This window comes from Priestia sp. SRI_019 (genome assembly GCF_057586255.1).
Window position 1 is genome coordinate 516,700 of sequence record NZ_JBYCZN010000002.1, and the last position, 115,343, is coordinate 632,042.

At 37.9% G+C, this 115,343-nt stretch carries 110 protein-coding genes, 3 tRNA genes, 1 pseudogene and 1 riboswitch; of the genes and pseudogenes, 36 read left to right on the forward strand and 78 right to left on the reverse strand.

Features of this window, described 5'->3' with window-relative positions:
* Positions 1-294 precede the first annotated feature (294 nt).
* The 3 genes from AC2YJL_RS12945 to AC2YJL_RS12955 all read right to left on the reverse strand — a co-directional run bounded on the left by AC2YJL_RS12945 (position 295) and on the right by AC2YJL_RS12955 (position 4,312).
* On the reverse strand, positions 295-1,494 hold the full coding sequence (locus AC2YJL_RS12945) for an MFS transporter (RefSeq protein ID WP_195694035.1): 1,200 nt from the start codon (positions 1,492-1,494) through the stop codon (positions 295-297).
* A gap of 222 nt (positions 1,495-1,716) precedes the next feature.
* On the reverse strand, positions 1,717-2,094 hold the full coding sequence (locus tag AC2YJL_RS12950; RefSeq protein WP_251568067.1) for a PH domain-containing protein: 378 nt from the start codon (positions 2,092-2,094) through the stop codon (positions 1,717-1,719).
* A 64-nt stretch (positions 2,095-2,158) separates the two neighbouring features.
* Positions 2,159-4,312 (reverse strand): YhgE/Pip domain-containing protein, encoded by a 2,154-nt coding sequence (locus AC2YJL_RS12955; RefSeq protein ID WP_251568065.1) that lies wholly within the window; start codon positions 4,310-4,312, stop codon positions 2,159-2,161.
* A 110-nt stretch (positions 4,313-4,422) separates the two neighbouring features.
* On the opposite strand from AC2YJL_RS12955, the gene AC2YJL_RS12960 reads away from it, so the two are divergent.
* On the forward strand, positions 4,423-5,598 hold the full coding sequence (locus AC2YJL_RS12960) for a DHHA1 domain-containing protein (protein ID WP_251568064.1): 1,176 nt from the start codon (positions 4,423-4,425) through the stop codon (positions 5,596-5,598).
* A gap of 41 nt (positions 5,599-5,639) precedes the next feature.
* Here AC2YJL_RS12960 and AC2YJL_RS12965 read toward each other — a convergent pair whose 3' ends face one another.
* From AC2YJL_RS12965 to recQ, 8 genes are all read right to left on the reverse strand, one after another.
* Entirely contained in the window at positions 5,640-6,560 is a 921-nt protein-coding gene (locus AC2YJL_RS12965) for a 1,4-dihydroxy-2-naphthoate polyprenyltransferase (protein WP_195697054.1), read from the reverse strand.
* A gap of 299 nt (positions 6,561-6,859) precedes the next feature.
* A complete protein-coding gene (locus AC2YJL_RS12970) occupies positions 6,860-7,030 on the reverse strand; it encodes a hypothetical protein (RefSeq protein WP_195697135.1) in 171 nt (56 codons plus the stop codon).
* A 144-nt stretch (positions 7,031-7,174) separates the two neighbouring features.
* Complete coding sequence (locus AC2YJL_RS12975; protein ID WP_195694041.1) at positions 7,175-9,784, reverse strand: helicase-related protein; 2,610 nt, start codon at positions 9,782-9,784, stop codon at positions 7,175-7,177.
* Between the two features lie 207 nt (positions 9,785-9,991).
* A complete protein-coding gene (locus AC2YJL_RS12980) occupies positions 9,992-11,353 on the reverse strand; it encodes a purine-cytosine permease family protein (protein ID WP_251568063.1) in 1,362 nt (453 codons plus the stop codon).
* Between the two features lie 20 nt (positions 11,354-11,373).
* The gene (locus AC2YJL_RS12985) at positions 11,374-12,822 is read right to left on the reverse strand and encodes an aldehyde dehydrogenase family protein (protein ID WP_195694045.1); all 1,449 of its coding nucleotides are present in this window, start codon (positions 12,820-12,822) and stop codon (positions 11,374-11,376) included.
* Positions 12,823-12,904: 82 nt separating this feature from the next.
* Positions 12,905-13,888: an agmatinase gene (gene speB / locus AC2YJL_RS12990; protein ID WP_487374776.1), complete on the reverse strand. Its 984-nt coding sequence runs from the start codon at positions 13,886-13,888 to the stop codon at positions 12,905-12,907.
* Between the two features lie 217 nt (positions 13,889-14,105).
* Entirely contained in the window at positions 14,106-15,482 is a 1,377-nt protein-coding gene (locus tag AC2YJL_RS12995; RefSeq protein ID WP_369360527.1) for a sigma-54 interaction domain-containing protein, read from the reverse strand.
* Positions 15,483-15,596: 114 nt separating this feature from the next.
* A complete protein-coding gene (recQ, locus tag AC2YJL_RS13000) occupies positions 15,597-17,732 on the reverse strand; it encodes a DNA helicase RecQ (protein ID WP_251568061.1) in 2,136 nt (711 codons plus the stop codon).
* Between the two features lie 271 nt (positions 17,733-18,003).
* Here recQ and AC2YJL_RS13005 point away from each other — a divergent pair, with 271 nt between their 5' ends.
* From AC2YJL_RS13005 to AC2YJL_RS13025, 5 genes and pseudogenes are all read left to right on the forward strand, one after another.
* Positions 18,004-18,423 (forward strand): hypothetical protein, encoded by a 420-nt coding sequence (locus AC2YJL_RS13005; RefSeq protein ID WP_013056956.1) that lies wholly within the window; start codon positions 18,004-18,006, stop codon positions 18,421-18,423.
* A 336-nt stretch (positions 18,424-18,759) separates the two neighbouring features.
* Positions 18,760-19,086, forward strand: coding sequence for a YflT domain-containing protein (locus tag AC2YJL_RS13010; RefSeq protein WP_013056955.1), 327 nt, complete (start codon positions 18,760-18,762; stop codon positions 19,084-19,086).
* 109 nt (positions 19,087-19,195) lie between these two features.
* A complete protein-coding gene (locus tag AC2YJL_RS13015; RefSeq protein WP_230586558.1) occupies positions 19,196-19,462 on the forward strand; it encodes a hypothetical protein in 267 nt (88 codons plus the stop codon).
* Positions 19,463-19,731: 269 nt separating this feature from the next.
* A complete protein-coding gene (locus tag AC2YJL_RS13020; RefSeq protein WP_195694053.1) occupies positions 19,732-20,280 on the forward strand; it encodes a DUF3231 family protein in 549 nt (182 codons plus the stop codon).
* Between the two features lie 67 nt (positions 20,281-20,347).
* Positions 20,348-20,636 (forward strand): annotated as a pseudogene (locus AC2YJL_RS13025) (hypothetical protein).
* A 25-nt stretch (positions 20,637-20,661) separates the two neighbouring features.
* Here the strand turns inward: AC2YJL_RS13025 and AC2YJL_RS13030 are convergent.
* Positions 20,662-22,839, reverse strand: coding sequence for an FUSC family protein (locus tag AC2YJL_RS13030; RefSeq protein ID WP_251568060.1), 2,178 nt, complete (start codon positions 22,837-22,839; stop codon positions 20,662-20,664).
* 188 nt (positions 22,840-23,027) lie between these two features.
* Positions 23,028-23,843 carry a hypothetical protein gene (locus AC2YJL_RS13035; protein ID WP_060745703.1) on the reverse strand — a complete coding sequence of 272 codons (816 nt, stop codon included), beginning with the start codon at positions 23,841-23,843 and terminating at the stop codon, positions 23,028-23,030.
* 178 nt (positions 23,844-24,021) lie between these two features.
* Between AC2YJL_RS13035 and AC2YJL_RS13040 the strand changes: the two genes are divergently transcribed.
* A complete protein-coding gene (locus tag AC2YJL_RS13040) occupies positions 24,022-24,960 on the forward strand; it encodes a VanW family protein (protein ID WP_251568057.1) in 939 nt (312 codons plus the stop codon).
* A gap of 74 nt (positions 24,961-25,034) precedes the next feature.
* Here the strand turns inward: AC2YJL_RS13040 and AC2YJL_RS13045 are convergent, their stop codons facing one another.
* The 3 genes from AC2YJL_RS13045 to AC2YJL_RS13055 form a co-directional block, all read right to left on the reverse strand.
* Positions 25,035-25,157 carry a YjcZ family sporulation protein gene (locus tag AC2YJL_RS13045; protein ID WP_013056948.1) on the reverse strand — a complete coding sequence of 41 codons (123 nt, stop codon included), beginning with the start codon at positions 25,155-25,157 and terminating at the stop codon, positions 25,035-25,037.
* Between the two features lie 188 nt (positions 25,158-25,345).
* The gene (locus AC2YJL_RS13050) at positions 25,346-25,858 is read right to left on the reverse strand and encodes a GNAT family N-acetyltransferase (RefSeq protein WP_251568055.1); all 513 of its coding nucleotides are present in this window, start codon (positions 25,856-25,858) and stop codon (positions 25,346-25,348) included.
* A gap of 79 nt (positions 25,859-25,937) precedes the next feature.
* Positions 25,938-26,165, reverse strand: coding sequence for a YczF family membrane protein (locus AC2YJL_RS13055; RefSeq protein ID WP_045290361.1), 228 nt, complete (start codon positions 26,163-26,165; stop codon positions 25,938-25,940).
* A 145-nt stretch (positions 26,166-26,310) separates the two neighbouring features.
* On the opposite strand from AC2YJL_RS13055, the gene AC2YJL_RS13060 reads away from it, so the two are divergent.
* The 3 genes from AC2YJL_RS13060 to AC2YJL_RS13070 are packed head-to-tail and all read left to right on the forward strand — an operon-like array spanning position 26,311 to position 30,267.
* Positions 26,311-27,933: a spore germination protein gene (locus AC2YJL_RS13060; RefSeq protein WP_251568053.1), complete on the forward strand. Its 1,623-nt coding sequence runs from the start codon at positions 26,311-26,313 to the stop codon at positions 27,931-27,933.
* Positions 27,923-29,146, forward strand: coding sequence for a Ger(x)C family spore germination protein (locus AC2YJL_RS13065; RefSeq protein WP_487374777.1), 1,224 nt, complete (start codon positions 27,923-27,925; stop codon positions 29,144-29,146). Before AC2YJL_RS13060 ends, AC2YJL_RS13065 begins: the two co-directional genes overlap by 11 nt.
* A 20-nt stretch (positions 29,147-29,166) precedes the next feature.
* The gene (locus AC2YJL_RS13070) at positions 29,167-30,267 is read left to right on the forward strand and encodes a GerAB/ArcD/ProY family transporter (protein ID WP_251568051.1); all 1,101 of its coding nucleotides are present in this window, start codon (positions 29,167-29,169) and stop codon (positions 30,265-30,267) included.
* Positions 30,268-30,465: 198 nt separating this feature from the next.
* Here AC2YJL_RS13070 and AC2YJL_RS13075 read toward each other — a convergent pair whose 3' ends face one another.
* The 6 genes from AC2YJL_RS13075 to AC2YJL_RS13100 all read right to left on the reverse strand — a co-directional run bounded on the left by AC2YJL_RS13075 (position 30,466) and on the right by AC2YJL_RS13100 (position 34,548).
* A complete protein-coding gene (locus tag AC2YJL_RS13075; RefSeq protein WP_251568049.1) occupies positions 30,466-31,866 on the reverse strand; it encodes a Na+/H+ antiporter NhaC family protein in 1,401 nt (466 codons plus the stop codon).
* A 214-nt stretch (positions 31,867-32,080) separates the two neighbouring features.
* Positions 32,081-32,152 (reverse strand) — tRNA-Gly (locus AC2YJL_RS13080).
* Positions 32,153-32,171: 19 nt separating this feature from the next.
* A tRNA-Leu gene (locus AC2YJL_RS13085) sits at positions 32,172-32,253 on the reverse strand.
* Between the two features lie 26 nt (positions 32,254-32,279).
* Positions 32,280-32,353 (reverse strand) — tRNA-Trp (locus AC2YJL_RS13090).
* A 221-nt stretch (positions 32,354-32,574) separates the two neighbouring features.
* Complete coding sequence (locus AC2YJL_RS13095; protein ID WP_372586376.1) at positions 32,575-33,969, reverse strand: phospholipase D-like domain-containing protein; 1,395 nt, start codon at positions 33,967-33,969, stop codon at positions 32,575-32,577.
* A gap of 309 nt (positions 33,970-34,278) precedes the next feature.
* The gene (locus AC2YJL_RS13100; protein WP_013083053.1) at positions 34,279-34,548 is read right to left on the reverse strand and encodes a hypothetical protein; all 270 of its coding nucleotides are present in this window, start codon (positions 34,546-34,548) and stop codon (positions 34,279-34,281) included.
* 504 nt (positions 34,549-35,052) lie between these two features.
* Here AC2YJL_RS13100 and AC2YJL_RS13105 point away from each other — a divergent pair.
* The 3 genes from AC2YJL_RS13105 (at position 35,053) to AC2YJL_RS13115 (ending at position 37,649) form a co-directional block, all read left to right on the forward strand.
* Complete coding sequence (locus AC2YJL_RS13105; RefSeq protein WP_230932567.1) at positions 35,053-36,171, forward strand: GerAB/ArcD/ProY family transporter; 1,119 nt, start codon at positions 35,053-35,055, stop codon at positions 36,169-36,171.
* A 96-nt stretch (positions 36,172-36,267) separates the two neighbouring features.
* Complete coding sequence (locus AC2YJL_RS13110) at positions 36,268-36,501, forward strand: hypothetical protein (RefSeq protein ID WP_028408627.1); 234 nt, start codon at positions 36,268-36,270, stop codon at positions 36,499-36,501.
* Positions 36,502-36,527: 26 nt separating this feature from the next.
* Positions 36,528-37,649: a GerAB/ArcD/ProY family transporter gene (locus AC2YJL_RS13115; protein ID WP_251568045.1), complete on the forward strand. Its 1,122-nt coding sequence runs from the start codon at positions 36,528-36,530 to the stop codon at positions 37,647-37,649.
* A gap of 24 nt (positions 37,650-37,673) precedes the next feature.
* Here the strand turns inward: AC2YJL_RS13115 and AC2YJL_RS13120 are convergent, their stop codons facing one another.
* The 10 genes from AC2YJL_RS13120 to AC2YJL_RS13165 all read right to left on the reverse strand — a co-directional run bounded on the left by AC2YJL_RS13120 (position 37,674) and on the right by AC2YJL_RS13165 (position 47,183).
* Complete coding sequence (locus tag AC2YJL_RS13120; RefSeq protein ID WP_121945042.1) at positions 37,674-39,008, reverse strand: FAD-dependent oxidoreductase; 1,335 nt, start codon at positions 39,006-39,008, stop codon at positions 37,674-37,676.
* 241 nt (positions 39,009-39,249) lie between these two features.
* Entirely contained in the window at positions 39,250-39,384 is a 135-nt protein-coding gene (locus AC2YJL_RS13125) for a hypothetical protein (RefSeq protein ID WP_269067589.1), read from the reverse strand.
* 82 nt (positions 39,385-39,466) lie between these two features.
* Positions 39,467-41,548: a DNA topoisomerase III gene (locus AC2YJL_RS13130; protein WP_251568044.1), complete on the reverse strand. Its 2,082-nt coding sequence runs from the start codon at positions 41,546-41,548 to the stop codon at positions 39,467-39,469.
* Between the two features lie 127 nt (positions 41,549-41,675).
* On the reverse strand, positions 41,676-43,331 hold the full coding sequence (locus AC2YJL_RS13135; protein ID WP_230932564.1) for a DUF2339 domain-containing protein: 1,656 nt from the start codon (positions 43,329-43,331) through the stop codon (positions 41,676-41,678).
* Between the two features lie 173 nt (positions 43,332-43,504).
* Positions 43,505-43,741, reverse strand: a complete 237-nt coding sequence (locus tag AC2YJL_RS13140; RefSeq protein WP_013056931.1) for a hypothetical protein — start codon at positions 43,739-43,741, stop codon at positions 43,505-43,507.
* A 99-nt stretch (positions 43,742-43,840) separates the two neighbouring features.
* Positions 43,841-44,284, reverse strand: a complete 444-nt coding sequence (locus tag AC2YJL_RS13145) for a hypothetical protein (RefSeq protein WP_025752277.1) — start codon at positions 44,282-44,284, stop codon at positions 43,841-43,843.
* A 153-nt stretch (positions 44,285-44,437) separates the two neighbouring features.
* On the reverse strand, positions 44,438-45,466 hold the full coding sequence (gene splB / locus AC2YJL_RS13150) for a spore photoproduct lyase (protein ID WP_025752275.1): 1,029 nt from the start codon (positions 45,464-45,466) through the stop codon (positions 44,438-44,440).
* 77 nt (positions 45,467-45,543) lie between these two features.
* Positions 45,544-45,726, reverse strand: coding sequence for a hypothetical protein (locus AC2YJL_RS13155; protein ID WP_230932820.1), 183 nt, complete (start codon positions 45,724-45,726; stop codon positions 45,544-45,546).
* Positions 45,727-45,889: 163 nt separating this feature from the next.
* Positions 45,890-46,141 (reverse strand): transcriptional regulator SplA domain-containing protein, encoded by a 252-nt coding sequence (locus AC2YJL_RS13160; protein ID WP_195694080.1) that lies wholly within the window; start codon positions 46,139-46,141, stop codon positions 45,890-45,892.
* Between the two features lie 82 nt (positions 46,142-46,223).
* Positions 46,224-47,183 (reverse strand): LacI family DNA-binding transcriptional regulator, encoded by a 960-nt coding sequence (locus tag AC2YJL_RS13165; RefSeq protein ID WP_251568043.1) that lies wholly within the window; start codon positions 47,181-47,183, stop codon positions 46,224-46,226.
* A 124-nt stretch (positions 47,184-47,307) separates the two neighbouring features.
* On the opposite strand from AC2YJL_RS13165, the gene AC2YJL_RS13170 reads away from it, so the two are divergent.
* Positions 47,308-47,436, forward strand: a complete 129-nt coding sequence (locus AC2YJL_RS13170; RefSeq protein WP_013083044.1) for a hypothetical protein — start codon at positions 47,308-47,310, stop codon at positions 47,434-47,436.
* Positions 47,437-47,475: 39 nt separating this feature from the next.
* Here the strand turns inward: AC2YJL_RS13170 and AC2YJL_RS13175 are convergent, their stop codons facing one another.
* The 3 genes from AC2YJL_RS13175 to AC2YJL_RS13185 all read right to left on the reverse strand — a co-directional run bounded on the left by AC2YJL_RS13175 (position 47,476) and on the right by AC2YJL_RS13185 (position 50,751).
* The gene (locus AC2YJL_RS13175) at positions 47,476-48,786 is read right to left on the reverse strand and encodes a Na+/H+ antiporter NhaC family protein (protein ID WP_016764004.1); all 1,311 of its coding nucleotides are present in this window, start codon (positions 48,784-48,786) and stop codon (positions 47,476-47,478) included.
* 85 nt (positions 48,787-48,871) lie between these two features.
* Positions 48,872-48,978: riboswitch (SAM riboswitch) on the reverse strand.
* Positions 48,979-49,079: 101 nt separating this feature from the next.
* Positions 49,080-49,847 carry an ABC transporter permease gene (locus tag AC2YJL_RS13180; protein WP_369360544.1) on the reverse strand — a complete coding sequence of 256 codons (768 nt, stop codon included), beginning with the start codon at positions 49,845-49,847 and terminating at the stop codon, positions 49,080-49,082.
* Positions 49,840-50,751 (reverse strand): ABC transporter ATP-binding protein, encoded by a 912-nt coding sequence (locus tag AC2YJL_RS13185; protein WP_369360925.1) that lies wholly within the window; start codon positions 50,749-50,751, stop codon positions 49,840-49,842. The genes AC2YJL_RS13180 and AC2YJL_RS13185 overlap by 8 nt, the downstream gene beginning before the upstream one ends.
* Before the next feature lie 170 nt (positions 50,752-50,921).
* On the opposite strand from AC2YJL_RS13185, the gene AC2YJL_RS13190 reads away from it, so the two are divergent.
* Complete coding sequence (locus AC2YJL_RS13190; RefSeq protein ID WP_025752263.1) at positions 50,922-51,362, forward strand: YtoQ family protein; 441 nt, start codon at positions 50,922-50,924, stop codon at positions 51,360-51,362.
* Between the two features lie 162 nt (positions 51,363-51,524).
* Here the strand turns inward: AC2YJL_RS13190 and AC2YJL_RS13195 are convergent, their stop codons facing one another.
* Genes AC2YJL_RS13195 through AC2YJL_RS13205 form a run of 3 tightly spaced genes read right to left on the reverse strand, consistent with a single transcriptional unit; the run spans position 51,525 to position 55,431 of the window.
* Entirely contained in the window at positions 51,525-52,736 is a 1,212-nt protein-coding gene (locus AC2YJL_RS13195) for a Ger(x)C family spore germination protein (protein ID WP_195694086.1), read from the reverse strand.
* Positions 52,720-53,847: a spore germination protein gene (locus tag AC2YJL_RS13200; RefSeq protein WP_251568041.1), complete on the reverse strand. Its 1,128-nt coding sequence runs from the start codon at positions 53,845-53,847 to the stop codon at positions 52,720-52,722. Before AC2YJL_RS13200 ends, AC2YJL_RS13195 begins: the two co-directional genes overlap by 17 nt.
* A 6-nt stretch (positions 53,848-53,853) precedes the next feature.
* Entirely contained in the window at positions 53,854-55,431 is a 1,578-nt protein-coding gene (locus AC2YJL_RS13205; protein ID WP_251568040.1) for a spore germination protein, read from the reverse strand.
* Positions 55,432-55,936: 505 nt separating this feature from the next.
* Between AC2YJL_RS13205 and AC2YJL_RS13210 the strand changes: the two genes are divergently transcribed.
* Positions 55,937-57,556: an ABC-F family ATP-binding cassette domain-containing protein gene (locus AC2YJL_RS13210; RefSeq protein WP_050688769.1), complete on the forward strand. Its 1,620-nt coding sequence runs from the start codon at positions 55,937-55,939 to the stop codon at positions 57,554-57,556.
* Positions 57,557-57,592: 36 nt separating this feature from the next.
* Here the strand turns inward: AC2YJL_RS13210 and AC2YJL_RS13215 are convergent, their stop codons facing one another.
* The 3 genes from AC2YJL_RS13215 to AC2YJL_RS13225 all read right to left on the reverse strand — a co-directional run bounded on the left by AC2YJL_RS13215 (position 57,593) and on the right by AC2YJL_RS13225 (position 59,915).
* The gene (locus tag AC2YJL_RS13215) at positions 57,593-58,477 is read right to left on the reverse strand and encodes a DMT family transporter (RefSeq protein ID WP_230932558.1); all 885 of its coding nucleotides are present in this window, start codon (positions 58,475-58,477) and stop codon (positions 57,593-57,595) included.
* A gap of 64 nt (positions 58,478-58,541) precedes the next feature.
* Complete coding sequence (locus tag AC2YJL_RS13220) at positions 58,542-59,258, reverse strand: helix-turn-helix transcriptional regulator (protein ID WP_195694094.1); 717 nt, start codon at positions 59,256-59,258, stop codon at positions 58,542-58,544.
* A 27-nt stretch (positions 59,259-59,285) separates the two neighbouring features.
* Positions 59,286-59,915 carry an alpha/beta family hydrolase gene (locus AC2YJL_RS13225; RefSeq protein ID WP_487374778.1) on the reverse strand — a complete coding sequence of 210 codons (630 nt, stop codon included), beginning with the start codon at positions 59,913-59,915 and terminating at the stop codon, positions 59,286-59,288.
* A 352-nt stretch (positions 59,916-60,267) separates the two neighbouring features.
* Between AC2YJL_RS13225 and AC2YJL_RS13230 the strand changes: the two genes are divergently transcribed.
* Positions 60,268-60,906, forward strand: coding sequence for a hypothetical protein (locus AC2YJL_RS13230; RefSeq protein WP_251568039.1), 639 nt, complete (start codon positions 60,268-60,270; stop codon positions 60,904-60,906).
* A 553-nt stretch (positions 60,907-61,459) separates the two neighbouring features.
* Here AC2YJL_RS13230 and ftsW read toward each other — a convergent pair.
* The gene (ftsW, locus tag AC2YJL_RS13235) at positions 61,460-62,653 is read right to left on the reverse strand and encodes a putative lipid II flippase FtsW (RefSeq protein WP_251568038.1); all 1,194 of its coding nucleotides are present in this window, start codon (positions 62,651-62,653) and stop codon (positions 61,460-61,462) included.
* Between the two features lie 39 nt (positions 62,654-62,692).
* Positions 62,693-62,950, reverse strand: coding sequence for a hypothetical protein (locus tag AC2YJL_RS13240; protein WP_144634083.1), 258 nt, complete (start codon positions 62,948-62,950; stop codon positions 62,693-62,695).
* Between the two features lie 580 nt (positions 62,951-63,530).
* Here AC2YJL_RS13240 and corA point away from each other — a divergent pair.
* The gene (gene corA / locus AC2YJL_RS13245; protein WP_251568037.1) at positions 63,531-64,490 is read left to right on the forward strand and encodes a magnesium/cobalt transporter CorA; all 960 of its coding nucleotides are present in this window, start codon (positions 63,531-63,533) and stop codon (positions 64,488-64,490) included.
* Positions 64,491-64,700: 210 nt separating this feature from the next.
* On the opposite strand, the gene AC2YJL_RS13250 is transcribed toward corA, so the two are convergent.
* Complete coding sequence (locus AC2YJL_RS13250; protein ID WP_195694100.1) at positions 64,701-65,006, reverse strand: hypothetical protein; 306 nt, start codon at positions 65,004-65,006, stop codon at positions 64,701-64,703.
* A gap of 59 nt (positions 65,007-65,065) precedes the next feature.
* Here AC2YJL_RS13250 and AC2YJL_RS13255 point away from each other — a divergent pair, with 59 nt between their 5' ends.
* On the forward strand, positions 65,066-65,803 hold the full coding sequence (locus AC2YJL_RS13255) for a site-specific integrase (protein ID WP_251568036.1): 738 nt from the start codon (positions 65,066-65,068) through the stop codon (positions 65,801-65,803).
* Positions 65,804-65,887: 84 nt separating this feature from the next.
* Here the strand turns inward: AC2YJL_RS13255 and AC2YJL_RS13260 are convergent, their stop codons facing one another.
* Together AC2YJL_RS13260 and AC2YJL_RS13265 are read right to left on the reverse strand one after the other, a co-directional pair.
* On the reverse strand, positions 65,888-66,898 hold the full coding sequence (locus AC2YJL_RS13260) for an LLM class flavin-dependent oxidoreductase (RefSeq protein ID WP_251568035.1): 1,011 nt from the start codon (positions 66,896-66,898) through the stop codon (positions 65,888-65,890).
* Positions 66,899-67,028: 130 nt separating this feature from the next.
* Complete coding sequence (locus AC2YJL_RS13265) at positions 67,029-68,246, reverse strand: MFS transporter (RefSeq protein WP_013083032.1); 1,218 nt, start codon at positions 68,244-68,246, stop codon at positions 67,029-67,031.
* Between the two features lie 140 nt (positions 68,247-68,386).
* Between AC2YJL_RS13265 and AC2YJL_RS13270 the strand changes: the two genes are divergently transcribed.
* Together AC2YJL_RS13270 and AC2YJL_RS13275 are read left to right on the forward strand one after the other, a co-directional pair.
* Positions 68,387-68,668 carry an acylphosphatase gene (locus AC2YJL_RS13270; RefSeq protein ID WP_025752251.1) on the forward strand — a complete coding sequence of 94 codons (282 nt, stop codon included), beginning with the start codon at positions 68,387-68,389 and terminating at the stop codon, positions 68,666-68,668.
* An 83-nt stretch (positions 68,669-68,751) separates the two neighbouring features.
* Entirely contained in the window at positions 68,752-69,528 is a 777-nt protein-coding gene (locus tag AC2YJL_RS13275) for a 3-hydroxybutyrate dehydrogenase (protein ID WP_013056911.1), read from the forward strand.
* A gap of 37 nt (positions 69,529-69,565) precedes the next feature.
* On the opposite strand, the gene AC2YJL_RS13280 is transcribed toward AC2YJL_RS13275, so the two are convergent.
* The 8 genes from AC2YJL_RS13280 to AC2YJL_RS13315 all read right to left on the reverse strand — a co-directional run bounded on the left by AC2YJL_RS13280 (position 69,566) and on the right by AC2YJL_RS13315 (position 78,395).
* Complete coding sequence (locus tag AC2YJL_RS13280; RefSeq protein ID WP_285852713.1) at positions 69,566-71,977, reverse strand: S8 family serine peptidase; 2,412 nt, start codon at positions 71,975-71,977, stop codon at positions 69,566-69,568.
* A gap of 741 nt (positions 71,978-72,718) precedes the next feature.
* The gene (locus tag AC2YJL_RS13285; protein ID WP_013056909.1) at positions 72,719-73,156 is read right to left on the reverse strand and encodes a S1 domain-containing RNA-binding protein; all 438 of its coding nucleotides are present in this window, start codon (positions 73,154-73,156) and stop codon (positions 72,719-72,721) included.
* Between the two features lie 181 nt (positions 73,157-73,337).
* Entirely contained in the window at positions 73,338-74,159 is an 822-nt protein-coding gene (gene nadE / locus AC2YJL_RS13290; protein ID WP_195694110.1) for an NAD(+) synthase, read from the reverse strand.
* 34 nt (positions 74,160-74,193) lie between these two features.
* A complete protein-coding gene (nadD, locus tag AC2YJL_RS13295; RefSeq protein WP_098525103.1) occupies positions 74,194-74,874 on the reverse strand; it encodes a nicotinate (nicotinamide) nucleotide adenylyltransferase in 681 nt (226 codons plus the stop codon).
* Between the two features lie 15 nt (positions 74,875-74,889).
* Complete coding sequence (locus AC2YJL_RS13300; protein WP_016763992.1) at positions 74,890-76,359, reverse strand: nicotinate phosphoribosyltransferase; 1,470 nt, start codon at positions 76,357-76,359, stop codon at positions 74,890-74,892.
* 23 nt (positions 76,360-76,382) lie between these two features.
* Positions 76,383-76,931: a cysteine hydrolase family protein gene (locus AC2YJL_RS13305; protein WP_195694113.1), complete on the reverse strand. Its 549-nt coding sequence runs from the start codon at positions 76,929-76,931 to the stop codon at positions 76,383-76,385.
* 71 nt (positions 76,932-77,002) lie between these two features.
* Positions 77,003-77,779 (reverse strand): NUDIX domain-containing protein, encoded by a 777-nt coding sequence (locus AC2YJL_RS13310; RefSeq protein WP_251568033.1) that lies wholly within the window; start codon positions 77,777-77,779, stop codon positions 77,003-77,005.
* 220 nt (positions 77,780-77,999) lie between these two features.
* Complete coding sequence (locus AC2YJL_RS13315) at positions 78,000-78,395, reverse strand: CDI toxin immunity protein (RefSeq protein WP_028408652.1); 396 nt, start codon at positions 78,393-78,395, stop codon at positions 78,000-78,002.
* A 330-nt stretch (positions 78,396-78,725) separates the two neighbouring features.
* Between AC2YJL_RS13315 and AC2YJL_RS13320 the strand changes: the two genes are divergently transcribed.
* A complete protein-coding gene (locus tag AC2YJL_RS13320; RefSeq protein ID WP_251568032.1) occupies positions 78,726-79,814 on the forward strand; it encodes an FAD-dependent monooxygenase in 1,089 nt (362 codons plus the stop codon).
* Between the two features lie 88 nt (positions 79,815-79,902).
* Here AC2YJL_RS13320 and AC2YJL_RS13325 read toward each other — a convergent pair whose 3' ends face one another.
* A complete protein-coding gene (locus AC2YJL_RS13325) occupies positions 79,903-80,238 on the reverse strand; it encodes a helix-turn-helix domain-containing protein (RefSeq protein ID WP_050688748.1) in 336 nt (111 codons plus the stop codon).
* A gap of 182 nt (positions 80,239-80,420) precedes the next feature.
* On the reverse strand, positions 80,421-80,609 hold the full coding sequence (locus AC2YJL_RS13330) for an anti-repressor SinI family protein (protein ID WP_338091364.1): 189 nt from the start codon (positions 80,607-80,609) through the stop codon (positions 80,421-80,423).
* Positions 80,610-80,778: 169 nt separating this feature from the next.
* Here AC2YJL_RS13330 and AC2YJL_RS13335 point away from each other — a divergent pair, with 169 nt between their 5' ends.
* From AC2YJL_RS13335 to AC2YJL_RS13345, 3 genes are all read left to right on the forward strand, one after another.
* Complete coding sequence (locus AC2YJL_RS13335) at positions 80,779-82,332, forward strand: alpha/beta hydrolase (protein ID WP_251568030.1); 1,554 nt, start codon at positions 80,779-80,781, stop codon at positions 82,330-82,332.
* Between the two features lie 15 nt (positions 82,333-82,347).
* Positions 82,348-82,818 (forward strand): DinB family protein, encoded by a 471-nt coding sequence (locus AC2YJL_RS13340; protein ID WP_195694119.1) that lies wholly within the window; start codon positions 82,348-82,350, stop codon positions 82,816-82,818.
* A gap of 162 nt (positions 82,819-82,980) precedes the next feature.
* A complete protein-coding gene (locus AC2YJL_RS13345; RefSeq protein ID WP_251568028.1) occupies positions 82,981-83,766 on the forward strand; it encodes a nucleotidyltransferase domain-containing protein in 786 nt (261 codons plus the stop codon).
* A 241-nt stretch (positions 83,767-84,007) separates the two neighbouring features.
* On the opposite strand, the gene AC2YJL_RS13350 is transcribed toward AC2YJL_RS13345, so the two are convergent.
* The 4 genes from AC2YJL_RS13350 to AC2YJL_RS13365 all read right to left on the reverse strand — a co-directional run bounded on the left by AC2YJL_RS13350 (position 84,008) and on the right by AC2YJL_RS13365 (position 86,788).
* Positions 84,008-84,850 (reverse strand): hypothetical protein, encoded by an 843-nt coding sequence (locus AC2YJL_RS13350; RefSeq protein ID WP_230932547.1) that lies wholly within the window; start codon positions 84,848-84,850, stop codon positions 84,008-84,010.
* 518 nt (positions 84,851-85,368) lie between these two features.
* A complete protein-coding gene (locus AC2YJL_RS13355; RefSeq protein ID WP_016763981.1) occupies positions 85,369-85,566 on the reverse strand; it encodes a hypothetical protein in 198 nt (65 codons plus the stop codon).
* Positions 85,567-85,681: 115 nt separating this feature from the next.
* Positions 85,682-86,110 (reverse strand): metallothiol transferase FosB, encoded by a 429-nt coding sequence (gene fosB, locus AC2YJL_RS13360; protein ID WP_195694125.1) that lies wholly within the window; start codon positions 86,108-86,110, stop codon positions 85,682-85,684.
* A gap of 66 nt (positions 86,111-86,176) precedes the next feature.
* Positions 86,177-86,788, reverse strand: a complete 612-nt coding sequence (locus AC2YJL_RS13365; protein ID WP_251568026.1) for a LysE/ArgO family amino acid transporter — start codon at positions 86,786-86,788, stop codon at positions 86,177-86,179.
* Positions 86,789-86,891: 103 nt separating this feature from the next.
* Between AC2YJL_RS13365 and AC2YJL_RS13370 the strand changes: the two genes are divergently transcribed.
* Positions 86,892-88,334 (forward strand): aminotransferase-like domain-containing protein, encoded by a 1,443-nt coding sequence (locus AC2YJL_RS13370; RefSeq protein ID WP_251568025.1) that lies wholly within the window; start codon positions 86,892-86,894, stop codon positions 88,332-88,334.
* Here AC2YJL_RS13370 and AC2YJL_RS13375 read toward each other — a convergent pair.
* The 5 genes from AC2YJL_RS13375 to AC2YJL_RS13395 form a co-directional block, all read right to left on the reverse strand.
* The gene (locus AC2YJL_RS13375; protein ID WP_251568023.1) at positions 88,325-89,401 is read right to left on the reverse strand and encodes a HAMP domain-containing sensor histidine kinase; all 1,077 of its coding nucleotides are present in this window, start codon (positions 89,399-89,401) and stop codon (positions 88,325-88,327) included. The two genes, AC2YJL_RS13370 and AC2YJL_RS13375, sit on opposite strands and share 10 nt — an antisense overlap.
* Entirely contained in the window at positions 89,398-90,078 is a 681-nt protein-coding gene (locus tag AC2YJL_RS13380; protein ID WP_028408662.1) for a response regulator transcription factor, read from the reverse strand. Before AC2YJL_RS13380 ends, AC2YJL_RS13375 begins: the two co-directional genes overlap by 4 nt.
* 11 nt (positions 90,079-90,089) lie before the next feature.
* The gene (locus AC2YJL_RS13385) at positions 90,090-90,653 is read right to left on the reverse strand and encodes a class I SAM-dependent methyltransferase (RefSeq protein ID WP_230932543.1); all 564 of its coding nucleotides are present in this window, start codon (positions 90,651-90,653) and stop codon (positions 90,090-90,092) included.
* A gap of 127 nt (positions 90,654-90,780) precedes the next feature.
* Positions 90,781-90,960: a hypothetical protein gene (locus AC2YJL_RS13390; RefSeq protein WP_195694136.1), complete on the reverse strand. Its 180-nt coding sequence runs from the start codon at positions 90,958-90,960 to the stop codon at positions 90,781-90,783.
* Positions 90,961-91,091: 131 nt separating this feature from the next.
* Complete coding sequence (locus AC2YJL_RS13395) at positions 91,092-91,817, reverse strand: SDR family NAD(P)-dependent oxidoreductase (RefSeq protein WP_195694138.1); 726 nt, start codon at positions 91,815-91,817, stop codon at positions 91,092-91,094.
* Positions 91,818-92,015: 198 nt separating this feature from the next.
* Between AC2YJL_RS13395 and AC2YJL_RS13400 the strand changes: the two genes are divergently transcribed.
* Positions 92,016-92,642 (forward strand): FMN-dependent NADH-azoreductase, encoded by a 627-nt coding sequence (locus tag AC2YJL_RS13400; RefSeq protein WP_251568021.1) that lies wholly within the window; start codon positions 92,016-92,018, stop codon positions 92,640-92,642.
* A 358-nt stretch (positions 92,643-93,000) separates the two neighbouring features.
* On the opposite strand, the gene AC2YJL_RS13405 is transcribed toward AC2YJL_RS13400, so the two are convergent.
* Positions 93,001-93,768: a TrmB family transcriptional regulator gene (locus tag AC2YJL_RS13405; protein WP_195694140.1), complete on the reverse strand. Its 768-nt coding sequence runs from the start codon at positions 93,766-93,768 to the stop codon at positions 93,001-93,003.
* A gap of 122 nt (positions 93,769-93,890) precedes the next feature.
* On the opposite strand from AC2YJL_RS13405, the gene AC2YJL_RS13410 reads away from it, so the two are divergent.
* The 3 genes from AC2YJL_RS13410 (at position 93,891) to AC2YJL_RS13420 (ending at position 96,524) form a co-directional block, all read left to right on the forward strand.
* A complete protein-coding gene (locus tag AC2YJL_RS13410; RefSeq protein ID WP_195694142.1) occupies positions 93,891-94,664 on the forward strand; it encodes a sulfite exporter TauE/SafE family protein in 774 nt (257 codons plus the stop codon).
* A gap of 164 nt (positions 94,665-94,828) precedes the next feature.
* Positions 94,829-95,494, forward strand: a complete 666-nt coding sequence (locus tag AC2YJL_RS13415) for a hypothetical protein (RefSeq protein WP_251568019.1) — start codon at positions 94,829-94,831, stop codon at positions 95,492-95,494.
* Between the two features lie 139 nt (positions 95,495-95,633).
* On the forward strand, positions 95,634-96,524 hold the full coding sequence (locus AC2YJL_RS13420) for a PhzF family phenazine biosynthesis isomerase (RefSeq protein ID WP_230932539.1): 891 nt from the start codon (positions 95,634-95,636) through the stop codon (positions 96,522-96,524).
* A gap of 39 nt (positions 96,525-96,563) precedes the next feature.
* Here the strand turns inward: AC2YJL_RS13420 and AC2YJL_RS13425 are convergent, their stop codons facing one another.
* The 3 genes from AC2YJL_RS13425 to AC2YJL_RS13435 form a co-directional block, all read right to left on the reverse strand.
* Positions 96,564-96,842, reverse strand: a complete 279-nt coding sequence (locus AC2YJL_RS13425; protein ID WP_223268911.1) for a hypothetical protein — start codon at positions 96,840-96,842, stop codon at positions 96,564-96,566.
* Positions 96,843-96,955: 113 nt separating this feature from the next.
* Entirely contained in the window at positions 96,956-98,458 is a 1,503-nt protein-coding gene (locus AC2YJL_RS13430; protein ID WP_251568017.1) for an NAD(P)H-hydrate dehydratase, read from the reverse strand.
* 11 nt (positions 98,459-98,469) lie between these two features.
* Entirely contained in the window at positions 98,470-99,510 is a 1,041-nt protein-coding gene (locus AC2YJL_RS13435; RefSeq protein ID WP_230932537.1) for a C45 family autoproteolytic acyltransferase/hydrolase, read from the reverse strand.
* A 143-nt stretch (positions 99,511-99,653) separates the two neighbouring features.
* On the opposite strand from AC2YJL_RS13435, the gene AC2YJL_RS13440 reads away from it, so the two are divergent.
* Positions 99,654-101,531, forward strand: a complete 1,878-nt coding sequence (locus tag AC2YJL_RS13440; protein ID WP_195694153.1) for a terpene cyclase/mutase family protein — start codon at positions 99,654-99,656, stop codon at positions 101,529-101,531.
* Positions 101,532-101,662: 131 nt separating this feature from the next.
* On the opposite strand, the gene AC2YJL_RS13445 is transcribed toward AC2YJL_RS13440, so the two are convergent.
* Positions 101,663-101,824: a hypothetical protein gene (locus AC2YJL_RS13445; protein ID WP_195694155.1), complete on the reverse strand. Its 162-nt coding sequence runs from the start codon at positions 101,822-101,824 to the stop codon at positions 101,663-101,665.
* Between the two features lie 133 nt (positions 101,825-101,957).
* Between AC2YJL_RS13445 and AC2YJL_RS13450 the strand changes: the two genes are divergently transcribed.
* Both AC2YJL_RS13450 and AC2YJL_RS13455 read left to right on the forward strand, forming a co-directional pair.
* A complete protein-coding gene (locus AC2YJL_RS13450) occupies positions 101,958-102,500 on the forward strand; it encodes a GNAT family N-acetyltransferase (RefSeq protein WP_487374779.1) in 543 nt (180 codons plus the stop codon).
* A gap of 101 nt (positions 102,501-102,601) precedes the next feature.
* Positions 102,602-102,796, forward strand: a complete 195-nt coding sequence (locus tag AC2YJL_RS13455) for a hypothetical protein (protein ID WP_195694159.1) — start codon at positions 102,602-102,604, stop codon at positions 102,794-102,796.
* 1 nt (position 102,797) lies between these two features.
* On the opposite strand, the gene AC2YJL_RS13460 is transcribed toward AC2YJL_RS13455, so the two are convergent.
* The 4 genes from AC2YJL_RS13460 to AC2YJL_RS13475 all read right to left on the reverse strand — a co-directional run bounded on the left by AC2YJL_RS13460 (position 102,798) and on the right by AC2YJL_RS13475 (position 105,684).
* On the reverse strand, positions 102,798-103,583 hold the full coding sequence (locus tag AC2YJL_RS13460) for an ABC transporter ATP-binding protein (RefSeq protein WP_251568016.1): 786 nt from the start codon (positions 103,581-103,583) through the stop codon (positions 102,798-102,800).
* A gap of 18 nt (positions 103,584-103,601) precedes the next feature.
* Positions 103,602-104,084, reverse strand: a complete 483-nt coding sequence (locus AC2YJL_RS13465; RefSeq protein WP_195694163.1) for a GNAT family N-acetyltransferase — start codon at positions 104,082-104,084, stop codon at positions 103,602-103,604.
* Positions 104,085-104,242: 158 nt separating this feature from the next.
* Positions 104,243-104,719, reverse strand: a complete 477-nt coding sequence (locus AC2YJL_RS13470; RefSeq protein ID WP_028408675.1) for a site-2 protease family protein — start codon at positions 104,717-104,719, stop codon at positions 104,243-104,245.
* A gap of 146 nt (positions 104,720-104,865) precedes the next feature.
* Positions 104,866-105,684, reverse strand: a complete 819-nt coding sequence (locus tag AC2YJL_RS13475; protein WP_230932817.1) for an AraC family transcriptional regulator — start codon at positions 105,682-105,684, stop codon at positions 104,866-104,868.
* A gap of 138 nt (positions 105,685-105,822) precedes the next feature.
* Between AC2YJL_RS13475 and lacZ the strand changes: the two genes are divergently transcribed.
* The gene (gene lacZ / locus AC2YJL_RS13480; RefSeq protein WP_407819016.1) at positions 105,823-108,927 is read left to right on the forward strand and encodes a beta-galactosidase, LacZ type; all 3,105 of its coding nucleotides are present in this window, start codon (positions 105,823-105,825) and stop codon (positions 108,925-108,927) included.
* A 36-nt stretch (positions 108,928-108,963) separates the two neighbouring features.
* Here lacZ and AC2YJL_RS13485 read toward each other — a convergent pair whose 3' ends face one another.
* The 4 genes from AC2YJL_RS13485 to AC2YJL_RS13500 all read right to left on the reverse strand — a co-directional run bounded on the left by AC2YJL_RS13485 (position 108,964) and on the right by AC2YJL_RS13500 (position 113,178).
* Positions 108,964-109,875, reverse strand: a complete 912-nt coding sequence (locus AC2YJL_RS13485) for an EamA family transporter (protein ID WP_230932533.1) — start codon at positions 109,873-109,875, stop codon at positions 108,964-108,966.
* Between the two features lie 98 nt (positions 109,876-109,973).
* On the reverse strand, positions 109,974-111,890 hold the full coding sequence (locus AC2YJL_RS13490) for a vWA domain-containing protein (RefSeq protein WP_251568012.1): 1,917 nt from the start codon (positions 111,888-111,890) through the stop codon (positions 109,974-109,976).
* An 11-nt stretch (positions 111,891-111,901) separates the two neighbouring features.
* The gene (locus AC2YJL_RS13495; protein ID WP_043982189.1) at positions 111,902-112,816 is read right to left on the reverse strand and encodes an AAA family ATPase; all 915 of its coding nucleotides are present in this window, start codon (positions 112,814-112,816) and stop codon (positions 111,902-111,904) included.
* A 131-nt stretch (positions 112,817-112,947) separates the two neighbouring features.
* The gene (locus AC2YJL_RS13500) at positions 112,948-113,178 is read right to left on the reverse strand and encodes a YkvS family protein (RefSeq protein WP_013056869.1); all 231 of its coding nucleotides are present in this window, start codon (positions 113,176-113,178) and stop codon (positions 112,948-112,950) included.
* 421 nt (positions 113,179-113,599) lie between these two features.
* On the opposite strand from AC2YJL_RS13500, the gene AC2YJL_RS13505 reads away from it, so the two are divergent.
* Both AC2YJL_RS13505 and AC2YJL_RS13510 read left to right on the forward strand, forming a co-directional pair.
* Positions 113,600-114,094 carry an RNA polymerase sigma factor gene (locus tag AC2YJL_RS13505; RefSeq protein ID WP_016763958.1) on the forward strand — a complete coding sequence of 165 codons (495 nt, stop codon included), beginning with the start codon at positions 113,600-113,602 and terminating at the stop codon, positions 114,092-114,094.
* Entirely contained in the window at positions 114,091-115,281 is a 1,191-nt protein-coding gene (locus tag AC2YJL_RS13510; RefSeq protein ID WP_050688725.1) for an anti-sigma factor, read from the forward strand. Before AC2YJL_RS13505 ends, AC2YJL_RS13510 begins: the two co-directional genes overlap by 4 nt.
* Positions 115,282-115,343: the final 62 nt, after the last annotated feature.

A 115,343-nucleotide genomic window follows, 5' to 3' on the forward strand; every position in this document is an offset into this window, starting at 1 on the left:
CGACACCGCAGTTGATTTCCGTGCAAGACTTCGCTTTCCGCGGGCGTCCGCTGAGCCTCCTCGTCGCTTCCGCTCCTGCGGGGTCTCACCTGTTCTGCTTTCCCGCAGGAGTCTCCGTCTTGCCTTCCAATCAACTGCTAGAAGGAACGAAACAGATGAAACTATGTTCACCATAACAAAAAAAACGAACCACTAATCAAACATGTTGATCAATGGTTCGTTTTTCACTTGGGCTAAAATCCTTTTGGACGGGCCACTTTTTTTAAATCAATAGCTATATGTCTTTACATTTTCTTAGTGAACATGCGTCTGCTGAGCCGGCATTTTTGATAAGCGAACCGCTAAGAAAAAGGCTGTTGTAAGAAACACACCAATTAAAGCAATAACACCTTTCCAGCCGTACGCACTCCAGCATAAGCCAGCCACCGTCCCTCCAATGCTTGATCCTGCATAGTAAAAAAACAAATACAAAGACGAAGCCTGTGCTTTGTCATGAGTCGCTCTTCTTCCCACCCAGCTGCTTGCGATGGAATGACTTCCGAAAAAGCCAAAAGTCAGCAGCAAAAGCCCGGTAATTTTTATCCACAAAATTGGATGCAGCGTAACAATTGAACCTATAAGCGTAACAGCAATCGTACATAACAGCACTTTTTTCCGGCCGTATCGATCCGCCAGCGTCCCCATCCAGACCGAGCTGAATACTCCCACAAAAAAAATAACAAAAATAAAACTTACAAGCGTATGATTCCAAGAATACGGAGGAGCGGATAAAGCGTATCCAATATAATTGTATAAAGCTACGTTGCTTCCAAGCAGCGCAAAACCAATAGCAAAAAGGCAAAGCATCCCTTTATCTTGAAGATGACTGCGAAGAGAGCCGGTAAGCTGACGAAGTTCAAAGGACCTGGAAGTAAAGTTTTGTGAATCTGGCAAGTTCATAAAAAAGACAAAGGTGGCCAGCAAACTAATTGCGCTTACAACATCAAGAGCTACGGACCAGTTGAAATATTCCGTGAGCACCCCTGTCATCAGCCTTCCCGCTACGCCTCCAAAGGCGTTTCCGCTTATATAAATCCCCATCGCTTTTCCTAAACTCCCTGGTTCAATTTCTTCTCCTAAGTAAGCCATGGCTACAGAAGGCAGCCCTGCTAACACGATTCCTTGAATAACGCGAAAAACTAGCAGCGTTTCAAAGTTGGAGCTAAATGCTGTCATGATGCATAGCAATGACGCAAAAATTAACGATAGGCCCATCAGTTTCTTTCGTCCCCACACTTCCGATAAAGAACCTAAAAAAAGCATACTAACCGCAAGCGTGATGGTTGTTAACGAAAGAGATAAACTCGCAAACGCTGGGGATATCCCAAATTCTCTAGAAAATTCGGGTAAAATGGCCTGTGTACAATATAAAATCGAAAATGTGTTGAAGCCTGCTGCAAAAAGCGCAACATTTGTTTTGCGAAAAGCTGATGTTCCAATTACGGTATAACTCACAGTTGGTCACTTCCTTTTTTCTCTAAAAAAAGCATATCACGGTTTTTTTATTCTGTATAATTCATTATGTAAATCGTTTTCATACATTTCAGTAATGAGTGAAGTGAAAATAGGAATGGACAACAGCCAGAGTATTTTCAACCGACTGTATGCAAGACTGTTATACTTTCTCGTTTTACACACATTAAAAAAGTTGAGCCAGTTTTTCATGGCTCAACTTTTTTAATCTAACACATAAGATGCTAATACTTTTTGCACGTCGTAAATGTTTTTATCTTTACGAAATTCTTTTGAAATCGGTGCACTAGAACCCGATACCCAAATATTTAATTCCGCATCTAAATCAAATGTTCCAGCCGTTTCTACGCTAAAATGGGTAATCGTCTTATAAGGAATGGAATGATAATCTGTTTTCTTTCCCGTTACTCCTTGCTTATCAACGATAATTAAGCGTTTCGTCGTAAACACTATTAAATCGCGAATGACTTTATAAGCTTGTTCCACTCGCTCGTTGGCAATTAAGATATTTTGTAAGTCTTTTTCAGTTCCTCTTATATCTGCTTCTGATGCATTTCCTAATAGTCCATCTAATATACCCATGCTGATCACTCCTTTATATCTACACTACCGCATTTTGTTCTGTCTGGAAACCCAAAACGTTTTTTTAATGAATTAATTTACTTTCACTCGCTTTTTTTGTTAATTTTGCACTCGTTTTACTAAGAGGCTTATGAAGAAAAATGCCAACGAGCAGCACGCCTAGCCAAATGCAAAGAAGCACCGTAACGTCTTTTCTGACAATATCCGCTAACATGCCTCCTACCACTTCTCTCATCATGCTTATTGCATAGGTAAATGGTAAAAACGGATTGATTGCTTGAAAAAAAGCAGGCACGACTTGAATCGGAAATGTACCGCCTGCAGCGGAAAGCTGAAGCACAAGTAAAACAATCGCCATCGCTTTTCCTGCATTGCCAAATATCGCAACAAGCGTATAGACAATCGTCATAAATACGAAGCTGCACAGCAAGCCTAAAAAGATAAAAGGCACTTTATCTACGACATACGTTTTGATTAAAAATAAATCCCCTAGCGTCACAATAAAAGCTTGCACGAGCGCAATAGACAAAAACGTTAACAGTCTTCCAAGATAGACTTCATAGCTTTTAAACCGCTCTTCATCCGCTACTTCTACGCTTAAAATCGAAACTAACAGCAAAGCTCCGACCCACAAGCAAAGCGTTGTATAAAACGGCGACATAGCCGAGCCGTAGTTCGGAATCGGGTAAAGTCTTTCTTCTTTTAAAAGAACCGGCTTAGCAAAAAAGTCGCTTTCTTTTTGTACGTCGTTTTTTAGCAAATTAATAATATCTTCAATATTTTCTTTTTGCTGAAATTCTCGTATCTTATCCGCTATATTGTGCACGTTTTGTTCAATTCGCGGAAAGTCTTTTGTTATTTTCGCAAGCTCCTGCTGTCCAAGCAAGATGCCACTCGCTGTTTTAGACAGGACGTTAGAAACATCCGGTATGCTTTTGTTAGCTTCATCAAGCAGTGAGTTTGCGCTTGCCGTTTTATCTTTCGCTTCTTTAATTGCTTGTTCAACAGCGGGCACAATCGTAGAAGAATATGAGTTCGTTAACGCATTTAATCTAGAAACCGCTTGGTCGGTGCGAGAGCTGAACCTATCAAGTACGCTTTGATTGGGACCATCCCCATCCCCATTCTTTGTTTGCTGCTGCAGACTGTTTACATCTGAAAGCTGCTGCTGTAAAAGCGTATTTACATCTTTTACGTCATTAATAACAGGTGAAAGAACTTTTTGTTGAGATAACGCATTTAAATCTGTAAGAAGTGTAAGAATCTCTCCTGTGTCAGCAATTTGTTTTGTTAACTGCACTTTTAGGTGTTCCGCTGCTGCGCTGACTTCAGCCGGTGCTATATCTTTTTCCATCAGCTGATTCTTCAATTCTTGAACTCGGAGAGATCGTTGCTGAACCCGCTGCAGCGTTTCGTTGATCGTTGGTTCAGCATTTTTTAAAACTTCATCGCTTTTAGTTAAAAAAGTGTTTAGCTGCTGAGTCATCTGTGCGCCGTCAGCTGTTAATCTCTCTACTTCAGGAAGAGCGGCCTGGGCTTTTGATACAATAGCTCCAGCTTTTTGAGTGGTGTCATTCGCTTCATTAATTACTTTTTTGATTTCAGGAAGACGATTTTCAAGTTCAAAAATCCGTTGTTCAACTTGTTGAATAGTTGGCAAATCCCGCTGCAGTGTAATACCTAGTTCGTTAAACACTGAAAAAATAGCTCCATTCGCTGTTTTGACGAATTTTTCACTGATCTGTTGTGTTAAGCTGCTGGCTCCTTTACTTGTAATTTTAGGCGCCACTGCGTTTATTTTTTCGTTCACTTTATAAATAATGACTGGTTTTTCCAAACGATCTTGAAGAACGGTACCAAGCCTTTGTGAAAAATCTTTTGGAATAACAATACTTGCATAATAGTCACCGTGCTTTACTCCGTGATCAGCTTTTTCTTTGGAGACAAACGTCCATCCAAGCGTTTTATTTTTCTTTAAAGTTACAATAATATCTTTACCCACATTTACGTGCTGACCTCTTATCGTAGAACCTTCATCTTCGCTCGTTACTGCAATGGCAATACCTTCAGTCCGACCGTATGGATCCCAAGATGCTTTTATATTAAACCATGCGTAAAAAGACGGCAGAATCATAAGCGTCAGCACAATGATAATCATCGCCCAATTGGTGAAAATTCTTTTTAAATCCCGCGTATAAATATAAACAGTATTTTTCATATGTCCCACCCAGTTTTATTGTTACAAGTTAGCTTATCCATGTTCGAAGAAACATATTTCTGATACTATAGAAAAAGTTAGATATGGTTTTACTAGAAAGGATGAGGAACATGACAGAAAGACTTTATTATAGCAATCCCTACATAAAAACATGGGAAACTGAAGTGATAGAGACGCGCTCTCTTTCAAATGGCTACGCATTAACGTTAAAACAAACCGCTTTTTATCCAGAAGGAGGCGGACAGCCTTCTGACTACGGTAATATTGCAGGAATCGACGTGAAAGATGTGTATGAAGAAAATGGAGAAGTATATCATATCGTCGATACACTCCCTGAACAAACGAACGTCACGTGTGAAATTGACTGGCAACGCCGCTTTGATCATATGCAGCAGCACAGTGGACAGCACTTACTTTCGGCTCTATTAATCGATACATATGATATTCACACCGTTAGCTTTCACTTAGGAAGCGAAGCAGTCTCTATTGATCTAAATGTACCTCAGTTATCTCATGAGCAGTTATTACACATTGAAAAAGTTGTAAATGACGCTATTTACAGCAATCGTCACATTAAAACGTACGAAGTAAAAAAAGAAGATCTGTATACTCTTGCGCTTCGCAAAGTGCCCGACCTAGAAGACGAAGTGGTACGCATTGTGGAAATTAAAGGCATTGATGTTTCTGCCTGCTGCGGTACTCATGTGAATCAAATTGGAGAGCTTGGCCTTATTAAACTTACGAAAACAGAAAAGCAGCGCGGCAATACACGCCTCTTTTTTAAATGCGGTATACGTGCATTGGCTGATTATCAGCAGTCTCAAGAAATCGTAGCGGAAATTAGCAATAAATTCAGTACAAGCCGTGAAGTAGTTATAGAACGCATTAAAAAATTGGAGACTGAACAAAAAGAGCTGCAAAAACAACTAGAAGAATTAAAAAATGAAAATGCAGCTTATTTAGCGAGTGAATTAGAAGCCAAAAAAGCAGGTTCATTTCTGTACCATCACTTTGAAAACCGCACATTAAAAGATGTGCAAGCTTTAACAAAGCAGCTGCTTCAAACACCTGATACGACGCTTCTTTTTGCTTTTTCAAGTGATCAAAAAGTCTTACTGGCTCACAGCGGAAGTGAAGTAAAATGCGGAGAACTTTATAAAGAGCTGCTTCCGCTTTACGATGGAAAAGGCGGCGGCGGACCAAAACAAGCTCAAGCCAGCTTTTCATCTTCTGAAAATATGAACGCATTTATTAGCGCGGTAACAGAAAAAATAACTGGAGCATAACAAAAAGCCTGTCTTTTTAAAGACAGGCTTTTTCCACTCAATCAGCTTACTAAATAGCCAATTAATAATCCAATTGATAAAGTAAATCCAAAAAACGTATTGGTTTGTGCAGTTGCTTTCATCGCAATAAGCTCTCCGCGTACAAATGCTTGTACGGCTTGAATTGGCTTAGGTGCACTAAGAAACACTAAGAAAATCCAAGGGCTAATATCGAAGAATACAACTAATGCAACTGTCCAAATATACGCAATGCCAAACAAAGCAGCTAAAAATCTAATCGCATTTTTAGAACCTAATAAAATGGCTAGTGTACGACGTCCGCCTTTTGTATCTTCTTCTATATCACGAATGTTGTTAGACAAATTAATCGCACCTACTAAAATCGCAATCGGAAGTGATACAAAGATGCTTTCAGACGTTACGGTATTCGTTTGAATAAAAAATGAAATCAACACGAACATCGCGCCCATGCAAAGACCTGAAAATAATTCTCCAAACGGCGTATACGCAATGGGAAGCGGTCCGCCCGTATATAAATAACCAATCGCCATACCTACTAATCCAACTAAAGCAAGCCACCAGCTGCTGTTTGCACATATATATATACCTAAAATAAGAGCAATTCCATAAGAAATCAGTGCTAAATTTAATACCGTTTTCGGTTTCATTCCGTGTCTGACGATGGCTCCTCCGATACCTACGGAGTCTTCTGTGTCTAACCCGCGTTTAAAATCATAGTACTCATTAAATAAGTTCGTCGCAATTTGAATCCACAAACATGAAAAAAGCATCGCAAGAAACATCCAAACGTTCACATGGCCATAAAACATAGCTAGAACTGTTCCAATTAAAACCGGTACAAACGATGCTGTTAGCGTATGAGGACGGGTTAATTGCCACAAAATCTTCCCTTTACTGTACTGCTCGACTGCAGTTTTGTTTTCTTTGTTATGACTTGTCATCATCCTCTTCCCTTCTATTACGAACCGTATCTCTATTTAAAAGTGCTGCTTTTAACATAACGAATGATAGCAAACTTACTCTAATACAATACACGTCCGCCCAACAAAAAAATCACGGAACTCTTTGAAATATAAGTTCCACTCTATATCATAATAATTTATTGCTCTTTTTACAAGATGACCGCTTATACATTTCCGATTTTTTTCTGCAAAAATCTGCTTTGACGCAGAAATTCAGAGGAAAAAGATAAAAAGCCTATACGAAAAATAAGATTGAAACATAAAGAAATGAATCCAATCTAAAGACGAATAAATGGGATGCATGAGCTAAACTTCTTGTTACATCGCAGTTGATTTCCGTGCAAGACGTCGCTTTCCGCGGGCGCTGAGCCTCCTCGTCGCTTACGCTCCTGCGGGGTCTCATCTGTTCCGCTTTTCCCGCAGGAGTCTTTGCCTTGCTCTCCAATCAACTGCTAGAAGGAACGAAACAGATGAAGCCTACGTTCACCATAACAAAAAAAACGAATCACTAATCAAACATGTTGATCAATGGTTCGTTTTTCACTTCGGCTAAAATACTTTTGTACAAGCCTCATTTTCATCTCTACATCTTATTAATTAAAATCGCCGTCTCCATGTCTTCTGCGAAATCTTTTATGAAAACATGAATCGCATATCGCATGATCATGATTCCAAGGAAGGTCTTTAGAACACGCACTGCACGTTCTTTTAAATTTTTTCATATCTTTTCTTAATACGTTATGGATTTTATCTGTAAGCTCTTCTCGGACACGCTCCCAGTAAATAGCTTCTGGCCTTCTGTCCATTCTATATAGAAATAAAAGATGCAGGCCAATTGCTTTATAAGACAGCTCTAATTTTTCCAGTGAACCTTCTATCATCCTTGGTTCAGGTAACTCTTCTCTGTTAACAATCGCATTCATGCTGGCCACCCACTGTTTTTTCAAAGAGCTTTCTTTGGCTGAAAAAGGAAGCTGCAAGTAACCGTATAAATCAACAATTGGCATTTTCGCTTCAATCAGCGTGTCTTTCACTTCCTCATAAAGCTCACGTTCTTGTGCCAGATTTGATTTTTGTGTCCCTTTTGGATTTTTAAATTTAGCCCACATGTCAAAAAACATTCCGAGGTCATGATGATATTCTTTAAATCTTCTAAGCATATCTGAAGTAGGCGCAATTGAAAATTTGCTGATTTGCTCGTCTGTTGAAAATAACAGTTCTCTCATTTGCTTTGCATCTTTAGCGAACGCAACTTCTCCAACATTGTAGAGCCCCTTCCTTCCAGCACGACCTGCAATCTGTTTTAACTCTTGAGAAGTCAGTAATCTCCGTTTTTGCCCATCAAATTTCATGTTTTCTAAAAGGACAATTCGTCTAATTGGAAGGTTTAACCCCATTCCGATCGCATCTGTAGACACAATGACAGTTGTTTCTCTATTAATGAACTGCTCAATTTGTTTTCTTCTTGTTTCAGGCGGCATACTTCCATAAATCACGCTAACTTTGTGACCATCTTTTTCTAGCTTAGCCGCTGTCTGGAGCACTTTCTTACGCGAGAAAACAATTAAAGCATCTGCGGGTTTTACTTGTTCAATTTTGAACTTTCGAAGATCTACTTTTAAAGGTATATCTCTTTCATACTCATGAATTTCTGAGATCACACCGTCAAGCATCTCTTCTAACATACTTCGAATACTTAAACTCCCAATCACATGAACTTGTTTGGCATTGGCTCGTGTGATGGCTTTATACCATGAAAACCCTCGGTCTCTGTCTTGAATCATTTGCGCTTCATCAATTACGGTTACATCGCCATGTTCTAATTCACTAAACATCTCTACGGTACCGGCCATATGCTGAGCGTCTTCAACAATCTTTTCTTCTTCACCTGTTTTTAACGAACAAGGGACTCCGTCTTTGTTCAGCTTTTCAAAAACTTCTAAAGCCAACAAGCGAAGCGGCGCTAAGTAATTACCCGAAGCAGCTTTTTTTAATGACTTTAATGCCGTATACGTTTTCCCTGTGTTTGTATCACCGAGATGAAGGATGTATTCCGTTTCTTTTCTTGGGTCCATTTCGTATTCTGCACCAAAAATATAGTTTAACTGTCGCTGTTCTTCTTCGATAAGCTTTTTCTTTTCTTCAAGCTCACGTTCTTGTTGTAATCGTCTTTCTTCCAGCTGCTGTTGATATCTTTCTTGATGCTCTTCAATCGTTAAGTTGTGATCTGAAACTTCTAGTAAATCGGAAAGCTTTTCTTCTACAAGCATTTTTTTATATTCATAGACCAAATCCGATAAATCACTTCTAAGTGCTTTTATAATATCCATTCTTGTTACTGAAGCATTTGTATAAGATTTATATTCTTCTTTAAATGAAGCAGGAAGGTCATCCATGATCATAGTTGGAATGATTTCATAAATCTTATCGGTGATAAATACCTCATACACATCTTCATACGTTTCAAACAAGATAATCGTTGAATATCTGTCTAATTCTGAGCTTACGCCGCCGGTGAGCTCTTGAAAAAAGTCATGAACCGTTTCATAATCATAACGTGTTAAATCACCGTTTTCTATTAATTCATCTTCAAGCTCAGTATGCGGCGCATAGTTTTCAATATACTTTGAGTTTGTTTTTATATCTTTTGATAGCTGTTGTGAAAGCTTTTCTCTTATATGTAGGTAATACAGCTCTTTATTTGATTCCAAGATAGGATCTGATTCTAAATTTAACTGTAATTGATATCTGGCTTTTCGATCATTAATACTTTGCTGTCGTTCTTTCTCTTTTCTTTCTTCTTCTTTTTTGGCAAATTCAGCTCTTGCTTCTCCGTATAGTGATAGCCACTCTGCTTTATTGCCATTTCCGTACTGCTCTTTTAACCAAGAAAAAGCATCAAACTCCATACCTTTTCTCGTTTCTTTAGCAAATAACTTATCTATAGCTTGAGGTTTATACCCTTTTATCTCAAAGCCTCTTTCTGTTAAATACGATTTTCTGTTTTTCTTAGATATAGAAGAAACAGCTATTTTTCTCCACGCAGTCCCCCAGGCTTTTTTAATAAAAGAATGCCTGTCTGTTAAATACGTCTCTAAATCCGGACATTCGTCTTGTTCACCTAGTACGCTTTTTATATCCTGTAGTAATGTATGTTTAGTTTTTTCAATGGCCCTGCCTTGAATAGCCTCTAATTCGAGCATAAAATTCTCCTTTGGAAAGTTTTCCTACATTTATTATAGGAAAGACCCTTGAGAGAATCAAATACATGTTATTACTTTATTTTCAGCTCAATCAAGAACCTCTCTTTTCCCCGCTTTTGCTTATTTCTTAGCTATTTTTAACGCAAAAAGCTCCTTTAAATAGGAGCTTTTCATTTTTTTGATAATTCAGTCTATTTTAAATGTATATCAAGCATTTTTGTCGATTCCCTTTGAGTAAGGGATGGAAAGCTGTGAAAGTTTGGTTAACAATACATGCAAAACACCTGTAAATAAAAAAACTAAGATCGTAGCGCCTGTGGCTAGCGGGTGAACGTACGTAAAATAGTAGGCAAATACAGCCCCCACTATGTAAGAGACATACACATGAAGGTTAAAGCCTTTTGTATACCAGTACAGTTTATTTTGTTTTTCTAAAATAGCTGAAACGTCATAGTGTTTTCGGCGAATGATATAATAATCAACAAGAACAATCGCAATAATAGGAATAAATAATACGCCGATCATAAGCAAAAAGCTTTGAAAATTTGTCATTAACCATTCTTTTAATAAAGAACCTAGGACTGTGACAACTCCTATAGTTAGTGCCGGTATCCAGAACCTCTGCTTTGGAAAAATAGATAAATAAGACATTGTCGCGCTATACAATACCATTACGTTGGTTGACAGCACCGATAAAAAAATTACGATGGCAGCTACTAACCCTAACATCGGACTATATGCGCCAATTAAATTTACCGGGTCATACGTTTGCGTCATATTTCCGAGAATTGAAAAACCAGAAACCGTTGCGCCTAATCCCATCGCAATCAAAGTCGCAACGTTATAGCCTAAATAAGTTCCCGCAATTCCCGTTTTTTCAGATTTACAGTTTCGGTTATAATCGCAAACAATAGGAATCCACGTAAAAGCTGTAGCTACTACAATATCAAAAGCTAACATTCCTGTAATATCAGGATTTTCGCTTGCTTTCATTTGAATTAATTTTGCTGCATCAAATTCGATAAACAAATAGCTAAACACAACGGTTGCTAAAATGACCATAAGCGTAGCTACTAATTTTTCCGTTGCTTCAATACCTTTATGTCCGTATATAGAAATAGCTACTACCAATACTTGAGTAAGAATTGTAAATAGATTGATATTACTGTAACCGGTCAAAAAAGTAACGGCATGATTTAAACTTAGCCCTGCCATGTAGGCTTGAACCCACGCCCAGCCGATCAATGTAATAAGATTAACAGCAGCAGGAAGCATAGCTCCTCTTTGCCCAAAAGCTGGTCTCATCAAAACCATGGTTGGAAGACCGGTTCGAGTTCCGATATTCCCCATCAGCACGAGCGGTATGGCACCAACTAAAGAGCCAAGCACAATAATAAATATTGCCTTTAAAAAGGGCATATCGGGTACAAACAGCATTCCGGTAAAAACGGTCGTTACCACCACATTAGCTCCTATCCACATGGAAAATGTAGAGAAGAAGCCCATACTTCTTTTATCCATTGCAATCGGCTGCACATCATCATGGGCGAGACCACTTTTTGTTGTCATTCCTATTCCACCTTTCACTTTTATTGATACCAATTGGCTCGAGCTAGCTTGGAATTTGTATTCACATGTTTTGTTTCAGTAAAAGCAGCTAATCCTGATGGACCTAACTCCCGCCCAATGCCGCTTTCTTTAAAACCGCCCCACGCCGTTTCAATATGAGGCGTATGGTAGCCATTGATCCAAATCGTTCCCGCTTGAAGATGTTCAGCAACTCGCTCTGCTTTCATTACATCATTCGTTAAAATTCCTGCAGCTAAACCAAACCTCGTGCCGTTGGCAAGTGCTATGGCTTCTTCTTCACTTGAAAAAGATTGAACGGTAATGACGGGACCAAATATTTCTTCTTGTACGACTTTCATATGCTGCTCCACATCAACGAGCACTGTCGGCTTTATATAGTTTCCACCTTCGCAGTCAATTAACGTTCCCCCTGTTAATAAATTCGCGCCTTCTTCTTGACCTAGCTTGATAAAACCCTGTATTTTGTTCAGATGCTCCTTGCTAATAACCGGACCCATTTCCGTTTCTTCTCTTAAGGGGTTACCAATTTTTATAGCAGCAACAGCCTCCTTAAGAGCAGAAAGAAACGGCTTATAAATAGATTCATGTACGAGTATACGCGATGAAGCTACACACACTTGCCCTTGGTTAAAAAACGAGCCAAACATTGTCCAGTCTACTGCAATATCAATTTCACTGTCTTCGAAAATAAGAAGCGGAGATTTCCCTCCCAGTTCAAGCGAAACTCTTTTCATCTCTTTTGCGCACTGCTGATAAATACGTTTGCCTGTTTCTGATCCTCCTGTAAAAGAGACTTTGGCTACGTCTTTGTGTTCAACAAGGGCACTTCCCACTTTACCGTCTCCTGTAAGTAAATTAAACACGCCTTCTGGTATACCAGCTTTTTCACATAGTGAAGCTAACTTTAAAAAAGAAAGTGGCGTTAATTCTGACGGCTTAAACACTACCGTATTTCCAGCTGCTAAGGCAGGAGCCAGCTTCCACATACCAAGTAGCAAAGGGAAATTCCAAGGAACAATCAGCGCGCATACGCCGATAGGTTCTTGCATGATTTTACTGTTTGTATCGTCGAACATGTCCTTTGTCCACGGCTGGTTTTCTTCTATTAAATTTGCATAATATCTTAAACAATTAATCGTATCTTCAATATCTAACTGCGCTTCTTTTATCGGTTTTCCAGTATTTAATGTTTCCGTTTCAGCGAATATACTCGCTTCATTTTCTAATAAATCTGCTAGTTTCTTAAGCACCTCTACACGCAGTGATTTATTTTTCTTCCATTCACTCTCTTCAAAAGCCTGCTTTGCTTTACCTACCGCTTCCTCTACTTGTTGAAGCGACGAATCAAATACTTTCGCTATGATCTTATTGGTCGCTGGGTTGAGTATTTCTCTTTTACATGGTTTTACTTGCTTCTTATCTACTGTTACATTTACTTGCTCGTTCATAGTTCAACACTCCCTATAGAAAACTCTTATATAAAAGTGGGAAGATAATAGTACCTTCCCACTTTTACCGCCTTGCTTATATTCAGTCGCGCACTTTTACTAACAGCGCTTCTTCTTCTTTTACTTTTTTTCTTAACGCGATAAGCGTGATAAATTCATAAACAATGTTCGAGGCCGCTGCTGCTGTAATTTGTCCATGGTCATAAGCTGGCAGTACTTCTACTAAATCAAACCCGACAAAATCAATATTTGTTAACCCACGAACGAATTGAAGCGCATCGTCAATACTTGCACCCGATACTTCAGGCGTTCCTGTTCCCGGTGCGTAAACTGGATCTAAAAAGTCAATGTCAAACGACAAAAATACGGGTCCTTCTCCTACACGCTCATGAATAATTTTTAGCATTCTTTCAACGCCCAGTTTTTTATATTCATTTGTCGTATACAGAGCTAGACCTAAGTTCTTTGCATCTTCTAAATCTTCAATGCCGTACAGACCGCCTCGCATACCAATTTGAATCGAACGCGACACGTCAATTAGCCCTTCTTCAATTGCTCGTCTGAACACGGTACCGTGATTGTATTTTTGTTCAAAATAGCTATCCCACGTATCAGAATGAGCATCAAACTGTAAAAGCGCTACGGGTCCGTGTTTTTTGGCGATAGCACGAAGTTCACCGAGCGTCATCGAATGATCACCGCCTAGTGAAATCGGAATAATTCCTTCATTCACAACCGGTGTTAACCCTTCTTCAATTTTTTTATATGTTTCTAAAATATATCCCGGAACCACTGCCAAATCGCCGTAGTCCACACCTGAAATGTAATCAAAAATATTAATCTTTTGTTCTGGGTTATACGGGCGAAGCAAAATGGAGAAATCTCGAATAGCTTCCGGCCCAAAACGTGCTCCTGTGCGAAAAGACTGCCCTGAATCAAATGGAATACCCGTCACAATAAAATCTATATCTGCATTTACTTGTTCTACATACGGAAGTCTCATAAACGTTCGAGGTCCACAAAAACGCGGAGATTCAAATGAATTTTTCGGCTGATATTTTGGCATGATTTATTCCTCCTAATGGGTTTCATTCATTAGCGCCGTATCATCATTTTAGAGACTGACGCTTTTTATTTAGATACTTTTTATTAATGCAAAATGCATGCCAAATTTTATCGCCCTATTTCGTGCAATTATGGACGATTTTTAATTCATAATAGAATCAAAACAAAAAAACTGATTCAGTACTGAATCAGTTAATTCATTTTGAATTAAATTTCCCTTATTTAATATTGTACTTTCGTAAACGTCTTACAACCGTAGGCTGACTAATTCCTAATGCATTTGCCATTTCATACGTTGTTTGACACTGGCGATAAGCACGGATCAGCCAGTTTTTCTCCACTTCTGCAAGTGCTTGCTGAAGCGTCATTCCTTGAGAGGTTAACACATCTAGAGTCTCCCATTCTTCTTTTTCAATTCTGATCTTTTCTGCATGAAACGGCAGGTCTTTAGGCGAGATGCTGTTTTCATCCGTTGTTAACACGAGGCGTTCAATCGTATTTTCTAGCTCGCGCACATTTCCGGGCCAATGATATTCAACTAATTGATTTAGTGCTTCTGTATGAAAAAATTTCTTCATTTTATACTTTTCATTTTGTTTATGCAACACGTGATAAAGCAGTGCCGCGAGGTCTTCTTTTCGCTCGCGAAGCGGAGGAATTGTAATCGGAATAACGTGTAATCGATAAAATAAATCTTCGCGAAATGTTCCTTTTTTGATCATTTCCTCAAGCGGCTGATTTGTTGCTACAATCAGCCTGAAGTTTACGTTTTTGGATCGTTCACTTCCAATTTTGGTGACTGTTTTTTCTTGCAGCACCTTTAAAAGCTTCACTTGCATATCAAGTGGTAGCTCTCCTATTTCATCTAAAAAAAGCGTACCATTATGAGCTAATTCAAACTTTCCTATTTTTCCTTTTGTACTTGCACCTGTAAAAGAGCCTGCTTCGTATCCAAACATTTCAGATTCAAACAAACTAGACGGAATGGCTCCGCAGTTGATTTCAATAAACGGCTCTTCTTTTCGTTCACTTCCATAATGTAAAGCACGAGCAAAAGCCGTTTTACCAACACCCGATTCACCTAGCAACACAACCGTTGCATCGCTGTCTGCCACGCGATTAATAATGGACCATACCTTTTTCATCGATTCACTTCGTATGACCATATCATTTGACTGCTGTTCCCGAAGCTCTTCCACTTCTAGCTGATATGTTTTCATTTTCACTTCGAGCTGCTGATAATCTTCTTTTAAGCGCTGAAGCTCTGTTAAATCATGTGAAAAGCTGATTACTCTTTTCATACACTGATGTTCATCATACATGGGAATACCGGTTGCCATTACAACTTTGCCCGTTTCTGTTTTTTGCATCAGCTGTACTTCTTTCTTTTTCTTTAACACTTCAATCGTAACGGAAGGTGAAAAGATCCCGCGGTCTTGCAATTCGTATACGGTTTGTCCGACTAACTCTGACACGTTATACCCGTATATATCACGGCAGTTTTGACTCGCTCGTAAAATACACCCTTTTTCATCAGTGATGACGATATTGTCGTTAGAAGCATGCAAAATAGCTTCAAGCTCTCGTTCAATCATCTCAATGCAGTACTCCTTTTTATTTAATCTGATTTTTCAAATATTTATACCTTCCATTTTATCAGTAAACTCGCTTATTCAACACAAAAAGCTCCTTTAATAGGAGCTTTTTGTTTAAGATAGTTGCTTCATTTTTTGTTTGAATAACGCTACTTTAATCATAAAATAAGTAATGTTTTCAGCTAATTCTTCTTTGATTGGTTTTAACTTTTCATCGCCTACTGAGGAAGCAGCTTCTAAAATAAGCTGTTCGTCCTCCTCTGAAAGAAAAGGTGACCAGTCAATTTCTTTTTCTTCTTCTGCGCATTTAAACAAATGATTTTCAATGGTAATGCGGCTCAATTCACGTTCAGCAGCAATTTCATCTAACGATTTCCCTTGCTGAAAGAGCTCATACGTCATTAAATGAGAGCCTTCTTTTGATGAAGCTCTTGCTTTTTTCGGAGCAGGTGCTGAAACTTCTCGCTTTCGATCTGGATTTTCTTCACAAAACTGTTTGATTTCAGTGGTGAACCGTTCTCCATATCGCTCTTGTTTTTGTTCTCCCACTCCTTTTACAGTGGAAAACTGTTCAAGCGTTACCGGAAGTTTTGCACACATATCATGAAGAGTATCGTCTGAGAAAATAACAAAAGGAGGCACGCCCGCTTCGTCTGCCAGCTGCTTTCGAACGGAACGCAAATGAGCAAACAGCTCGTCGTCTTGGACAATTTGCTTCACTTCCATTTGTTCTTTTCTCATCACTTTTTCCGTACCAAGAAGCACACCTTTTCCTTTGGCCGCTACGGATAAGGTAGGAAATGACCCTTGTCCTACTAAAATAAACTGCTCTGAAATCAAATACTCAATAAAATCGCTCACTTCTTTAGCCGACCGGTCGCTCATGACGCCGTACGTTTTCAGTTTGTCAAAACCAAAATCAACTACTTTTTTATTTCGAGAGCCCGTTAATACTTGAGCAATCATCATTTTACCGAAGCGTTCACCCATACGAATCATACAAGACAATACTTTTTGCGTATCAACCGTTACGTCTATTTCCATGCGATCATCCGTACAGTTACTACAGCGGCCGCACTCATGCGCTTCACTTTCTCCAAAATAATGAAGAATATACGCCTGCAAACATCCTTCTGTATGACAGTAGTTCACCATACTTTGCAGCTTTTCAAGATCTTGAATCTGCTTTTTAGGATTCGACGTTGACTGTTCAATTAAAAAGCGCTGCACGCGAATATCCTGAGGTGAATAAAGCACGATACACTCACTTGGCAGTCCGTCACGACCAGCACGTCCCGCTTCTTGATAATAGCTTTCCATATTTTTCGGAAGCTGATAGTGAAGAACAAAGCGAATATTGGATTTATCGATTCCCATTCCGAAGGCAGAGGTAGCCACCATCACCTGCACATCATCTTGCAGAAAGCGGTTCTGCTCTTCATCACGGCTGTTCCCATTCATACCAGCATGGTATTTTGATACGTTAACTCCTGACTTTTGCAATCTAGCATGAAGCTCTTCAACATCTTTACGCGTAGCGGCATAGATGATTCCTGCTTCTTGGTCATTTTTACGGATATACTGCTCGATATAGCTGATTCGATCCTGACCTTTTACCACAGCGAACGATAAGTTTTCACGTTCAAACCCCGTCATCACCGTGTACTCTTCGTTAATATGAAGAGCTCGGCAAATATCTTCACGCACTTGAGGCGTCGCCGTAGCCGTCAGCCCCATCACAATCGGAGCGTTAGACAGCTTGCTGATGAGTTGATTGATGCGCAAATAACTCGGTCTAAAATCGTGGCCCCACTGTGAAATACAGTGCGCTTCATCTACCGCTACAAGCGGGATAGGAAGCATTTGAAGCTGCTCTAAAAACTGCGGAGACTCCAGTCGTTCAGGTGCTACATAAAGCAGCTTATATTCGCCAAACGCCACTTCTTCTAAGCGCTGCTGTACCTCTGTGTGCGTCAGCGAGCTGTTAATATACGTGGCCGGAATACCAGCTGCGTTCAGCGTGTCCACTTGATCTTTCATTAAAGAAATCAACGGAGAAATCACTAGTGTCGTGCCTTCTAAAAGCAATGAAGGAATCTGATAACAAAGCGACTTCCCTCCCCCTGTCGGCATAATACAAGCGGTATTGTGCCCTTCTAAAACATAACGAATCGACTCTTCCTGTCCTTTTCGAAATGAGTCATAGCCGAAATAGGACTGTAAATGTGTTAAAGCTTGTTCAAACTGCAAAATTGCGTCCTCCTTTAAAATAAGTAGAAATAGTTGTTGAGGGATTCAGTTAGAAGAAATTGAGGCGTAGGGTTTTATTTTATCAAATCTTAAAGGAAGTTGCACAGAATTCGTTGATTTAAGGTTATAGCAAAAATGATAAGCGAAAAGCCCTCAATTTATAACTCTCTTTCCTATTACAAACAGTCTTTTTATGTATGTCAGGACTCCTTTCCTAAAAATCTTTCCCCATTCCATTCTTTTTTCCTGTATACTTAAGAATAGGAAAGAGGTGCTTATCACGAGACATCCTGTAGAAACGATTTATTATTTAGAAAATCCACAGCGTAATATTTCAACATATGCTTCCACAACTCAGCTAACGGTTGAGTCTGTTGTGAAAGATGTGTTTGGTGTTGCTTGCGTAGCAGATATTAAAATTATGCTCCAATATAATAAAGAATTCCGCAAAAGTATTAGTCAATTACACAATGCAATGGACGATGATCTTACGTTAGAAATGGTTTTTCGAGTTGCTTCAAAAGAGGATTTGCTTCGCTTTAAAAAAAGCTTACTTGAAAGTAGTTTAGATGACGCAGAAACGTCAATAGACTGTCCATTCAGCGCAACCATTCAATTACAAGATGGTCGATATACATGGAACGAGTCTACTTCTGTTTATGAAAAACAAAAAGAACGTCTTTCATCTTAAATTTCTCTATTTTTATGTATGCAAAAAGCCTGGATCTTAGCTATTTAAGATCCAGGCTTTTTGCAGTTTGTACTGTACCTTAAAAGATCAAAAAAACGATGCAGGAAAAAGGCTAACTAAAGCTTCTTCCCGCTTATCCTTCACAGGATCCTCCTCAAAAATAACAGCGCTGCTTTCCCTTCTCCTATGTTAAGCTTTTTAACTCAATTTCAGAAAATAGGTTTTATCTCTTCCAATAACGTGTATACACAAACCAAGGAGATAAGTTACTTAAACTTCTCTTCATTACTCAACGTACTCGAGAAAGTTGTCTATCATACAAGGAGGTTTTTTGAAATGGTAAATGTAAAAGTAGTTGAAAATGGCGTACAGGCAAAGGATACAATCGAACAATTTTTGCGTGAAGGATTTACAAAAGACGAAGTTTATTTACTTGCACACCATCAAGATCGCTCCGAGGATTTAACAGCTGCAACAAATACAAACAATATCGGTCTTTCTGAACAAGGTGTTTTTGATGCGATTGCGAACGTATTTCGTTCTCGAGGAGACGAGCTTCGTGCCAAAATGCGTTCATTAGGATTATCACAGCCAGAAGCTGAACGCTATGAAGAAGAATTAGATCACGGCAAAGTAATCGTCGTTGCATCAAAAGTTGCTTAATCTAAAAGCCCTACAGCAGGGCTTTTTTATTTTGACTTACTCCCTTTCACCCTTTCATTAAAGAAGTCATTCATACATATGATTATGAAGATAAGAGTTACTGTGAGGAGTGATATATTTGATTATAGGAATTGAGTACACAAAACGTGTAAAAAATGGATTAGTCGTTAAAAATATTCCTTACAAGATACACGATAAACCTTGTGATGAAGGCTGCTGTAAAAATGATAAAACGATAGGCGTCAGAGACAAATTAAGAGTTAATTGGCTTTTGAATGTTTTTATGCCTAGCAAAAATATAACGGTATTTGATTATAAATATTGGTCAGAAGAACTAACTTCTTTATGGAGAGAGCATCGGAGAAAAACGATATAATACACCTGATAAAAAGACTCCTTGATAAGCAAGGAGTTTTTTCTATTTACTTCATTTTCTAGCCCCCACGTATTTATTACGCCTTGAGGCAATTTTTATACCTTTAGATGTAATGACAGTAAATGTATTTCATTGTAATTTGCTGTGTAAGAGGCTTTTTCTTCCACTCATCATAATCAATTTTATATGTAACATTTCTTAGCTGTGTTTATCCTTTTCTGCTGAAGGCAATAATGAAGATGCATAAACTATATAAAGGGTGAAAAGTTATGATTAACGTCATTGAGACACTACTTGATTATATAAAGAACTCTTCTACAGATGACTCGCCCCCTCCCCCACATATTGGTGAGGCTATGGGATGCTGGTTATATTTCACTGCTTTAGCGGAAGAAGTACCTGCCTTAGAAACCTGTCTTAATACAACAACTAACAGTGAACTGCTTAAGCTTATTCAAGACTCAAAAAACCTGGCTGAATCTCAGATTGATACCCTAAAAAAATTAATGGTTAAAGAAGGAATTCTGCTTCCTGAAATACCGGCTACCAAGCCGAAATCCGACCCTAACAGCATTCCATTAGGAGCAAAAGCAACGGATTCTGAAATCGCTAACTTAATATCTGTAAAAATTGCTTCTAATATCGTCATGTGCAGCACGAACATGGGACAGTCTATTAGAACGGATATTGGATTGATGTGGCTAAAATTCCACACTGAAAAGGTTATATTAGGATCAAAAGTAAAAAGTCTGATGCAGCAAAAAGGCTGGCTTAAAATTCCGCCTTATTATTATTCACCTGGAGCACCTCATAACTAATTGAAGTGTTTTAAGGTAAGCAGCATAGATACCCTTACATCTAACACATTTAACGAGGTGCTTGAACATGGATTTCCCTACAATTCATACAAATTTTTCGGGACACAGTCATTGGTGTTCCTGTCGTATTAATCGTGACGTAGCTGATCAAATGGCTTTTCCATCCTAAAAAGCAGTAGACTATTGCTTTAGCTGTTGGCGTGCTTTTTTCAGTATTTATCAGTCACCCTCATCATATTATTGCCGGATTGTTTATGGGATATTTTTATGGATACGCCGCAATTGGCAGCTATGCCGGTCTTAAAACAACGTGGAGAACGATTAGAAAAGATACGTCTCCTTATTCATCAGACTAAAAAACCAGCGAAATATTCGCTGGTTTTAATCTTCACTACTTATTTCTTCTGCTCCTAGCTCTTTGGCTAAGTGAACAACCGATTGATTGATTTTCCATACGTAATAAATGTTATGCAGCAGCTGCAGATGCTGTAAATTTCTTGATTGAACGGACGTATCAAAATAATCTAAAGATTGTTCAATCTTTTGTCTTACATCTTCAAGCGTGTATACATACGTTCCTCGCTCTCCTCGCAACGCTTTTTCAAGCTGAGTAAAGTTGCTTGCTACTTTCTCTTCCACTTCCTTTACTACGCCATGAAATTCCGCTTCCTTGTAAAAAGCCTCGTTTCTAGTAGAAGATGCTACCAAATGCTTGGCGTAATAATTAATGGCGGTAAAAACGGTCAAAAATTGCTGAAGACGTGAACGGCCAACGAAACCTTTGATAATAGGATCTGAATCTACATGAAGCTGTTTTAGCTTTTTTTCTAATTCCATTCCTTTATCAGCTAAATTGGCAAACGCATACTGCTTCGTAAAACGATGCAAATAAGTATGAACAAATTCTTTTAAAGCCGCTACGTATTCTACTGAGGTGTCGGTTATTTTATCTCTTGTTCTTTTAGGAAACACAAGAGCAGATACGGCTAGACCAATTCCAACTCCTACAACTGTATCTAATACGCGAGCTAGTAATAAACTCTCTGAAATCCCCCCAAGAAGCATGTCATACATAAAGGCCAGCATCATCGTAATCCAAAAGCTCATAAACGAATACGTAATAGGAAAGAAATAAAAAGCCATAAACACACAGATAAAAAGCAGCGTTATTTCAAGTATCCCGGGTGAGACAAAGCTTGCGACAACAAAGCCAACAGCTGCTCCTAAAAGCGTTCCTACGCTTCGCTGCACGGCTTTTACAAACGTACTTCCTATCGTTTCTGTACCAAGAAGCACTAGATAGCCTGCTAACAGCGCCCAATATTGATGCGATGGAGATAAAAAAGAGCCAAATATTAATGTCGCAACAGCAGTGATGACCGCTTGAATAGACTTTTTCGTAGAGGGTTTTAATCCTTTTTCTTCATCATTGTCCTCTTCGTCTTCTTTTTCTTCCGCTTCTTTTTGAGGCTGTTTTTCTTGTTTCACAATTGCTTGCTGCAGCTCATAGGCTTCATCAATCACGTGATTTGATATCGTTTCGATACGGCGGATTAAGTAAAGCCACTCTTTATACCTTTTATCTTGAGGTTCGAGTTCACTTAATTTTTGGCGCAGCTCTTGCAGATGCTGAGCTGCATCCGTTAAGGAATGAGTAGGTTTTTCATTTAATACTTCTGCTTCGCGAATTGATTCCACTAGCTTTAACAGCAGCTGCTGAATATCAAAATGATTAAATGCCTTTAATTCACTGAGCTTTCGAATCGCCGGGGAATATGTCTGGAGCAGCATAACTGTATCAAATACATAAAGCCGCATCTGTTCAGCTGTTACGCCAGGCCATATGTCGTGGGGATCTGTATTTCCAAGCTCTTCTGATACTACACGGGCATACTCGGCCAGTTTTTTAATATTGCGGTTATATTGTTTGATTTGAGCCGGTTCAATTTGTTTCTTTTGAATTAACTCAATAATTAAATCAAGCACCAAATTCACTTGAATATGAAATGATTTCATTGAAGACCTCAGTACGTTGGCAGGCCGGTCTTTAAAGATAACAAAATTATAAATAAATGCACAGCATGCTCCTACTATAACGCCAGCTAACAGCCACGGCAGCTGAGAAAATGTGACGTGTAAAATAGAAGCAAAATAAAACGACATAAAGGCCACCATCGACAGGGAAAAATAGCGAATACCAAATCTCTGTAAATAAAAAGACAAAAACACCAACAGAACAAGAAAAATATTTTCTACTTGTCCATATCGTGATAAAAACGAGCCAATTCCGAGAGAAACGGCGCTAGAAAGCGCTACTAAGCCTGTTGTCACTTTTTTTGCTTTTGTTGTTTCATCATTCACGACCAATATACCCATCAGGCCGATTACGCCTGCTAAAATAGCAGCGGTAATTTGTGAGCTTCCCGCTGCTTTTAATACGATGAGCATAATAACGACCGCTGTAATGACGCTAATCGTAGCTTTAGAAGCCGTTTTGAGCCTTTTTCGTCCAGGGTCTGCAGCAACTAAGCGGCTGAACCAATATGAAAAAATAAACACCCTCTCCTTTCGTGCTGTAGAGTTCTTTGCAGAAAGAGTAATATTATTACTTATACCCTTTTTTATTCTTTTCTATCGTATGTAAGCACGTTTTTACACTATAACATTGCGAAGGACTAAAGTGCTAAACAAATGCTTAAAAACACATCTGTTTTCGGTCAGATGTGTTTTTAAGCATTAATCAGTACTTACAATGTAAGTGAAGAAATTTCCCACCCGTTTGTTAACGGATTTCTCTTTAAAGTAAAAACCATCGTGGTCTTTTGAGCCCCTTTATCTTCGTAATAAATAAGGCAATCTACGGCGATTTTCTCTTTTGTTTTATACTTTTTTGCATGAAATACGTCCGTTTTATAATAAATAGTGGAGATACTATGCAGTTTTGCCCATAGCTTATGCTCTTGCTTCACGCGCAAAATCGGCTGCATCAAAGCATCATCATCTTGCTTTAATCCTGTTAAAAACATATTTACGACTTCTGCCGGCTCAGCTTTTAATGCATATTCATCAAGCTTTCCTCCTGCTTTTAATACCATTAACTGATGACCTGGATCCACATTTTGAGACTTGTGAGTCGTACTTCCTGCAAAATGAATGCAAAAATGACCGGGGAATCCATTGTCAAGCGCACCGGCTCCGTGAGGCATTCCGTTCATGGAAGCGGCAAGCATTTGACCTTTAAACGGAATGAGAACAGCTCTTCGGTTCCAGCTCCATTTCCCATTATATAAGTGCTTCATTACTTTCGTATCTTGGCGTGTAAGCGGCTGAGCATCTGCATGGTGTGAGCCTGCTCTTCGCTGCACGTAAAAGTAAAAGCCGGTTTCTACATCGATCACTTTAAACTTTTTCCCCTTCGGCAGTAAGCTTTCTACACGTTTCCACTTTAATACTTTTCCTGTGTCACTTACCGGAAAGTACGTAAGGTTTTCTTCTGCTTTCATCTTTTGGGGATGCACAAAAAAACTAATAAGCATAAAGACTAAAATCATTAATTTTGTCATTGTCTACCCTCATTACCTTGTAGTTTCTCTATGTAATATGCGAAAGTACACATACAATTATAAATAGAAATTTTTACACGCTCGCCTCATGGAAAATAATACAAAAAAGAGCTTGTGAATCCTATACATTAAACGGTTCATTTTATTCATACTAACAGGTGAAAGCGAGGTATATGTTATGAATTTCACTTGGATGGTTGGACTTTTAATGCTCATTCAACCTCTTTCTACACAAGACCACCTATCTATTACTCATGACGGTAAACCAATTGAACGGATTGAACGGGACAAAGTAGCCGTACCTCTTCTTCCTGTCCCTATGGTTGATCATGACAGATACAATCTTCTTCTAAAAGAATTGGATAAAAAAACATATAGAGAGCCCATAAATGCCCGCATTGATAAAAGCGGACAAATTGTTCCAGAGCAAGCGGGTGTCAAACTATATCATAAAGATTTTGCGGAGAAATTTTATACTTATTTTTTTAGCGGCGGTACGTCAACATTAGAAATCCCGACGCTTCCTGTTCCGCCTCGCGTAGATAAAGAACTGCTTGCAACGATTCGAATTAAGCAAATCGGTCATTATCATACGGTATTTAACCCTCACAATAAAAATCGTTCTCACAATATTTCTCTTGCGGCTGAATCACTAGACAGCAGCGTCATATTTCCTGGGGAAGTTTTCTCTTTTAATCAAACCGTCGGAAAAAGAACGGCAGCAAAAGGGTATATGCGTGCGCCAATCATTGTAAAAGGAGAGTATTCTGAAGGAGTTGGAGGAGGAATTTGCCAAGTTTCTTCTACTTTATTTAACGCCGTCGATAACGCTGGCGTAACGATTACACAGCGTTACTCACACAGTCGCAGTGTTTCCTACGTACCTCCTGGACGAGACGCTACCGTCAGCTGGTATGGACCTGACTTTCATTTTAAAAATACGTATAGTGATCCTTTGTTGATTCGAGCGCAGGTGCAGGGGGGAGTCATAAGCGTGGCCGTTTACTCTACTGATGCGATTGAATATAAGCCTCGGCGCGTGCCTTGGGCTTCTATTGATCAATTGCCGAGAGAGAAAAAAATTGAATCGCATGTTGATACTGAGCCTGCCGATTAACCATCTTTTCCAGCATTTTATAATGAACACAAAAAAAGCCTAAAGGGTATCCTTTAGGCTATTCAGTGATATAATTAGCAGCCGTAGCCGCCACCGTAACCACCGCTATAACAACTACATCCGATAATTACTAATAGAATAAATAATACAACTAATAAAGCGAAACCAGAACCAAATCCACATCCAGCATTAGACATACAAGCACTCCCTTTCAACGTGATTTTCTGTTGCTAAAACAAAGAAGGTTCAAACATGGGGTGTTTCTCATGGATAGCTTATTGTATGTCTGCCTAGACGTTTTGGTTTGCTGTTCTGCTCATTTTTTTAAAATTGGGCTTGTTTTCGTCTTTACAACTTGGAAAATGCAATTCCGTAAAAGTAAAGTTCATTTCCACTCTTCCTTTAAAATCGCGTAATAATATTCATCCCACCATCCTTTTTCAGTTGGAATACATTTTTTAAAATACCCTTCTCTTCTCATCCCGATCTTCTCCATAACACGATAAGAAGACGTATTCTCAGGCTGACAAGTAGCAATAATCCGATGCAGGTTCATTGTGTTAAAGCCATAGTCCACGATTGCTTTTGCCGCTTCTGAAGCATATCCTTTCTGATGATAGAAAGAATGAAATACCCAGCCAATTTCATAAGTATGGTCCCCAAAATAGTTAAAAAAGACGATATGACCAATTAGAATTTTTTCGTTTTTTAATACAACTGGAAAATTTTTAGCATTTTCTTTCATATTTTCATTTACAAATTTCTTTGCATCATCTTTACTAAAAACACCTTCTGGTATGTACTTCATGACATGAGCGTCAGATGTATATGCGTAGACATCTTGCCAATCTTCATAGTTAAATTTGCGTATTAGTAGTCTGTCAGTATCAATGTTCATGTGGTTCTCCCCTATCTCAAAGCTATCTTTCTATACGCTTGTTTCGATAGTGAAGAGATAAAAACCTTTTTGCACCAAGTTACTGTTGTTTTTGTTGCCGCTTCTTTAAAAGAAGATAAAGAGACTCTGCGAAAAAGAAAAACAAAAGAGAAAAAAGGACAAATAATTCGGCCACTTCCATTACACGAAACGGGCTTAACGCATTGTATAGTGCCTGCAGTACGTTCGTTCCTTGAAAAAGATCAATTCCTACAGACAGAGCGATCACAGATCCAAATAGCAGCAGGCTAACTCCAATAATTTTCATATGTCTACTCCTCACCTAATCGTTACTTACCTCATAGGGTCGTCATTTTCATTTACCGTCATGCAAAAGATATTTTGTTAAAAATTACATAATTATACGGTTTTTGGTCAAATTAATAAAAACTACAGTAAGGGTGCTTTTATTTATGCCTTCGTTCTTTAAAAATCTAAAATCTAAAAATAAGCTTCAACCTCAGGCAGATCAAACGAACAGCAAACAAACAGTGTCTTCTCTTAAGAATTTGCTGTCTGAGAACCTTACCCTCATTAAAGAGAAAACTGGAAACAGCTCAGATATTGTGATTCGTCATTTTAAACTAGGTGTCAATAACAGCTTAGCTGCTGCTATCGTCTACATAGAAGGGATTGTAGATAATCAGGCTATTCAAGATTACTTACTGCAGTCTCTTATGAAAGATAATCAAAAAAACGAACTAAACGATAAAAATGCATTAGAGTTAATTTCCGAAGACATCGTGACAATCGGCAACGTATCGTTTGCAGACAACTGGAATGATTTACTGTCTTCTTTGATGTCAGGAGACAGCCTTCTTATTGTCGACGGCATAAACCGCGTACTCAGCGTAAGTACACAAGGCGGTGAAAAGCGTGCCATTTCAGAATCTACTACCCAAATGGTAGTGCGGGGACCAAAAGGTGCCTTTACTGAGTCTATTGGCACAAACTTAGCCATGGTGCGCCGAATTATTAAAACACCTGACTTATGGCTAGAATCGATGAAGATTGGCCGTGTAACTAAAACGGATGTCACTCTTATGTATATTCATGGCATCGCAAACGATAAAGTTGTAAAAGAAATTCGAAAGCGATTAAAAAACATTGATATTGATAGTATTTTGGAATCAGGTTATGTTGAGCAGCTAATTGAAGATCAAACGGTCACTCCTTTTCCAACTATTTATAATACAGAAAGACCCGACGTGGTGGCAGGTAACCTTTTGGAAGGAAGAATTGCTATTTTTGTGGATGGAACTCCTTTTGTACTTATTGCTCCAGCGTTGTTCATTCAATTTTTCCAATCGGCTGAAGACTACTACGCACGCTTTGATATTGCGACGTCCATTCGTCTTTTGCGGGTGTTTATGTTTATGATTTCACTTATCGCTCCTGCTACGTATGTGGCGGTTACGACATTTCATCAAGAGATGGTACCCACAACGCTTATTGTAGCTCTTGCGGCACAGCGAGAATCCGTTCCATTTCCCGCGTTTGTAGAAGCTTTTTTTATGGAAGTCACCTTTGAAATTTTACGTGAAGCTGGGATTCGTTTACCAAAAGCTATCGGCTCTGCCGTATCGATCGTCGGAGCTCTTGTTATTGGGCAAGCAGCGGTTCAAGCAGGGATCGTCTCACCAGCTATGGTTATTATCGTATCGATTACAGCTATTGCTAGCTTTGCAACGCCGTCTTTCGATATGGCTATTTCAGCGCGTTTAATTCGTTTTTTATTTATATTAGGGGCGGCTACATTCGGTTTCTATGGTATTATTCTTATTCTTTTAATGGGGGTTGGACACCTGTGCAGCTTACGTTCATTTGGTGTTCCTTATATGACGCCATTAGCACCGTTTATTCCTGCAAGCAATGAAGATACGTTGATGCGGTTGCCATGGTGGACGATGAGAAGAAGACCTAAGTTAATTACTGATAACAAAGTTCGTCAAAGCAAACATCAAAAGCCTGAGCCTCCTTCTTCAAGAGGTATGATTAACCAAGAAATGGAAGAAGATGATCAAAATGAAACGTAAAAGTTTATTTTTACTGGTAATGACCATAATGATGGTATTGCTTACTAGCTGCTGGAGTAAAAAAGAGTTAACGGATCTTGCACTTGTATCGGCAATGGGAATTGATAAAACGAAAGACGGGCGGTATGAGCTTACCTTTCAAATTATTAACCCGGGAAATGTAGCTGGCTTACAAGGGGGCGGCGGTACCCAAAGTCCGCCTGTTACGATCTATTCTGCTTCCGGTGATAATTTAGTTGAAGCAAGCAGGCGCGCTTCAGCTAGAATTTCCCGAAGACTTTATTATGCCCATACCAACTTAGTCGTGATCGGAGAAAAACTAGCGCGTGAAGAAGGAATTAACATTCTTATTGATTCTATTGATCGCGATCCTGATTTTCGAATTACGACTTCCTTAGTAATCGCAAACCAGTCAAGTGCTGCTGATTTGGTAAAAGCACTAACACCTGTCGATAAAATTCCAGCAAACAAAATTATGAAAACGCTGGAGTTCACTCAAAGAAAATGGGGAGAAAATCTAAAGGTTTCCTTTCAAGAAGTGATGAGATCTCTCGAATCTCCCGGAGGAGAAGCACTGGTCTCGGGTTTTCGTTTAGTTGGAAATCCTAAACAAGCAGAAAAATTAGCTAACCTCCAGCAAAGCGCACCAGAAGCTACCCTTCGTGCTTCTGGCATTGCTGTTTTTAAAAATGGAAAGTTAATCGACTGGTTGTACAATAGTCCAGCCAGAGGCAGCGTTTGGATTCTTGATAAAATACAAGGAACCGATATTAATATAGACTGGAAAGGAAAAAAAGAAGCGCTTGCCTATCAAACAGTTCGTCAAAAAACGGATGTATCTGTAAAAATGGTAAAAGGAAAACCTTATGTGTCCGTTCACACTCGCGTAGAAGGCGATCTTGGAGAAGTGGAGGTCCCTGTTGATACACGTCAACCTGCTGTACTCAAAAAAATGGAAAAAGCAGCAGGTAAAGAAATAAAAAAAGAATTACAAACAGCTATTAAACAAGCTCAGACAGACAAAGTTGACATCTTTGGATTTGGAGCAGCGCTGGAACGCACGAGGCCTAGCCAGTGGGAAAAACTCAAATCAGAATGGGATGACGTTTACTTTCCAAAATTGAATGTAGACGTTACAGTAGAAGCTTACATTCGCCGAACGGGTCTGCGCAATAAATCGTTTCTCTCTAGCGTAAAAGAAAAACAACAATGAGGTAAGGAGGTTCTGGCTATATGGAAAAAGCAAAAATCAGCGCCACTCAATTATTTATTCTCATGGTGTTATTCGAACTGGGAAGCGCTCTATTAGTTCCTCTTGCAATGAGAGCGAAGCAAGATGCATGGCTAGCTATTTTAATTGGCATGCTGTGCAGCTTTTTTTTCTTTTTAGTTTATCACAAGCTCTATTCCTACTATCCGGACCTCCTGCCTACAGAGTATATGCAGAAAATTTTAGGTAAGACACTGGGAACGCTTCTTGCATTCGTATATATCGTTTATTTTTTATACGATGCATCACGAGTTCTAAGAGATTTCGGAGAGATGCTTCTTACTTTTGCTTATCCCGATACGCCTTTATTTATTGCCAATGCCTTATTAATGCTGGTCATTATCTATATAACCCGAAAAGGAATTGAAGCGATAGCGAGATCAGGAGAGCTTCTGTTTATTTTTATGTATTTTCTGGCTGTTGCAGGCTTCATCTTAATTATTAGCTCAGGGCTAATTGATTTTAAGAACTTACAGCCGGTATTAAAAGAAGGAGTACTCCCCGTTGCGAAAATTGCTTTAACCGAAACGCTATATTTTCCTTTCACAGAAGCTATTGTATTTACCATGCTTCTTCCTTACTTGAGCAACCCAAAAAAAGCGAGTGTCACTATGCTATGTGCAACGGGATTAAGCGGAATTAATCTAATTATTACGATGATCATTAACATTAGCGTGCTTGGAGTTGATCTAACCACAAGATCACAGTTTCCTCTTCTGAGTACTGTCCAAACGATCCAAGTAGCTGATTTTTTAGAGCGTCTAGATGTATTTTTTATGTTCGCTATGGTTATTGGGATTTATTTTAAAGTTAGCATCTTGTTTTATGCTTCTATAATAAGTACAGCTACTTTATTTAAAATTAAATCTCCTTCCCGTCTAGCGTATCCTTTAGGTATCATTGTGTTATTTTTGTCGATTACAATCGCTAGTAATTTTCAAGAACACCTTTATGAAGGGTTGCACGTAGCGAGATTTCTTTTACATATGCCGCTATTTTCTATCATACCTATACTGCTTTTGATTATCGCCTTTTTGAAAAATAGGAAGAAGCAGCAAAGATAGTATATCTCTAATAAATAGAAAAAATAGCGTTAAAATTATCGAGGTGATGTTTGTGTATATATGGTTTTATGATCATTTTGTTAATACCATCTTATTTCCGCTTACTTGCATCGTGCTAGTGTGCGTATCATTAGGACTGTATGCATACTTTAAGCTGAAAAAAATGAAAAATTGATACTAGATGGCTATTTCCCTCATCTAAAACAAGAAAGATACAACGAGATAAAAAGCAACTGTTATTCCAGCTGCAATTAAAGCTGGCTTTAATTTATACTTGGCATATTCAATAACAGATAAATCTAATATTTTGGCGATGGTATTCGTATCGTCGCTTAAAGGCGAAGAAAACGCTCCAAATGAACCGCTTGCAAACACCGCACCGATAATTAATGGCAAAGAAAGATCTGCAGAACTCGCAAGCGATACGCCAAGCGGCATTAAAATCCCCCACGTCCCCCAAGCAGACCCGATAAAGTAAGAAATAGCAGCTCCAAACACAAACATAAAAGGAGTGACAAACATTTGAGGAATCCACTTAGAATGTGCGGTCACGAAATTCGAAAAACCCAAGTCTTCTGTAACAGCGGATAACCCCCATACTACCGATAACAGCAAAATAACTGACATTAAGTCATTCCCTCCTGTGATAAACCCATTAAGCAAATTCTGTAATGTAAAGCGCTGAAATAAGAAAAAAATGAGGGTAATTAACGTAGTCATAATTAAAGCTACTACCATCGCTTCTAGCACGTCTGCTTTAATAAATGCTTCAAAAAAGGTGTGACTCTTACGATGTCCACTCCACCATGTTAAAAGTAAGGTGAGTGAAATCACAATAAGTAAAGGCACTAACAGATTCCAAGGCTTAGAAGGCAAATCCTTCGATACGCAAGGATGACAATCATGCCAATCTTTTTCGTCTTCTTTCTTGAGCTTCATAGGAGCTGTAGATGTTGAATGATGAAAAAAGCTTAAATAAATCCCTACTAAAATAATCACAATCGAAAAGAAATTATAAGGAATGCTTTGAATGAACAAAGAATAAGCGTCTTGTTTTATGCCTTGATGATCAATCGCCATTTGAATGATGGATACCATGTATCCTACAAATGCCGTTGCCACGGGAATTAAGACGATAACAGGAGTAGCAGTTGTTTCAATAACAAACCCTAGCTCTGCTGTCGTCATTTTCACTTTTTTCAGCAGCGCTCTCATGATGGGCGCGATTGTAACAAAACGAAATGTGGGAGCACTGAATGTTCCAATGGTTGAAACATAGGTTAAAATAAGGGCTTTTTTTCTTGTATCAATTCTTTCAGCAGCTGTTTCTACAAAACCTTTAACTCCTCCAGCCATCTTAATCATTCCGATAAGCCCTGAAAACGCGTATAAAAAGACGACGATTTCTATATTACTTTTATTTCTAAGAGCTTGTACAACATAGTGAAGTAGCTTTTCAACACCTCCGATAATCGAATGATCAATTAAATAAGCGCCTACTAATAAGCCTAAAAACAACCCTGGCAGCACTTGTTTCGTGAAAATAGCTATGGGAATAACAATTAAAAACGGTATAATCGAAAACCAACTAGATTCCATAGGACTCTCCCCTATCTTAAAAACCATATTAGATGTCTTCACGTATCGTTCATTAGCTTTTAATGTAACCCCAATATTGTGTGTGTATTCACGAAAGCAACACGTATAAGCAGTACTGCTTTAATAAAATATTTCTGATTACAAACAGCATAATAAAACTCTTTATTTCTACAACAAAAAAGCAGTTTGCACATGCAAACTGCTTTTGAAAAGAAGCGGAAGACGAAGTTCGAAATCGCGACCCCCACCTTGGCAAGGTGGTGTTCTACCACTGAACTACTTCCGCGCATATATGAAAGTAAAGATGCAGGTGAAGGGACTTGAACCCCCACGTCATAAGACACTAGATCCTAAGTCTAGCGCGTCTGCCAATTCCGCCACACCCGCGTGTGAATTAAAAGCTAACTCCAAAGTGGCAGGGGCAGTAGGAATCGAACCCACACTGACGGTTTTGGAGACCGTAGTTCTACCTTTAAACTATGCCCCTAGAAATGATTTCTTCAAAAGAACCTCGTTTATTAACGACGCTATATCATAATAAAAAATATATGGAATTTCGTCAATAGATCTTTTGATGAATCATAACTAGTACTAGCGGTTTTCAAAAAACTGTGAGGCATATCACAGCTTTTTACACATTACCTTCACCAGCTGCAGTCCTCTTTAATCTCCCCTATTTGTTTTTAGAGACTCTGCTGTAACAAAGTACTATACAAAATGTCTCCAAAATCTTGTAAAGACCGAAAGAATATGTAGGAGTGCAGATTTTACAGGAGGCACGTTTTTTTGAGAATCCGTATTAACATTCACAGGTTCTCCCTCATTCCCCACAAGCATACTGTGAGAAATTTTAGTTTCAATAGCCCCTGTTAACTCGGCTGCAAATTCTTCACTATCTATCATAACCATGGATTCAGTGTTTAAAAATGCAGATCGTGAATCTAAGTTAAAAGAACCAACTGCACTTAAACGCTGATCATAAACAACAGATTTCCCGTGAATTGAATAAGGCTTTTGATATTCATAAAGCTTCGAACCAGCTTTTATAACGCGATTCTTTACTCCCAAGTATGCAGAAAAAGCCATCGCATTTGGCGTGGATGTAATCGAATTAGTTAAAATAATTCTTTGCACTTTTGGTTTCACTCGCTTATCTATATACTGTTCCATCTCTTTTGTTGGTACGATATAAGGACTTTGAACAACAATGGATTTTTCAGCTTGTTGGGAAAGCTTAATAAATGTTTTCCATATAAAAGGACTTTTATTCATTCTTTGGATAGGATTTGTAATAAAAGAAACTTTTCTTGTAGGTATCGTTGATTCTCTCCATACAATATAAGGATGAACAAAAGGTTCGTTTGCTTTTTTGGCCTCTTCGTATTGATCTATCAACAATTTTTTTCCTGAAAGACCGCGAAATTGTTTAGTTTTGTTGAGCTTTGGAAAAGCTTTGCGTGTATACGGATGAGTCCATAATTTCTCTACATACTTCTCCATCGAGAGAATGGCACTATGACTTTCTTGCTTTGTGTTATAAATCAGCACATCACGGTCATAGACAAAATTTTTATTTGGTTGACTGGCCAAGTATTTATCTCCAATGTTTCGTCCTCCACTAATACCTAATTGGCCATCGACTACTATTATTTTATCGTGAAGACGATTATGCCATGTCCAAGGTTTAAAAATAATAAAGGGCTCATAGTACTTTAATTCAATATTATTGTGGAAAGCTAGAGCATACAGAACATTTTTTCTCTTGCCTTTTAACCCATGAGAGATCCCGTCTAACAGCACTCGAATACGTATACCTCGATCCGCAGCTTCGAATAAAGCGCCCATAAGTAAATCCGAAGAACGACCTTTACCGATGGAAAAGTACGCAATATCGATTGTATGCCTCGCTTCTTGAATCATCTGCATCCGAACAAGTCCTGAAAAATAACCATTTTCTAAAAGCATAACTCGGTCTGTGGATTCTTTCTTCCCGTAAAAATTCTCAGTATTCATTACTTTTAAGTCTTTTCCCTTGTGCAAAGGGACATAAAACAGTACCACTGCAGTTACGAATACATATATGAAGTACAATACGACAATCATTATTAGTATATTTATTAGCATGTTTCCTGTCACAATCCCTTCCCATTCTTATTCTTCTGTTTTTATTAGGATTCTTACTTTTTTAACTTCTATACCTTTTAAAATAAGAATGGAATGATGGATTATTTATTACACCACTGTTGATTTCCGTGCCAGTCTTCGCCTTTCCCTCCAAACAATAGCTAGAAGCAATTATATAGATGAAACCTACGTTCATACTACCAATAAAAAAAGCAGAAGTTGATTATCTTCTGCTTTTACAATTTATACTCTCTATTGTGAACCTGCCTAAGTAAAACAGCGGCTCTTTTATTGATTAAGGTCGTTCTCCATATCTTTTATATCTTGCTGAAACTCTGTTAAACGCTGACGCTGTGTTTCAGAAGCATTTTCAAGCGCATTCTCAATTTGCTGAGAGGCTTCATTCACTTCACCTATCGCTTGCTTCGCTTCATGGCCGTACGATGCATCATTTTTAGCTTCATTTGCTTGTTCATATGCATCTACTGCTTCTTTATGCCCCTGCTGCGCTGCTTGAAACGATTGTTGTTTATCTTTATTATATGGGTATTTTTTCATCATAGTGCTCCTTTCCATTTGTTCACTCTTTAGTGTGGCATTTTTCTACTTATTCATACGATGCTTCAATAGGTTAAGGCTAAGTGAATATTCCTCATAACAAATCCCTCAATCATTTAAGAGCCCTAGAAAATATCTTCTGTCTCCTGAAATATTTTCTATATTTTACAGAAATGTATAATCACTTTCTTTAGCGGACATCATACGAATAGCTTATCTGAACGAAAAAATGTATTGGGGTTGACTGCATGCACTTGTTTCTTTCCTTTTTGATCATTTGTGCAGGGATTATATGGATGGAAATAAAAAGATTACCTCAACACTCCCATAAAAAGGAACGGAACATTTTTATTGTGTTCATGACAGTCAGTATCATAATAGCTCTTGCAAAAATCTTTCGGCTGCCTCTACCGAACCCTTCTGATTGGGTAGAAGGAATGTTTCGACCTTTAAGTCACTTATTATTCCGTTGGATCACTTAATTAGTGTATATGGCAAAAGGATGTGCTCATTTTGCTTAATGAAATCAATATTTCAGCTGCGCAGTTTCGCAAATTAGTAACTTTGTATAGCATCGGAAGCACCATTATTGTTGTACCTGCCGCTATTACAGCTGATGCTCATCAAGATGCCTGGATTGCCGCACTCTTCGGTGTAGCATCAGGCATTGGCTTAGTTTTGCTTTTTACCTCACTAGGAAAAATGTTTCCAACGCTTACGCTGATGGAAATGAACGAAAAAATTTTAGGCAAACTATTTGGAAAGATTGTTTCTGCTGTTTTTGTGTTATCCAATTTATTTATCAGCAGTCAAGTTCTTTACTATGTAGGGAATTTTCTCACTACACAAATTCTTCCCTACACGCCGCTTACAGCCATTCACATTGCATTTATGGGTGTGGTCATCGTAGGAGTACGCCTAGGAATAGAAGTTATTGCACGAAGTGCCGAGATTTTATTTCCTTGGTTTGTCGGATTATTCGGACTTCTCATTTTGTCTATGATCCCTCAAATTAAAATAGAGCATATTCAGCCTGTGTTCGAAATCCATCCAAAAGCTTTTATTCGGGCTGTTTTAACGTTTTTAAGCATGAGTTCTTTGACTTACACTATTCTGCTTATGATTTTTCCTTCCCATACACCAGACACGAAAAAGGCCACTCAATCCTTTTATATAGGTAATATAGCCGGTGGACTAGTGATGGTTACGTTAATCTTACTCGGAATTCTAGTACTTGGTCCTTATTACTCCCAAATCACCATGTTTCCAAGCTATGAATTAGGAAGAAGAATTGATGTAGGAAACTTTCTTCAAGGAATTGAAGTAGTCATTGCTATTTTGTGGTTTATTACTCTCTTTTTTAAACTTTGCATTTACTTTTACGCTACTCTTTTGGGGTTTGCCAATGTATTTCATATAAAGGACTACAAGCTATTTTCTTTTCCAGTCGCGCTCATTATGATTACCCTTTCCCTTATTGTGTATCCAAACGTTTCTTATCAAAAGGATTGGGATACAAAAACGTGGATTCCCTACAGCTTACTTGTAGGCATCTTATATCCACTTTTCCTTTTAATTGCAGGGTTTATTCAAAATAAAAAGCGGCGTTCTAGCAATGGATAAAAACTCACAAACCTTTAATAAAGAATGCACCTTCAGTATAAGTAATTATTTTTCAGGAAAATATAACATTAATTATTCATGTATAGGAGCTAGTGTATGCTAGGGGTATTGGGGTTGCTTATTGTTTGCACGCTCGTCATTTGGTTTGAAGTACCTAAACTACGGCAAAAAAAAGCAAAGAAAGAACTGTGGCTATTCTATACAGTTCTTGCAATCGGAATGGTCGTAAGCATCTGTAAAGCACTTGGTTTAAATGTTCCAAATCCTTCTGATTTATCAGCTGCTATCTTCAAGCCAATCAGCATATTTTTACTTCATTTATTATCTTAAGACGTTAAGACGAGGAAGTGAATACAGTGAAACCTGTAGTTAAAATTTCAACGATTCAATTTTGCATGCTCGTTATGCTTTATACAATTGGAAGCACAATTGTTATTGCTCCAGCAGCTATGACTGTAGATTCTAAACAAACCGCTTGGATTCCAGCTATCCTTGGAGCAGTATGCGGATTTGTATTAGTGAAAGTATATATAGCTCTAGGACTTTTATTTAAAGATAAAAATCTGATAGAAATCAATGAAGCAGTGTTTGGAAAATATCTAGGAAAAGGTGTATCTTGTTTATTTGTCACGTCTACTGTCATAACATGCAGCCGCATTGTATACTACGTGGGGAGTTTTTTAAATACACATATTATGATGGAAACTCCGCTGATTGCTATTCACATTATTTTTATGCTTGTGGTTGTGTTCGGCGCAAGACTCGGACTAGAAACCATCGCACGCTGCTGTGAAATATTTTTCCCTTGGTTTATTGGCCTTCTCGGAATTTTCATCTTCTCACTGACTCCTCAAATGAAAGTAGAAAACCTTATGCCTTTATTAGATATTCACTTAAAGCCGCTGACTCATTCAGTTTTCACCTTTCTTAGCATCACTTATTTTACTTTTGCTCCTTTAATGATGGTATTTCCTCTTCATTTAAGAAAACCTGAAAAAGGTGCTAAAGCTTTAATGAGCGGAAGTCTGTTAGGTGGATTTATTATGGTAGCGATCATTCTCTTTTGTATAATGGTTATTGGCTCTTATCATTCTTCAACTACCATGTTTCCTGTATACGAAATGGCTAAGCGAATTGAACTGGGGAATTTTTTGCAAGGAATTGAAGTAATTATTGCTATTATATGGTTTCTTACTCTTTTCTTTAAAGTTTCTCTCTATTTTCATGCTTCTATCGCTGGGCTTTGCCACATTTTTAACGTTAACGAAACTCGATTTCTAACGTTACCGATGGGGTTAATCGTTACAACTTTTTCTATTATCGTTTATCCAACTATTATCTATCAAAAAACATGGTTAGCCGAAACGTGGATTCCCTATAGTTTTTTCGTAGGAGCTTTTTATCCTTTTATTCTCCTTACTATAGGCTGGATCCGCTTTAGACCTGCTAAAATAAAAAAGATAATAAAATCCACATAAAAAAGCAGGTAGTCACCTGCTTTTTTATGCTTGAAGCGCTTGAAGTCCTGCTTGGTTTAAGAAATGCCAAGGCTTATTAAAATGCGGCTGAAAGAAAAAGTCCATAAAGCCAAGCTCATCAATCGTCATTTCCTGCTGTACACATACAGACAATGTATTGATTGCTTGAGTAGCATCAATTTTAGAAATAACCTGTGCACCTACAATTCGTCTTGTTTCTTCTTCATATACTACTTTTAACGTAATATTTTCGTACGTTGGCATGAATTCAGGTCGGTTATTCTCTGATATTGTGATACTTTTCACATTCATATCAAAAAGAGAAGCTGCTGTTTCAGTTATGCCGGTAGATGCAACATTGTAATCATAAATATGCAAGCCTGACGTTCCTTGTGTTCCCATATACTTAATCGTTGGCTTAACAAGGTTTTGAGCTACTAATGTTCCCATTCTAACTGCATTGGTAGCAAGCGGAATATAGGCATGTTTCTTAATCGGATTGTAGTAAATGGCACAGCTATCTCCGGCAGCAAATATATCTTTTTTGCTTGTTTGCATATATTCATCAACCACAATTGCGCCGTTTGGAAGCATGTCTACTTGTCCTTTTACTAAGTCTGTATTTGGACGGAAGCCAACACACAGAATAACAAGATCCGCTTCGTATTCGCCTTCAGTTGTCACTACTTTTTCAACAGATCCCTCACTGCCTACAAATTTCGTAACCGCTTGGTTTAATGCTAATTTAACTCCTCGATTTTCAAACTCAGTTTCCATTAGATTCGTAAATTCTGGATCAAGATATTTATTTAAAATGCGATCAGCACTATCAATAAACGTCACTTCTTTTCCATACACTTCGAATGCTTCTACTAATTCTGCACCAATATAACCCGCACCAATCACGGCTATTTTCTTCGCTTGCTTCGCTTTTTCAATAATGTGATTAGCATGCTGATAGTTTTTACAAAGCACAACATTATTTAAATCGATGCCTTCAAGGTTTGGAATAATCGGCCATGATCCAGTTGTCATCACTAGTTTATCAAATGTATCTTCAAATTCTTCGTTGGTTTCTAAATTTCGTACAGCTATTTTTTTGTCTTCTGTATCAATATTCGTAACTTCATGTTTCATTTTCATATTTACACCCATCTCTTGCAATTCAGACGGTGAAGAGTAAAATAAGCCATTTGCATCTTTTACGACCCCGCCTACATAGAGCGCGATTCCACAAGACAAAAATGAAACATTATCATTTCGCTCATAAACTGTAATTTTAGCTTCTGGATAAAGTTCTGCCATATTTTTTACTGCTGCCGTTCCTGCATGTGTACACCCTACTACTGCAATTTTCATAGATGATATCCCCCTTAGGATTATAGAAAATATAATATTGTGAAGCTTTTCACATATATTGTGAAATGTTTCACATATCTTTTACAATTCTTATTATACAAACTTGTTTGTTCTTTTTCAAGAGATATGTGAAAAAAATCACATACTTTTTTAAAAAAATATGTTACAGGGTTCTTTAAATAGCGTTGAAGCTTGATATGATGCGCTTTTCTTGCTGATGCGCTGCTGATGAAAAATTTCATCAGCTTGTTTTTTTACGTAGAAATTCACTATCCAATGCACTCTCCATCCAAAAAAATAAGACGGATAAAAGAGTCACCGCTAAAATGATTAGTACCATCACTCCTACTATAAAGAACAAAATCAAACGATCCATATTCCACTCCACCTTACTTACTCATCACTTACTCCATATTATACGAAAAAAGTGCGATACCATGGTATCGCACTTTTCGACGTTAGTTATCTTTTTTATCTTGAAGAGCTTGTTTTAAAGCATCACCCAAACTTGAACCAAATGCTCCATCATCATTGTATTTGTTAAGAAGCTTTCGTTCTTCTCGTTTTGAAATCTTTTTCTTTTTGTCCTCAGCTTTCTCCACTACTTGACATGAACGGCATTGGAAGTACGTACCCGCTTTTCCTGAGTGAATTTCCATTCGCTTGTGACACTGCGGACAGCGTCGATTCGATAGTTTAGGGTCTTTTGCGCGTCTATAACTGCACTCAAGGCTTGAACAAACGAGCACTCTTCCTTGCTTTGTTTTCTTTTCTTTCAAGAAAGAACCGCATTCCGGACATTTAGAACCCGTTAAATTATGAGGTTTGTACGTTTGATTACTCGTTTTTACTTGCTTAACTAGCTTTTCTGTTTGTTCGCGAATATTTGTTAAGAACTCTTTTGCATTTCCTTTTCCTTTAGCAATTGCTTCTAAGTCACGTTCCCACTTAGCTGTAAGCTCAGGCGACTTTAACTCATCTGCTACTAGGTCAATCAGCTGCTTCCCTTTTTTGGTTGCGTGCAGACGATTGTTTTGGCGATCAATGGATTCATTTTGCAGAAGTTTTTCAATAATATCTGCACGTGTTGCCGGGGTACCTAAATTATGTTTTTCCATTTGTCCAAGAAGATCCGCTTCTGTATAGCGCTGCGGCGGCTCTGTAAATGCACTTTTCATCGTTACATCTTGAATGAGCAGCTTGCTGCCTTCTTCCATATCAGGCAGCTTCACCGTTGCTTCTGAGTCTCCACCAGAAACTTTTTTGAAACCTGCATTCACGACTTGCTTTCCGCTTGCTACTAACTGTTCCCCATTTACTTCAAGCTCTGCTTTAACCACTTCATACTCATATGCAGGATAAAATAATGAAATAAATCGCTTTGCAATTAAGTCATACAGCTTTCGTTCATCAGCTGATAAGTCCTGGAGAAATACAGGCTGATCCGTTACGATAATAGCGTGGTGATCACTTACTTTTTCGTTATTAACCACTCGCTTTGGCAACTGTGCATTTCTTAAAATTGGACGAACCTCTTCTTTATATACAGCAGAGATGCTTTCCAAACGCTCTTTCATAGTAGAAACCATATCTGTTGTTAAATAACGGGAATCTGTACGTGGATACGTGACTAACTTATGCTGTTCATATAACTTTTGAAGTACATTCAATGTCTTCTTAGCAGAGAAGTTAAAGCGTTTGTTAGCATCTCGCTGCAGTTCGTTTAAGTCATAAGGAAGCGGCTGCGCTTCTTTATGCATTTTGCGTTTAATTGTTTTTACAACTGCCTCACCTGATAATTTTGAGTGCAGCTCTTTTGCGCGTTTTTCATCAAAAATGCGCTTTTCATTGCCCTTTTGCCAAGCCGCTTCAAAAGATGAAAACTGCGCTGTAAGCGTCCAATATTCACTAGGTTTGAATGTGTTAATTACTTGTTCACGCTCAATTATCATCGCAAGCGTCGGTGTTTGTACCCTTCCTGCCGACAATGGTTCTTCGTATTTAGTCGTTAACGCTCTCGTTACGTTTAAACCGATAAGCCAATCGGCTTCTGAACGGCAAACGGCTGAGTCGTACAAGCGATTAAACTCTTTTCCTGGTTTTAACTGTTTAAATCCGTCACGAATTGCTTTATCCGTTTGAGACGAAATCCAAAGGCGTTTAAACGGCTTGTTCCAGCGTATCTTTTCCATAATCCAGCGTGCTACAAGCTCTCCTTCACGCCCTGCATCAGTCGCAATAATTAACTCGCCAATATCCTTTCTTTTTGCTAGATCGGATACTGTGCGAAACTGAGAGCTCACTTTACGAATTACTTTTAATTTCATTTTTTCAGGCATGATTGGCAGATCTTCCAATCGCCATGTTTTATATTGGTTATCATAATCCTCTGGTGTTTGTAATTCAACTAAATGACCGAGTGCCCATGTTACGACATACTTTGGTCCTTCAATATACCCTTTTTTTGTTTGTGTGCTGCCAAGTACGCGCGCAAGATCACGTGCTACACTTGGCTTTTCTGCTAATACAAGTGATTTCATTTTATGTATACCTCCAATTCACTTGTTCCATTATACATGATTGTATACCTTTTGTACGACTTCAAGATTAAGTTTACATAATCACATTATAATAAAGAAAGCTGAAGAATTTCTCTTCAGCTTCGAGCTACTTCTTTTTATAAAATAGTCGCGAGATAATTAAACCGATAGCTCCTAAGACGATAAATAACAAGGCTCGTATAGCCATTGGGATAAAAGGTAAATCGTATAAAATGAGTTTAAAAAGTGTTAAGAACAAAATGCCCACGCCGATATACGTTGCTGTTTTAAACGTTTTAAGTGATCCTATTACAAATGCTGCAATGGACATCCCTAACCAAACGGCCGTCATAATAAGCGTTTGCGGATTAGTGGAAAGATGATTGGTGCCAGCGACCGTCACTTCCGTAGCAAAAATTAAAGAAAGAATAGAAAAAACAATACTTCCTCCAATTTTGAACATATCGTGCTCATCTTGTTCTGTTTTTTGAACGCTGATCCATATAAATACTGGAATAGAAGCTAACACAACAAGCCAATTTAATGTCGGAAGAGACAGCACTCGTTCGATTGGTGTAACTAAGATATACGTTGCGCTCAGTATATAAATCGTATAAGAAAATAGTTGATGAAGTAGATTTTTATACGTCATGGCGATATAGTAAACAGCCAGTCCTTGAATCACATATAAAATAACTCCTTCTCTTAAATCGACGAGCTGATGAATAAAAAACGCTACTGCAACAATTAAATAGGTAATAAAAAATTCAAATTTCTCTTTAGAACTTCTTACTGCGTAAACACCTAATGCGTAAATAATGACTAGCGCAAGCAGCACCATTGTGGTCGTGCCATCGTCAAAAACGGCGAGCAGCCAGCCGTACGTAACTGCTAAACTCGATAAAAGGGTAAACGCATATACTTGGAGTACGGATTGTGATAGAAAAAAACTTGAAATTAAGCATAAATGCTGAATAAGAATCGCCATACCTAATAACTCTTTTACACCATTATCACCAACAAACGAGTAATAAATGAGTAGCGTAAGATTTAATAGTACCGCGGAAAGAACATATAAAATTGAATATTTTTGTTTGACTGCCACATATAAAAAGGCAATATACAGAAGCGTTTCATAGCCAATGAAAACGAGCGCATTAGGCGAATTACTTTCAATAAGAAAAGGAACTAGTACGCCTCCAACCGCGCTAATAATCCCTAATGCCTGTGAACGATAAAAGACTGTCGCGATAATCCCTAGGATAATCCAGCTCGCATTTAGTATAAAAGCAAGCGTTGGTCCCGCTAAATGATACAGGCTATGCATCGCAAACGTCGTTAACATGAGAATAGGAATAGCTCCTCCTACAAGTACTTGCCCGAGCACCAACCTGCCCTTTTTAATTTGGAAATGACCTGTCACAGCAAAACCTATTGAAACAACGAAACCGAGAACAACTTTTGCTTTTTCATTCATTAACCCATAGTCAGAGGCTGCTTTAAATCCCCATAGCACGCCAATAATAAATACAAAAATAAAAATTCTCGGCAGCCATGTTTGAAAAAGGACTTTTTCCCAATCAACGGGTTCTTCTATTGCCTGTGAGCTTTTAGCTGCTGGTTGAGCAGGACGTTTAGTCGTCTCCTCACGCTGCTTGGGAGGAGCGTGAACTGCTTTTGGTCTTGGAGAATTTGTTTTATATACGAGCGACTTTAGCCTGGCTACGTCTTCTTCTAAACTGCTTATTTTTCGTTCAAGTTCTTCTATTCTTTCTTTTTCCATTTTCTCTCACCCTTTCCCTTTAAAGTATTTGTGATGTTTATATGTATATCTAACAGAACTTAACTATTATACCATTAAAAGGGATATACCTTAGAAACATTCTACTTTAAGCAAAAAAAAATACAGCGCCCTTTTCAAAAGAAAAGTTCGTTGTATAGGATGTGCTACATTTTTTATGTCACTTTCTCGCTGTATGTACTATGAAATCCCGCTTCGATGTGGGCTACTTGAAAGCTATGGTGACCAATTAAATATTTAACAATATCCACACGGTCAATTTTACCGGGCTTATTATTCATTGCTTCTCGCACCATAGATTGAAATGTTTCTTTGCAAAACTTCTTTTCATGAAGCAGAATCGTTTCACAATACTCTTCATGGTCTCCCTCTGAAATACGATAATAATGCATTTCTTTCACCCCTTTTTAATGTTATACCTATTACATACCCCAAATATTGCTATTTTAACAAATTAATTTTATTATTCTTTCTTTTTCCATATATATAGTTTATAGGGCAACGTTTCGAAACTCGTCGTTATAAATGCTAATTTGAAGCCGCTGAGAAAAACGTTCTTGTTCGATATATGTTTCAGGCATTAATCCAACAGGATATACCTTAGGGTTTTCGCCACTGCCTAATATGTATACATACATCTTTCCTTCGCTTGTATATCGAACCTTCGTCGAAATCCCCCCTTGCCCTTGAAGAGGCGCATAAACAGCTCTTACATTATCTCTTATTTCTTGTACAAACCCATGCAGTTCAACATCAGAATCATAATAATGATTTGCTTCATACAAGCCGTAAATACGAGACTTATCGATATCACATAATATGTTCCAAAATTCAGATAAATCTTCTTGGAACAACACTTGAATAAAATTCCGTGCAGCTTCTTGCTGTTCGTTTGTTAATTCTTTTGTTAGCGCAAACTCTTCATTCTTTAACATCTCAGTCACCTCCCTTTTGTATGTAATACGACAAGAGATAAAAATAACCTCTTTTTTTCAACTTATTAGCAAGCAATTTATTTTTTTACATTAAAAATTGAAAAGTTATTTTGACTAAGGCGTCAGAATAACTTTTCAATTACTGTAGAATAATTACGTAAAATATTCGATTTTTGCATTTGGAAAATACTGATCAATGTAATATTCTAATGTTTCTCTTAATTCTTGTTCTTCATCTTTTGCGTATACATACTTTCCAATTCCGTAACGCCCCCATTTGTAGCGGCGCTCCTCTTCATTCATCTCAAGCTTTGTTTTTGGATAATTTTTCTCAATTACCCGCTTGGCCGGCTTGGTAAAACGATGTTGAATCATTTCAAACGTAATATCGTCTCTTGATTCCTCAGGTATAGAGGCATCTAGCTTTTCAAATAACTGACGGTATCCCTCTTGCCAACCTTCATGAATGTAAATAGGCGCCACAATAAAGCCAAGTGGATATCCAGCTTTTGCAACTTTATTAGCAGCTTCAATCCGGTAATCAAGAGGAGATGTACCAGGTTCAAAGTTTTTTATAACATAATCTGCATTTATGCTAAAGCGAAAGCGCGTGCGACCATTATGTTTAGCATCCAATAAATGATCCACGTGATGAAATTTAGTTACAAAGCGCAGTTGACCTAGTTCACTTTCCCCAAAATATTCAATCGCGCGCTTTAATGAATGTGTTAAATGGTCAATTCCTACGATATCAGATGTACAAGCCGCTTCAAATCGCGTTATTTGAGGGGCTCTTTCCTGCATATATTGCTCTGCTTGACCTAATATTTCTTCAACATTCACGTACGTGCGAATATATGGTTTGCTTCCCATTGTTGTCTGCAAATAACAATAGTGACAGTGCCCCATACACCCTGTTGCAAACGGTATTGCATATTCAGCTGACGGTTTAGATGTATCAAATTTCAATGTTTTACGCACGCCAACTACTAAAGTCGACTTGGCATTGCGGTATTTTTGCAAATCATTTTTTCCCGGTATATTACGCACTTGATTATGAGAAGTTGTTTGACGAATCTCAATTCCCATCTTCTCAAATTTTTCTTTTAATTGAACACCAAGCGGATACTCCATTGCCCCTGGCTCAATATATACTAATTGAGGTACAAAAGGTTTTATCATCATGTACACTTCCTTTTTTCTAATACTAATAGCGTTTGAAAAATAAAAAGACTCTATCCTTGGTAATTAATTATTTTTCACACAAAAAGAGATGGGAACATACTGAAATGAACCCAATCTAAAAACGAACAATAGGGATACATGAGCCGAACTGCTTGTTCCATCGCTATTGATTTCCGTGCAAGGCTTCGCTTTCCGCGGGCGGCTGATGAGCCTCCTCGTCGCTTACGCTCCTGCGGGGTCTCATCTATTCCGCTTATCCCGCAGGAGTCTCCGCCTTGCTATCCAATCAACCACTAGAAACACCTACATACATGAAACTTCCGCTCACCATGATCATAAAAAAACACGAACTATTCATCCATTTTTGATAGATAGTTCGTGTTCACCTTTAACTACACTATTTTTGTCTTAGCCTCTGCATCAGTCATATTGTTCATAATCAAATATCTTATTATACATTTTTTCAGCTTCTTCATACGTTGAATACACGGCATCATCTTCAGCTAACAAATGATAAGACTCATGTAAAAACAGCGCTTTTTCACCTTTGTTTTCAGGATGTTCAACAATTTCAGCCTGATTAATATTCGCAACGTTTGCCGTATGAGGATTTCGGTAAATAACAAATACTTGATCTCCCACTTGATATTCTTTTTTCTCCACGGTCATCATCCTTTTCTTCTTTCTTTACTCGTATGATGTCCGCTTTTGCTCATTTTATCCGGTAAAAACAACTCATGGCATCATCAAGAATTCATACGCTTTTACGCTCAATAAACCGAAAAGGGAGCTCAATTTTCTGAGGAGCCTTGCTTCCCACTAATGTAAAAAGCGTTTCTCCCATTTCTTTAAGAGGAAGTTCGATCGTTGTTATTTGTAAATAAGAAGAAAGCGGATGATTATCAAAACCAATGATAGCTAATTCACCAGGAACTGAAATACCTGCTTGTTCGCACTGAGCTTTTATTCCGATAGCTACTTGATCGTTTGTTACTAAAAGCGCCTGAGGCCGATTTTTCATCTGCACTAGTTTTTCAACCACTTTTTCACCATCTGTCACGTTCAAACAGCCTTGAAAAACCCATTCCGGATGATAAGGCTGATTTATTCTTTCTACATATTCTTTGTATGCTTGTTGCCGCTGCAGGCTATTTGTACCTGTCATTCTTCCAATACAGTAGCCAATATCCGTATATCCTTTTTCTTTTAAATACAGGAGCGCCTGCTTAAAAGCTGCATAATGATCAACGTATACGGAGCGAATAGAACGATTCTGTACGTTTTCGCACACGGCTATCGGTCCGTACTGCTGATAATATTCAATCGTGCTCCAGCTGCTTGCTCTAGAACAAATAATCACTCCATCAACTTGCTTTGTTTTCAGCATATGAAGCGCTTCTTCTTCTTTTTTTACATCATAGTTCGTCTGACAAATAACAAGCTGATACTGCTTTTCTAACGCTTGAGAGGCGACTCCTTCTAAAAGCAAGCTGAAATACGGATGATTAATAAAAGGCAAGACGACGGCAATCATATTTGTTTTCCCTTTTGATAAGTGAACGGCATTAATGTTTTGTTCATAATTAAGTTCGTGAATAACCTGCTCTACCAGCCGGCGTTTTTCTTCTTTTACATACGGATGATGATTTAGCACCCGTGATACGGTCGAGACAGATACACCAGCTTTTTTTGCGATATCTCGGATATTTGTCATGTTTTCACCTTTTTCTCTTGCGCTGAAACGCGTTTCATACTTTATTCTCATTATAAAGTGAAACAGCAAGAAGCTAAACCCGTTACCATCGTGTTTTTATTCATTTACGTAAGGAGGCCATTTCATGGGTATTTTATTATTCATTTTATTATGCGGAATTGAAATTGGAGGAGCGGCTTATGCACTTAAACAGAACGAGACGCTTTGGAAGGAGTTAGATGATGAAAAGCCGACTGATTTTTTTAAACAGTAAAAAACCCTTAAAAAGAACATTCTTTTTAAGGGTTTGATATTACGCAGCTTCTTTAGATGACTTTGACTTTTTATTTAAACGAGGAAATCCAATTACAATTGCAATGATCCCGCAAACCGCTGTTAACATTGGGTAGAATGTAAATGGAATAATCTCAATCGGTGAAACTTTAGCAAATCCTGCTGCGAGAAGCATTTGTGCGCCGTAAGGGATAAGCCCTTGAACGCTGCATGAAAACAAGTCAAGCAGACTGGCTGATTTACGATTATCAATTGAATATTTATCAGAGATTTCTTTTGCTAACGGACCTGCTGTAATAATTGAAATCGTGTTATTAGCCGTCGCTAAATTAGTTAAACTTACCAGTCCAGCGATGCTGAATTCGCCGCCTTTTTTTGTTTGAATGCGTCGTGTTAATAAATTCAATAAGAACTGAATACCGCCGTTATAGCGAATAAGCTCAACCATTCCGCCGATTAGCAGAGATAAAATAATTAACTCTGACATTCCGCCAATACCTTCTGTCACAGTTTTAGCAAGAGAAGAAAGCGTGTAGCTTCCGTCAGCTAATCCAATCACGCCGGCTAATACAATTCCTCCGGTTAAAATGCTTAATACGTTTGCACCAAATATGGCAGCAACGAGTACGCCGACATAAGGCAAGATTTTAAACCAGCTAAAATCTTTAATTTCTACTGATGACGTATTGCCTAGCGTCATTACAAGCAATAAAATTACCGTAACAATCGCTGCAGGAAGGACAATAAAAAAGTTTACTTTTAATTTATCTGACATATTTGTTTTTTGCGTACGAACTGCTGCAATGGTCGTATCAGAGATTACGGATAAATTATCTCCAAACATGGCACCACCAACAACGGCAGCAATTGCTAATGTAATGGATACATGCGCTTGCTCACTGATTCCTACAGCAATAGGTCCTAGCGCAGCGATTGTTCCCATTGACGTTCCCATCGAAATTGAAATGAATGCGCCAATAACAAAGATTCCGACTACCACTAAGCTTTGCGGAAGCACAGACAGAGCTAAGTTTACAGTTGAATCAACAGCTCCCATGCCTTTAGCAACTTGAGAAAAAGCACCTGCTAAAATAAAAATAAGCACCATAATAATGATATCAGGATGCCCTGCTCCTTTAGCAAAACGTTCCACTTTTACATTAAGTGAATCTTTGCGGTTCATAGCCAGCGCTACAATAGCTGCAATGATAATGGCTACTAATACAGGCAGCTTATAAAAATCTCCCGTTATAATTCCTGATCCGACAAACAGGACTAAAAAGACGCCCAGCGGCAACAGCGCCCAGCCGTTTCCTTTTTGTTGTTCCATTCTTAACACCTCTTGTTTACGTAATAAAAAAAGACCTCTTCTTATTGATAAGAAGAGGTCTCTTATTTGTATCATAAGATTACCCTTCTCATCTTCCAAACGAAACATCGTCTGCTGGATTTGGCACCGCACTGCGTACAGCCAGTTGCCGAGACATCATAGGGCCAGTCCCTCCGTCTCTCTTGATAAGAAGTTTATAGTTGTTTTAAAAATAGTCTTTCACTACTGTAATCTCTTTTTATTTAATTGTCAAATGCTATTTTAGAAAAATGTATAGTGCGAAAATTCTCACATCAGTTAGCTACGTCACGTTTTAAAAACGCTGCCCATGCCACGCCCATAAAGAAGACAAAATGCGCGACCAAGATGAAAATTGAAAATGGAATTGTCATGCTGTCAAACGTCGTCTTCATTCCGTCCATATACTGAAGAAAGTCCGTGTTGGCAAATAATAGAAATTTACCCCACCATAAACCTAGCTCTGATACTAGTGCAGTTACCGCTTTAGCCCCGATACTTACGACAATAGCTAGACTTGAAGCAAGCGCGCTGTTTCTAAATAAAGACGACAGCATGAATGCAAACGTCATCATCATAAACGTTTCCATATACGCGCTGTCATAGGTAAGCGTAATATGTTTAAGCAGCTGCGCATCTCCTTCTAGACTGGCAAATCCAAAGAACAATGCTCCCCATACAAACGAAAAAAGCAAATAGCTCAGCAAATAATACAAGCTAATTAAAATGAGCGTTATGTACTTCGATGCTAAAATCGTTGAACGTCTAGCCGGACGAATTAACAGAAGCTTAATGGTACCTGCTTCAAACTCTTTTGCAACCATTGACCCTCCAACAGCAAGCGCGAAAAATTGAACAAGAATGAGCATACCTGAACTAAATGACAGGAAGTTCAAAATGTTGTCTTCCGTTCCTGCACTGTTTGACACTTTCTTTATTAAAAGAGCCATACAAAGAGTTAAAATGCCGATTGTGATAAACGTGATTTTTGTACTTCTTTTGTGAAACCATTTCATATGTTCATTTTGAATTAGCTTAAGCATGGTGCTCTCCTTCCGTAACGGACATAAACGAATCTTCAAGCGTCTCATAAACAGGTGTAATTCGGTAGACTAAAATACCGCTATCTACTAATTTTCTATTTACAGCTGGAATTTGCTCTTTTACAATCGCCACGTCGATAATATCTGATCTCATCGTTATTTCAAATTCTTGTGATAAAAGATCCGCTGCTTTTTGCGCGTCAGACACTTCAAATTCTACGTGCATTCCTTGATCTTGACGATTTGGAGATAGATCTTGAACGGCTTTTAACTCACCGTCTTGAATGATACCAACGCGGTCACATAGTGCTTCTACTTCTTTTAATAAGTGGCTCGCGATTAAGATTGAAATTCCTTCTTCCCTGCAAAGCGTTTGTAAATATGTACGAAACTCTCTCATTCCCGCTGGGTCTAGACCATTTGTTGGTTCGTCTAGTAAAAGCAATGCAGGCTTATGTAAAATAGCTTGAGCTACTCCTAAACGCTGTCTCATCCCAAGAGAATACGTCTTCACTTTTGCATGAATGCTGTTTTCAAGCTTTACTAAAGCAATCACTTCATCCAAGCGTTCTGATGTGATTCCTTCATGCATATTCGCAAAGTGTTTTAAATTTTGATAGCCCGTCAGATAATCATAAAACTCAGGGTTCTCAATAATCGCGCCAATTGATTTCATTGCTGATGTAAACTGTTCCTTTAAAGGAAAGCCGTTAACGGTAATCGTTCCCTCTGTTTCTTTAATGAGTCCTACGATGGTACGAATTAGCGTTGTTTTTCCAGAACCGTTCGGACCAAGCAATCCGAAAATCTCACCGCGCTCAACCGATAAGGATACATCATGCAAAATGGTTTTCTTCCCAATTACTTTACTGACATGATCTACTTGTAGCACTGTTTCTGTCATCATGTACATCCTTTCTTTAATTAGCAATACGCCTTCTATTGTTTCTCTTTTTTAACTATTTGTCTACTATAACCTTATTTTTGGAAAAGTAGCCCATTCAAATCATTCGTATTATCCGCTTACATTTGATAAAATAAAACAAATCTTAGTTAGAGGAGGACTTCTACATAATGAACTTAACCGTATACCTTGCCGGGCAAATTCACGATAACTGGCGAGACGAAATTAAAAACCAAGCAGAACAATTAAACCTTCCCCTTACCTTTGTCGGTCCCATGACAGACCATGACCGCTCCGACAACATTGGAGAAGAAATTTTAGGAAAACAGCCTAACGCTGTCTTAAAAGATGAGGCTGCTTCTCAAATTAATAATTTACGTACGCAGGTGCTCCTTAAAAAATCTGATGTGGTTATTGCTTTATTTGGCGAAAAATACAAGCAGTGGAACAGCGCAATGGATGCGGCGACAGCCATCGCATTAGATAAACCGCTAATTTTGGTTCGCCCTGAAAAACTGCACCACCCGCTTAAAGAACTGTCAAACAAAGCGCAAGTTGTAGTCGAAACGCCAGAACAGGCTCTTCAAGCATTAGCTTATATTTTTGAATAACAACAAATAAGAGCTGTCGAAAACCGACAGCTCTTATTTGTTGTTTCTTAAAGACTCTGTACGAAGCATACGATGAGTATTTCGTGGAAAGTTCCGAGATTATTATTTTTTTGGTTTTTTTTCATTTTTGACATAAAGATCAGCAATGTTACAGTCGGGTGCTTACTTTTTTGACCCGGATGCTCCATAATCTTTAATCGTTAACTTCACATCATAGTTAATTGGCACTTCACTAAATGTTTGATCCCAATTGTCTTTAACCCTCATCCATACTCCGGGCCTCTTAATTCTCAATTGATTTCCGAAACCTGCAACATCAACTTTATATTTTGTTTGCATTTTTTCTAGTACGTTTTTTACCAGGTTCTTTACTTTTTTTTCTGAAGTTTTTTGCGCGTTCTGTAAAAATTGATTGTTAAAAGAGCTCCCTGAGGTCATCCAACTTTCAGATAGCCTTCCCACTGATTCAATGTGTACATCAAAAGAGATATTATTTCCTTTAACATGAGGTTGAATGTGACTTTTCATAGACTCTATTTCATATACAATCAGCTGACCGGTCTTTTTATCAAAGCTTTTTACTAGGCCGCCTTTTCCTTTGCCTGTGATCCAAGCCAAACCATCTAGTTCTTCTTCATTCAAAAAACCAATCATTTTGCTTGTTTTCCCTTTAATTATACCAGCACCTGCAAATTTGATTTCTCCATTTGCTGATAATACATTTTGCAGCAGAAAACTAGACCCAGTTTGAATCTTGCTTGCTAATTTAATAAGCGGCATGGGCGGTAAAATTCGCGTTGTTCGATACGTATTGTCTATCATTCCATACAGGTGAAAAGCCGGGATCTCTCCTGCTGTTTTTGATTCTAACGTGTCGCTAGCTCTTCCTTTGCTAATAAACACAAGGCAACTAGGTCTAAAATCATTGTCCCGAAGAGTTTGGTTCACTAATTGCTCTAAACTATACGCTCGTGCAAGGGCCTCACTGATAACCATTACTTTCATATGAGGACTAGTTAAAGGAGTGTCACTTCTTAAAGATAATTCACGAAGCATTTGAAAAGGAGAATCTCCTGTTTCCGAGATATTTACATAAGATTTCTGCTGGGGTCCTCCTTGTTTAGTGGTTGAACTTGCGACTTGAGGAGTGATAAGTTGATAAGTTGACGTAATCAGGTTCTTTTTAGTATACCCTTCTCCTTGTTCATCAAATTCTTTTTCAGCTATGGACTCCTTACCTTTATCATAGGCTACACCCACTCCAAAACTTTGCTCTTCAATTTCATGACTACTCCAGCAGCCTGCCAGAGGAAAGAGCAAAAAAACAGAAAACAAAACCAATAGGAACTGGAAATGGTTAAAGGTTTGTTTCATATTTTACTCCCTTTACTTTTGAAATAATGAGAAGAAGCAGCGGCAAAAAGCCAAATAGAACTAAGGCGATATTGCCAATCATATCTCCCAATTTGAATACATCATTAATATTTTTGGGAATCATGGAAATAAGATATATAACCGGAAGCAAACCATACATAAATGGATGAATGTTTTTTTGGAAAAGCTGAGACAGTCCTAATGAAGCGGCGTAATGGTTAATAGTAAAAGAAGCAAACATCTGCATGATCCATACAACTAGCAGCAAGGAATCAAATCGTTCAAAAATCAAGCCTGTCAGCTCAAAACTCCTTATTAAATCAAGCGTTGGCCATGTTCTTATTACTACTCCATCAATCGATAACGCTCCGATCACCATTACAACAGTAATCACATAAATAAATATAGGAATAGTAATTCCAACTAGTACAGCTTTTCCTGCTTTGTGAGGTTCTTTCATAAAAGCTAAAATGATTAACATAATTTCAGGACCCGTGAATGCAAGAGCAGTTGTTTTTACCCCTTTTAGTACAGGAAGGACTCCTGATCCAAGTACGGGGCGCAGATTATCTATTTCAAATATTTTCATACTCATGAAAGCTACCAGTAAAAAAAGAATAACGGTAATAGGGAATATAATTTCAAACAGTCGAGCAATCGGATTAATGCCCCCTCTAATTAAATAGAGGCTTATCCACATAAATGGCATAATAATAGCCCACGTCGGCGTTCCTTCCAGCAAGAGATATCCGGTTACTTCTGCCAATGAACGGGCGTGAAAACCACCAAGCAGTAAAAAATAACCTATCATAAGTAAGCTAATTAACTTACTCAACCATTTCCCTGTAATTTCTTTACTGTATTGATAAAACGTCTTTCCAGGAAATTTTCGGCTTAACTTCACCATGATTATCGCTGCTATCATCGTGACTATTCCTCCTAGAATAACAGTTAACCACACATCTGGTGTTTTCACTTGTTCCGCAGCTGTTCGAGGCAACGTCAGAATACCAGTTCCAAGTATAAAATTGATGACAATAATAGCTGTTTGTGGCGTCGTAATACGATCGTTTGAATTTATCATTACCTCTGATTCACTTCCTTTTATCATAAGCTGCTATCCTTTTCGTAGAGAATCTTTGGTGTGCATCATCTTTGGACGTCTTTTCATCATCATAAGAGGCATACGGACCATCAAGTCTTTCCATTCACTTAAACGATAGGGTACCGCTGGACTCATGTAAGATACGCCAAAACTTTTTAGTTTTACCAAATGACTGGTCATAAAAAGGAAAAATAAAACGACGCCGTATAATCCAAGTACGGCAGCACATAGCATAGCTATGAAGCGAAGAATACGCAATGAAATCCCGACGCTATATTGCGGAATAGCAAACGATGAAATGGCAGTTAACGCCACAATAATCACTAAAATAGGGCTAACAATTCCTGCCTGCACAGCAGCTTCTCCAATAATTAATCCACCGACAATTCCCATTGCTGGACCAATTGGTTTTGGTAACCTGAGTCCAGCTTCTCTCAAGATTTCGATAGCTATTTCCATGAATAAGGCTTCTATAAGGGCTGGAAATGGCACTCCAGACTTTGTTCCTATAATGGAAATAGCCAATTTAGTCGGAATCATCCCTGGGTGAAACGAAATAAAAGCAATATACAAGGCTGGTGTAAAAAGAGAAAGAACTACTGCGATATAACGAAGAAAACGAATGAATGTACCGGGAATCCACCTTTCATAATAATCTTCCGGCGACTGTAGCATCATGCTAAACGTAACGGGGGCAATCAAAGCAAAAGGCGTCCCGTCTAATAAAATGGCTACTCTCCCTTCCATCAAAGCAGCAATTACACGATCCGGACGCTCCGTATTCTGCACCTGAGGAAATAGGCTAAGGTAATTATCTTCAATGAGTTGTTCCACATATCCTGACTCAGGTACATTATCAAGATCAATTTTTTTAATTCGTTTTTCTACTTCTTCAACTAGTTCTGGATCAACAATCTCCTTTATGTAAGCAACAACTAAGTCTTTTTTGGAACGCTTTCCTACTTGAAATTTCACCAGCGACAAATTTTCAATGTCTCCGCTTCCTCTTAATAAAGAAGTATTATCACTTAAAGATTCAGTGAAGCCTACTCTTGGCCCTCTCACTAATGCTTCTGATACGGGCTCTTCAATCGTTCTTGTTTTTACTTTGCTTGTACCAAGAATTAAAGCAGATGATAACCCGTCAATTAAAAGCGCCGTAGATCCTGTTAAGACTTTTGATGTTACTTCTTTAATAGAATGAACCTCTTCTACATCACTAATTGATAATACTTGGCTTTTAATAAAATGTTTTGAAAGGCTTTCCTTTACGTAAAGCTGATCCTGTTGGTATTCTTTTGAAAAATCAGCCATCAATGATGACAAAATATGTTTTTCAATAAGATCTTTATCTGATAGCCCCTCTACAAAAATAATAGCTGCCTGAATGCCTGTGCGTCCTATAATAAACTCCCGAAAATGAACGTCGGAGTTATGACCAATTTCATTTTTAACTGCTTTTAGAGTTAAAGCTAAATGATCCGTAATAGGATTAGATGAATTTTGAAGTGTAAATTCCTGTTTGTTTTCCTTTTCATTCGCATGGCTTCCTATTTTTTTTATCGTTGATCTCCATTTTTTCACTTTCATCACTCTTCCTCTGAATTACGAACCCCGCTTACTAATTTGTAGATTATATACGGGATGAAAAAAACCAGAACTGCTTGTATAAAAACTGGCCCTTCTGGAAGATAGGAAACAATTAATTTCCACATGATAATCACCCTATTTATGTCTTTAACAAACAAATTTTAGAAATAAGCAACCGCAAAATATCAGTGTTTACTTCATATAAATTCTTTTATTTACCAGGTAGTATTATTCTTCTTTTTGTTTCTTATACAAAGGAATACAACATCCATCTTAAAAATGAAAAACAGCTGATTACTGAAGGATTAAACATGCTGGTTTGCTGTTCAAAGTTTTGGTGAATGCTAGAATAATCAAGTTTCACCGCTCAAAAAATCCCTTAAATGGTTGACGAGTGCTTAAAGTGTCGGTTACACTTTATGTTTGAAATATTGTATTCATATCGCTCTTATATAAAAAGAATGGTATAATTTTATAGATATTGAATTTGGAGGACTGCTCATACATGATTACAGTTAGTAATGTAAGTTTACGATTTGGCGACCGAAAGTTATTTGAAGATGTGAATATTAAATTCACGCCTGGTAACTGTTATGGATTAATCGGCGCAAACGGTGCTGGAAAATCAACGTTTTTAAAAATTTTATCTGGTGAAATTGAATCTCAAACTGGTGATGTACATATGGGCCCTGGCGAACGCCTTGCTGTCTTAAAACAGAACCACTTCGAATATGAAGATCAAGAAGTTATGAAAACCGTTATTATGGGGCACGCTCGCCTTTATGAAGTAATGCAAGAAAAAGATGCTATTTATATGAAAGCAGACTTCACAGATGAAGACGGAATGAAAGCAGCTGAGCTTGAAGGTGAATTTGCTGAATTAAACGGTTGGGAAGCAGAATCAGAAGCAGCTATTCTTTTAAAAGGATTAGGTATTTCTGAAGATCTTCACGCAAAAAAAATGGCTGAACTAACAGGTAGTGAAAAAGTAAAAGTGCTTCTTGCACAAGCTTTATTCGGAAAACCTGATGTATTACTTTTAGATGAGCCTACGAATAACTTGGATATTCAAGCTATTCAATGGCTAGAAGAGTTCTTAATTAACTTTGAAAACACAGTCATCGTTGTATCGCATGACCGCCACTTCTTAAACAAAGTATGTACGCACATTGCTGACCTTGACTTCAGTAAAATCCAAGTCTACGTTGGTAACTATGACTTCTGGTATGAATCAAGTCAATTAGCACAAAAAATGGCGTCAGATGCGAACAAGAAAAAAGAAGAAAAAATTAAAGAGCTTCAAGCCTTTATCGCTCGCTTTAGCGCAAATGCATCGAAATCAAAACAAGCAACGTCTCGTAAAAAATTGCTTGATAAAATTTCATTAGATGACATCCGCCCTTCTTCTCGTCGCTATCCGTACGTGAATTTCACACCGGAACGTGAGATTGGAAATGACGTACTTCGCGTTGAAGGTCTAACAAAAACAATTGACGGCGTAAAAGTGCTTGATAACGTAAGCTTTATTATGAATAAAGATGACAAAATCGCTCTTGTGGGCCGCAACGAACTTGCAAATTCAACATTAATGAAGATTTTAATGGGTGAAATGGAAGCAGACAGCGGTACGTACAAATGGGGTGTGACAACGTCTCAAGCCTTTTTCCCAAAAGACAACTCCGAGTACTTTGAAAACGGAGATTTAAATTTAGTAGACTGGCTGCGTCAGTATTCACCTAATGACCAAAGCGAAAGCTTCTTACGCGGTTTCTTAGGCAGAATGCTATTCTCTGGTGAAGAAGTGTTGAAAAAAGCCAACGTTCTTTCCGGAGGAGAAAAAGTTCGCTGTATGCTTTCTAAAATGATGCTAAGCGGTTCAAACGTTCTTTTACTAGACGATCCTACGAATCACCTTGACTTAGAATCAATCACAGCACTAAACAATGGACTTATCAGCTACAAAGGTTCAATGATTTTCACATCTCATGACCATCAGTTCGTTGAAACGATTGCGAATCGTGTAATTGAAATTACGCCAAACGGAGTAGTTGACAAGCAAATGACGTACGATGAGTATTTAGAAGACAGCAACCTGCAAAAACAAGTAGCTAGCATGTACGCTTAATAAGAAATCCCCTTTCTCTAGAGAAAGGGGATTTTTTTATATACGCACCTCTTGATTTAGCGATGATTTCGGAGAATAGGTTAAAAACGCTAAGCTAGCAAACACTAGTGCTGCTCCGCATATGTTCACCAAAGTTAGAGATTCTCCTAAGAAAAAGACGCCGAGTAAAAAAGCGGTAACGGGCTCTGCTAACGATAACGTCACGGCGGTAGACGCATGCACCGACTTGAGCGCTGTAGAAAATAATACATAAGCAAGAGCCGTCGTAAGTATTCCTAAGTGAAGAGCTATGCCTATTCCATTTAAAGAAACTAGCCAGCTCATATCGTACATAAACCAGCATGGTATCAGTAAAACAGCTGCGGCTGTGAACACAAGAGAAGCGCCTACTTGCGGATCAACATGCTGAACAATTTTTTTATTAACAGTTGTATAGCAAGCAAAAGATGCCCCTGCTCCTATCGCCATACCCAAACCTATCACGTCGATTTGACTATCTTTTTTTAACAACAAGCTGCAGCACCCTATAATACCCGTAAACGTAGCAAGCAGCCATTTTTTTGTAGGTTTCTTGCGGTACACTATGTAATCTAACACTCCTGACAAAAGCGGCGCACTGCCAATTGCCACCATTGTTCCTACTGCAACACCCGTTTTGATAACGGCTGAAAAAAACAGCGGCTGATAAGCGGCCATACTTGCTGCAGCAACCGCAAGAGGCAAAATAGGAAGACGTCTTACGTCCACATTCTTTTTTTGAATAAGACAAGCTGCAAGAAGCGACAGCCCCCCCACAGCTAAACGCACGGCTCCAATCGCCACGGAATGTGCTTCAGCAGATGCTAAAGCTTGGGCGGTTCCTGTTGTTCCCCACAAAACTGCGGCACATAAAATAAGTATTTTTGATAATGAAGTATTCATCGTTTCATCTCCTTTCTTTTATCATAGCTAAAAGAAAGAAAAAAGTTTTTCCGCTTTTATGATCTTATTTGTCTGTTTTTAAGATACTTCGATATTGCGTCGGTGAGACTCCTTCTTGTTTTGCAAACCATTTAGTGAATGAAGACAAGCTGTGATAGCCGACTTCATGCGCAATATACGTTATCGAATAGCTGCTCTCTTTTAACAATTCTTTTGCTTTATTTAAACGTATACGCGCTACATAGCTTTGAGGCGAATAGCCCGTTTTTTGTTTAAACCAAGCAGAAAAATAGGCAGGATGGTAATTTTCCATCTTGGCAAGACTTTCTATGTTTAGCTCTTGATTAAAGTTAGCATGAAGATAATCAATGGATTTAAACGTTTGTTTCTTTGGCAAATAATGCTGAACGTAACGGACTAAATCTTCAAGCGCCCCTCTGTCAGTGCTTTTTTGAAGCCCATCAAGTAAAAGGTAGCGAATTGCTTTCCACGTTGAATTCCATTGAATAAACGCTGCTTGTTGAGAAAGATGCGCACTTTCTGTAAATTTCAATGGAATATCAACGACCAGACATTCATTTGTATTTTTAGCTTGATACGTATGAAGCTGACGAGGCGGAATGTAAAAGCATCCTTCTTGCAGCGTTAAGTGCTGCTCACTCGCTTGAATATCAAGAGCACCTGCTAGCGGAAACAAAAGCTGACTGTAGTTATGATCATGAGTATGAGGTGAATAGCTGTAGGCTCTTTTTTCGCAAATAATTTCACGTAGCGTATCCATTTTGTACTCCTTTCCTTATTTCCTATTTCACAGAAGCTGTTCTATGCCATTCAAAACCGTTTCAAGTGCCTTTAACGATTTCGCAGGAGTATACAAAACGTCCAATGAATGATCGGCATTTTTAATCACTTGAATATTCAATGTGTTTGTTTTTAATTGATCCACTTCTTCAGTATAATAGTGATCACGAGTTCCTATTGCAATAAGACCTTTATGAGTGCTTTCTAGTAAACTTTTAAACAGTTCCGGTCTGGTTAAAAGCGGCGTCAGTAAAAGCATCACTGCATCTTTGTAGACTTCATCTTTCATAACTCGCTGAATCAGCGGAATGGTGCCCAGCGATTTTCCTGCAAATATGATATTTTTATAGTCATTATGAGATAAAACGTCTTGCAGCACGAGATCAATGTCTTTCATCATAACATCTGCAATCTCATCTGTAGACTTTGTCATGAGCTCTTTTGGATATGTATAGTGAATATGAACAACGTCAATTCCGTGTTTTAGCATCAGCATCGTTACATAATACAATAGCGGCTTTTCGTACGTATAGCCCAGACCTGAAAACATAAAGCAAATGCGAGGCCCTCCTGTTTTAATATGTGTATAGGTAATCTTATTAGTTTGGCTGCTTACACTTTTTTGATCTACGTGCATGCCATTCCTCCTTTTTAAATATTCTAACATTTAATTCCGTAAAAAAACCCCATCTTTTTCTTAAAAAAATAAGTGGGTTTCATAATTTGTCATTAAGCTATTGTAGAGCGGTTTAATTAACTTTTATTAGGTTCTAATTTTCAAAATATATCATTATAAATTAAATTATGTGGGGCAAAAATGGGGCATCTCTTTTTGCCCTCTTCTCTTGTAGTCATTAGCACATATAAGGCTTGGAATTATAAAAACCCACGTATTCTCTTTACACAGGCATTTAATAAACTACATGTTTGTTTACTTCCATAGAAGAAAGGCAATATTAATTATAAACAAAAAAGGAGGAATAAACCATATGAATAAAAAAATGTTAACGCTATCTATTTCATTAGCTGGAGCTTTAACGGCAGGATCTCTGACGGGATGTTCCAGTCAAGATAATTCATCTCAAAATACATCTCAAAATGAAAGCAGCTCCTCTGAAAGTAAATCAAATTTACAACAGTATTCCAAAGATCCTGATAGTAAACAGGATGAGGACTTTGATTTAGTAGGTACTTTGGACAAAGAAACAAACGATGAGTTAATACTTGTCATTGATGATAAAAAGGTAAAGGTACCTAAGAGTAATTCCTTTAAGAAGGAAAAAGATACTCCTAAGACTATCGATGGAAAACAAGTAAAAGTAGAAGTTAATGCCAAAAATCAAAGTGCTGAAAACTTAGAATTAACAGCTCTAGCAAAAGCCGATTCAGACGGTATCTATGAAAAAGAATCCGATGGAGATTATAGCGTAATTGGTAAGTCAATTAGTGAAACAGACAAAGACCTAACCATAGAAGTTTCTAGTGGTAAAAAGACTTATAAAAAAGCCAAAGATTTTGAGTTAGATAACGATAATGTGTCTGGAGATAGTAAAAATAAAATTGTACGATTAGAAGTAAAAAAGAATGACGAAGTTGAAAGCCTCGAAATAGATCCAGAAGACCAGTGATAAGAAAGGTTTCAGTAACTTACTTCTTTTCATCGCTATAGATGTTTTACTTCTTTGTTAAACGGGTAAAATTCAAATGAAGATTATGTTAACTCCTTGAGTTAGCATTTTTCCCCTTTTCCAAATTATACGGTTGGATACAGACGCCCCATTCGGCGTCTTTTTTTTGTGCAAAAAGACTCTTAGCTAAAATAATTTTGTATTGTTGAGAATAAATTGTAGTAGAATAACGAAGGAAATGGAGGTGTTACTAATAAGAAATTTTTCTATATCAATTTTGATTTTAGTAGTGTTATGGACAGTTATTCTTTGTATAGAAAAACAACTCATTATAGCAGCTTTAATATGGATAATATATATCTCTTTAAAAATCCTTAAAAGAAAATAACTCTTGCTTTAAAATATAAATGGTATGTCAGAATATAAGGGATGTAAAAAAGAACTACTATATAATTAAATTAACTTAGCAATATTTTATATTAAATCATTATAGCTTACATAAATAAAAGGCTCTGTTTTGTCAGAGCCTTTTGTTATAGTGCCGATAAAATTCTTAAACGCTTTTCAATTTTCCTGATTCATTTACTTTGTTATTTTTGTATTTCTTTTCGTACGTGTTAAACATGGATATATTCGCCAATATCCCTACAGCTGCCATAAGTAACGTAAGAGAAGAACCTCCAAAACTTACAAAAGGTAACGTTACACCTGTAATAGGAAGAATTCCTGTTACCGCCCCGAGATTAACAAATGCTTGAATACCAATCATGACTGAAATACCAATTGCTAATAACGCTCCAAAAGGATCATTACACCTTCTTGATATTTTTAACCCTTGCAATATAATAAAAAATAATAATCCTAATACAAGGAGTACACCCCAAAAACCTAGTTCTTCAGCGATAATCGCCATAATGAAATCTGTGTGGGATTCAGGTAGATAGCCTGCTTTTTGAACACTTTGCCCTAATCCCATTCCCGTAAGACCACCACTACCGATAGCTAAGTAAGAATTCACCAGTTGATACCCATCCCCTTGTTGGTTCTCAAAAGGGTGGAGATAACCCGTAAAACGAGCTAAACGAACAGGTGAAAATACTGTATCAATATGTCCGGTTACTAATAAAACCACTAACATAATGAAGATTCCTACTACTCCTAGTAAAGCAATCTTCAGCATTGTTTTAGTAGAAATACCTGAACATAAAACAATAGCTAAAACTGTCCCTAAAATAAGCAGGATACCACCATAATCTGGCTGTAAAGCAATTAAAAAACAAATAAAAAACACTACGAGAACAGGCGGAATAATAGAGCGCTTTAAATCGTTGATATATTCTTGTTTATTCGCAAAAACTGCTGACAAATACACAATGATGGTTAGCTTCGTAAATTCTAATGGTTGAATTGCTATAGGACCAAGTTTAAACCAACTTTGCGCATTACCTGCTGTATGTCCAAAAGCTAAGACCAAAATAAGCAGCGTAATAACAATGCCTAATAAGATTTTTAACACTTTTTTCTCGCGATAAATTTTATAAGGAATAAATGCAGCAACACAAAAAAAGATAAATCCTGCTATAAGAGCAAGTTTTTGTTTTTGATAAAAATAATCACCTGCTACACCATAGCGACTAACCGCTGTTACCATACTAGCACTATAAACCATAACTAAGCCGATGAGGCCTAAAACTACCAAAGCTGCAATAAATTTGTAGTCATAACATTTTACAATTTTCTTAAACATAGAAATTCCTCGTTCCTTGCAAGTATAAGAATCTTATTTTTATTTAAAAAAGACTCTTAGTAAATTATATAAAGTAAAAAGAAAACTCAATAATATAATAACAGTTCCCCGCGTTTTGTTCTTTCCTACGATGTAATCATTTACACCATGTAGGATAAAAGATATTGAAACAACAAAAATGGCCACATTGTACCAATAATAGCTATCTAGTACCCAAGCTATACTCATACAAATAAGTAATACAATTAAAGTTGTGTTTCGAATTCGATTTTCAGTAAAAATTTGTGCGTACTTCATAAATTTCTCCTATTACACTGTCTTCTAGTATATTGACATTGACATTCCATTTTTCAGTCTTCACCTCATCACATTGACTCATGTAAAACTGCGAATTTGCGAGTTTATTACCTTCTCATCTTTCAATAAATTAGGAAATGTATGAGACTTTGTTGTATAATAAGTTGTTTTTCATGTTTTAATTATAATCATTAGGAGAAAGAAAACAATAAATTACTAATCTTTTCTTAATTTCTTTCTACTCTCTTAATCGTTAAACCTATAGATAAAAATTATTATAAAAAAAGGCTTAGCTAGCGGCATTACAGTTAAGAGTCAACAATAAGAAGAGGTGATATATCTTTGGGGGACATAAATAATTTCTTTCATTTTTTAATACTAGACATCATCCTAAGTTTCCTCTTCCTTTGTTGCGTTATTTTTGCAGATAGATATTTTGGAAGAAATAAAGATACCAAAGAAGAGAAAAGAAAAAGATACCAAAGAAAATTTTTGATTTTGTTAGCAGTGGGTTTAATCGTTTATTTTATGTAAAATAATATACAGTATAGGATCTTTGAGAATTTGGAGGAGCAGTAACATGATTAGAACATTAGCTGTTACACAAGATTTAAATGTCCGACAAGACGTACCCCTTGATCACTTATCTGATCCTTCAATTAAATGGTTCTGGGTAGATTTTTCTTCTCCATCTGAAGAGGAAGGAAAAATATTAGAGGCGTTTTTTCATTTTCACCCTTTAGCTATTGAAGATTGTTTTCATTTTTTGCAACGACCCAAGCTTGATTATTATGAAGGATACAGCTTTTTAGTTCTTCATTATTTAAACAATAAAACTTTGGATATTGAAGAATTAGACTTATTTGTGGGGGAAAATTACTTAGTGACGTTTCATTTCAAACCTTTGTCAGGTGTCGAAACTGTTTGGGAACGTCTTCTCCAACACCCGAGCGACTTTAATAAAGGGATATCGTATCTCACTTACGCTGTTTTAGATCAATTAGTAGATGATTACTTTCCGATTGTGTACGAAATTGAAGACCAGCTAAACGAAATTGAAAGTAGAGACGCAAAAAAATCAATTGCCTTACTAATGGATGATGTGTTTGATATTCGAAGTGATTTATTAAAGTTGAGAAAAACGATTCTTCCCATGCGGGATTTATTATATCGAATTATTAATTCTGAACGTTTAAATATACCTGCAGATCAAAAAGCTTACTTCAATGATATCTACGATCATTTATTAAAGTTGACAAATATGGTGGAAGCCAATCGAGACATGACATCGGATATGAGAGACAATTATCTTTCCATTAATGCCAACCGGATGAACTCCATTATGATGACCCTAACTATTATCTCATCTATTTTCATTCCTCTTACCTTTATAGTAGGTTTGTACGGGATGAACTTTGATAATATGCCTGAGCTTCACTGGCACTATGGATATTATATTGTTTTAGGGATCATGGTATTAATGACAGTAGGTATGATTCTGTGGTTTAGAAGTAAAGGCTGGTTTAATGTTAATAAGTAACACTTGAACAAGATATGATTCTATCTTCTAATAATTCCTAACTAGAAAGACAACCATCTGTTACTTATGATTTGTGATGGTTGTTTTTTTGCCTTATAAGAATTGTTTATAAGGGACTCCCCTCCTAAAATGAGACACATAAAAAACACCATCCAAATTGAATAGTGTTTTCAAATTAAATTGCTAGCTTCAATTGTACTTAATTGATTTTTATTTCTCGTCAGGTATTAATTGTGCAAGAATAAGCATTATTCTTATAGAACTACCTATTAAACCTGCAGTAGCAAAAATACCATAGCTGCCCCATTTTCCTTGTACAACTTCATTTTGACCGTACCACTGACCTCCAAAGTTATCACGCCAGCTATCACCGCTACTTGCTGTAATGGTTACTGTGGCCAGCGGCTTTGTCCATCCTGTTCCCTCGTTATCGTCATTTGGTTCAATGGCCCCGCTATACTCTAAAAGTCTGTCAGAAACAAAAAGGGTTATATCATCTGCGCTATACTCTACCACCGTAGGACTATCAAAATTACCTACATACAAATTACTAAATCCGCCCTGGGCCGCATCTAGTGAAGCAATTAATTCATCATTCTCATTTTTGTATTGCTATAAATAAAGCGGTAGAGCTAGAAATGCTAACCTACAACAAATATAGAAATATCTCTATAAAAAAAGAAAAGGATCTTTCCGAGAGAAAAATTAATTATCTTACAAGAGATGAAGTTACCATTTTTATGGATACAGCAAAACAGTGCCCTTTTTATCAATATATCGTAGCTATTACCCTTTTGCGTACAGGCATGAGAAAAAGTGAATTAATTGCATTACATTGGGACGATATTAATTTTAAAGATAAAACTATTAGCATCACTAAAACACGGAACAGTCACGGCGTAAAGCCTCCTAAAACGAAACGCAGTATGCGGACAATAAGTATAGATGATACATTGGTAACTGAGTTAAAAAAATATCAAACTTGGCAAAAAAGAAATAAACTTAAATATGGAGCTAATTATATTGAACAAGAGTACATGATTACCCAAGCCAATGGTAAAGCGCTTAGTGAATTTCGAATTAACGATATTATGAAGGCTATTACCAACAAAGCTAGACTGCATCACATAAGCCCTCATGGTTTACGCCATACTCATGCAATTATGTTATTAGAGAGGGGAGCTGATATTAAATTTGTAAGTGATCGGCTAGGACATACAAACATTAAAATGACAGCTGATGTATATCTTCATATTACAAAGAAATATGAATCTGAAAACATTACTAAGCTAGATCGTTATCTAAGTAATTAGTGGGGCAAAAATGGGGCAAACGCCTAATCCCCCCTCTTAAACCCCTCTCATATCAATAGCTTACTCACAAACCCCATCTTTTTCTTAAAAAAATGAGGGTTGAGGAAATAGCTCTGCAAGCAGCTCATAAGACTTCTTTTTTGCTTCATAATCATGGATATTTGTAATAATTAAAAATTCGTCGTTATCGTATTTTTGCTGCAGCCCGATTAATCCTTGTTTTACTTCAGCTGGATTTCCTACGATCATACGAGGACGATTGTTGGTTATTTTTTTGAGCTCTTCTTCTGAATAAGAACGATTATGCACTTCTTCTATCGATGAAACCGTTGTATCTCCGCCTTTAGCTACTTTCAACAGCCAATCATCTAACGTTTTAGCGTGCCGCTCGGCTTCTTCTGTTGTTTCTGCACATACAACAAATACGCATACATTGGTTTTAGGCTTTGATTGATACGAAGAAGGGATAAATTGTTGTTTATAATGACGAATGGCTTCTTGTCCACCAACTGAGTAAATGAAATGTCCAAATGTAAAAGAGATGCCCAGCTCAGCAGCAGATCTTGCTCCTCTTTTATTAATGCCAAGATGCCACAGTTCTGGCTTTGTTTCACTTAACGGATAAGCCGTCACGCCGTAATATGGATGCTCCGACGGCAAATTATGCTCAAGATGTCCTTTTAACGCTTGAATTTGCCGCGGAAATTCATTGAGGCTTTTACGAACTCCATCTGTCAGCGCTAGCCGGGTAAGCGCATCTCCTCCCGGTGACCGTCCAAGACCTAAGTCAATTCGATTCGGAAACAGATTTTCAAGCAGCTGAGCATCTTCTGCTACTTTATACGGACTATATTGAGGAAGAAGGACTCCTCCAGATCCAATTCGGATTCGGCTCGTTTGAGAAGCTAAGTGCGTCATTAATAGTGTCGGAGATGAACCCGCAAGACCGTTCGTATTATGATGTTCTGCTACCCAAAAGCGGTGGTAGCCCAACTCTTCCGTTAATTTAGCCAGCTCTACCGTGCGTTTCAACGCTTCCTTTGGTGTTGATCCGCTTGAAACAGGAGACTGATCCAATACGCTTAGCTTGATCATAGGTGATTCTTCCTTTCGATTTTCAATTTCTATTGTCTCTATTGTAGGAGAAAAATATGAATCCGTCTTGAAATTTGCTTCACGCTCATAGAAAAAGCAAACGCTAAGGCGCGTTTGCTTTTTCTTTTTCTTATTTTGCTTCGTGCATTTCTTTCACACGCTTATCGCTCGGTAACAGCCATGTTAACAGCCCTAGAATTGGAAGATAGCTGCAAAACAGCATAATAAACTGAAGGCTGAATACATCGGCTAATTTACCGAATACAACAGCTCCTAAAGCCCCCATTCCAAAAGCAAGACCTACAATTAAGCCGGAAACCAAGCCGATTTTTCCCGGCATCAGCTCCTGAGCATAGACGACCGTAACGCTGAAACTTGACTGAAGAATAAAGCCGATTAGTACTAAAAGAGGTGCTGCCACTCCGAGAGAAACATGAGGCAGTAATAAAGTAAACGGTACTGACCCTAACATAGAAAACAATAAAATATTTCGTTTTCCGAAACGATCGGCAAGCGGACCTCCAAAGAATGTTCCAAAGACCCCTGCAATCATAAATAAAAAAACGTAAAGCTGAGCGCTTTTGATAGGCAAATTAAATTTTTCAATGATATAAAACTGAAAGAAATTAAGGATGCCTGCTCCGTACCATGAACGTGCAAAAACTAGAAAAATTAAAAGTCCAACTGCAAAAATAATTTGCTTGTTCATCGTAAATGAAGCATCTGACTGCTTTTTCTTCAAGCGTTGACGAGTAGCTAACTCCGATTTATACCATTTAGAGACGCTATACAAAACCACTACGCCGATACCTGCAATTAACGTAAACCAAATCGTTCCAAACTGACCAAGTCCGATAAAGATAAATGCCGTAAATAGCGGAGCCATCGACTGTCCTGTATTTCCGCCAACTTGATAAATAGACTGCGCCAGCCCGCGTTTTCCTCCTGCTGCCATATACGCTACGCGAGAACCTTCCGGATGAAAAATAGCTGAGCCGAATCCTACAAATAAGACAGATATAATCACAAAATAAAAATTTGGCGCTAAAGCGAGCCCAACCATACCAATCATGCTTAAACACATAGCAATTGGCAATAAAAATGGCGAGGGGCGCTTATCGGCAAATACGCCGAATACCGGCTGCATAATCGATGACGTCATGTTTAAAGCAAAGGCAATCCAGCCGATTTGCGTGTAGTTTAAATTCATCGATTTTTCAAGGACAGGAAAAAGTGCCGGTATAACGGACTGCATACAATCATTTAGGAAGTGTCCTAAACTAATAGCAAATAAAATACGATAAATCGTTGCCGGCTGCGCTTGCTGCGTTCGTGCTGCTGCTTGCATTCGTAACCCTTCTTTCTTATTTAATCTACATTATAATTGTTAAAGTCTTACAATGCCTTTTTCTATTATACAGTGAAAAGTAAGATTGTAGTTGTTTTCTTTTTTATAAAAAAGGGAAAATTGCCTGTGAGGTGAGAACAGTGAAAAAACATGTGCATATGATTGTAGACGGACGCGTTCAAGGAGTTGGGTTCCGTCACTATACGCAGCTAAAAGCAATGGAATACTCTATTAACGGATGGGTACGAAATCGAGACGATCAAAAAGTCGAAATTGATGCTGAAGGTGAAGAAAGTAATATCCAAAAATTTATTGAAGAAATTAAAAAAGGTCCCTCGCCGTTCGCTTCTGTTAGCAACGTGGAAGTAAAGATAGTAAACACCCCTTCCCACACCCATTCTTTTCGCGTGAAGTACAGTTAAAAAACTCGCTAAATCAAGATAATTTTTGATAAAATGGAAGAGTAAGCGATTTTATATCATCTACATATAAGGGGGAAAAAACGATGGTTGAAAACAAAATTGTGTTAATTACAGGTGCAGCTCAAGGTATTGGTTATCAAATTGGTGAGCGCTTTGCTGAAGACGGAGCGACTGTTGTCTTAACTGACTTGAATGAAGATGGAGTTAAGAAAGCAGCAGACAAATTGAAGACAAAAGGCTACGAAGCATTAGGCATTAAAGCAGATGTGACAAATGAAAGTGATATTGAACAAATGATTGCTCAAACGGTTGAAACATATGGCCGCCTTGATGTATTAATTAACAATGCTGGCATGCAATTTGTTTCCCCGCTCGAAGAATTTCCTACTGAAAAATTTGAACTTTTAACGAAAATTATGCTTGTTGCACCTTTTGTTGCGACTAAGCATGCGTTTCCTATTATGAAAAAGCAAAAATTCGGCCGCATTTTGAACATGTCTTCTATTAACGGATTGATTGGTTTCTCAGGAAAAGCGGCATACAACAGCGCTAAGCACGGCGTGATTGGCTTAACGAAAGTGGCTGCTCTTGAAGGTGCAGAGCACGGCATTACGGTAAATGCGATTTGCCCTGGTTATGTGGATACGCCGCTTGTTCAAAATCAATTAAAAGATTTGGCACGTACGCGAAATGTAGCGCTTGAAAAAGTACTAGAAGAAGTCATTTATCCTCTTGTTCCTCAAAAGCGCTTGCTTGCAGTTGATGAAATTGCAGATTATGCAATGTTTTTAGCAAGTGATTTAGCAAAAGGCGTAACCGGCCAAGCTGCGGTGATCGATGGTGGATATACGGCTCAATAAAAAAAGAGTGTCAGTTAGACTGGCACTCTTTTTTTATTTATTTAATTTCAAATTCTCCTAAAGAACCTGTCGTCTGACCTGCTTTTACTGCTTCTGCGTATAAATAATACGTTCCCGCTGGAAGAGCTTCAGCATTAATCTTTCCGTCCCACGTTGCGCTAGAGAATCCTTTTTCTACATTCGTATACGAACTTAACAATTCCCCTTTTTCCAACGTTGCATCGTAAATGTAATAGCTAAGCTTCTCTGCTCCTCCTGGTAAATAACTCCCGTATTCAAATGAGCCATTTCCAAGTACATCTACATACGCAGAAGTAACGCGAGGATAATCCGGCTCTTTTACAAATAAGATGGTTGGAACATCGTACGTTTCTTTATTGTTACTTACGGTAATTGTCCCTTCGTAATAGCCAGGAGATAATTTCCCTGCATCTACTTTTACATTCAGATTTACTTTTTGCGTTTTCCCGGCATTAACCACTAAATCGTTTGTTGATTTAACGTCAATTGCCTGATGGCTTTTCTTAAATTTTACTTTGATCGAGTATTTTTGACTGTGATTTGATAGATTTTTAATCTTAAAGCTTTGTTTTTCTACTTGTTTCCCTTTATCTTTATAAAAAACACCGTACGAGTGACTTCCTGGTGTAATAAGGGTTTTTGCTTTAATTGCATCTACTACGCGCATGCTTCCTGCACCTTGCGTATTATGAGGATAAACCAGCCCGTTGCGGTCACGAAGCAGTTCCGTTGTATTCATTAAAGATGCTTTTACGTCTTCTACTTTATAGTTTGGATGCGCCTGTAAAATTAACGCTGCTGCTCCTGCTACGTGGGGTGCCGCCATACTTGTTCCTTGTTTGGACCCATATCCATGAGGGTTGCTTGGATCATTAGTTGGCACTGTGCTGATGATATCGACTCCCGGTGCCGAAATGTCCGGCTTAATCATCCATGTATCAACAACCGGTCCGCGCGATGAAAAGTCAGCCATTGTTTCATCGACTGTCTGATTAAACGTTGCACTAAAAGAGCCCGTAACCGATCCCTTTGCCAAAGAAGCAACCAAGGCTTGTCCATCAGCTTTTGATAGGCGAATACTTGGCAAAGATGTGCCTGAAATATCAGGGATTGTCCCTTCTACATTGTTGTAAATCACCGTTGCCACAGCGCCGGCTTTTTTCGCATTATCAACTTTATCTACAAACGCAATGTCACCGCGAGAAATAACCGCTACTTTTCCTTTTACATCTTTTCCTTCAAAGTCTTCTGGTTTTCCGAGTCCGACAGGTACAAATTCATACTTTTTACCGCTTGCATCCAGTAGCGCCTTGTCATTTGGAAAGCCCATTACTTCAGCTGAAGCATAGCTTGCGTTATCTACAGTTAATGTCGTTTTATACAAATTGTAAGGAAGCTGAGTTGCACCAACTGAAATAGCTTCACGAGACGTTCCCGGAGACCCTACTGTCCAGTTAGCTGGTCCACTGTTTCCATTTGACGTAACGGCAACTACTCCTTCTTCCATTGCCCAATCTAATGCAATACTTGTTGCCAAGTCCGGATTATTAATCGTATCTCCAAGCGACAGGTTCATTACATCCGCTCCGTCTTCTACCGCACGTTCAATACCGGCGATCACGTCTTCCGTTGTACCTGTTCCTCCTGGCCCTAGTACACGATAAGCAAGTAAATGAGCATCAGGAGCTACCCCTTTAATTTTCCCATCCGCTGCAATTGTTCCCGCTACGTGCGTTCCGTGCGTTGTTGCTTCGCCTTTTGGATCTCCATCAGGCGTTTCTTGAGGATTTTTGTCCTCATCTACAAAATCCCATCCTTTATACTTCTCAAACGCTGACTTTAAATCCGGGTGGTCGTAATCAACGCCTGTATCGATAACGGCTACGGTCATATTTTTACCTGTATATCCTGATTTCCACGCTTGATCTGCTCCTACATAGTAAATGCTTTTATCCATTTCAGAACCGTATTCTTCGGCGCTCACTTCTTTCGATTTCACTTCTGTTGTATGATATTCAACGCTTGGATAAATAGCTTTTACTCCCGGTAAACTTGCTACTTTTTCAAGGTCATTAGCCGGAAGTTCCGCTGAAAACCCAGAAAACACTTGGTCATATTCACGCTTTACTTTTGAAGTTTTAGAAGCTTTTGAAAGCTCTTTTTTCACTTCGTCACGCGCTTTTTTAATCTTTCCTTTACTTTGCGCTACTCCTTTTTTCTTTGCTTCCGCTACAGACTCTTCATTTAACTCCACAATCACTTTTACTTTTTTAGCCGACTTTAAGTTATAGTCTCCTTGAATTTTAACTAAAGACGGTTCAAGCGCTGGTTTTGAATTTCCGTTCGCAGATGCGCCCATTGCAAAAGAAGATAAAGCAACCGAAAATGCTACTGTACTTAATACAGACCGAATTGATACTTTTTTCATTGTTTTTTCCCTCTCCATTTCTCTCTATACTTCGTGCTACTATGTATGCCTTCATCCCCAGAACATACGCATCTTTTACTTAGCTAGTGAGCTAAAAACTAGAATAGTATGGAAGTTCTATATATTACTATAAAATCCTTGAGTCTATGGAATCATTTTATATATTCGTGCAAATTAAGCACTAATGCTCAAAAAATGAAGAATTTTGTCTGTTTCTCTTCTTTTTGTAACTTTTTTATTCCTAAAATTATGAAGAGATTAGATGAATATACAAGAATACTGACGAATTTCTGTTAATTTAGCTATTTTTATCAGGGACTCATCCCTACTTTTCCTTTGTTTACTTATAAGGTTTTTTTATTATTTTAAGAAAATTGTTCTTATAAGCGCTTTTTATTTTATTACTTGTTATTTAGAACATAGTTTAATTTAATATAAAATATCGCACTTAATTAAATGAAATTTTCAAAAATTACGAATAATAAAATGAGATCTTGCAGATACTAACGTCAACGCTCGCACAAAGGGAGGCATGATTATGATAGATTTAAATTTCATCCTACTCATCCTTGATCTTCTCTCATCTCTTGTCACTATTGGCATCTACTTTACAACCAAGTAAGTACCTAACCTTCTCTTTACTCTTCTAGCACATGTACTTAAGCTATTACAAAAAAGAAGCAAGCCAATTTTTACTGGCTTGCTTCAGCTATATAATAAAGTAGTTAAAGTGGAAGGGATTTATCCGCGTCTTCCGCCTCTGCCACCTCGTTTTGATTCAGTGCTGCGTTTTAGTGTAGATAAATTATCTTCACTATCTTTTAAGAAACGCGCCATTTTTTGTTCGAAGTTTTCCTTTGGTTGGAAGTTGCTTTTAGAACGATTATCATTATTTCTTGCCTGACGTGGCGGGCGTTGTGAATAAGAAGATGAGGGTCTTTCAGGTTTATCTATTGCTTTTTTAATCGATAATCCAATTTTTCCGTCTTTCTCATTAACGACTTTCACTTCAATTTCTTGACCAACTTTAAGATGGTCATTAATGTCTTTTACATAGCTGTCAGCTACCTCACTAATATGTACAAGCCCAGTTTGACCTCCAGGTAATTCTACAAATGCTCCAAAATTAGTAATACCTGTTACTTTACCTTGTACCTTGCTACCTACTTCAACTGCCATAAAAAATGTTCCTCCTCAATAATATTAAAAGCACTTCATTATACCAAAGTGCGTAAGAATAACAAAGTGTGTATGAGAAAACAATTTGTTAAATTGCACTTTTTCCGCCTCTTTTTTGTTTTATGAAAGAAATCAGTCAAAATAATGCCCATATTAGATATACCTAATATGGGCATTTCTCTCATTTCCACCATTCATCAAACATGCTAGCCGGTAACTGACGTTTATGTTCCGTAATACGATAGCGCTGTTCAATTTTTTCAGCGGCTTCTTGTGATACTTCTTTTCCTTCCAGATAATCGTCTAGTTCATTATAAGAAATTCCTAGTTCCGTTTCATCAGATTGACCAGGACTATTATCTAATAAGTCAGCTGTTGGTACTTTTTCATACAATCGTTTATCTGCACCTAATTCTTTTAGCAATGCTTTTCCTTGACGTTTTGTTAGTCCCGTTAGAGGGAGCACGTCTGCTCCGCCATCCCCGTATTTTGTAAAAAAGCCTGTTACTGCTTCTGCTGCATGATCGGTTCCGATAACTAAAAGGCCGTTTTCTCCTCCGATTGCATACTGTACAATCATACGCGTACGTGCTTTGACATTTCCTTTATGAAAATCAGACAGCGCTATATCTGTCGCACCTGTAAACGAACTTTCAAATGCTTCTACCGTGTTTTTAATATTAAACGTATATGTTTCATTAGGTTTAATAAATTCTAGTGACGCCTTCGCATCCGCTTCATCATGCTGCGTGCCATGAGGCAAGCGAACGGCTACAAATTTTGCTTCATATTCTTCTTTTCGCAATTCGTCTACAGCAATCTGCGCTAATCGTCCAGCTAAGCTAGAGTCCTGCCCTCCGCTTATACCTAATACAAAGCCTTTTGCATTTGCTGACTTTAGGTAGGTTTTGAGAAAATCAACGCGGGCACGAATTTCCTGTGCTGGATCAATTTCAGATTTCACATGTAGCTCTTTTCTTATTTTTTCTTGCATGTCTGACATGACACATGCTCTCCTTCCATTATATGTAGATTTCTTACTGATACAATCCATGTTTTTTACTATAAAAATAACAGAGATCAGGCATTAAATATCTTGGTTCTCCACCCCGGGCAAATTCTTGACGAATATAAGTAGAGCTGATTTCCATCGCCAGCCCTTTATCAAGAAGCTGAAACCGGCCGTCGTCATAATTTCGAAGCAAAGGAGAACGGCTAATAGCTTTCAACATGTCTATTCCCTCTCTTGCCATGACGATAAACTGGTTTTTACTAATAAGTTCATCTGCTTTCTTCCACTTGCCTTCGCCAATATCTTGCAGTAAGTCCGCTCCCATAATAAAAAATAAGTCAGCGTGTGGAAGCAATTTTTTAAAGTGTTCCATAGTGTAGTATGTGTAATGATAGCCGGGCAATACGTCTAGCTCATACGTATCGAGCAAAAATTTTGGGTTATCTTTAATCGCCAAGCTAACCATATTTACACGGTGCTCATCCAACGTCTGGAGCTTTTTATCCGTTCGTTTGTGCGATGAAGGCAAAAAGATAATAGCATCTAACTTCTTTCGATGCGCAACCGTTGATGCCGTCCAAAGATGAACATTGGTAACCGGATCAAAAGAAGAACCATAAATCCCAATTTTCGCTCCTTTTTCTAAAAGCTTATCTATTTTTTTATCAGGGTTTAACTGTTGAAAATAAGCAAGCGTATCTGACATGTCTCCAGCTCCCTACTATTTTTTGTTTAGGGCTTCCGCTACTTTTTGTTTCACGTACGCAATTTGACGCGTTTTATTTTCCCAACATTTTTCGCTTAAATCTACTGGATATTCTTCAGGATTGCGCGTGCGCTTATATTCATCCCAAAGCAGCTCTAGATTATCTTTTACGTACTGCTGAATTTCCTGAAGCTCTTCTGTTTCATACACAAGCTCTCCGTTTACAAAGATATCATGATGGAGTTCTTTTGCCTCAAAATTCGTGACGAATTTACTGATAAACGTATGAACAGGATGGAACATTTTTAAACGTTCTTCGCTTTGAGGATCTTCGTCTTCCATCGTGATATAATCCCCTTCAGATTTTCCATTCAAATTATTAATAATACGATATACGCGCTTCAACCCTGGTGTACTTACTTTTTCAGGATTCGCGCTAATTTTAATCGTATCCATCATCTCGCCATTTTCTCCTTCAATAGAGACGAGTTTATACACTGCTCCAAGCGCCGGCTGATCATATGCAGTAATGAGCTTCGTACCAATTCCCCACATGTCTATTTGTGCACCTTGCGACTTTAAATGCATAATCGTATCTTCATCTAAATCGTTGGAAGCAACAATTTTTGTTTCTGTAAACCCTGCTTCATCTAACATTTGACGAGCTTTTTTAGACAAATATGTTAAATCGCCGCTGTCTAAGCGAATCGCTGTAAAATTAATTTTATCGCCTAATTCTTTTGCTACTTTAATGGCGTTGGGAACTCCTGATTTTAACGTATCGTACGTATCAACTAGAAACACGCAGTTTTTATGGCGACGAGCATATTTATGAAATGCAATATATTCGTCTTTATAAGCTTGCACCATCGCATGAGCATGCGTTCCTGCAACTGGAATTCCAAATTTCTTTCCTGCTCGCACGTTAGAAGTAGCACCAAATCCGCCAATATAAGCTGCTCTTGTTCCCCAAATAGCAGCGTCCATTTCTTGAGCGCGGCGTGTTCCAAATTCCATTGCCACTTGATCTCCTACTACATGTTTGATTCGAGCTGCTTTTGTCGCAATCAGCGTTTGGTAATTCACAATATTCAAAATAGCTGTTTCAACGAGCTGAGCTTCAATTAATGGTGCTTCTACACGTAAAATTGGTTCATTATGAAACACAAGCTCACCTTCACGCATACATCGAATCGTTCCAGTAAACGTAAGGTCTTTTAAGTAAGCTAAATAATCTTCTTTAAAACCTAATTCTTCATGCAAGTAAGTTAAATCTGATTCGCTAAATTTAAATGCTTTAATATATTCAATAATTCTTTCTAATCCAGCAAAAACAGCATAGCCATTCCCAAAAGGAAGTTTGCGGAAGAAAACTTCAAAAACAGCCTTCTTTTGATGAATATTATCTTCCCAGTACGTTTCTCCCATATTAATTTGATATAAATCGGTGTGTAGCATTACGCTGTCATCTGTAAACATATTCATTGGTTTCCTCCACTTTTATGTCCTTAAATAATTTTTGCTCCGAGACAAGATTTAAAATGTTCAAGCGCCCACTCATGGCCTTTTTGATTAAAGCTTGCTACGGCTTTTTCATAGATATAAATAGCAAATCCTTTATTATAGGCATCTACTGCTGTATGAAGTACACAAATATCCGTACATACACCTGCTAAGTAGACATCGGTAATTTGTCTTTCTCGAAGTTTAATCTCCAGATCCGTTCCAGCAAATGCGCTGTATCTCGTTTTATTCATCCATTCTACATTTGCCTGTGATCGATACACATTATATAAATCATTTAACTTTCCGTATAGCTCTCTTCCTGCAGAGCCTTCAACATTATGAGGCGGAAACAGCGCTGATTCTGGATGCAAGGAATCATTTTCTTTATGAAAATCAATGGCGAACACCACATACTCGTTTTGCTCAATAAATTCACGCGTAATATCGCTTATGAATGTTTCAATGTATCGCCCTGGTTCTCCGCATGTCAAAGCTCCGTTTTCAGCTACAAAATCATTTGTATAATCGATGTTAATCAGTGCTTTTTTCATTATGTTTCCCCCTCATAATTGAAAATTAACAGTTAACATATTGTTAATTATTTAGATTGAAAGTTTTTCTTTTAATAGCGTGCTGTATAGATTGGCTTCATCACATTCATTTCAACAAACTGATAGAGCTTTGTTGGTTTTTTAGACGTTCTCGTCGTTGTTTTTCCGTCTACTTCTTCAATAAATGGCAGCATTCTTATTTTTCGTGCAAAGGCCTGATCACTTTTAATCGCTGCATCATCTGTTACGGTAAGCAGCACAGCCTGCAGCTCAGAATATGTAAACTGAGAAGGCAGAAATTTCTGGGCAATGGTCGTTTGCAATAAATCTTTCTTAATTTCCTTGATTGCATCTCGAATGATGATTTCATGATCAAAAGCTAAAGGCAATGAAAAGATTTTATCTATTTTAAATAATTCAACTCGAGCAGCATCATCATTCGCTTTTCGCTTTATTAGACTATCTTCTGGGACGATTGCATAATGTGCGTTTGTAATGACCCATCCTCTATCGTCCCTGCCAGGCTCATCATAGACACCATAGTGTTTTAAATGAATGTCCTTTACGCCCGTTTCTTCTTCGAGCTCTCTTTTAGCCGCTTCAAAAGCTGATTCATCAGGATGGACAAATCCGCCGGGAAGCGCCCACTTTCCTGCTTCGCTGTTCTTTTCTCCCTCTGCGTTCACCATTGCTCGTTGGATAAGCATTAATTTCAAACTCATTTTAGGTGGTTTGTATGGCTCTTTTTCTTCCGTCACAATCGTAAATACAGCAATATCTGACGTATAGCCATAGGGTTTAGGATATTCTTTTTTCGTTTGATTCGTCATTGCTTTATTGTTCGACATTCATCATTTCTCCTGATCGCTCTTTTTACAATTAACAATATGATTAATGTTAATTATATTTGTTTTATGGAAAATGTCAATACTTTTCCCACTAATTATAAAGAGAAGGTAATTTATGTTGTAAATAACGTTATGTTTCGTATTTTTTAGATTTTATATGCATAAAAAGCTGAGTGAAGAAGTTCTAATTCCCCTCCTCCCTCAGCTTTTTTCCTTTTAATTAACGTGCTGCTAAACCAATCATCATTTTACCGTCTTTAAAATACTCAATGACATAGTCAACAGACGGACAGTAAATAAATGCTTCTTCTGTCAGATCAGCTGTTTGTTGAAAAAACAGTAAAGCCTGAGCTAAATCGACGCTTACAGCTTTAGTTGCTCGTTTCCAAAATAAAACAACCTGATGTTCTTTTATATTCATCTCTTGAAGCCATTTTTTGATTTCTTCAATATGCCGGGTGGACTTTTTAATTAATACTTTTCGCCAATTAATTTGCATGATTGTTAAAAAAGGAAAGGTGTTTGAAAGTTTTTCGAAGTAAATGCTTGTCTGCTTTTTCGTTAGCAAATCTGCACTGTTACCCAATGTTTGAATATAATGTTCTACTTTTGTCATAATCATCCTCCAGTCGAAATTGGAGTTTGCTAGAATTTCCAGAGACGATCTCTACTCTTCTTGCTAAAAATCCTGCAGCTTTCCAACCGTGCTTTTTCTCAACAATTTTGAAATTTTACTTTTTATACAAATTATTCAAAATAATTTGTGTATTTTAGTTTACCATAAAACTTAATCTTTGACTTTGAATATGTAAAACCTTATTTGTGTTTTGACCAAACAGCGAATTCCATCGAAGAAAAGCTATAAAAAAGTTGACATTCACATTTATAAAAGTTAATATACTTACGAAAAGTAACTTAATTGCATATAACAAACAAGGTGAAGAAAATGAACTATCAAACAGACGTGTGTATAATAGGAGCCGGACCAGGCGGTGCTCTACTAGCCTATCTACTGGCTAAACAAAATATATCAACTATACTTATAGAGAGCTCTAATACGCTTGGAAAAGAATTTCGAGGCGAACATTTAAATGAAGATGGAGAAAAGATTCTTAAGAAACATTATATATTTGAAGAGATTGAAAGCTTAGGCCTCCTTCGAATGTCTAGGGTTGAATACTGGAAGGATGGACATGTATTCAAAACGATAGAATCTGAACTTGGACATGCAGGAATTCATGTTCCACAGCAGCATCTCCTTCAGTCTATAAATAACCAAGCAAGCATCCATCCCTCCTACAAACTTATGCTGGGCACAAAAGTAACGGAGCTCATGCAGAATGAAAAAGGACAATATACTGGAATAAAAGCTCAGCAAAAAGGCCGGGGTGAAATAATAGTTGAAAGTAAAATCATTATTGGAGCAGATGGCCGATATTCAACTGTTCGCAAACTTGCGCACATAAAAAACAATATTCATAATCATGGATACGATTTGCTTTGGGCAAAAATTCCTGCACCAGCCACTTGGGAGCCTTCTATTAAATTTGCACTTGTGAAACAGCAGCAGGTAGCGCTTTTTCCTCAAGCAAAAGGCTTTGTTCAAATCGGATGGAATATTGAAAAAGGCAGCTATCCTGCTCTTCGGAAACAATCGTTTAGACCGTTTATTCAGCGTTTAATAGACGCTTTCCCTAGCTTAAACCTTTCAATAGAAAGGTTTATTACGTCGTGGTCAGACTTTACGCTTCTTTCTGTGCAAAGCAGCATAAGCGAAGTATGGTCAAAGCATCACCTGTTATTATTAGGGGATGCTGCTCATACGATGACTCCTACTGGCGCTTTTGGATTAAACGAGTCATTAAAAGATGCTGACTTACTGTCTGACTTACTGCATCAAGTTTTTTATCAAAACAAAGAGATTTCAGAAACATTGAGACAGTTTGAACAGAAAAGAAAGCCTAAATTAATAACTCTTGAACGTATTCAGTTTCAGCGAGAAAAAGAATTCTCGTCCCATTTTATTTCTTCTTAAGCCTAAAAAAAGAGATTCCATAGATAAATGGAATCTCTTTTTTAGCAGTTATTCTATGTAAGTTCTCTTTTATGTATATTCCGCGAAGTTAATCTTGCTTTGCCCGCTGCCATTTTTGAAATTCTAGAAATTGTTTAAACTGCTCTTTGCTTATTCCTGACTCCGCTGCTTCTTTTGCTAACTCAAGCCACTCATTATCAATATCCAACGATTCAGATTTATCCATAGGCTCATGAATCAATCTATCAATACTCACGTTCAATGAGGTAGAAATTTTGTTTAGAAATTGAATAGATGGGTTGAGCTGAATTCCTCTTTCTACTGAAGATATGTACGATTTAGCAACACCCGCTCGGTTTGCAAGTTCTGTTAGCGATATTCCTTGTTTCGTTCTGAGATCTCGAATACGTTGGCCAATTGTCATTTTAATCACCCTTACTAATGCTTACTTATCGATAATAATACCATAATTTCACTTTACCGTGCATTATAAATAAACGTTCTTACTGTAAAGGGATGATTATACATCTAGTGGACATAGCTTGAGACTCGCTATAAAGGTTATCTATGCTTAGAGAATTCTTTATTTCCTTACTAGTGTATCGGCTAAGAATTTGAGCTAATACTTTGTAAAAACTGTCTAACTTCCTCGATGCTTATACCTGTTTGTTTTGCTTCCATTATAAGCATAACCCATTCTAAGTCTAACGTATTTTCGTCTTTAAAATTCATAATTCTCCTCCGTTCTTCTTTTTTCGAAGTTGATAACGTTTTCTTTTTTCTGTTTTTGGGCATTCTCCCTTATTTTTCACTATGGTTTTACAGTATAATGGATATTACTAGAACATTAGACATTTTTCAATTACTAAAAATCACCCATTTTTTTGAAATTTTTGTCTATTCTTATCATAATAATTTTACCGTTACACAAACGCTACAGTTAGACATTAGGAGGATTGTTTTTATGCCTTTTCTGCATACGGCGACAGAAAAAATTTACTATGAAGTTCATTCGCCCGTATTCACTGACAAGACAAAAACCATTGTGATGATTCATTCTGTTATCACTGATCATACGCTTTTTGATTCCATTACTGCGGAATTAACCCAGCATTGCCGTGTTATTCAATACGATTTGAGAGAGATAGGAAACAGCTCCTCCTCTACAGGGGAGATATCGTTTGAGGGTCATATTGAAGATCTTTTCCACTTATTACATACGTTACATATAAAAAAATGTTACTTAGTTGGAGTGGGATTTGGAGGACAAATCGCTATTAAATTTGCTGCTCGCTATGAATTTCTTATTGAAGGACTTATACTATTGTCTCTTCCTTTTTATTCAGATAGCACCCTTCAAAAGATTAAGAGATGTTACAACGAAGAAAGTAAAAACCAAATACCGGTAGAAAAAATTTTCGAATTAGGCAAACTAGAGAGTCTGGAACCTATAAACATACAACAGGTAATTGAAAGACTAAAAAAAATGGATCCCAGTATATATTTCCGCTTTCTTAAACTATCTATTACAGACAATCTATTTCAAGAGTTGACTAGTATTTCACTTCCTGTACTCACTTTATCTGGCCAACATGATTTGCTGTTTTCATCTCAGTATCTGATTTCAAAGACGATGTTTTTAAAAAACTACAGTCATATGACCATACCCAACGCACATTCTTTATTTCTAGTAAAAGAAAAAACAGCTTTAATCAAAGAAATCATCATAGATTTTATTAAAAATAATACACAACAACTGCCTTCTTTAAAGAATGATCCTATGAAAATACTTAAGAACTGGGAAAGTGACACAGCTATAGATATACAAAAAGATTTTCATGCACATACACCCTCTCTTAAAGTAGATTTTTTGTACTCTTTTTCCGTCTATGTAAATGGCCAGCTTATTACAGAAGGCTGGAATAAGCGCTTTGCTCAAGAGATTTTACTCTATCTTATTTTTCACCATTCTATCAGCAGAGAACAGCTATGCGAAGCGCTGTGGCCCGAAATGCCTTTAAGCAACGCCAAAAAGAATTTACGCGTCTACTTGTCTCATTTAAAAAAGTTATTGAACGCAGAAAAGGGAGAGCCGGTTTTACTTGTTAACAGGCAGCTCATTTCTTTAAACGCCGATGTGTCAAGCGATGGATTAGACTTACTAACTGACCTTCAGTGGATTACCGAACAGTCTGATCCGGCGCTGAAATTCAAGGAAGCTGAACAGCGACTGCACCAATTGGTTCCTCATTATTTAACAACGATTTATGACGACTGGTTCCTTGATATCCGAGTGAAAATAGAAATTATTCTTCTTGACCTATTAATTTGGATGAAAGAATGGCTTTGTGAGAATGGAAAAGTTTCAAAAGCCGTATTCTTACTCATTAAATTTATTGATTTAGTAGAAGAAAAGGAATTCATTTATGATGAAATTGTCGATTGCTATATCAAGCTCGATAACAATGAAAAATCAGAGTACTGGCTCGATCAAAAAATGCGGTATTTAGTTGAATAAAATGGATGTGAATATATGAATTCGTACTGTGAGATGGTGTTTAATCAAATAAACGTTAATATCCATTCCCTAACCGCCATCATTAATGACGTTACAGAAGAAGAGCTTGCTTATCGTCCCCTCCCTCACAAGCGGTCTATTCAAGAGCTGCTGCAGCATTTATGTCTCATTTGTAGTGCAGACTACTATATTTCCTTAGGCTACTCTGCAGATAAAATGAATGACTTTTATCTGCAGCATCCAGCTTATACAAAGCTTGAACTCAAAGCAGCTTTAATAGAAGGTTTTAACCAGCTAAAAGCGGTCTACTCTTCTTTTGACGAACAAAAGCTGTTTTCACTGCAGACATCCTATTGGGGATGCACGTATACACGTTTTGAATGGCTGCTTGAAATTCAGTCTCATCTATACCATCACCGTGCAGAACTGTATACGCTTCTAACCTGTTACCGCAGAAACGGATTGGATGTAATGCTTTTTGAGTGATATAATTTTTTACTCTCTATATTTTCATTTTCGTAGATTTTTAGAGGCCTAAAGGAAGCTTCTTTTATTTATTTACCATTTTCCATCCATTATGAAATATAATAGGAGAAATAGTAATAGCTTTTGTATATAGAAAGCATTAAAAGAAAATGAGGTTGGGTTATGAGAGAAACAATCGTTGCAGCTTTAAAGAAAATTGAAGAAGATTACGAGGTAAAAGTATTATACGCTTGTGAATCTGGAAGTAGAGCGTGGGACTTTCCATCTAAAGATAGCGATTATGATATTAGGTTTATTTATATTCATAAGAGAAATAAATATTTAAGCATTGATCCAATCGGTTTAGGTAAAAAGCGAGATGTAATAGAGCTACCTATTAATGACCTATTAGATGTTAGCGGCTGGGACTTAACCAAGACATTAAAACTTTTTAGAAAATCAAACCCACCTTTACTAGAATGGATGCAATCAAACATTGTATATTACAAGGCGTATTCAACATTTGATAAAATGAAAGAACTACATTCTAACATCTTTACTCCTACTTCTTGTATATATCACTATTTAAATATGGCTAGAAATAACTTTAGAGAATATTTACAAGGTGACGAAGTAAAAATCAAAAAAAATTTTTATGTTTTAAGACCCGTGTTAGCTGCTAAGTGGATTGAGCAATATAACGAATTTCCTCCACTAGAATTCCCTATTCTCTTAGAGAAACTGTTACCTGAAGGAGAATTAAAAGAAGAGGTTAGTAAGCTGTTAAAGCGTAAAATTAGTGGTGATGAGTTAGATTTAGAACCACGCATCAATGTTATTAATGAATTTTTAAACTTAGAAATTGACCGTTTAAACAAATACGTCAGAACTTTATCTGTAGAATTAGATGACCCTACATATGAATTAGATCAATTATTTAGAGATACTTTAGACGAAGTTTGGAACTAAGTATAAAACAAAAAGGCTTATCCCTAATGCAAGTAGTAGCGGATAAGTCTTTTATTTATAATTTCTGTTATAGATGGTAGTAACGATGCATTCTTATTTGCTACGCTATTGGCTCTAATTGCGTTATACTCTCTTTCTTCTTACATACACCTAAGATTAATAGAGAAAAATAAAAAAGTCGTTTCTTTGTATAAGAAACGGCTTTTTATTTTAATAAACAATTGTATTTAAAGCACATATTTTACATTTGGATATCATATTTAGATTCAAATGCAGACACTTTTTCTTTAGCGTCTAAAAATTGTGTTTCAGCAGCTTTCGTGTTTTCTTCTAAAGTTGATTTATCCTTACCACTTTCTTTTTGTAGAACTTCTAGCATTTCAACTTGCTTATTTAATGACGAAGTTACGCTAGTGACTGCGGAATTCAATTGATTATATTCTTCAGTACTAAAACTAGCTTTATATTTCTCCAACTCTTCCTTAATAAGCTTTATTCTTTTCATAGGCATTCCTTGTATGGCCTTAATAGCCTCAGTTGCGTCTGCATCAATTTTTTCATAATTATAGCTATCTGCATTAAAATCTTTGTCTAACTCAATAGTGTTCACTGCATTAAAGTGCTGAGTAATATCGGCTTTAGTTAATACATAATGTAAGTGGGTACCTATTGCAGCCTCGTACACATCTGCTGCTGAGCCGTAACGCTTTTGAGCTTTTATTGCTTGATCATTACTTAAATTGTCTATCTCAGTTTTTAAGTCTTTTAAGTGTTTGTCTATTTCACCATCATCGCCTTGAAGAATATTCTTGCTTTCAATTGACTTTGCAAGTATGTTAAAGTCTGCTTCAAAAACAAGATAATCATCAGATTCCATATATCCTTTTTCTTTTGTATAGTCTTTACACTCGCTCTCTAATTTAGAGATTTTTTGTTCAAGTTTTTTCTGCTCTTTCCCCATTTGTTTCTGCTCTTGCTTAGCAGATTCTTGTTTTTGTTCTTCTTTTGTTGACCCACAAGCTACTAAACTAATAGATAACAATGATGCTACAAGTCCTAGGCCGATTTTTCTTAAATTCTTCATTTCTTTCTCCTTTTTTTGGTATGTAGTTTTTTCACCAAACTTTGGTATGTAGTTTTTTCACCCAACAATGATAGCATATATTACGTACTCCAAAAGAACGATTTTAGTAAAATTATCAAGTTTTCTATAGATGAACCATTAAAAGCAACAATATTTTATCTGTTAGTAGCAACTTTAAAAAACCTCTTATCCGCAGTTTTACTAACAATTGCTTAGTTATTATATCTTTTATCTTACGCGCATTAAAACTAATTAGGGAAAAAATAAAAACCGCTTCACTGTTTAGAAAACGGTTATTTACTTTAACATATAATTCTATACTTAGAGTTAATTTGATATTTCACCCTCTAGTTCTGCTTCAAAATCTTACAATTTTTAGCAAGTTTACTTATTTTTCTAAATACTTATTTTTCTAAATACTTATTTTTCTAAAATAGAAATTAATCATTTTTTTCATAAAAATAGTACTATTTTCAAGAGAAATCTTTTATTTCTCCTGAGAATAGTACTACACTATATTAGATAACCTTTATTTTTGTTTTAATTGTATAATATGTATCTGCTATGAGTCCTACTGCAAGTCCGCTAATCATCCCGTACGGTAATACACCTGGTACATTTTGATAAAAAGTGCCGATTAACATTGCAGCTAAAATGCCGAAAAGTACGCCTATCACAATATGCGAACCAAACTTCACCTGTTTTGCGGTATACATTCTTCCTCCTCCTCACTTTTTTTCCATTATATCACAACAGCATCGTTTATTTAATGATAACTGAGCGAGGAATGCGAATGTAATAAAACTGTAACCTTATATACCTATTTTAATACTACTCTTCTGGCGAATAAAATGTCATATGAGGCTTTTCTTCTTGATAATACGCTAAACGGTCTTGGAGCGTACCGGTGTGAAATTCAAATTTATGACCGTCCGGATCCGTAAAATAAATAGATTTTCTGTCTCTTTTGTCGCGGTTTCTTCCCGGTAAGATGGTTACATTATGCTGTTTTAACAGTTCTTTTGCTTCGTCAAATTTCTCAATAGAAATAGAAAACGCTAAATGAGTATACGAATACTGAATGTCTGATCTAGGAATATTTTTTTCTTCGTTTAACGCCAGCCACAGTCCATTTAGACTAAAGTAAGCGGTGGATTTTCCTTTTAATAAAAGTTCCGCTCTTAGCACTTTCTGATAAAATATGATGGATTGTTCTAAATTTGACACAGAAAAGCACATATGATTAATTCCTTGAATCATCTTTACCCCTCGCTTTCTAGAAAAAGTACTTCTTTCTATTACATAACTTTCCTTTTAGCATCTATTTTACTGAAAAAACATACTTTTTGCCATGTAAAGAGCTACTCCCCAAATCATACATGCAGAAGCCTTATTGACCCAAATCATTATTTTTCCATTTGAATCCATTTTCCCTACTGCTTTTCCTGCAAAAGCTAAGGATAAAAACCATATCCATGAAACGCATATCGTAACCAATGTAAAAACCCACTTTTCTTTTCCGCTGTACAGTAGAGAATTTGTTCCGATTACGCCCATGATATCCATCAGCGCGTGGGGATTTAGCAAAGATACAGAAGCAGCAAATAAAACTTGCGCTTTTACCGGCATCCCTTCCTTTACTGACGTTTTTGACGGTTCGCTCTTCCACGTCACAAAGCCCATATACGCTAAAAAAAGAAAACCTATTCCAAAAATAAGCGTTTGAAAAAATGAAAAAGCAGCGGCTACGGCTGAAACTCCCAGCACTGCTACTAGAATTAAAATCGTATCACAAACAGAAGCCGTTACCACTACGGGAAGCGCCTGTTTGATCGTTCGTTGATTTGCTCCTTGGTTAAAAACAAACACATTTTGTACCCCTAAAGGTAAAATCAAACCGAATGCTAACAACAAAGCATGTATAACCACTGTAAACATGTTGCTCTCTCCTTTCTCTTTTATCCTACAATTGACATCCCCTGTTGTCTCCATCCAAGTTTTGATTTATAATACCAACCAAATTATAAAAAGGTGGTCTCACATGAACTGGACTCCAGATCCGGCTGATAAAAAGCCAATGCACAAACAAATTCAAGAGTATATGAAAGAGAAAATCATAAATGGAGAGTGGCCTATTGGAACTAAAATTCCTTCACAGCGCCATTTAGCTGCTAGCTTTTCTGTAAATAGAAGCACGGTGGTGACAGCAACCGAAAACTTAATTGCTGAAGGACTGCTCAGCGGAAACAAAGGCGGTGGCACCAAGGTCATTAACAATACGTGGAGCTTACTAGCATCAGGTTCTCACATGAACTGGAATTCGTATGTAGAAGCAGGAATATACCGACCAAATTCTCCGACTATCCGCCATATTAACGAAGCTGAATTTCAACCGGGCATTATTCGTTTAGGAACTGGAGAGTTAGCACCTGACCTGCTTCCTTCCCATCAGCTTGCGGAACTATTTAGCGGAATTAACCATAGAAGCGTACACTTGGGCTACGAGCACCCAAGAGGAAATAATGAACTTCGACAAGAGTTAGTGAAGCATGTAAAAAAACGAGGCATCGAAACTTCTCCTTCATCTATTTTAATTGCATCCGGTTCACTTCAAGCCCTTCAGTTGATTTCAATCGGCCTGCTGCCTCCAGGTGCCAATATATTAGCTGAAAAGCCTTCTTATCTTTATTCTCTACCGTTATTTCAGTCCGCACAAATGAAAATAACGGGCGTTTCGTTAGACGAAGAAGGAATACATTTAGCTTCATTAAAAGGCCAGCACGAAAAAGAAAAAGGCACAGCTTTATATACAATACCGAACTTTCATAACCCCACCAATGTAACGATGAGTGAACAAAGGCGCCAAAGACTGCTTCGCCAGTGTGAAAGAATGCATTTGCCTATTATTGAAGATGATGCTTACGGAGAGCTTTGGTTCCATTCACCGCCTCCACTTTCATTAAAAGCTCAAGATAAAAATGGAATGGTTCTTTATTTAGGAACGTTCTCTAAAACATTCAGTCCAGGATTTCGAATTGGATGGATTGTAGGGCCTGAACATGTAATTGAGCGATTAGCTGATCTTAAAATGCAAGTTGACTACGGAGCCAGCTCCTTATCTCAATGGGCCGCTGCTGAAGCACTCAAAACCGGAATCTATGACAAGCATGTGGCCAGCGTACGCTATAAATTAAAAGAAAAATCTCAGCAAACACTGGCTATTCTAGAGAAGTATTTGAAGAATCTCGCTGTGTGGAATGCTCCGAGCGGAGGTTTTTATTTTTGGCTTACGCTGCATAAGCCTGTTTCGATGCGGAAGTTATTTAAGCACTGTCTCGACGAAGGAGTTCTTTTAAATCCAGGCGCATTGTATGACCATGAGACATCACAGCATATCAGAATATCGTTTTCTTATGCGACGCTTGCAGAATTTGAATACGGTATCAAAATAGTCGCAAAAAGCCTTAAGAATCTTTACAAGTGATTCTTAAGGCTTTCTTGTGTTAACGGCAGCTTTATAAAAAAAGTGAGCTTATTATGCTGAAGATCCGCTCGTATCTCTCCTTGATGCAGCTGAATAATTTGTTTTGCAATAGCCAGTCCTAAACCTGAACCATTCGCGTCCGTTCTTGATTCATCACCTCGATAAAATCGATCAAACAACTTTTCTACCTCAATTTTTTCACTGATGTTAATGCTGTTCCTAAAAGAAATAACTATGTAGCCCTCGTCAATCTCCTGATCCACCTCTAACACAGAAGGCTTTTTGCTGTATTTCTGGGCATTTTCGAGTAAGTTTTGAAATACTCTTACCATTTTTTCCACATCAATAAATGCATTCCATTCACAGGCAAAGTTAGTCTGAACGTTAATGCCTTCTCTTGTTAAAATTGGCTCGTACTCTCCTATTACCTGTTGAAGCAAACGTTTCATATAGACCTCATTTCGTTGAAGCTGAAGATCAGGACTCGTTAATTTTGTATAGTCGAACAATTCTTCAATTAAATCAGTTAAGTATTTTGCTTTTGAATCAACAATATATAAGTAGCTATCTAATGTTTCATCATCCATACTTTCTCTTTTTTTGATTAAATCCAGGTATCCAACGATGGATGTTAACGGCGTACGCAAATCGTGAGATACACTGGATATTAACTCATTTTTCACTTGCTCCAGCTCTCGTTCACGATCAAATTTTGTCCGAAGCTGCGCAGACATTTTGTTAATGTTTTGACTTAATTCAGCCAGTTCATCTTTTCCTCGTACATGGATGGTTGCGCCTAAATCTCCATTTGAGATTTTTTGAACTTGTTTAGAGATTTCTTTCAAATAACGAATATGGGAACGGATAAGTGCTAAGAAAACAAAAACAAAGACCACAACGGCGATAAAAAAAAGTCCAAACGCCAATACATTATATGCAGGGACATTCATTTTCGCTTCTTGTATATACCTGCTCAAAACAAGCCTAGCAATTAAAATAAAAATTAAATTGGTAGCCAAAAAACTTATAATGATAGCAAAAAGTAGCTTTACACTTATTCTTCTCATATTCTGTATCCTACGCCCCATATGGTTTTAATATAAATAGGCTTTTTCGGATTATCCTCAATTTTTTCGCGAATCTTTGTAATATGAACCATTACGGTATTATCCGATTTAAACGCATCTTCTTGCCATACAGCTTCATATATTTTCCCCATACTCATCACCGTTCCTTTGTGGCGTACCAGCAGCTCTAAAATATCAAACTCTTTTGGTGTTAAACGAATCTCTTGGCCGCGCACAAAGACAAGCCGGGTGCTGCGGTTAATTTCCAAATCGCCAATTTGAATGATATCTCGCTCAGCACGTTCGTTGTATTTTTTATAGCGTCTAATTTGTGATTTTACTCGTGCGATGAGCTCGAGAGGATTAAATGGTTTTGTTAAGTAATCATCTGCGCCTGCTGTTAACCCAGAAATCTTGTCCATATCTTCTGACTTAGCCGACAGCATAATAATGGGCATGTTTTTTTCTTCACGTATTTTAAAAGCAGCGTCGATTCCATTCATCTGCGGCATCATAATATCTAATATAATTAAATCTACTTCTTGTTCCTCTAAAAGCGCTAATCCAGATACAGCATTAGAAACTTTCAGCGCTTCAAATCCTTCATTTTCTAAGTAAATAGCAATTAAATTACGAATTTGCTCATCGTCATCTATAATTAAAATTCTATCTTTCATTTACAAACTCCTTATATCTGATTCTTTTCGCATGTAAAAATATATGCAGGAGGAACATTTCTCCACTCTTTTTCCACTTTAATGTGAGGGAAAAACGAGCGGATCAGCTGTTTTTTTAAATTCGTATACTGAAACGTAATAAATTTCCCTTCCTCGGCTAATACGCTGCGCGTGTTTTGCAAAATACAGTCCGACACTTCAGACGTTAAAGAAGCAAAAGGAAGACCTGATAGTACGTAATCCACTTTTGGAATATCATACTGTATCAAGTACTTTTGAACATGTTCAGCGGATCCGTGTATCACATACACATTTTTTTCATCTCTTACTTGTTCCTTTACTTTTTCGTAAAAATGCCGATTGTATTCGATAAGAAGCAAAGTTGTACAAGCGCTTCGTCTTCTTATTAATTCACGGGTAAAAACTCCGGTTCCTGGCCCGTACTCTACTATACAGTCTGCATGTTCAAAATCAATTCCTTTTACCATTTTTTTCGCTAAGTGCGTAGAACTTGGCAAAAGTGCTCCTACCGTTCGCGGCTGGTGAAAATATTGATACATAAAAGCTAAATTCATTTTCTATTCCTTCTTTCTACTCTTTCTTTCTAGAATAGAAAAAAAATCTAAAGAAACGTTAAGTAAATTTCTTAAGAATTCTTAAGAAAACAAAAAGGAAGATGGGATATAACGGAATTAACTCAATCTAAAGACGAGCAAATTGGATTAATAAACCCATATGGATTGCTCTTGACACCGCTGTTGATTTCCGTGCAAGACTTCGCTTTCCGCGGGCGGCCGGTGAGCCTCCTCGTCGCTTCCGCTTCTGCGGGGTCTCACCTGTTCCGCTTTTCCCGCAGGAGTCTTCGCCTTGCCCTCCAATCAACAGCTAGAAGCGGTAAAACCAACGTTCATAATAACAGTAAAAAAACCGAATGATCAGTCAATAATATCGATTGATAATTCGAATTTGCCTTTAACTAAAATATTTTTATCCAGCCTCGTTTAAAAGATAATTTATCGTAAATAACAGCCGCTATTTAAATCAAAGGTGGCTCCTGTATAATGTTTTGCTTGAGGGCTCAGTAAAAAAAGAACCGTATCTGCCACGTCTTGAGGCGTAACAAAGCTTGGAATCAGCTGATGAGCGATGTATTCATTTTTGCGCCATTCTGGAATGTTTTTCATCATGTCGGTATTCACCATTGTAGGTGCTACAGCATTCACCCGGATATAAGGAGAAAAATTCATCGCACAGCTCTTGGTTAATCCTAGTATTGCTGCTTTAGACATTCCATATATAGCATCGGAGCTTCCTTCCATTCCTGACACGGAGGATATATTAATAATCGCTCCTTCCGTTTCTTTTTTCATTAATAATTCGCCAAAGTACTTGGAAAAATAAATATATCCTTTAATATTAATATCCATCACAAAATCTATTTCGTTTTCTTCATAGTCCAATAAATTTTTTCCTAAATATACGCCCGCATTATTAACTAACCCATACAAACTTTTATCTTTTATTTGATAAAAAAGATCTTTTACATCCTTTCCTTTTTTAACATCTACTACATACGTTTCAATATGGCCCTGGCCCTTTGTATCTTCAGCTAGCTGTCTCAAAGCTTCATCATTAATATCACAAGCAATAACTGAATAGCACTTCGACACACACTCTTTTACAATTTCTTTGCCAATTCCAAAACCTGCACCCGTGACAATTATCCATTTTTCTTTCATCTCGACACCTCTTATTTACTTTCTGTTAGACATACTTGTTATGTAAATATTCAAACACTCATTATACCATTATTTTCTATATAGACATCCCTTTCTTGCGTTCTTTTTTAGCTTGCCTGACAAAGCGCGTATAGTTTTTTATGGGAGTGATAACGATAAGACAGTACATTATTTCAAACAAGAAAGAGATGATAAGACGTGGCAAAAGTACTTTATATTACAGCTCATCCTCACGATGAGTCTCAATCATTCAGTATGGCAACTGGAAAAGCATTTATCGATGCTTACAAAGAGCACAATTCAAGTGACGAAGTTGTACATATTGACCTTTATAAAGAAAATATCCCTCATATTGATGCGGATGTATTTAGCGGCTGGGGCAAACTTCAGTCTGGCTCGGAACTTTCTTCTCATGAACAGGAAAAGGTCAATCGCCTTGCAGAATTGAGCGAACAGTTTGTATCAGCGGACAAATATGTTTTTGTAACGCCTATGTGGAACTTTTCGTTTCCACCGGTTATGAAAGCTTATTTAGACTCTGTAGCCGTAGCCGGTAAGTCATTTAAATACACGGCAGAGGGTCCTGTGGGGCTATTAACGGATAAAAAAGCGCTTCATATTCAAGCGCGCGGAGGCATTTATTCTGAAGGCCCTGCAGCTGGTATGGAAATGGGGCATCGTTATATTGGGATTATGATGAATTTCTTCGGAGTACCTTCGTTAGACGGCATTTTTGTGGAAGGGCATAACGCCATGCCAGATAAAGCCCAAGAAATTAAAGAAAAAGGAATAGCAGAAGCAAAAAAACTTGCCCAAACTTTTTAATATAAAGAGGCTGTAACAAAAATATTTTAATTGAAGGAAGATCCGAACGAGGACTCGAGACTCTTAATGGAGCATCAACTTTGTTCGGATTTTTCTGTTGGTAAGGTGAACGTAGCTTTCATGCATGGCGGCTGCTTCCAGTAGTTAATTGGAGGGCAAGGCGAAGACTCCTGCGGGAAAAGCGGAACAGATGAGACCTCACAGGCTCGTAAGCGACGAGGAAGCTCATCGACCGGTCGCGGAAAGCGAAGCCTTGCACGGAAATTAACTGCGATGTAACAAGCTATTCATACTAGATCATTTACCCCGTTTGTTCATCTTTAGATAGAAGTGATTTCGTTATGTCTAAGTCTCTTTTCTACGCAAAAAAACTTTCTCTTTCCCTTTCGATCCACCTGTCCATTTCTCTATCACTTTTTTCTACAAGTCTGTTAACGAGAATATCATGCCAAATATAATTTTCAAGTAAATTAATGTTGACTGCGTTATTTGTATAGTACGCCATTTCTTTATGACCATAAATCATTTCACTGCTGTCAACAGATATAATAAACCAGTTTTGATTCCCAATGTTTTCGGTATAGCTCGTATGACGGTGCCGGTCAAATTCCTCCATTGCTTTATCTTGTTCAAACACAATTCCTTTTAGTGTGACACTCTCCCTTAGCTGTAATAAAAGAGGCTTCAACTCATTATAAATATCGGGCCAAAGCGAGATGACAATTTTATTTTTTGCTTTTAACAATAGCGACTCACAAAAAGCAAGAATGGCTGTTTCTCCTTTCATCGTCATAACCCTGCTTTCTTCTATAGACTCTGCAGTTTCAAGACGTTTAAGCGTTTCGCTAACGTCTTCATACGTTTCGTTCCATTTTTTCTGCAGCGAATGTAAAAAAGCATCGACGGGCAGCGACGTGTACTGGGTGCCATCATTACTCTCTTCTTTTAACACCATGCCTTTTTCCTCTAGTCTTTGTAAAATATCGTATACACGCGCTCTTGGCACACCTGAATGTTTACTAATGCTATAAGCAGTGGAAGATCCTTTTTTGACAAGCGTCACGTATGCTTTTGATTCATACTGATTAAATCCAAGCGACTGCAGCTGCTGAATAATATTTTCCATAAAGGAAACCTCCCTGTTTTTTAAGTTATTTGAAATTTTCATCATTTACATATTTACAACTGCTTTTTATATAGTTACTATTTAAGTAGTCACTATATATTATGACATGAGGAAGGTGCTTTATGGAAGAATTAAGTTTACAGATTGTTCTTTTGCTTTTACTCTTTGGTTTTTTAGCTGCATTCATAGACTCTGTAGTTGGCGGAGGCGGTTTAATTTCAACGCCTGCCCTTTTATTTTTAGGCCTGCCTCCCGCTGCTGCCTTAGCTACAAATAAATTAGCCGGAACGATGGGCGTATTAACGAGTACCATTCGATTTGTCAAATCCGGAAAAGTCGATTTTCGCGTTGTAGGCAAATGGTTTCCTTTTGTATTTATTGGCTCTTTAGGAGGTTCAATCACCGTTCATTTTCTATCCTCTGCTTTTTTGAAACCTGTTATTTTGATTCTTCTTGTTTTAGTTGCTATTTATACAATCTTCAAAAAAAACTGGGGCACCACGTCCACGTATAAGCCGCTGTCTATTAAGAAACTTGTTTTCTTTACCGTACTTATTTTTATTATTGGCTTTTACGATGGATTTTTAGGAGCAGGCACAGGTTCATTTATTTTATTCGCTTTTTTATTTATGGGATTTGATTTCCTGCAGTCAGCAGGCAGTGCAAAATTTTTAAATTTCGGCAGCAATTTAGGTGCTTTGCTTGTGTTTTTATATTTCGATTCTGTTGTATTTTCTTACGGATTAATTATGGGGTTTGCCATGATCGTGGGTTCTTTTGTCGGGTCAAATGTCGCTCTATCAAAAGGCGTGACGTACGTCCGAACGCTTTTTATCCTTGTCACTTTAAGCCTTATTAGCAAAAACATATTCGATTATGTGAATCAGTACAAATAGATCAATGGTTTCTTTAGAACCATAACAATGAACCTGTATATCTATTAGATTAATAAAATCACCTCTTACTATTTTCTTATTTTTGGGTAAATGTGTAAAAAGACACTAAAATTGTTGTATACTGGTCCATATTGTTTTACATAATTTAGAAACATTATACAGAGGTGAACATTTTGTTTAAGAAATTCAGGTTTTTATGGTTTATTTTGCTTATCTTTGCACTTATTTTTGTCAAAAATACGTTCTTTTCTTCTTCAGATAACGCTGCTGAGACTCTAGCAACGTCAGATGTTCCACAAGCCGCAGCTACTTTCAAAGAGGGAAACAATCAGCAGGACGGAGCCATTATTCAAAAATATCGCAAACAGCTAGATGCAGCGCAGAAAAAAAACGACGAAAAAGCTACTAAAGAAATACAGGAAAAAATTTATGAAGATGGCAGGCAAGCAGCACTAAACTTTTTACCGCGCAATAAATTTCAAAGAGCTTTTTCTCAGCCTTCTAAAAAATCGGCCGATGACATTTATAACTTTCTAATTGCCCAAGTAGGGTTTGGAGGATATGGTTCTCTTTATCGAGAAGCAATAGCTGCAAAAAAAGAAGCAGTTTCTTCTACTGATGAATTAAATATGGGTGGCATTCAAGCTAAAACCGCTGCACTTACATACGGCACACTAGCACAAAGAGAGCAGCTGTTTGTTACAAGGCTTGCCTATGACTTAAGCAGCGTAGGCGTCATTTCTTCCGATACAGCTAAAGATATTGATAAAAAAGCGACTCATATGCTAGAAGTTAGAAAAGAAGGAATAAATGCCGCGATGCAAGAATAGTTTTGCGAAGTGAAAAGCAGCAGGTAAAACTGCTGTTTTTTTATTCTAACGTTCAGGTATTTCACTATTTTAATAGCCGATCATTTAATAACACTGGTTAAAGCTTTCATACAATGATATAAAAATGGAGGTAATTTCTATGAAAGAAGCGATTGTTTATCAATACGATGCGTTCAGTACGCGCCCTAATAAAGGAAATCCTGCGGGAATTGTGTTTAACGGAGATGATTTTTCAGCTGAAGAAATGCAGAAAATTGCTTATCAAGCACAGTTTAACGAAACGGCTTTTATCATGAAATCTTCCCGCGCTGATTTACGAATTCGATATTTTACACCCGGACAAGAAGCAGATCTGTGCGGTCATGCGACCGTCGCTTCTCTTTATGCTTTACATAGTAAAAACAAACTTCCAAAAACTACATTTACAGTGGAAACAAATGCTGGAATTTTGCCGATGACTGTACAGAATAGAAACGGACAACCTGTTATCACCATGAGTCAAGTTTCTCCGCAGTTTCATCCGTTTTCAGGTTCAAAAGAAAAACTGGCAAACGCTCTTAATCTTCATATTGATGACCTTGATCAAAGACTTCCTATTGTATATGGAAGTACAGGGAACTGGACGCTTATGGTACCTTTAAAAAATTTAGATGCCTGTAAAAAGATGAAGCCTAATCAAGAAGATTTCCCTTATATTTTAACAGATATGCCAAAAGCATCTATTCATCCCTTTTGTTTTGAAACGATTCACTCAGAAGCCCATATGCACGGAAGACATTTCTCTTCACCATTTTCAGGTACCGTAGAAGACGCCGTAACTGGAACAGCATCAGGCGTAATGGGCGCCTATTATGCAAGATATGTGGACCAGCAAGATAACGAACGCTGGCAATTTGTGATTGAGCAAGGACAGGAAATAGATAAAGATGGCTTCGTTCATGTAGAAATTACAAAAAAAGAGAATACGTATGGTGTGGTAATCGCAGGAGAAGCTGCCTATGTAACCAAGCAAATCGTTTCTCTTTCCTAATAAAAACGTGTCCGCCTATTTGGCGAACACGTTTTTTGTTTAGTAAATAATAGCCTGTACGCTCATTATTGTAACGGTTAAAATAAGAATCACGTTCCCTATAATTAACCACGGCTTTGCGCTTCCTCTTCTACCTTTAATAGCCGTGATTAGTCCAGCAATGGGCAATAAAGCCATAACGATGACCCAAATTTTACGAAGAATGCTGGAATCCAAATAAAAACCAAACTGCATCATCGCAAATAACACGACTGTGATAAGGAAGAAAAGTGTAGGCACAGCTAAATGAATGCCTCTTGGTCTCATTGAGTAGTACACAACATCACTTTCTTTCTATGTAAAATCTTACGTAAAATAACGTTATCATTTACAAAGAGTTTTGACAACTTTTTGAAGGATTTTGTCAACAAATTTTAACAATCCAGAAGAAATTACTTCTCACTCAGCTGTTCGAATACTGCCGGCAGTGCAGAAATAACGTCGCTTGCTAACATATCCATCATTGTATGCCCCTGATCGAGCAGCACATCCGCTGCTTTTCCGTGAACATATACCGCATTACTGATTGCTTCTTGAAGAGAATCATGCTGCATAATAAAAGCCAGGATGATCCCTGTTAAAGTGTCACCCGTTCCGCCTTTTGCAAGTCCCGCGTTTCCAGTGGTATTTACGTATTGTTTTCCGTCAGGTGTTGTAACAATCGTGTTTGGACCTTTTAATACAAGGTACACACCATTTTCTACTGCGTATTGCCTAGCTATTGAAAATCGATTTGCTTCTACTTCGGCGATTGTTGTGTCCACGAGCCTTGCCATTTCTCCCGGATGAGGCGTTAAAATCGTTGCATGTTCTCTTTCTTTTACTTCTTTTTCTAAATGGGGAAGATGAAAAAGAGCATCGGCGTCCACCACAACAGAAACCGGCTGGTGAAGCACTTGTTCGACGACTTTCTTCGTTTCTTTCGTTCTCCCAAGCCCTGGTCCGACTGCAATTGCATCATACTTCCCTTCTTTTAAAGGAATCTCGCCTGCAAAAAATCCATCTTTGCTTGGACATGGTTTATACATCACTTCCAGCATATGAGCAGCTGCAATCGCATGAATATCACTCGGAAGCGCAAGCGTTAAAAGTCCCGCTCCGCTTGTGAGCGCTGCTTTTGACGTTAGCATCGGCGCTCCGGGTGTTTGAAGCGAACCTCCTATTACGATTCCTTTTCCATGTGTACCTTTATTAGACGAAGCGTTTCGAATGGGAAAAGATTGTTTAATATGCTGAGTTGACCATACTTCCTTAAGAGATGAACTTTTTTCAATTGCTAGCGGCGGAATACCGATATCTACTACAATCAATTCACCGTAACTTTCTTTACTCGGGTATGTAAATGCCGTGATTTTCGGCTGCTGAAGCGTAATCGTAGCATCTGCACGTACCGTAAGCTCTTGCTTCTGTTCCATTACTCCACTTGGGACATCGATGCTGTATATGTAAGCATTAGAATCGTTTATTTTTTTTATAATGTTATCGTAAGGAGATTTGATACTGCCTTTTACTCCTATCCCTAGTAGACAGTCAATAATCACCGTATACTTTTTTACAGAGAAGTTATCTTCCGCCGATTGCCACGTGAACCCGGCATTTTCATAGATGATCATGGCTTTTTTAGCCGCACCTTTTATTTTTTCCCGTGCAGGAACTACCCAGACGTCAACTTCATAGCCTTTTGACTTCAAAGCACGGGCAATAACAAAGCCGTCTCCTCCATTGTTTCCCGTTCCTATAAGCAGCCCTATATTTTCATGTTTTTCGATTTGCTCACTCAGCGCGTTAGCAGCAGCCTGCCCGGCATTTTCCATAAGGGACTCTTCACTCATCTCAATTGTATTCATCATATAATTATCCACTTGATACATCTCTTGATTCGTTACAATTCTCATTATGCTGCTCCTTACTGAAACGGAAATGGTTCATCTGTATTTACCGTTCCTTTTATTTTCGTTATAGTTAATTGTTCTCCTTTCACCCAATCTTCAAACGAGAAAATGAGAGGCTTTGCTTTTCGTCCAATCCCCACAATGACTTGCAGCGTCTCCGGTACATATGCTACTGTATGAAGCGTTCCAGCAGAATTCCGGTAATCTTCTTTAAAAATACCGTATTCATCTTCATTAAATAAAGAAAAAGCTTCAAGAGGCGATAGCTTTTTTTCAATATGATCTCGAATATGATCGAGCCTTTCCTTTGATTCTACCAAATGATGACGATTTTCTTCGACTAGCTGATTAAAATGGTTCGTACACCCCATTATCGTCCCTCTTTGTACATGAACGCCTCGTCCGGATGCTTCGACTACTGCTCCCTGTCCGCTGCGGTCATAAATGGAATAATTAAACGCATGACGATGCGGTGCTCTTTCTAAAATAGCAACAGCCTCTTCTGTCGTTTCACATGTTTCTAAAATAAACCGAGCGAGCGTACAGCAAATAAATCCGTTTGTTTGACGGCGGCGATTAACAAAATGATAGCCAATTGCCAGTCCTTTTTCATTCATTCCATCCATTCGCCCAATCATTCTCGTTCCAAATCCGACGCTTGCATATCCTTCCTTTGGCTGAAAAAGCAAAAATCGGCCTTCGTACGTTTTAGGATGATAATCATAGTTTCGTACATACACGCCGTGCTGCATAAGAGCCGAACATCCCGTTTTTTTCCACTCTTGCTGATACCCGCTGTACTCATGAATAACGTCTTCAAGAGGCCAATCTAAGCCTTCTGCTAATCCCACTAGCTCATCCCACAGTCCCAGAGCAAATAAGTCGTAATAATGACGAGCTTCTTTTGCTATCGTTTGATAGCTTCGTAATGAACGTTTTCTTCTTTTTTGATGATTTTCAAACAGCTTTGTTCCTTTATGTAATTCCCCTTGCATTTTACCAAGCTCTCGGTAAGAGCCTCGTCCTTGAATGACTTCTACCTGTATTTCTTTCACTTCTATCACTCCAATTTTCCAGTACCTTTATTGTGCAGCAAGCGCTCTATTCTTTGCAACTTTCTCCTCTCATAGAACTCTCTTCCTTTGAATACAGTTATAAAGAAACAGGTCGAAAGATTGAAAAAGCATTATCATAAGAGGTGATCATATTGCTAAAGGAAGTTCAGCTAGAGATTCAGCGAAGAATCGCCTATCTGCGCCCAACACAAAAAAATGACGGGTCATTTCGCTACTGTTTTGAAACAGGCGTTATGCCTGATGCGTTTTTAATTATGCTTCTTCGCACCTTTGATTTAGATAAAGAAGTGTTGATTAAACAATTAACCGAACGGATCGTTTCCCTTCAAAATCAAGAGGGGCTTTGGACGTTGTTTGATGATGAAGAACATAACTTATCCGCCACTATTCAAGCTTATACAGCTCTTTTATATTCAGGCTATTACCAAAAAAATGACCGGATTTTGCGAAAAGCAGAAAGATATATTATAGATTCGGGAGGCATTTCGCGCGCTCATTTTCTCACAAGATGGATGCTTTCTGTTAACGGCTTATACGAGTGGCCAAAGCTATTTTACCTCCCGCTTTCTCTTTTGCTCGTACCTACCTATGTACCGCTTAACTTTTATGAATTAAGCACCTATGCCAGAATTCACTTCGTTCCGATGATGGTAGCAGGAAACAAAAAATTTTCACTTACTTCTAGGCATACACCTTCTCTTTCTCATTTAGATGTAAGAGAACAAAAACAGGAACCGGAGGAAACTACTCAAGGATCACGCGCTTCTATTTTTTTAGTCGACCATTTAAAACAGCTGGCTTCTTTACCTTCTTACATCCACAAGCTTGGTTATCAAGCAGCGGAGCGTTACATGCTAGAAAGAATTGAAAAAGATGGAACACTCTACAGCTACGCCACCTCTACTTTTTTTATGATTTACGGTCTTTTGGCTCTTGGCTATAAAAAAGATTCATTTGTGATCGAAAAAGCAATTGACGGTATTTGTTCACTACTTAGTACATGCAGCGGCCACGTGCACGTAGAAAACTCCACGTCAACCGTTTGGGATACCGCGCTGCTCTCTTACGCTCTACAGGAAGCAGGTGTACAGCAGCAAGACCCCATGATTAAAGGCACAACTCGCTACTTAAAGAAAAGACAGCATACAAAGCTTGGAGATTGGCAGTTTCATAACCCAAATACAGCGCCTGGAGGCTGGGGATTTTCCGATATTAATACGAATAACCCTGACTTAGACGATACGTCTGCTGCTATCAGAGCTCTTTCTAGAAGAGCGCAAACCGATACAGATTATTTGGAGTCTTGGCAAAGAGGCATTAACTGGCTGCTGTCCATGCAAAACAAAGACGGGGGTTTTGCTGCATTTGAAAAAAATACCGACTCTATTTTATTTACTTATCTTCCGCTTGAAAATGCAAAAGATGCAGCGACGGATCCGGCTACTGCCGATTTAACCGGTCGAGTGCTTGAGTGCCTCGGAAACTTTGCTGGTATGAATAAATCCCACCCTTCGATTAAAGCTGCAGTAAAATGGCTGTTTGATCGTCAATTGGATAACGGGAGCTGGTACGGCCGGTGGGGAGTTTGCTACATTTACGGAACGTGGGCCGCTATTACAGGGCTCCGTGCTGTAGGGGTTTCTGCTTCTGATCCGCGTATCATCAAAGCTATCAACTGGCTCAAAAGCATTCAACAAGAAGACGGTGGATTCGGAGAATCATGCTATAGCGCTTCTTTAAAAAAATATGTGCCACTATCGTTTAGCACCCCTTCTCAAACGGCTTGGGCTCTCGATGCTTTAATGACAATATGTCCGTTAAAAGATAGAGCCGTTGAAAAAGGAATTAAATTTTTACTGAATCCAAATCTTACAGAGCAGCAAACTCATTACCCCACGGGAATTGGTCTTCCTGGACAATTTTATATTCAGTACCACAGCTACAATGATATTTTTCCTCTTCTTGCACTTGCCCACTACGCAAAAAAACATTCTTCGTAAAGAGGCTGGGACAAAAGTAGTTTAGCTGAAGGGAAATCCGAACGATGAATTGAGATTCTTGCTTGAGAATCTAACTCGTTCGGATTTTTTCATTTGTAGGGTGAACGTAGGCTTCATGTATGTAGCTGCTTTCAGCAGTTAATGAGAAGCCAAGGGGCAGTCTCCTGAGGGAAAAGCGAAATAGATGAGAAACCGCAGGAACGTTTGCGACGAGGAGTCTCATCGGCCGCCTGCGGAAGTCCAAGGCTTGCACGGAAGTCAACCGCAGCGTAAAAAGCACGCCATACTAGCACATTGATCCCATTTGTTTGTCTTAAGATTCGATGGACCTAGTTATGTCTCAATTTCTTTTTATACGTAAAAGCAGGTTTTTTAAGAAACAAGTGGAATACCTTTTTAAATGTTAGAAAAGAAAGGATGCATCAAATGAATAATGATTCACCACTTCTAAAAGAAAAAAACGTGATACTAAGAAAACCAAAAGACAGCGATGTAAATGACTATTTAGCATGCAAGCAAACAAAAGAACTTATTCGCATGTACGGAGGCGATACCCGAAACTTAAAACCTCTTACATTACAAGATGCCAAGCGGCACGTCGAGTACATAAAGTCTCAAAAGCTGAATTGGTGTATTGAATATCAGCAGCGTTTTGTTGGAGAAGCCCGGCTGACCGTTAACGAATACGACCGGCGCGCACGGTATGCAATTGGTTTATTTGATTCTTCCGTTTGGAATCAAGGGCTCGGCACTGAAGTTACAAAATTGGTACTTGCGTACGCATTTGAACACCTTCACTTGCACAGAGTTGATTTACGAGTGCTCGAATACAACCATAGAGCCATTGCTTGTTATGAAAAATGCGGTTTTGTAAAAGAAGGAATAGAGCGTGAAGGTGCTTTTATTGAAGAAGCATTTCAGACAGATCTTATCATGAGTATACTCGAACAAGAGTATTATCAGCTTTAGAAAAGAGAACCAGCTTTCATCATCGTACTTCTTTAAAAGTTCGTATAGCCCAAGCCTTTTGTGAATAAAGTAACATAACGATATAACTAAAGGAGCCAACGATGACAGCTTATGATTCCTCTTCTTTTGTATTTGTAACCATTGATAAACATGACATTGCTGCTTTTTTACTAGTTGATATTATTTGCGGCACCACTATTTATGTAGCATGTAAACATTATTTCCACAATGAGCTTATTTCCATTGCAAGCAGCGCTCTTTTTCCCATGGTATGTAAGAAGGTTTCACGACGCTAGCTCAGCTTTTTACCGGTTCTTTTAATGACAGCCAAGTGCGTTCCTTCTGCTGCTGAATCTCTACGGCGTGATTAAAAAATTTAGAAAGATGCGGCTCAGTGAGCTGGTCTTTTGTTTTTCCAGAAGAAAACACTTCTCCTTGGCGCATACAAAGCGTATGGGTAAAGCACGGCAAAATTTCTTCTACATGGTGAGTAACATAAATAAGCGTAGGCGCTTTTGGCTGCTCTACCATTTTTGCAATCAGCTGAAGAAGCTGTTCTCGGGCCATTATATCTAGACCTGTACATGGCTCATCAAGTATTAAAAGCTTCGGTGAAGCCATAAGAGCTCGGGCAATTAGCACTCGCTGGCGCTCTCCTTGAGAAAGTGTTCCGTACGCCTGATTTTGTAAATCTGCGCAATTTAGCAGCTGCATTAATTCTATGGCTTGGTTCATATCTTTTTGCTCCACTTGTTCATATAAACCAATAGATGCAAATTTGCCGCTTAAAATCATTTCTAAAACCGTATCTTCATCTCGAAACCGCTGCTGAAGCGAAGAACTTACCCATCCGATTTCTTTTCTGAGCTCAGACAGATTTGTTTCTCCAAATTTCCTTGAAAGAACTTCTACTTGGCCTTTTGTAGGCCAGATATATCCGTTGATTATATTTAAAAGCGTCGTTTTTCCGGAACCGTTTAACCCAAGCAAACACCAATGTTCCCCTTTTTCCACTAACCACGACACGTTTTTTAAAATTTCTTTTTCTGCTCGTTTTACCGAAACGTTCTTAATGTTGATCATGCTAACACTCCTATACTCTCATTTTTCATTATATATACTATAAAAGAATAATGATTTGTCCCATTTGTTAACTTGCTTTTCGTTTTTCATGCCAATTCTTTCAGCCACTTTAATCGAGGAGGAATTGTCAGGATCTATTAATGATATAATCTTCTGAAATTTCAGCGTATGAAGTCCATAATCTAAGCAAGCTTTTGCTGCTTCACTCGCATAGCCTTTCCCCCAGCGGCTGCGTAAAAATAAATAACCAAGTTCTGGATCTACCTTTCCGTCTACTTTTTGAAGAACCATGCCGCACTGCCCTAGAAACTCTCCTTTCTGTTTATCCTCGGCGACCCACATGCTAATGCCGTACGTTTGATAATGCTGCTTCATCCATTGAATCCAGCGGCGTGTGTCTTGTTCGCTTTTAGTAGAAGAATAATACTTCATTGCTTCAGCATCCTCAAAGATTTTCAGTAAATTGCCTGCATCGCTTTCGGCCATGGCTCGCAGCGTCATTCGTTCTGTCTCAATAATCGTATGAATCCTCTCCTTTCGTACATTCCAACATCTACTATCTTTATTATCCGCTACTATTTTCTTTTCGTAAAGTTTTCCTTTTTTTATTTAAATGAACGAGAAAAAACGCACCAAAAAAGGCTGCTACACACAGCCCTTTAATCTGGATCACACGTTTTCCCGTACCGTAATACGTTATATATAGCACGTCCATCACTTGCAGATGTCTCTGTATATTGAATTGGCAGCAGTGAGAAAATAACATAATAGACTGAAAAATAAACAAATTGATAGCAAAATATATCTTCAGGCAGAATATTAGCCATAATTAATCCATTTATTATAAAAATAGTAAGCAAATTAAACAGTACACCACCCGCATACACCACTGCATGAGAAATGCGACTGTCATTCTTAAGATTTTCATATTTACAAAACGAGTCTAAAAAATAGACTGACTTAATTTTAAATTTCCCCATTTTAAGAATCGTTTTCCCCCGCCCAATAGTAAAATCGACCTTCCCTCCGAAAATAATTGCCATGACGGAATGCCCCAGCTGATGAACAAATGATACAAGTGGCAATACAAGACAGAATGACCACACAAACTTTGGAAGATCATTTAACCCAAACACGTTTATCCCTCCTTTTTGTTTCTTCTCTCTACTTTTCCTCCCCGTTTTCACTTAAAACTACATTTAATTTCTTTTTTAAAACTCGTACGAAATAACCAGCATACACACCATGCCTTATGACCTAGAAAAAACCCGATATATGTAGCTTATGAAAAATACATTTTCCGAAAAATAGTTGGCGTAACGTTTTCCTGTTCTTTGAAACGCTTGATAAAGTAGCTTGGATGTTCATACCCTACTTGTCTTGCTATATCTTGTACAGAGATTTGGTTGTTTTTAAGCAGCAGTTTCTTTGCTTTTTGAATCCGCACGCGCGTTACGTATTCAAATGGTCGGATGCCAAGAGATTGTTGAAAAAGCAAACACGTATACTGCTCCGTTACGTTGAGCTGCTGCGCCAGTACTTCTAGCGTTAACGGCTGATGATAATATTCCTCGATATAACGAAGGACTGGGTTGAGCTGAGTAATTTGCTGCAGCCGACTTTTGCTTTCTATATATACGCTGTCTTGGCGAAGTTTTAAAATGACGCTATATAGTAGTTCAGAGCACTGCATGGTGCTAGAAGTATGATTTTCTTCTAATCGATTCATTAGTTCTTGTAGCATCCTATGAAGACTTTCAGCATTTGTAAGGACGATTTTCCCCGAATTAATAAATTGAAGAGAAAGCATGATATCATCAATCACACTTCCGTTAAAAGAAACCCAGCATACTTGCCATTCGCTCGTAACGGGATAGTATTCGTGCGGAACGTGCGGCGTTAGAAACATCCCTTCATTTTCTTTTATAATATAAACCTCGTCATTTACACGAAGCTCGCCTCTTCCTTTTATGCATTGAATCCATTGATAATCAGGAAACTCTCCCTGACGGTTAATATGTGTTTGGTGTCTCCAGCTTCCAGCGCTTGTAACATAGAATGGCAGTTTCATATCTTCATCTGAAAGAGCCGGAAAGTACATACGGTCCACATTATTTCCCCCTTTTTATGTGAATATAGTTATATTATCATGAAAATAATTAGATTGATAAGGTTTTCAGAAAACGTTATCATCTTCATATAAACTAATAACCTAGTACTTTAGAAATGAGGGATCGACATGTTAAAAACCGGCAAGAAATTTCATTACACAGCACCTGCAAACGGATATCCTGAATGGAATAACAACCCTGAAATTTTTCAATTGAACCGTTCAAAAGCACATGCTTTACTTATGCCTTATCAAACGGTCGAAGAAGCCTTAAAAAATGATAGAAAATCTTCTATTTACTATCAAAGCTTAAATGGCAGCTGGTATTTTCATTTTGCTGAAAATGCAAATGGCCGCGTCAAAAACTTTTTCGCTCCTGAATTTTCATATGAGAAATGGGACTCTATTTCAGTTCCTTCACACTGGCAGCTGCAAGGATATGACTATCCTCAATATACAAACGTGACATACCCTTGGGTTGAAAGTGAAGAGCTCGAACCTCCTTTTGCACCGACTAAATATAACCCTGTCGGTCAGTACGTCCGTACTTTCACACCTAAATCAGAATGGAAAGATCAGCCCGTGTACGTCAGCTTCCAAGGCGTTGAATCTGCTTTTTACGTATGGGTTAACGGTGAGTTTGTTGGATACAGCGAAGACAGCTTTACTCCAGCTGAATTTGATATAACTTCTTACCTTCACGATGGTGAAAATACGATAGCAGTAGAAGTATATCGCTGGAGTGATGCAAGCTGGCTTGAAGACCAAGATTTTTGGCGAATGAGCGGCATCTTCCGAGATGTGTATCTCTATTCTACTCCACCGGTTCACATCTATGACTTTAGCGTTCGTTCGTCGCTTGATAACAACTACCAAGATGGTGAACTTATCGTTTCAGCTGATATTTTAAATTACTTTGAGCACGATACTCAAGATCTAACATTTGAAGCCATGCTGTATGACGCGAATGGCCAAGAAGTACTACAAGCTCCGCTGCAAACAAATTTAAGTGTGAGCGATCAACGTACAGTCTCCTTGCGTACACACATTAACAGCCCTGCAAAATGGAGCGCAGAAAGTCCTAATTTGTATACGCTTGTACTCAGCTTAAAGAATTCTGCTGGTTCTATTATTGAAACAGAAAGCTGTAAAGTCGGCTTCCGTACGTTTGAACTAAAGAACGGTCTTATGACAATCAACGGCAAGCGTATTGTACTTCGAGGAGTGAATCGCCACGAATTTGATTCAGCAAAAGGCCGGGCAGGCATCACGCGCGAAGATATGCTTCACGACATTTTGCTGATGAAGCAGCATAATATTAACGCGGTGCGTACATCCCATTATCCCAACGATTCAGTATGGTATGAACTATGTAATGAATACGGGCTGTACGTTATTGATGAAACCAATTTAGAAACGCACGGAACGTGGACTTATTTACAAGAAGGTGAGCAAAAAGCCGTTCCAGGAAGCAAGCCAGAATGGAAAGAAAACGTATTGGATCGCTGTCGTTCTATGTACGAACGTGACAAAAATCACCCTTCTATCATTATTTGGTCGCTTGGAAACGAATCATTTGGCGGAGAAAACTTTCAGCATATGTATACCTTTTTTAAAGAAAAAGATTCCACGAGACTTGTTCATTACGAAGGAATCTTCCATCATCGCGACTATGATGCTTCAGATATAGAAAGCACGATGTACGTTAAGCCAGCAGATGTAGAGCGCTATGCATTAATGAATCCGAAAAAACCCTACATCTTATGTGAATACAGTCATGCAATGGGCAATTCATGCGGAAATCTGTACAAATACTGGGAGCTGTTCGATCAATATCCAATCTTGCAAGGTGGTTTTATATGGGACTGGAAAGATCAAGCTCTTCAAACAACAGCTGAAGACGGTACTTCTTACTTAGCTTACGGCGGAGATTTTGGTGATACGCCAAACGATGGCAACTTCTGCGGAAACGGCTTAATCTTTGCTGATGGGACAGCTAGCCCAAAAATTGCAGAAGTAAAAAAATGCTATCAGCCTGTAAAGTGGACAGCAATCGACGCTTCTAAAGGAAAATTTGCCGTTCAAAACAAACACTTGTTTACAAACTTGAACGCCTATGATTTTGTTTGGACTGTTGAAAAAAACGGTGAACTCGTTAAAAAGCATGCGTCTCTTTTAAATGTAGCTCCTGATAATACAGACGAACTGACGCTTTCTTATCCTCTTTATGAGCAAGAAAATGAAACTGATGAATTTGTTTTAACTCTTTCTCTCAGATTGTCCAAAGATACAGCTTGGGCTTCAGCTGGATATGAAGTGGCGTACGAACAGTTTGTACTGCCTGCTAAAACCGCTGTACCTTCAGTAAAAGCTGCTCATCCTGCTTTAACCGTTGACCAAAATGAACAAACACTTACGGTTACTGGATCTAACTTCACGGCTATTTTTGATAAGCGAAAAGGACAGTTTATTTCTTACAACTATGAACGCACCGAGCTGCTTGCGTCGGGTTTCCGTCCGAATTTCTGGCGTGCAGTAACCGATAATGACCTCGGAAATAAACTGCATGAAAGATGTCAAACGTGGCGTCAAGCAAGCTTAGAGCAGCATGTGCAAAAAATAACCGTTCAGCCGCAAATTGACTTTGTTATCATTTCGGTTGAACTAGCTTTAGACAACTCTCTTGCTTCTTGCTATGTAACGTATACGCTATATAACGATGGTGAAATGAAGATTGAACAATCTTTAGCACCTTCTGAGACAATGCCTGAAATTCCTGAAATCGGCATGCTGTTTGCGATGGACGAGGCTTTTGATTCTTTAACATGGTACGGAAGAGGCCCTCATGAAAATTATTGGGACCGTAAAACTGGCGCTAAGCTGGCCCTTCATAAAGGCAGTGTAAAAGAGCAAGTCACACCGTATTTACGCCCTCAAGAATGCGGAAATAAAACGGACGTTCGATGGGCCACTATTACAAACAATCAAGGACGCGGCTTTTTGATAAAAGGTTTGCCAACAGTCGAGCTGAATGCTTTACCTTACTCACCTTTTGAACTGGAGGCTTACGATCATTTTTACAAATTGCCGTCAAGCGATTCAGTAACCGTACGGGTTAATTACAAGCAAATGGGCGTTGGCGGAGACGACAGCTGGCAAGCTAAAACACATCCTGATTACACGCTATATGCTAACCGCTCGTATACAAACACGTTTACGCTAAAACCTCTATAAAAATAAAAAGGACTTTCATTTGAAAGTCCTTTTTATTTATGATGTCATCTCTGGCTTTCGCTGAGAAAGCAAAAATACCGTAGCGATAATAAGAATTGTACCTAGCCACTCCGTCCACCCAAAAGTCACATGAAGCCATAGAACAGATAGCGCAGCTGCTGATAAAGGCTCCGCTGACGCAAGAACAATGGCTTCAGAAGCGCTAATATGCTTTAAACTTTCCAAGTAGCAATAAAAGGCAATGAGCGTTCCAAAGATAATCACAAATAGCACCGCACACAGCGACAATAGCGACCACTCACCGGCTATATGCCACGGCTGGTGAATAAATGAAAAACTTACACCTCCTATTACCATTCCCCAGCCTACTACTTCAATTGAGCTCCATTTCGCAAGAAGGCGTTTAGGCTGAAGCGTATAAAAAGCAGACGTCACAGCTGCCCCAATCCCCCAAAACAACGCCCATCCTGTAATAGACAGCTCGTTAAAATTTCCGCTTGTTGCAAGAAAAAAGGTCCCCGTTATGACGAGAGCAACAGAAATCATTTCTACTTTCACCGGCCATTTTCTTGCTTGCACAGCTAAATAGCCAATAATAAATATTGGCGACGTATATTGAAGCACTGTAGCTGTAGCAGCGTTTCCTGCTTCAATAGCTGCAAAATATGTATACTGCACGCCGAGCATACCGATTACACCAAACAAAAGCAGCGAAGTCCTCTCTTCTTTTGTTTTCCAAATTGCAAAAATATTGCGTTGCTTAGAGGCTATTGCCAAAAGCAGCAATCCGGATACTAACATACGAACGACAACCAGCCACTCTGCGTTAAAACTTTTATGCTGAAATAAATATTGAGCCACCGTGCCAGATACTCCCCACATTGTGGCGCCAATGATTACAAGCAGCAGCCCCCATGCTCTTCTAGATGACGTTTGAACTCCTTCCACTTGCCATTCCTTCTCTCTTTTTCATATATATTTAACTTACCTCGCTCCTCTTTAACGGTCAATAGCAAAAAAAGTCGAAGCAATATGCTTCGACTTTTTTAAATGCTTTTATGAAGTAATTTCTTCAGTAAAGGAAATAGCACATCGGGAAGTTCTTCGATGTTTGGTACTAGAATACTATATTTTCCGTACATATTTTGAATGGTTTTCTTTTGTCCTTCATCAATTTCCCCGTTGGATAAAAAGACGTTAATGACTTCAATTCCGTGCTTGCGTGCTTCTAATACCGCTTCGTGCGTATCTACAATACCATTTTGTTCATATCCCATAGCGGCTGGTTCACCGTCTGAAAACACAAGTAAAAACTTCTGCTGTTCAGAACGCTGAAGCAAGCGGCGTGTCATATGGCGAATGGCAAATCCATCACGGTTGTCTTCTTCAGGCTCAAGCTGCATAATTTCAGGACCGCTTTTACGCTTTAACGATGCTTGAAAGTCCATAACCGTCTGCAGGTAGTTAGGCTGGCTCGTTTCGGTGGCATCATTTGTATCTTCCCAAAACCCTACAATTTGATGAGGCACCATAACGGATTTTAACGCTTCATGAAATAGCGTAATTCCAAGCTTCGTTTCATCCATTTTATCGTACATCGACGCGGAACAGTCAACTAAAAGAGAAAAGACGGCATCAATCTGCGCAGAATCTTCATCTTTTTTATAAAACAGACGAGGATTATCATCTGTCCATAGTTTTAGAAGCTTTTTATTTAATCGGCCAAAGTGCAGCTCGCTTCTAGGCAGCGTTTTTTTATGTTCAAGCGTTTTTTCAATCATTTGCTTTAATTTCTTTTGATACGATGCAATGATTTTTTTATTCTCATCATACTGAACAACGTGATCGTCGTTCGGAAGTTTAGAATCTACAAAAACAGCATAGGCATGCTTATTTTCTTTCCCATACTCATAATCCGCTTCCCCGTCTTTTTCCGGATGCGTTTGCTCCATGGCTTCGATTTGAGAATAATCGTTTCGCGATGTTTTTTGAGAAGATCCTTGCACCATTCCCATTGCTTGATCTCCATCGTCGCCTTCACGAACACCATCGCCTAGCATGTCTGTTTTTGAACCTTGATCCATATCAAACTGTAGAAAACTTTGCGTCGCTTCGCTTGTCTCTCTATGCCACATTTCCATTTTCTCTTCGTGAATGTCTTCATCTCCGTCTTTTTCATGCTCTAAAATATCATCGTTCACTAATGAATCTTTGCGTTTTAAATCTTCAAATGTTAACCCTTCTTCTAGCTGATCATACTGAAGTTCAGCCAAGAAGAAATAAGTATTAAGCATATCTTTTTCGATAATATCATCAAAAACATCTACGAGTTCAAGGCAGATGCGCGATACATCTTTTGTTGTTTTAGCTTCATATACATTTGTTAGCTGTCTGCGAATAAAAGGCATCGCTAAGTTAATCGATTCACTCATTGAAGGAATTTCTTCAAACGGATTTTCAGCCGTTAATAGCAAGTAAATGCCGTTAAAAATTGCATCCGTGTACACGCTTTTTGTTAAATTTGCGCTCATTTGTGTAGCAAAATATTTTCTATAGAGCTCCCTTCTGACGGCGAAGGCTTTTTTCGTTCCAGGACGTTCGCGTTTGCATACTTCTTCTAAACGAATATCTTCAAACAGCATAAACAGCTGCTTAGCTAAGCTAGGTACCGACGTTTTATTTATTTTCTTTAAATATGCATTAATTTCTTTGAAGTTTGAATGCTTATAGCTTCCAATACTTCTTAAAAACACATCACTTTTTAAGCCGTACACTTTGTCTTCTTCTGGACGGTTATCCCAAAAGTGACTGAGATAAATAATGCCGTGTACAGGATCATAATAAGATGAAACGCGATACTCTACTTCAATTTCATCATTTTTTGTTAATGTTTTCGTTAAATCCGCCAGCTCCATATAGAGAAAGGAATCTACATTTTTGTCGTTAAATTTAATAAATCGCATAGCGCCACTCCTTACTCAAATAATGTTTCAGCAATATTTTGAATGGCGGCTTTTTCCCTTTCATCTTCTAGCTTTTCAATAATACCGCGTCTAATCGCGCGAAGAGGCGGCATATAAAGAGCTAAATCACACGTATCGATAAGCGCACGAATAGACGCAGCTTCTTCTGATACATGGCCGCTTTGAACTTGAGTAATTAAATCCGCAGAGAGCGTGACAAATTTATCAATTAATTTTTCGTCTTTTAACTGAGACTGAGACATCAGAACTTGCTTCAAGCTGCCTCCTTGAATATACGGCACTTCAATAACAACAAAACGATTTTTTAACGCTTCGTTTAATGGAACGGTACCAACATACCCCTCATTAATCGCCGCTACTACGCCGAACGTTTGCTGACCGCGTACTACATCTCCAGTGAATGGGTTCGTAATCATTTTTCGGTAATCAAGAACCCCGTTTAAAATAGGAAGTGTTTCAGGTTTAGCCATGTTAATTTCATCAATATATAGTAAATGGCCTTTTTTCATTGCCTGAATAACAGGTCCTTCCACAAACTCAATACCTGTTTTCCCTTCTTGTTCAGCAATTGTTTTAAAACCAAGCAGCGCTTCTGCATCTAAGTCAACCGAGCAGTTAACGCTATGCATCGGCTGAGAAAATAAATGCGACAGCGTTTCAGCAAGCTTTGTTTTACCTGAACCTGTTGGCCCTTTTAAAAGTACGTTTTTCCCTAGTGACAAAGCAATAATGGCATCTTCTAAAATATCTGCTTCTTCTGCTGTATAGCCGCCTTTTCCAATTAATAGCTGATCAGCATCGGACAAATTTTCATATTTACGATTCGCTAAAAGCGAAAGAACCTCTTGTGGTAATGATAATTGTGATAGTTGAATTGACATAACAAAAATCCTTTCTTTCTGCATACTTTCTATAGTTTACTAAAAAACATTCTTCTTCTCAAAGAATTGCTTTACCTACGCTTTTCTCTAAGGTTTCCGATAGAAAAACCGCGGTCTTTAAACATATATTCAGTAAAAAAAAGTAGGTTATTCACCTACTTTTTTACGATTTTATAGTTTTTATGATTAACAACTGTTTTCATGGATTCGCCCGTTTCAGCATCTTTCCCAAAATCTACGATAACCGAATTGTCTCGCACTACCATAACAATTCCTTTAAATCCTTTATAGTCGCCTTTTTTTGGCTGAATCGTATCGCCAACTTTAGCTGCTTTGACTTTAGGTGCTTGTTCTTCTGTACCTTGTGTATTTTCTACGTCCATCATGACCCCACCTTTTCCAATTTACCGTGTTTTTTATAAGTGAAAACACAATTTAATTTACTTTTTGTTGAAAATACTTAGTTTATTTTCCCACAAACATCTATGGTTAAACACCATGTGTTTGTCCATTTTTATTTTGCAAACAAACGCTGTATTTTTTATTATGTATGTAGCTGTTTTTTGTAAGAGCACATCCTTGTTCTATCATAACATTTTCTGTTTCCTTCGAACACCAATTACCCTTTAGTTTTTTAAAAAAATGACAAATTACACGGAATTATGTCGAATTTCATATGATTTTCTTTTTAGTATGATAAGCTATATATCGTATTTTAAGCATCTTTTCTCTATTACATACGATTTTTGATAAAAAAACCGAAACTTTTATCCACAAATTGCGTTGATTAAATGAAAGGGGGAGAAAATGGCACAACAGCATAACTTTGAACACATTTATAAACAGCACATGCATGATTTGCTGCGCTATCTTCTCTCTCTTACTCGCAGAAAAGAATCAGCGGAAGATTTAATGCAGGAGACCTTTTACCGGGCACTTTTACACTTAGAAACATATAAAGGCGAGGAAGTGAAGCCTTGGCTGTTCAAAATTGCTTATCACGCCTTTATTGACTGGTATCGTAAAGAAAAAAAACGCCCTACTGTCGAAATAGAAGAATGGCACTTTACTCCTCAGCCAAGTGCTGAAGAACAAGTGATGATTCAAAGTGAAATCGACGGCTGGCTTTCTGATGTATCTGCTTTGCCTCCGGCTAAGCAGAATATTGTACTGTTACGAGATTATCACGGCTTCACATATGAAGAGATTGCAGAAATGACTGGCTATACTCTGTCAAAAGTGAAAATGGACTTGTATCGTGGTCGTCAACAATTGAAAAAAAGAAAGGAAGAGGACGGATGAGCTGTCAAGATATGAAGCATCAATGGGAAAAATATAAAAACGGCACTTTGACAGACAAAGAAGCAGAAACACTTGAAGAACATACGGAAAATTGTGAAGCATGCTCAGCTCATTTGGAGCACTTGCTAACCGAAGATGAACCGTTACCGCCAACTTCATCAGCTACTTCACTAAGTGACGATACGATGTTGGATAATAAAAAAGTTAAAAAGTCCATTTATATCGCCAAATGGAAGCAGCGCCTTTCAAATGTGACAACTGTCATTGGCTCTGTCGTTCTGCTATGGATAATCGGCAGCTTTTTATCTATTGTATATTATCATCAATCAAAAACCGAATACATAAACAGCGTGAATCAAGCGGCTATCGAATCTGCTTTTCCGAACGTTCACATACGTGAAACCACTTCTGATACACAATCCTTTTTCCGGATGCAGTCGCAAATGGAAGCTTATAAGCAAATTGGACGTGAAGAGCAGGCCATTGGGACGTTTACATTTCATCAGCTGTTTGATAAAACAAGCGGTGTAGAAAAAGAATTTTCCGGCGGCAAATACGATCTTAACCTTTCTTTTGTCTATCCTGATCCAAAAAAATTAAAGCTACATGCAAAAGAGTATAAGGAATGGACAAATGAAACATGGAAAGCATTAGAAAATCTACCAAAAGGAACGGTAAGCGAAGTGGCTATTTCTTTTGATGATACGTACTCGCTAAAAGAAGTTCAGCAAAAAATGAACGCCATCGACAGCCGTGATTTTTCTACCTCTTGGTACGCGCTTAATACAGGGCACGAACAAAAAACAAGTACAAAAGATGAGCCATTAATTGACTTAACATCAACATTTGGCTTTCCAGAGTTTTTAGACTTACCTTACGATCACAAAGGAAATCAAACCCACTCTACTAGCAAGTCGAACGTTTTAAATATGATGAAACTATTAGCCGATAATGAAGAAACGGTCCAAAAAGTTCGTCAGCTAGACCATTCTGATCTGTTGCTAAAGCAGCGATATTCTTATGTAAAGAAACATGGAGTCGGTGTGTACGGCGTTGTGATTACAGGGCCTACAAAAAAACTTCTGAAATTAAAAAATGATCCGTCGATCACATATGCGTCACTTGGAGATGTAGAGCTATGGAATTGGTTCAGTCGTCCCTCGTCAGGTACGTTAATGAATCAGTAGAGGCTGAGAAAAAAGTATAGCAGTGGAAGAGAAATCCGAACGATGAATCAAAAGTCCTGATG

Coding starts and splice junctions, on each gene's coding strand:
- AC2YJL_RS12950 (WP_251568067.1), bottom strand. CDS start 2,094: ATGGGTATATTAGATGGACTATTAGGAAATGCATCAGAAGCAGATATA.
- AC2YJL_RS12955 (WP_251568065.1), bottom strand. CDS start 4,312: ATGAAAAATACTGTTTATATTTATACGCGGGATTTAAAAAGAATTTTC.
- AC2YJL_RS12960 (WP_251568064.1), top strand. CDS start 4,423: ATGACAGAAAGACTTTATTATAGCAATCCCTACATAAAAACATGGGAA.
- AC2YJL_RS12965 (WP_195697054.1), bottom strand. CDS start 6,560: ATGACAAGTCATAACAAAGAAAACAAAACTGCAGTCGAGCAGTACAGT.
- AC2YJL_RS12975 (WP_195694041.1), bottom strand. CDS start 9,784: ATGCTCGAATTAGAGGCTATTCAAGGCAGGGCCATTGAAAAAACTAAA.
- AC2YJL_RS12980 (WP_251568063.1), bottom strand. CDS start 11,353: ATGACAACAAAAAGTGGTCTCGCCCATGATGATGTGCAGCCGATTGCA.
- AC2YJL_RS12985 (WP_195694045.1), bottom strand. CDS start 12,822: ATGAACGAGCAAGTAAATGTAACAGTAGATAAGAAGCAAGTAAAACCA.
- speB (WP_487374776.1), bottom strand. CDS start 13,888: ATGCCAAAATATCAGCCGAAAAATTCATTTGAATCTCCGCGTTTTTGT.
- AC2YJL_RS12995 (WP_369360527.1), bottom strand. CDS start 15,482: ATGATTGAACGAGAGCTTGAAGCTATTTTGCATGCTTCTAACGACAAT.
- AC2YJL_RS13010 (WP_013056955.1), top strand. CDS start 18,760: ATGGTAAATGTAAAAGTAGTTGAAAATGGCGTACAGGCAAAGGATACA.
- AC2YJL_RS13020 (WP_195694053.1), top strand. CDS start 19,732: ATGATTAACGTCATTGAGACACTACTTGATTATATAAAGAACTCTTCT.
- AC2YJL_RS13035 (WP_060745703.1), bottom strand. CDS start 23,843: ATGACAAAATTAATGATTTTAGTCTTTATGCTTATTAGTTTTTTTGTG.
- AC2YJL_RS13040 (WP_251568057.1), top strand. CDS start 24,022: ATGAATTTCACTTGGATGGTTGGACTTTTAATGCTCATTCAACCTCTT.
- AC2YJL_RS13045 (WP_013056948.1), bottom strand. CDS start 25,157: ATGTCTAATGCTGGATGTGGATTTGGTTCTGGTTTCGCTTTATTAGTT.
- AC2YJL_RS13050 (WP_251568055.1), bottom strand. CDS start 25,858: ATGAACATTGATACTGACAGACTACTAATACGCAAATTTAACTATGAA.
- AC2YJL_RS13055 (WP_045290361.1), bottom strand. CDS start 26,165: ATGAAAATTATTGGAGTTAGCCTGCTGCTATTTGGATCTGTGATCGCT.
- AC2YJL_RS13060 (WP_251568053.1), top strand. CDS start 26,311: ATGCCTTCGTTCTTTAAAAATCTAAAATCTAAAAATAAGCTTCAACCT.
- AC2YJL_RS13065 (WP_487374777.1), top strand. CDS start 27,923: ATGAAACGTAAAAGTTTATTTTTACTGGTAATGACCATAATGATGGTA.
- AC2YJL_RS13070 (WP_251568051.1), top strand. CDS start 29,167: ATGGAAAAAGCAAAAATCAGCGCCACTCAATTATTTATTCTCATGGTG.
- AC2YJL_RS13075 (WP_251568049.1), bottom strand. CDS start 31,866: ATGGAATCTAGTTGGTTTTCGATTATACCGTTTTTAATTGTTATTCCC.
- AC2YJL_RS13095 (WP_372586376.1), bottom strand. CDS start 33,969: ATGATTGTCGTATTGTACTTCATATATGTATTCGTAACTGCAGTGGTA.
- AC2YJL_RS13100 (WP_013083053.1), bottom strand. CDS start 34,548: ATGAAAAAATACCCATATAATAAAGATAAACAACAATCGTTTCAAGCA.
- AC2YJL_RS13110 (WP_028408627.1), top strand. CDS start 36,268: ATGCTAGGGGTATTGGGGTTGCTTATTGTTTGCACGCTCGTCATTTGG.
- AC2YJL_RS13120 (WP_121945042.1), bottom strand. CDS start 39,008: ATGAAAATTGCAGTAGTAGGGTGTACACATGCAGGAACGGCAGCAGTA.
- AC2YJL_RS13125 (WP_269067589.1), bottom strand. CDS start 39,384: ATGGATCGTTTGATTTTGTTCTTTATAGTAGGAGTGATGGTACTAATC.
- AC2YJL_RS13130 (WP_251568044.1), bottom strand. CDS start 41,548: ATGAAATCACTTGTATTAGCAGAAAAGCCAAGTGTAGCACGTGATCTT.
- AC2YJL_RS13135 (WP_230932564.1), bottom strand. CDS start 43,331: ATGGAAAAAGAAAGAATAGAAGAACTTGAACGAAAAATAAGCAGTTTA.
- AC2YJL_RS13140 (WP_013056931.1), bottom strand. CDS start 43,741: ATGCATTATTATCGTATTTCAGAGGGAGACCATGAAGAGTATTGTGAA.
- AC2YJL_RS13145 (WP_025752277.1), bottom strand. CDS start 44,284: ATGTTAAAGAATGAAGAGTTTGCGCTAACAAAAGAATTAACAAACGAA.
- splB (WP_025752275.1), bottom strand. CDS start 45,466: ATGATAAAACCTTTTGTACCTCAATTAGTATATATTGAGCCAGGGGCA.
- AC2YJL_RS13160 (WP_195694080.1), bottom strand. CDS start 46,141: ATGATGACCGTGGAGAAAAAAGAATATCAAGTGGGAGATCAAGTATTT.
- AC2YJL_RS13165 (WP_251568043.1), bottom strand. CDS start 47,183: ATGACAAATATCCGAGATATCGCAAAAAAAGCTGGTGTATCTGTCTCG.
- AC2YJL_RS13170 (WP_013083044.1), top strand. CDS start 47,308: ATGGGTATTTTATTATTCATTTTATTATGCGGAATTGAAATTGGAGGA.
- AC2YJL_RS13175 (WP_016764004.1), bottom strand. CDS start 48,786: ATGGAACAACAAAAAGGAAACGGCTGGGCGCTGTTGCCGCTGGGCGTC.
- AC2YJL_RS13180 (WP_369360544.1), bottom strand. CDS start 49,847: ATGCTTAAGCTAATTCAAAATGAACATATGAAATGGTTTCACAAAAGA.
- AC2YJL_RS13185 (WP_369360925.1), bottom strand. CDS start 50,751: ATGACAGAAACAGTGCTACAAGTAGATCATGTCAGTAAAGTAATTGGG.
- AC2YJL_RS13190 (WP_025752263.1), top strand. CDS start 50,922: ATGAACTTAACCGTATACCTTGCCGGGCAAATTCACGATAACTGGCGA.
- AC2YJL_RS13195 (WP_195694086.1), bottom strand. CDS start 52,736: ATGAAACAAACCTTTAACCATTTCCAGTTCCTATTGGTTTTGTTTTCT.
- AC2YJL_RS13200 (WP_251568041.1), bottom strand. CDS start 53,847: ATGATAAAAGGAAGTGAATCAGAGGTAATGATAAATTCAAACGATCGT.
- AC2YJL_RS13205 (WP_251568040.1), bottom strand. CDS start 55,431: ATGAAAGTGAAAAAATGGAGATCAACGATAAAAAAAATAGGAAGCCAT.
- AC2YJL_RS13210 (WP_050688769.1), top strand. CDS start 55,937: ATGATTACAGTTAGTAATGTAAGTTTACGATTTGGCGACCGAAAGTTA.
- AC2YJL_RS13215 (WP_230932558.1), bottom strand. CDS start 58,477: ATGAATACTTCATTATCAAAAATACTTATTTTATGTGCCGCAGTTTTG.
- AC2YJL_RS13220 (WP_195694094.1), bottom strand. CDS start 59,258: ATGGATACGCTACGTGAAATTATTTGCGAAAAAAGAGCCTACAGCTAT.
- AC2YJL_RS13225 (WP_487374778.1), bottom strand. CDS start 59,915: ATGCACGTAGATCAAAAAAGTGTAAGCAGCCAAACTAATAAGATTACC.
- AC2YJL_RS13230 (WP_251568039.1), top strand. CDS start 60,268: ATGAATAAAAAAATGTTAACGCTATCTATTTCATTAGCTGGAGCTTTA.
- ftsW (WP_251568038.1), bottom strand. CDS start 62,653: ATGTTTAAGAAAATTGTAAAATGTTATGACTACAAATTTATTGCAGCT.
- AC2YJL_RS13240 (WP_144634083.1), bottom strand. CDS start 62,950: ATGAAGTACGCACAAATTTTTACTGAAAATCGAATTCGAAACACAACT.
- corA (WP_251568037.1), top strand. CDS start 63,531: ATGATTAGAACATTAGCTGTTACACAAGATTTAAATGTCCGACAAGAC.
- AC2YJL_RS13260 (WP_251568035.1), bottom strand. CDS start 66,898: ATGATCAAGCTAAGCGTATTGGATCAGTCTCCTGTTTCAAGCGGATCA.
- AC2YJL_RS13265 (WP_013083032.1), bottom strand. CDS start 68,246: ATGCAAGCAGCAGCACGAACGCAGCAAGCGCAGCCGGCAACGATTTAT.
- AC2YJL_RS13275 (WP_013056911.1), top strand. CDS start 68,752: ATGGTTGAAAACAAAATTGTGTTAATTACAGGTGCAGCTCAAGGTATT.
- AC2YJL_RS13280 (WP_285852713.1), bottom strand. CDS start 71,977: ATGAAAAAAGTATCAATTCGGTCTGTATTAAGTACAGTAGCATTTTCG.
- AC2YJL_RS13285 (WP_013056909.1), bottom strand. CDS start 73,156: ATGGCAGTTGAAGTAGGTAGCAAGGTACAAGGTAAAGTAACAGGTATT.
- nadE (WP_195694110.1), bottom strand. CDS start 74,159: ATGTCAGACATGCAAGAAAAAATAAGAAAAGAGCTACATGTGAAATCT.
- nadD (WP_098525103.1), bottom strand. CDS start 74,874: ATGTCAGATACGCTTGCTTATTTTCAACAGTTAAACCCTGATAAAAAA.
- AC2YJL_RS13300 (WP_016763992.1), bottom strand. CDS start 76,359: ATGAATATGTTTACAGATGACAGCGTAATGCTACACACCGATTTATAT.
- AC2YJL_RS13305 (WP_195694113.1), bottom strand. CDS start 76,931: ATGAAAAAAGCACTGATTAACATCGATTATACAAATGATTTTGTAGCT.
- AC2YJL_RS13310 (WP_251568033.1), bottom strand. CDS start 77,779: ATGTCGAACAATAAAGCAATGACGAATCAAACGAAAAAAGAATATCCT.
- AC2YJL_RS13315 (WP_028408652.1), bottom strand. CDS start 78,395: ATGACAAAAGTAGAACATTATATTCAAACATTGGGTAACAGTGCAGAT.
- AC2YJL_RS13320 (WP_251568032.1), top strand. CDS start 78,726: ATGAACTATCAAACAGACGTGTGTATAATAGGAGCCGGACCAGGCGGT.
- AC2YJL_RS13325 (WP_050688748.1), bottom strand. CDS start 80,238: ATGACAATTGGCCAACGTATTCGAGATCTCAGAACGAAACAAGGAATA.
- AC2YJL_RS13330 (WP_338091364.1), bottom strand. CDS start 80,609: ATGCCCAAAAACAGAAAAAAGAAAACGTTATCAACTTCGAAAAAAGAA.
- AC2YJL_RS13335 (WP_251568030.1), top strand. CDS start 80,779: ATGCCTTTTCTGCATACGGCGACAGAAAAAATTTACTATGAAGTTCAT.
- AC2YJL_RS13340 (WP_195694119.1), top strand. CDS start 82,348: ATGAATTCGTACTGTGAGATGGTGTTTAATCAAATAAACGTTAATATC.
- AC2YJL_RS13345 (WP_251568028.1), top strand. CDS start 82,981: ATGAGAGAAACAATCGTTGCAGCTTTAAAGAAAATTGAAGAAGATTAC.
- AC2YJL_RS13350 (WP_230932547.1), bottom strand. CDS start 84,850: ATGAAGAATTTAAGAAAAATCGGCCTAGGACTTGTAGCATCATTGTTA.
- AC2YJL_RS13355 (WP_016763981.1), bottom strand. CDS start 85,566: ATGTATACCGCAAAACAGGTGAAGTTTGGTTCGCATATTGTGATAGGC.
- fosB (WP_195694125.1), bottom strand. CDS start 86,110: ATGATTCAAGGAATTAATCATATGTGCTTTTCTGTGTCAAATTTAGAA.
- AC2YJL_RS13365 (WP_251568026.1), bottom strand. CDS start 86,788: ATGTTTACAGTGGTTATACATGCTTTGTTGTTAGCATTCGGTTTGATT.
- AC2YJL_RS13370 (WP_251568025.1), top strand. CDS start 86,892: ATGAACTGGACTCCAGATCCGGCTGATAAAAAGCCAATGCACAAACAA.
- AC2YJL_RS13375 (WP_251568023.1), bottom strand. CDS start 89,401: ATGAGAAGAATAAGTGTAAAGCTACTTTTTGCTATCATTATAAGTTTT.
- AC2YJL_RS13380 (WP_028408662.1), bottom strand. CDS start 90,078: ATGAAAGATAGAATTTTAATTATAGATGACGATGAGCAAATTCGTAAT.
- AC2YJL_RS13385 (WP_230932543.1), bottom strand. CDS start 90,653: ATGAATTTAGCTTTTATGTATCAATATTTTCACCAGCCGCGAACGGTA.
- AC2YJL_RS13395 (WP_195694138.1), bottom strand. CDS start 91,817: ATGAAAGAAAAATGGATAATTGTCACGGGTGCAGGTTTTGGAATTGGC.
- AC2YJL_RS13405 (WP_195694140.1), bottom strand. CDS start 93,768: ATGGAAAATATTATTCAGCAGCTGCAGTCGCTTGGATTTAATCAGTAT.
- AC2YJL_RS13410 (WP_195694142.1), top strand. CDS start 93,891: ATGGAAGAATTAAGTTTACAGATTGTTCTTTTGCTTTTACTCTTTGGT.
- AC2YJL_RS13420 (WP_230932539.1), top strand. CDS start 95,634: ATGAAAGAAGCGATTGTTTATCAATACGATGCGTTCAGTACGCGCCCT.
- AC2YJL_RS13430 (WP_251568017.1), bottom strand. CDS start 98,458: ATGAGAATTGTAACGAATCAAGAGATGTATCAAGTGGATAATTATATG.
- AC2YJL_RS13450 (WP_487374779.1), top strand. CDS start 101,958: ATGAATAATGATTCACCACTTCTAAAAGAAAAAAACGTGATACTAAGA.
- AC2YJL_RS13455 (WP_195694159.1), top strand. CDS start 102,602: ATGACAGCTTATGATTCCTCTTCTTTTGTATTTGTAACCATTGATAAA.
- AC2YJL_RS13460 (WP_251568016.1), bottom strand. CDS start 103,583: ATGATCAACATTAAGAACGTTTCGGTAAAACGAGCAGAAAAAGAAATT.
- AC2YJL_RS13465 (WP_195694163.1), bottom strand. CDS start 104,084: ATGACGCTGCGAGCCATGGCCGAAAGCGATGCAGGCAATTTACTGAAA.
- AC2YJL_RS13475 (WP_230932817.1), bottom strand. CDS start 105,684: ATGTACTTTCCGGCTCTTTCAGATGAAGATATGAAACTGCCATTCTAT.
- lacZ (WP_407819016.1), top strand. CDS start 105,823: ATGTTAAAAACCGGCAAGAAATTTCATTACACAGCACCTGCAAACGGA.
- AC2YJL_RS13490 (WP_251568012.1), bottom strand. CDS start 111,890: ATGCGATTTATTAAATTTAACGACAAAAATGTAGATTCCTTTCTCTAT.
- AC2YJL_RS13495 (WP_043982189.1), bottom strand. CDS start 112,816: ATGCAGAAAGAAAGGATTTTTGTTATGTCAATTCAACTATCACAATTA.
- AC2YJL_RS13500 (WP_013056869.1), bottom strand. CDS start 113,178: ATGATGGACGTAGAAAATACACAAGGTACAGAAGAACAAGCACCTAAA.
- AC2YJL_RS13505 (WP_016763958.1), top strand. CDS start 113,600: ATGGCACAACAGCATAACTTTGAACACATTTATAAACAGCACATGCAT.
- AC2YJL_RS13510 (WP_050688725.1), top strand. CDS start 114,091: ATGAGCTGTCAAGATATGAAGCATCAATGGGAAAAATATAAAAACGGC.